We start from the raw sequence: 95,501 nt of genomic DNA, 5'->3' as shown, positions 1-95,501 counted from the left end.
AAAGCGTAGCCCCTGTAGCATAAATCAACAGCCTAGTTTAACACAGCATTTGTAAAAATTATAATTGTACATCCTTGGCAAAATGGGCTAACATATTGGTATAAGCGACATTTTTGAACAAAATATGTAAATGTCTGGATAATTATGGGGTGAATTGATTGAATAAAGGTCAACGTCATATAAAAATTAGAGAAATTATAACAAGTAATGATATTGAAACACAAGATGAATTAGTAGATGAGTTAAAAAGTGCTGGATTTAATGTGACACAGGCGACAGTTTCTCGAGACATTAAAGAACTCCATCTGGTAAAAGTTCCATTGTTAGATGGAAGATACAAATATAGCCTTCCAGCTGATCAACGTTTTAATCCATTGCAAAAATTAAAAAGATCACTAATGGATGCATTTGTCCGGATAGATTCAGCAGGCCATTTGCTGGTAATGAAATGTCTGCCAGGTAATGCTATGGCTATTGGGGCTCTTCTTGATAACCTGGATTGGGAAGAAATTTTGGGAACCATCTGTGGGGATGATACGATATTAATTATTTGTCGTACACCAGAAGATACAGAGATAATCACCAATCGGTTCCTTGATATGCTTTAGAGGGGGGAATGTAGCTTGTTATCAGAACTATCGATTAAGAACTTTGCGATTATAGAGGCACTTTCTACTTCTTTTGACAAAGGATTAACTGTTTTAACAGGGGAAACCGGTGCAGGGAAATCGATTATTATAGACGCGATTCATTTACTGGTAGGTGGCAGAGGGTCAGCTGAATTTGTCAGGCATGGTGAAGAAAAAGCAGAAATTGAAGGCTTATTCATGATTGATGAGCATCATCCTTGTTACCAAAGAGCGCTTGAGTTTGGGATAGAAATTGAAGAAGGAATGGTTGTTTTACGAAGAGATATATCAAAGTCAGGTAAAAGTGTATGTAGAATTAATGGTAAGCTTGTGACCATTTCGACTCTTCGTGAAGTGGGTTCGACCCTAGTAGATATACATAGTCAGCACGAACATCAAGATTTAATGGATGAAAGCAGGCACCTGCCATTGCTTGACCAATTTGGGTTTGAGGAAATTTCTCCTTCTCTGTCAGAATATCAAGAGGTGTTTCGCCGCTATGAGCAAACTTTTCAAAAGCTGAAAGCGTTAAGCGAGAATGAGCAGCAAACGGCCCATCGTTTAGATCTCATTCAATTTCAATTTGATGAGATTCAAAAAGCCAATTTGAAACTTCATGAAGATGAGACGCTTTTTGAAGAAAAAAGAAGGCTAGTGAATTTTGAAAAAGTTTTTGATGCAATTCAATCGAGTTATAACGCCTTAACAGGAGAACAAAAGGGGCTAGATTGGGTTAGTATGGTAATGGGACATCTTGAAGATGCAGCTGCTTTGGATTCGACTTATAAGGAAACGTATGAAGCTGTCATGAACAGCTATTACCAATTAGAAGATGCTTCTCGAATGTTAAGAAATGAACTAGATGGTCTAGAATATGACCCGCAGCGATTAAATGAAATAGAAGAAAGATTAAACGAAATTAATCAATTAAAGCGGAAATATGGGAAAACGATTGAAGAAATTTTAGAATATGCAGCGAAAATTGAAGAAGAAATTGAAACCCTGCAAAATAAGGAAACACATATAGGACAATTAGAGAAGCAATTAGTTTCAATTAAAAAGGACCTGACGCTCGAAGCAAAACAATTGACTGAACTGCGGAAACGATGGGCTGGAAAGCTTACAAAATTAATACATAATGAGTTAAAGGCACTATATATGGCGAAAACAGTCTTTGAAATTCGTTTTGAATCGATATTACCTCATTTTACAAAAAATGGTGTTGATCATGTTGAGTATTTTATCTCGACTAACCCAGGGGAACCATTAAAGCCGTTATCAAAAATCGCTTCTGGTGGTGAGCTATCGAGAATCATGCTGGCACTTAAGAGTATTTTTTCAAAACACCAAGGAGTTACATCGATCATTTTTGACGAGGTGGACACTGGTGTAAGCGGCCGAGTGGCACAATCTATTGCTGAAAAAATTTATAATGTAGCTGTAGATTCTCAAGTATTATGTATTTCCCATTTACCACAAGTGGCTGCAATGGCTGACATTCATTTGTTTATTTCAAAAGTTACCAAAGGTGGCCGAACAAAAACTTCAGTGACTCCCCTTACGAACGAAGAGAAAATAAAGGAAATAGGCCGAATGATTTCAGGTGCTGAAATCACTGATTTAACAAAAAAACATGCAGAAGAATTGTTATTTTTAGCAGCAAAAAACAAAAAATTTGAAAAGCTTCCCAAATAGGGGAGCTTTTTTATCTTGTCTTAGGTTATAAATGCTGCAGATGCAGGCAAAATTATAGATGTAGCCATTTCGATATAGAGTGAAGTGAAACGCTAAACGAGGAGAGTGAAGATTTTGAAGTTAGAAATAATTAGAAAGATCATTGGTGGAATTCTCCTTGTTTCATTAATCAGCGTTCTATTTTTTCAGCCATTTCAGCAGTACCTTGATATACCAAAGACGATAACAGTCTTTGAAGGACAAGATTATACTTTTCAAAAGGCTGTACCGGTGTCAGCCTCTTTAGTATCTCACAATCCAAATATCACGCTTGAACAAAGTCAAAATCAAGTTTCATTAAAGGCGAATGAAAAAGGCAAGGAAGAAATGTTGTTAGAATTTGCAGGAATACCCGTAAAAAAGGTCGATGTTAATGTCTTAAAGGATTTCAAAGTCCAGCCAGGTGGACAATCCATTGGTGTTAAATTAAATACGGTTGGCGTATTGGTCGTAGGTCACCATTTAGTTAATACCGAAGATGGTAAAAAATCACCTGGAGAAATAGCAGGAATTAAAATCGGTGATATCATAACAGAAATCAATGGAAACAAAATAGAAAAAATGACAGATGTCGCACCCTTTGTACAAGATGCAGGGCAAAGTGGAAAAGCATTAGATATGATCATTAGCAGGGAAAGTGGTAAGTTCACGACGAAACTTACTCCACTTAAAGACAAAGAAGAAAACTCCTTTAAGCTTGGATTATATATTCGCGATTCAGCAGCAGGAATTGGAACCATGACATTTTTTCATCCACAATCGAAAAAATATGGTGCCTTAGGGCATGTGATTTCAGATATGGACACGAAAAAGCCAATCGTGGTGGAAGATGGTCAAATTGTACGCTCGACAGTTACCTCTATTGAAAAAGGAAGTAACGGAGATCCAGGTGAAAAGCTTGCGCGCTTTTCTTCGGACAGAGAAATTGTCGGCAACATCCAGAAAAATAGTCCATTTGGCATATTCGGGGTGTTGAATAAAGACTTAAAGAATGGAATTATGGATAAACCGCTGCCAATCGCCTTATCTCACCAAGTCAAGGAAGGGAAGGCAAAAATATTAACAGTGGTAAATGATGACAGGGTTGAAGAGTTTGAAATTGAAATTGTCAGCACGATCCCGCAGAAATTTCCAGCAACAAAAGGCATGGTTATCAAAGTTACTGATCCAAGACTCCTTGAAAAAACAGGAGGAATTGTTCAAGGAATGAGCGGAAGTCCAATTATTCAGGACGGTAAGCTTATTGGTGCAGTTACACATGTCTTTGTCAATGATCCAACCTCGGGTTATGGAGTACACATTGAATGGATGTTAAATGAAGCAGGAATTAACATATATGAACAACCACAGGAAAAAGCAAGCTAGAAAATAGGCGAAATATGCCTATTTTCTTTTTTACATAAAGATTATTCGACAAACTTTGGCGGTAATTCACGAAAGATGCGAATTTAGTCGAAATATAAAGGAAAACAAAGAAAAGATAAGATTTTATCACTATTTTAAGAAAAATAAAAAAAACTAGAGGAATTTTAGTTGCATTGTCGAATTTGTAATTTAGAATAGAATTAAGAGAATAAAAAGTAATTTTTAAATAGATATGACCATTTGGTTTCGAGGAGGATATTAAGGTGAAAAAGATTAAGGTATGTGTCGTTGACGACAATCGTGAGTTAGTCGGGTTATTAGAGGACTATATTTCGTCCCAAGATGATATGGAAATGGTAGGCATTGCACATAATGGTCAGGATTGTTTAGACCTTCTTGAATCAACAGAGACAGATGTACTCGTTTTGGATATTATTATGCCTCATCTCGATGGCTTAGCTGTACTAGAGCGCTTAAGAGAGCTGAAAAAAGGTGCTATACCTAATGTTATTATGCTGACTGCATTTGGGCAGGAAGACGTTACTAAGAAAGCGGTAGAGCTAGGTGCTTCGTATTTTATTTTGAAGCCATTTGATATGGAAAATTTAGGAAGCCATATCCGCCAAGTAAGTGGCAAAACCAGCCAGGTCAGCCGTAAGGTTCCAACAGGAAATTATCGATCACATACTGAAAATAAACCAAGAAACTTGGATGCAAGCATTACAAGCATTATCCATGAAATTGGTGTTCCTGCGCATATCAAAGGATATTTGTATTTACGCGAAGCAATTTCAATGGTTTACAATGATATTGAATTACTTGGATCAATTACCAAGGTGTTATACCCTGATATTGCCAAAAAGTATAACACAACAGCCAGCCGTGTAGAACGGGCTATTCGTCATGCCATCGAGGTTGCTTGGAGCCGTGGAAACATTGATTCTATCTCCTCTTTATTTGGGTATACAGTGAGCATGTCTAAGGCTAAGCCTACAAACTCAGAATTTATCGCGATGGTTGCGGATAAACTGCGATTAGAGCATAAGGCTTCTTGAAGGGACCAATAGTATGATTAGAAAAGCCTTCATTCCCATGATGAAGGCTTTTTTAAATTATTTATTTTCCTTTTCTAGTTCCATTAATTTTTGAATAAGTATATGCTGAGGCATATGCATCAGATGTTCTAATGGAATATTTAATTTTTCAGCAAGCTTAACAGCGGTTTCAGGCGTTAATTGTAAAGGTTTCAATTCAAGTTCCTACCTTCATTTTTTATAGTTAGGATGTGAAATAATGACACAAATTTTTGCTCACAGAGGATATTCTGCGGCTTATGCTGAAAATACCATGAGTGCTTTTATTGAAGCCGAAAAGGCTGGTGCAGATGGCTTAGAGCTTGATGTTCAAGTGACTAAAGATGGAGAAGTGGTTGTCATCCATGATGAAAAAGTAGACCGAACCACAAGTGGTAGTGGCTATGTAAAAAACCTTACCTTCAAAGAAATTCGCATGTTTAATGCAAATAAAAAAGGTGAAAAAAAAGAGTTAATCCCTTCATTGGTTGAGGTATTAGAATGGATGCAAACCAATCGTTTAATTTGTAATATTGAACTAAAAAATGGGATATTTCCATACGAAGGTATGGAAGAAAAAGTGATTCAGCTTGTGCGGAAATACGACTTGAGCAACAGAATTATTATCTCTTCTTTTAATCATTACAGTATAGTATTAAGTTATCGGATGGCACCTGAAATCGAAACGGCACCACTATTTAATGAGCGAATTTATATGCCATGGGTTTACGCACAATCTATTCGAGCACAAGGGATTCATCCGAAATTATCATCTATAACAGAGGAGATAATCGAAAATTCGCTGAAAAATGGAATAGCTGTTAGGCCATACACGGTGAATAAAGATGCAGACATTGTGAAGCTGTTAAAAATAAACTGCAGTGCTCTCATCACTGACGATCCAGTAAAGGCTTTGAAAATAAGGAAACAATATGAAAAGAGACCTTAGTGGTCTCTTTTACTTTTTACTGAACCTTGTTTGTACTTTATTTCTTTTTCGATCACGATAAAAAATGAATCCTGCAACAAAGCCTAAGCCGCCAAGAAAAAGGACGAGCCCAATAAGAAATTGCAGCCATAAGAAAGGAATTGGGCTTTGGAGGATCCCAAATGTCATATCGCGCATTAATTTAATTCCATAACCAGCTAAAAAACCCGGAATAACTAATATAAGTAGAGCAAAAATCCGCTTCATAGATAAATCCTTCCAATTGTATAGTAAGTCAAATGAATATATCCTTATAAGAAAAATATTAGTACAAAGATAAAATTTGTCAAGGTAACAAAAAAAATATAGAATTAATAATGAAATATATTGCATGCTTTCGATTATATGGGTATGAAAAAGTTTTCTAGCTTTCACTATAATAAGGCTGTTTTCTAAAGATTGTTGTTAAAATCCTAAGGCCGATTTTAACGCGAAAAAAACGATTTTTTGGCTCGAAATTAAGCTTACAAGCTCTTTTCTTAATTGAAGGCTATTTTCCAACAAATCATAGCTCATTAAGGGGTCTTAATTTCTAAAATCAAAAAAGTTTAAGAAAAGAGCCTTAATAAAGGGGCGAAAAAATGCAAAATGTCATGATTGTTGGAGCCGGTAAGGGTGGTTCAGCGATCCTAAAATTACTCAATGAAACTGAGGTTCTAAATGTCCAGGTTGTGATTGACAGAAATTTGGATGCTCCCGGGGTCCTATTAGCACAAATAGAGGGGATAAAAACTGGGACGGAATGGAAGCCATATTTAAGTGACCAAATCGATATCATTATTGAAGTAACGGGAAATGAAAGTGTATTTCAAGAGTTAAGGAGCACTAAAGACAAGAAAACGGTGTTGATTCCTGGTAGTGTAGCATTTCTGCTTGCGAGGCTTCTTGAGGAAAAGGAAGAATTGATTATTAAACACCAAAATGCTTCTTATCAGCAGGAATTAATCTTCAATGCGACAAATGATGGGATGATTGTAATAGATGCAAAAGGCTTTGTGATACTATACAATCGTCGCGCAGAAGAAATGACAGGTGTTAAACGGAAACAAGCGATTGGAACATTTGTTGTTGAAGTGATACCAGAAAGTAGACTCCCGCAAATCCTTGAAACGAGAAGAATCGAAACCAATCAAGAAATGATTTTGGGGAATGGCCGGAAAATTATTACCACACGAATTCCTATTATCGAAGAAAATGGAACGTTAATTGGGGCCTTTGCTGTTTTTAAAGATATCACGGAAGTAGTTAATCTAGCTGAAGAAATTACAGATTTAAAAGAAATACAAACGATGCTTCAGGCTATTATCCATTCGAGTGATGATGCTATTTCCGTAGTCGATGAAAACGGCAGGGGAATTCTCATAAATCCAGCCTATACACGTCTCACTGGGCTCACCCAGGAACAGGTCATTGGACATCCGGCAACAGCTGACATTTCAGAAGGCGAAAGTATGCATATGAAGGTGCTGCAAACAAGAAGAGCAGTCCGCGGGGTTCCGATGCGAGTAGGTTCAAATAAACGGGAAGTCATTGTCAATGTAGCCCCGATTATTGTAAAAGGGAAATTAAAAGGCAGTGTCGGTGTGATACATGATATGTCAGAAATAAAGTCACTCAACCGCGAGTTAAACCGGGCACGGCAAATCATTCGCACGCTTGAAGCGAAATATACCTTTGAGGATATTATTGGAAGTTCCGAGGAGATGCTGCTTGCGATCGAGCAGGCAAAGCTAGGAGCTAAAACTCCTGCAACTGTGCTTTTACGTGGAGAATCCGGTACAGGTAAAGAATTGTTTGCCCACGCCATACATAATGCAAGTGATCGAAAATACAACAAATTTATTCGTGTTAATTGTGCAGCTATCTCAGAGTCTTTACTAGAAAGTGAGTTATTTGGTTATGATGAAGGAGCCTTTTCAGGGGCAAAAAGAGGAGGAAAGCGAGGACTGTTTGAAGAGGCGAATAACGGAAGTATCTTTCTAGATGAAATAGGCGAACTACCTGTTAATACTCAAGCAAAATTACTCAGGGTGCTGCAAGAAAATGAAATTATCCGAGTAGGCGGGACAAAGCCAGTTCCGATTAGTGTAAGGGTTATTGCAGCAACACATGTGAATCTTGAAAAAGGAATTGCAAAAGGTTCTTTTAGGGAAGACTTATACTATCGCTTAAATCGGATGCCAATTCAAATTCCTCCACTAAGAAATCGTAAACAAGAGATTCCTGAATTATGTGAAAGGCTTATTATAAAAATTAATCGTGATTACGGGAGAAGTGTGGAGGGTGTAACCCAAACAGCGTTGCTTAAATTAATGAATTATGATTGGCCGGGGAATGTTAGGGAACTAGAAAATATTCTGGGACGGGCAATGATCTTTATGAATTATTATGAAACTTTAATTAATGTCCATCACCTGCCAGAACTTAGACCCAAAAAACCGGGAAATGAACCGCATCTAACAGACCGTAACGAGTCCATTCAGCAAGGGAGACCGTTATCTCAGTTGGTTGAAGAATATGAAGCTGAAATTATTACACAAACACTGCACCGCTTAAATGGCAATAAAACCGCAACTGCTAAAACACTTGGATTATCCGTAAGGAATCTTTATTATAAATTAGAAAAATACAACCTTGAAAACAATAGCATGCAATAATTTTCACAGTATGAATTTTTTTGCGTACAAAATGGATGGTTTTAAAACATTTTCAGTAATTTTATCATGGCACGGATATTGCATAGTATTAATATGGAGTTACAGTTGTAGAGAGAAAGGGTTGATGACAACTTGTTGCTTGAATCACTGATAGACAAAGCAACCCAACTTGATGGTAACACGGTAGCTGTTGCGGTGGCAGAAGATGAAGAAGTCATTGAAGCAGTTAGCGAGGCATTACATCGTGGTCTGGCCAATTTTATTTTATTTGGTGATAAAGAAAAGATTAATAAAATACTGTATGCTAGCCGCGAAAACCTAAACAAAAATAACAAAAACCTTTCTGTAGTTCATGCTGAATCAAATGAGTTGGCTGCAGAATTAGCAGTTAGGGCTGTATCTAACAAGGAAGCAACTGTGTTAATGAAAGGGAATATTTCGACAAGTCTCCTTTTAAAAGCAGTCCTAAACAAGGAATACGGTCTTAGAACGGGAAATGTTTTATCACATGTGGCGGTGTTTGAAGTTCCTGATTACGACCGGTTTACGATTATAACGGATGCTGGGATGAATATCTCTCCAGATTTGGAGCAAAAGGCTCAAATGATAAAAAATGCCGCAGCCCTGGCAAGAGCGATAGGAATAGAATATCCCAAAGTAGCTCCAATTGCTGCCGTAGAAGTTGTCAATCCGGCAATGCAGGCCACTATTGATGCTGCTGCATTAACCGTTATGAATAAGCGAGGCCAAATTCCTGGCTGTATCGTTGACGGACCGTTAGCATTAGATATTGCTGTTTCTGCATTAGCTGCGGAACACAAAGGGATTCATAGTGAAGTAGCCGGAAGGGCCGATATCTTATTAGTTCCCACGATTGAGGTTGGAAACGTATTATATAAGTCATTAGTTTATTTTGCTAAAGCGAAAGTAGGGGCTGTTATTGCTGGTGCAAGGGCTCCAATCGTATTAACGTCAAGGGCAGATTCTGCTGAAAGTAAGCTATATTCACTGGCACTTGCCATCTGCTCTGTTTCTAAATAGACTATTATGGCTGCCAAATTAGAGGAGGATTTACACATGGAAATTTTCAAGTACTTAGAACAATATGATTACGAGCAAGTTGTTTTTTGCCAAGATAAACAATCTGGATTAAAAGCAATTATTGCCATACATGATACAACATTGGGTCCTGCATTAGGCGGAACTCGTATGTGGACATATGAATCTGAGGAAGCTGCAATCGTCGATGCATTACGTTTGGCAAAAGGAATGACCTATAAAAACGCTGCAGCTGGTTTGAATCTTGGCGGTGGTAAAACAGTTATTATTGGTGACCCTCGCAAAGATAAGAGCGAAGAATTGTTCCGTGCTTTTGGTCGCTATATTCAAGGATTAAATGGTAGATATATTACAGCAGAGGATGTTGGAACAACTGTTGCTGATATGGACTTAATTCATGAAGAAACAAGCTATGTTACTGGTATTTCACCAGCATTCGGCTCATCTGGAAATCCTTCACCTGTCACTGCTTATGGTGTGTATGTAGGAATGAAAGCAGCTGCAAAAGAAGCTTTCGGTTCTGATTCTTTAGAAGGAAAAGTGATTGCAATTCAAGGAGTTGGGAATGTTGCCTACACTCTTTGTCAATACTTGCATGAAGAGGGTGCACAATTAATTGTTACAGATATTAATAAGGAAGCTGTCGCGCGCGCAGTGGAGGATTTCGGGGCTCGTGCGGTAGACCCAAATGAAATCTATGGTGTTGAATGTGATATTTATGCTCCTTGTGCACTTGGTGCAACCATTAATGATGATACTATTCCGCAGCTTAAAGCTAAAGTTATCGCTGGTTCTGCAAATAACCAATTAAAAGATACTCGTCACGGTGATATGATCCATGAAATGGGTATTGTTTATGCTCCTGATTATGTCATCAACGCTGGTGGAGTAATCAACGTCGCAGATGAGCTTTATGGTTATAACCATGATCGTGCAATGAAAAAGGTTGATCAAATTTACGCAAGTATCGAAAAGGTAATTGCCATTTCAAAGCGTGATGGGATTCCAACCTATGTTGCAGCTGATAGAATGGCTGAAGAAAGAATTGAAAAAATGCGCAATTCACGCAGCCAATTCTTGCAAAATGGCCACCATATTTTAAGTCGTCGCTAAGATCTATTATAAAGTAAGGGGAAAGCGCTGAAGAGTCATTCAGCGTCTTTTCCTTATGAAATGTAAAATATTGGAGGTCGAAATCTTGTCTGATAAAAAATATCGAATTCTCACCATCAATCCAGGTTCGACTTCAACTAAGATCGGGGTCTTCGATAACGAAATTTCTATTTTAGAGAAAACGATCCGTCATGACACCGAACGGATTAATTCATATGCAACGATAATTGATCAATTTGAATTTAGAAAGAATACCATCTTGGAAACACTGGATAAAGAAGGAATCAATATATCTAAGTTAAATGCTGTTTGTGGCCGTGGAGGGGTGCTCCGACCTATTGAAGGGGGAACCTATGCAGTCAATGAAATGATGCTTAATGATTTGCGAACTGGTTTTGCCGGGCAGCATGCTTCAAATTTAGGCGGTATTATTGCATACGAAATTGCCTCAGGATTAAATATTCCTTCCTATATAGTCGACCCCGTTGTGGTGGATGAACTCGAACCGATTGCAAGAATTTCTGGTTTTTCTTTAATCGAGAGAGTCAGTATTTTTCATGCTTTAAATCAAAAAGCAGTTGCAAGAAGAGTGGCAAAAGAGTTAGGGAAAAAGTATACCGAGTTAAATCTTATTGTTACACATATGGGCGGTGGAATCACCGTTGGGGTACATAAGCAAGGCAGGGTCATTGATGTAAACAATGGTCTCCATGGTGAAGGACCCTTTAGCCCAGAAAGAGCTGGAACTGTTCCTGTAGGGGATTTAGTGGCACTATGTTATTCAGGACAATACTACCGAGATGAAATAATGAAAAAATTAGTAGGTCAAGGGGGACTAGTTAGCTATCTAGGAACAAACGATGCAGTTGAGGTCGAAAAAAGAATAGAAGCTGGTGATGAACAGGCTGCTCTTGTTTATGAAGCCATGGCCTATCAGGTTGCGAAGGAAATAGGTGCTGCCAGCGCTGTGTTAGCTGGAAAAGTGGATGCAATTGTCCTGACAGGTGGTCTAGCTTATGGGAAAGGATTTGTGAAATCAATCACCGATAGGATAAATTGGATTGCTGATACGATTGTCCATCCTGGTGAAAATGAACTTCAAGCATTAGCTGAAGGCACATTAAGGGTTTTACGTGGAGAGGAAATAGTAAAAGAATATCCAGGTACGTTTAAAACAGCTAAAATCTAATTTTCTGGGGAGGAAATACAGTGTCACAAGAATACGATTTAGTCATTCTTGGTGGTGGTACCGGCGGTTACGTAGCTGCCATTCGTGCCTCTCAGCTTGGCTTAAAAACAGCAATTGTCGAAAAAGGGAAGCTTGGGGGAACATGTCTTCATAAAGGCTGTATTCCAAGTAAAGCACTCTTAAGAAGTGCTGAGGTTTATGCTACAGCAAAGCACAGTGAAGATTTTGGAGTTCTCACAAGTGAAGTCTCTTATAACTTTGGAAAAGTACAAGAAAGAAAAAATAAAATCATTGACCAGTTGCATAAAGGCGTTCAACACCTCATGAAGCAAGGGAAAATTGATGTTTATGAAGGACTGGGCAGGATTTTAGGTCCGTCGATTTTTTCGCCAATGCCTGGGACCATTTCGGTTGAAATGAATAATGGTGAAGAAAATGAAATGCTTATCCCAAAAAATGTTGTGGTCGCTACCGGGTCTAGACCAAGAACTCTTCCTGGACTGGATATTGATGGTGAGTTCGTGATTACCTCTGATGAAGCATTGGAACTCGACTCCTTACCAACGTCCATTATTATTGTTGGTGGTGGTGTAATTGGAATTGAGTGGGCATCAATGCTTTCTGATTTCGGAGTTGAAGTAACTGTAATTGAATATGCGGACCGGATTATTCCTACTGAAGATAAAGAAATCTCTAAAGAAATGCAGCGGCTAATGAAGAAAAAAGCCATTAAGCTGGTTACAGGGGCAAAGGTCCTTCCTGAAACGCTTGTAAAAGGTGATGGTGTTACGATCTCTGCAGAGGTAAAAGCAGGATTGAAAGAATTTAAGGCAGAAAAACTGCTCGTATCAGTAGGGCGTCAGGCAAATGTCGAAGGGATCGGCTTAGAAAATACAGAAATTCAAGTTGAAAAAGGGTTTATTGTAACGAATGAATTTTACCAAACAAAAGAGTCTCATATCTATGCAATCGGTGATGTAATAGGTGGGCTACAGTTGGCACATGTTGCCTCCCATGAAGGTATTATCGCAGTTGAGCATATTGCTAGAAAAGATCCTTCCGAACTTAATTACAACCTAGTTTCTAGATGTATATATAGCAATCCAGAGGTATCAAGTGTTGGAATAACGGAAGAACAGGCAAAGGAAAAGGGTCATAAAGTAAAAGTGGGTAAGTTTTCATTCCGAGCAATCGGAAAGGCGCTAGTATTTGGAGAATCTGATGGTTTTGTCAAAATTGTTGCTGATGAAGAAACCAATGATATTCTAGGGGTGCATATGATTGGTCCGCATGTCACTGACATGATTACAGAAGCAGGTTTGGCAATGGTTTTGGATGCCACACCGTGGGAAATTGCTCATACAATTCATCCACATCCAACGCTTTCTGAAGCGATTGGGGAAGCTGCACTTGCAGTAGATGGCAGAGCAATCCACTCTTAAAAATGTACGAACACTCGGGAGGTAAAAAAATGGCTGAAAATCGTCATCATGCATTAGGTTTAAGTGATGAAAAGGTTTTGGAAATGTATGAAACTATGCTTTTAGCCCGCCGGATTGATGAGCGGATGTGGTTATTAAATCGAGCTGGAAAAATACCATTTGTTATTTCTTGTCAAGGACAAGAAGCTGCTCAAGTAGGTGCAGCATTTGCCCTCGATAAGGAAAAAGATTATGTGCTTCCCTATTACCGAGATATGGGAGTTGTCTTAACTTTCGGGATGACTCCAAAGGAACTAATGCTCTCTGGTTTTGCGAAAGCTGAGGATCCAAACTCTGGTGGGAGGCAAATGCCTGGGCATTTTGGGCAAAAAAGAAATCGAATTGTAACGGGATCATCCCCAGTTACAACCCAGGTTCCACATGCTGTTGGCGTAGCGTTAGCAGGGAAAATGGAGAGAAAGGATCTAGTAACCTTTGTAACCTTTGGCGAAGGTTCCTCCAACCAAGGAGATTTCCATGAAGGAGCTAACTTTGCGGGGGTTCATAAATTACCTGTTATATTCATGTGCGAAAATAATAAATATGCGATTTCGGTACCGATTGAAAAACAATTAGGCTGTGAAAAAGTTTCAGATCGTGCAATTGGCTACGGTATGCCTGGATTTACAGTGGATGGGAACGATCCGTTAGAAGTATATAAGGTAGTGAAGGAAGCAGCGGATCGTGGACGTCGAGGCGCGGGCCCTACATTAATAGAAACGATCTCCTATAGACTGACACCACATTCTTCTGATGATGATGACCGTTCGTATCGTGCCCCTGATGAAGTGGCTAAAGCAAAAACCAAGGATCCAATCATTACTTTTGGTGCCTATTTAAAGGAAACTGGTGTAATGAATGATGAATTGGAAAAAGAAATCAACGATCGTGTGATGAAGCAAGTGAATGAAGCCACGGATTATGCTGAAAACGCACCGTATGCTGCACCTGAACACGCGCTGAAATACGTTTATGCAGATAAGTAAGGGGGATGGATCATGGCAGTAATTTCTTATATTGATGCGGTCACAATGGCCATTCGGGAAGAAATGGAACGAGATCCAAAGGTTTTTGTTCTGGGAGAAGATGTTGGGGTTAAAGGCGGAGTATTTAAAGCAACTCAAGGCTTATATGAGCAATTTGGTGAAGAGCGTGTGATTGATACACCGCTTGCTGAATCTGCGATAGCAGGGGTAGGTATCGGTGCAGCGATGTACGGAATGAGACCAATTGCTGAAATGCAGTTTGCTGATTTTATTATGCCTGCTGTTAACCAAATTATTTCAGAGGCGGCTAAGATTCGTTATCGCTCAAATAACGATTGGAGCTGTCCGATGGTTATTCGTGCACCATATGGAGGCGGTGTCCACGGGGCGCTTTATCATTCTCAATCTGTTGAGGCGTTATTTGCGAATACACCAGGTTTGAAAATTGTCATGCCGTCAACTCCATATGATGTGAAGGGGTTATTAAAAGCGGCCATTCGAGACAATGATCCAGTATTATTCTTTGAACATAAGCGGGCATACCGTTTAATTAAGGGAGACGTACCAACAGAAGATTATACATTGCCAATCGGAAAAGCAGATGTAAAGCGCGAAGGGGATGACATTACTGTTATTACCTATGGTCTTTGTGTCCATTTTGCCCTCCAAGCAGCAGAAAAATTAGCCAAAGATGGTATCTCGGCACATATTCTTGATTTAAGAACGGTCTATCCTTTAGATAAAGAGGCCATTATCGAAGCGGCTTCCAAGACAGGAAAAGTCTTGCTCGTTACAGAAGCTAATAAAGAAGGCAGCATTATTAGTGAAGTGTCTGCTATTGTAGCTGAAAATTGTTTATTTGAATTAGACGCTCCAATTATGAGGTTAGCTGGACCAGATGTCCCAGCCATGCCATATGCGCCTACAATGGAAAAATTCTTTATGGTAAATCCTGATAAAGTCGAAAAAGCAATGCGAGAATTAGCGGAATATTAATAGGAGGTTGGAATCTTGGTTATTGAACAAATTAAAATGCCTCAGCTAGGGGAAAGCGTAACCGAAGGAACCATCTCAAAGTGGCTTGTTTCTGTTGGTGATAAGGTTAATAAATACGATCCGTTGGCTGAAGTAATGACGGATAAGGTTAATGCGGAAGTTCCTTCTTCCTTTGCAGGTACTATTAAAGAACTCATTGCCGGAGATGGCGATACGCTCGCAGTCGGAGAAGTTATTTGTACGATTGAAGTTGAAGGCGGGAATGACGAAGCTGCAGTAGTTAGTGAGCAAAAAACAGAAGCAGCTGAAACAGTTGCTGTAACGACAGCTGATCAAGGAAACAAAGCACGTTATTCTCCTGCTGTGTTAAAAATTTCTCAAGAAAATGGTATTGATTTAACACAGGTGACAGGCACCGGGGCAGGTGGCCGAATAACTCGGAAAGATTTGCTGAAATTGATTGAATCAGGTAACATCCCGGTTGCAGGTACCAAGGTCGAAGCATATAAGCAGCCAGAAACAGTCCAAGAAACGGTTCAAGTGGTTTCAACCCAGACTGCTGCTCCAAAACAGTCTGCGCCTGCTCCAAATATCCCAGTGGAAGTCGGCGATATTGAAATTCCAGTTACCGGAATTCGCAAAGCAATTGCGGCAAATATGCTCCGTAGTAAGCATGAAGCACCACATGCCTGGACGATGATTGAAGTCGACGCAACAAATCTTGTGGAATACCGTAATTCTTTAAAGGATGAGTTTAAGAAAAAAGAAGGTTTCAATTTAACATTCTTTGCCTTTTTCGTAAAAGCTGTAGCTCAGGCATTAACGGAATTTCCACAGATTAATTCGATGTGGGCTGGAGATAAAATTATCCAGAAGAAAGACATCAATATCTCGATTGCTGTTGCAACCGATGATGCATTGTATGTTCCAGTTATTAAGCATGCAGATGAGAAAACTATTAAGGGAATTGCTCGTGAAATCTCTGATCTCGCTCTTAAGGTGAGAACTGGTAAACTTCGCTCAGAAGATATGCAGGGTGGAACATTTACGGTAAACAATACCGGCTCGTTTGGCTCTGTTCAATCACAGGGAATCATCAACTACCCGCAAGCTGCGATCTTACAAGTAGAATCAATCGTCAAGCGCCCAGTTGTCATGAATAACAACATGATCGCCGTGCGTGATATGGTCAATCTATGTATGTCACTTGATCACAGAGTGTTAGATGGACTCATATGCGGCCGATTCTTACAACGTGTAAAAGAAATTTTAGAAAATACATCAAAATCAACAACGTCCATTTATTAATAAAAAACCGCTGCCTGGATGGCGGCGGTTTTTTTCATTGCTTGTCATGGCATTGTGTCCTAAAATAGAATTTAAAGAATATTATGTTTTTTATTCGTTAGGGGGGAAACATATGAGTTTAGAGGATTTACGAAATCAAACTTTTCCTTTAAAGGCAAAAGAAGATTGGAAAGACAAAGCAGAGGAATCTTTAAAAGGAAAAAGTGTTGAATTTTTAAAAAGTAGTACATATGAAAACATTGTTTTGGAACCGCTTTATTCCCGTGGAGATGAAAAACATCTATCGGAATATCCGGGAGGTTCTGATTTTCGCAGGGGGATTAATCCATTGGGTTATGTAACGAATGACTGGAGGATAGCGCAGCGAGTTTCATATAAAAACGCTGGTGAACTGAAAGACAAGCTTCAGGAAACTACTGGAAAAGGACAGACGGCTTTATCCTTTGAAGTGTCAAAAAATCTCTGGGAAATAGAGGGAACCCTAATCGATTTATTAGGGAATTTACCTAAGGACATTCCATTCGCCATTAATGGTAAAGGCTTGCAAAAGACCTTACTAGAAGAGTTGGCAGGAGCTTGTAATGCTGAACAGTTGAGTGGCTATGTCGCGAATGACCCCCTATCACTATTTGCGGAAGAAGGAATCATTTCAGAGGAGTTTTTTAGTGAATGGTTAAAAGGTATTAAGCTCGCAAATGAAAAGCTGCCAAATTTACGAACGGTTTTAATTAATACCTCCAACTACCATCATGGCGGTGCCAATGCGGTTCAGGAACTAGGAATTGCGGCAGCAACAGGTAGTTTCTATCTTCAGCATCTACTTGAAAGCGGCATAAAGCTTGAAGAAGCTCTCACGAAAATGATCTTTCAATTCTCAATCGGCAGCAATTTCTTTATGGAGCTGGCAAAGCTTAGAGCTGCCAGGATCCTTTGGGATAAAATAACGAAAGTTTATGGAGCTGAAGCGGAGGATCGGGGAATGCAGATTGCAGCGGAAACTTCTTTGTTTACAAAGACAGTTTATGACCCGCATGTAAACATTCTGCGTGCAGGGAATGAGGCGTTTGCGGCTGTAGTGGGTGGTGTCCAATACCTCCACGTAACACCATTTGATGATGTAACGGGCAGTTCTCAGCTATCAGAACGGATAGCTAGAAACACGCAAAACATTCTGAAGGATGAATCCCATCTTCGAACAATCGTTGATCCTGCAGGAGGCTCTTGGTATATAGAAGCACTAACGACCGAACTTGCGGAAAAAGCATGGCATTATTTTCAGGAAATTGAAGCAAAAGGCGCCATGCTGGAAGTATTAAAATCGGGTTGGTTAAAGGATGAAATTTCTACCGTTCATACAAAAAGGATGCAGGATATTTTTACGAGAAAACAAAGTATTGTTGGAACAAATGTATATGCCAATCTTGCAGAAACAGTTGCTCCGGCGAAAGAAATGATCGCTGACAACTATTTTGAAAATGGTCATTCGACTATAAAAATTAATGCAATTACAAATACAAGATTATCAGAACCGTTCGAGGAACTGCGAAAAATCAGCCAACGAATTAAAGGGAGGTTAGGCTCTAACCCTGCCATTGGAATGATTTGTCTTGGTGAGCGAAAGCAATACAAACCGCGACTGGATTTCATGAAAGGATTTCTTGCTGCAGGGGGTATGAGAGTAGCAGAAAGTGAGTCGATAATTTCTTTAGAAACAGCAAAACAATTTATTTTAAATCAGGATACAAAGTATTTCTGCCTCTGTGGCACAAATGATCAATACGAATCGATTGGACATGATATTCTTGCTAGCTTAAATCAGGAATTTTCCGATCGTAAATTTTTTCTAGCAGGTTTGCCAGAAAAAGAAATGCGGACACAATGGACAAATGAGGGAATTAAACAATTTATACATTTAAATAGTAACTGCTTTGAAACTATTTCTTTACTTTTAACAGAAATGGAGGTGGCTATAGATGAAGTTTCAAAAGCCTGATTTTGAAAATATTTCTCTCTTTGATGAACAAGACTTGATGACAAAAGAACAATGGCAGGAACAAGTCGAAAAAGAAATTAACCTCTCTATGGAAGATTTACTGTTTGAAACCAATGAACAAATTCAACTTAAACCACTTTATACATCCGAAGACCGTGTAGGATTACAGCATTTGGATGACCTGCCAGGACTGCCTCCTTATACACGAGGACCGTATCCGACCATGTACGTGAATCGTCCCTGGACGGTAAGACAATATGCAGGGTTTTCAACCGCTGAGGAGAGCAATGCTTTCTATCGCCGAAATCTAGCAATGGGGCAGAAAGGATTATCGGTGGCCTTTGATTTAGCCACACACCGCGGCTATGATTCAGACCATCCTCGCGTTGTCGGTGATGTCGGTAAAGCTGGTGTTGCTATTGATTCTGTTCTTGATATGAAGATGCTCTTCGATGGAATTCCTTTGGATCAAATGTCAGTTTCCATGACAATGAACGGTGCTGTTTTACCAATCTTGGCTTTTTTCATTGTTACTGCAGAGGAACAGGGAGTGACACAGGAAAAACTGTCTGGAACCATTCAAAATGATATTTTAAAAGAGTATATGGTCCGGAACACCTACATCTATCCACCAGAAATGTCGATGAAAATCATTGCCGATATTTTTGAATATACCTCAAAATATATGCCGAAATTTAATAGTATCAGTATTTCTGGCTATCATATGCAGGAAGCTGGGGCACCTGCGGATTTGGAACTAGCTTATACTCTTGCAGATGGATTGGAGTATGTCCGGACAGGGCTCAAGGCAGGAATAGACATCGATAAATTTGCACCGCGTCTGTCCTTCTTCTGGGCAGTGGGGATGAATTATTTTATGGAAGTGGCAAAAATGCGGGCTGGTCGATTAATCTGGGCAAAAATGATGAAATCATTTGAACCTAAAAACGAGAAATCAATGGCGCTCCGCACCCATTCCCAAACATCAGGCTGGAGTTTAACTGAACAAGATCCATTTAATAATGTCATACGCACTCTCCTTGAAGCTCATGCTGCAGCGATGGGACATACACAGTCACTACATACAAATGCATTAGATGAAGCGATCGCACTGCCAACAGACTTTTCTGCGAGGATTGCCCGAAATACTCAATTATTTTTACAAGAAGAGACAGGGATTACCAAAGTAATCGATCCATGGGCTGGATCCTATTATGTAGAGAAGCTTACTGATGAATTGGTAAATCGAGCTTGGAAGCATATCGAGGAAATTGAGAATCTTGGCGGAATGGCAAAAGCAATTGAGACTGGTCTGCCAAAAATGAGAATCGAAGAGGCTGCCGCGAGAAGACAGGCACAAATCGATTCAGGTAAAGAAACCATTATCGGTGTAAACAAATATCGTCTCGAAAAGGAAGATGCAATCGATATTCTGGATATTGATAATACAGCCGTTCGTTTAAAGCAAATCGAAAAGTTAACCAACTTAAAAACTGGACGTGATGATGCTAAAGTGGCAGAGGCTTTAACTGCCTTAACAAAGGGTGCAGAAACGGGTGAATGCAACCTGTTGGAACTGGCTGTTCAGGCAGCAAGAGTTCGGGCAACCTTAGGCGAAATTTCAGATGCGATAGAGAAGGTTGCCAGTCGGCATAAAGCGGTAATTCGTTCGATTAGTGGAGTATACAGCAAGGCATTTACGAATGACGATGAAATTGTTGAAGTGAAAAAGATGACCGATGATTTTCTTGAAAACGAAGGAAGAAGACCAAGGATTCTGATTGCCAAAATGGGGCAGGATGGACATGATCGCGGTGCAAAGGTGATTGCAACGGCATTTGCGGACCTTGGGTTTGATGTAGATATCGGACCATTGTTCCAGACACCTGAAGAGACAGCCATGCAGGCGGTTGAAAACGATGTTCATGTTATAGGAATGAGCTCGCTTGCCGCAGGTCATAAAACATTATTGCCGCAGCTTGCTGCTGAGTTGAAAAAGCTTGGACGTGAGGATATCTTACTTGTTATCGGCGGTGTCATTCCGGCCCAGGATTATCAATTTTTATATGAAAATGGTGCGTGTGCTATTTTTGGTCCAGGTACAATCATCCCAGTGGCTGCCCAAAAAGTGATTAAGGAAATTTATAAACAGCTTGGCTATGAGGAAGTGGCAAAATAGATGGCGGAGGATATGAAACCGGAATGGAGCGACCCTGATGAACCGGAAAAATTCTCAACCGTTATCAAAAAGGGAACAGAGCAAGAAGGTCAGACTGCTGCCATCGAAAAAAATATCGTCTTTCAAAAACATAAATCTAACGGACCAACAGTTGAAGAATTAGTTGATGGTGTTTTATCAGGAAATAGAGGGCAGCTAGCCCGAGCCATCACGCTAGTGGAAAGTAATGCTGAACAACATTTCCATAAAGGACAGGAGCTCCTGCAAAAGCTCCTTGCGTACAGTGGCAAAGCCATTCGAATCGGGATAACTGGTGTGCCTGGTGCTGGAAAAAGTACCTTTATTGAAGCATTCGGAACCTATCTTTGCGATATAGGTCTTCGAGTAGCAGTCCTTGCAATCGATCCGAGCTCTAGTCTTTCAGGGGGCAGTATTCTAGGTGATAAAACCCGTATGGAGCAATTGTCACGTAACCCAAGGGCGTTTATCCGTCCCTCGCCAACGGCTGGAAAGCTGGGTGGTGTGCACCGGAAAACTAGGGAAGCGATGCTGATTTGTGAAGCTGCAGGTTTCGATGTCATCCTAATCGAGACCGTCGGAGTTGGTCAAAGTGAAGTCGTTATCAGGGATATGGTCGATTTTTTCATGCTGCTCGTTCTGACTGGTGCTGGTGACGAATTACAGGGAATGAAGAAAGGGATTATGGAATTAGCGGATGCAGTTCTTGTTCATAAAGCCGATGGAGCTAACAAGGTGATAGCGGAGCAGACGAGAAAAGAGTACGGCCGTATCCTCCATTTTCTCCAGCCAGCAACAAAAGGGTGGTCCTCAAAGGCGTATACCTGCTCTTCTTTAACAGGGGAAGGGATCAAAGAAGTTTGGGAAGTCATTAAGGATTTTGAGAATAAAGGAAAGTCCACAGGTGTTTTTGCAGAAAGGCGAAAAGTCCAGCAGCGCGATTGGATTTATTCGTTAATTACCGACGAGCTCCATTACAGCTTTTTCCACCATCCAGAGGTAAAGCTCAAACTACCTCAATTAGAAAATGAAGTCATGGCGGGAGAAAAAACCGCTGCAACTGCAGTTGAAATCCTGTTTAATACATTCCTATCAAATAAATAGTAACGATTATTTGAAAAAAACATCTTTTTACTGTTATCATGTAGTTATATCGACAAAAATTAGGAGTGAAAAGTATGAGCATGGATTTTAATTTTTTCATGAATGATGTTGTGACGGGGGCTCGTTCAGAGATTGCGGCAGCTGGTTATAAAGAACTGAAAACACCTGAAGAGGTGGAAGCAGCACTAGAACAAAAAGGCACAACCTTAGTAATGATTAATTCAGTTTGCGGTTGTGCGGGTGGAATTGCACGTCCTGCAGCGGCTCATGCCCTTCATTTTGATAAACGTCCTGACCATCTTGTTACCGTTTTTGCAGGCCAGGATAAAGAAGCAACGGAAAAAGCACGTAGCTATTTTACAGGTTATCCACCTTCCTCACCATCCTTTGCCTTATTAAAAGATGGAAAAATCGTTTCAATGATTGAAAGACACCAAATTGAAGGCCACGATCCTGCGACAGTGGTAGCAAGACTGCAAAAAGAATTTGAAGAAAACTGTGAAGAACTTTAAACAGCACTCAAAAGAGCGAATCTCCTTTATCGGAGGTTGGCTTTTTTTTATATTAGAAAAGTATAATAAATTTTTATTAATATGCTTGCATAATTATTTAATCCTGTGTTAAAATTCATTACGTTGCATAAATATTAAGCTTTAATTCTAAAAAGCTAGTAAAAAAGTTTAATTCAAACAAAAAATAATATTCAGAAAACTATAGGAGGAAAACAAATGAAAAAGGTAATGGGTTTATTCTTAACAACAATTTTAGCTGTAGGTTTACTTGTAGGCTGTGGTGAAAGTAAAAACGGAAATGCAGGTGAAAAGAAACTTGTAATGGCAACTTCTGCGGATTATGCACCGTTTGAATATATTGAATCAGATAAAAGTGACGAAATTATTGGCTTTGATGTGGATTTAGCAAAAGCAATTACGGGAAAACTTGGCTATGAAATTGAAGTGAAAGACATGGATTTTGGCGGTTTGGTTCAATCACTTAAGTCAGGACAAGCCGACTTTGTATTAGCAGGAATGACGCCAACTGAAAAAAGAAAGAAAAATGTAGACTTCAGTGATATCTATTATACAGCGCAGCACATGATTATCTCTAAAAAAGAGAGTGGAATTGAGAAAGTAGAAGATTTAGAAGGTAAAACAGTTGGTGTTCAGTTAGGTTCTATTCAAGAAGGTAAAGCGGAAGAAATTAATAAAACTGTAGCAATAAAAGTAGAAAATCGTAACCGTATCCCAGAGCTTATTCAAGAATTGAAAGCTGGTCGTTTTGATGCAATCATAATTGAAGACACTGTGGCTAAAGGGTATCTTAATAAAGAAGCGGACCTAACGAACTTCACATTGAGCGATGACCCGGAAGAAGCAGGGTCTGCGATTGCTTTTCCAAAGGATAGCGATTTAACAGAGAAGTTTAACCAAGAGCTTAAAAAAATGAAAGAAAACGGTGAACTACAAGAATTGATTGTTAAGTGGTTCGGTGGGGAAAACTAATTCTACAAACAAGACGTTCAGGAAGTCTTCTGAACGTCTTACTAATTTTTTTATTAGAAAGGACGGCAGTTGAATGAACTTAGATTTCACACTATTCATTCCTTCAATGCCATACATTTTAGAGGGAATCGTTGTTACACTTAAAATTGTAATCGTTGCAGGTATACTAGGATTTATACTTGGAATCATCCTATCATTGTTTAAAATAAGTAAATTAAAATTTCTCGGCTGGTTTGCCGATGTCTATACTTCGATTTTCCGAGGTACCCCATTAGTGTTACAGCTCATGCTGATTTACTATGGTTCACCACAATTACTTGGATATCAGATTGAGCCTTATACAGCTGCGATATTATCCTTTGCCCTTAATTCTGCTGCGTACATATCAGAAATTATCAGGGCGGGAATTCAGGCAATTGATAAAGGTCAGCAGGAAGCTGCGATGGCCCTTGGTGTTCCCTATACAAAAATGATGTGGGATATCATTATGCCGCAAGCGTTAAAAAATATCCTTCCAGCATTAATGAACGAATTTATTACGTTAACAAAAGAATCCGCGATTGTTACCACAATTGGAGTTATGGATATTATGCGACGTTCTTATCAGGTTGGAGCAGAAAATTATTCGTTCTTCGAACCATTATTGATTGCCGGATTGATTTATTACGTAATGGTCATGATCTTGACCTTCTTAGGAAAAGCGGTTGAAAGGAGAATGAGACGCAGTGATTAAGGTTAATAATTTGCATAAAAATTATGGCAAGCTTGAAGTATTAAAAGGGATTTCCACGACAATTGAAGCAGGAGAAGTCGTTGCGATCATTGGACCCTCTGGTTCGGGAAAGTCTACCTTCCTTCGCTGCATGAACCTCCTTGAAAACCCAACAAGCGGCAACATTTTGGTAGGTGGCCAAGATGTAACCGATAAAAAAACGAATATCATGAAAGTGCGTCAGAATGTTGGTATGGTTTTTCAACATTTTCATTTATTTCCGCATAAAACCGTTCTCCAAAATCTCACTTATGCACCGATAAAGGTAAAAGGGTTGTCAAAGGCTAATGCAGAAAAGATTGCTGTTGATTTGTTAGAAAGAGTTGGGTTAGCGGAAAAGGCAAATGAATTTCCAACAAGATTATCAGGAGGACAAAAACAGCGGGTTGCGATTGCAAGAGCACTAGCAATGGAGCCAGAAGTAATGCTGTTCGATGAACCGACTTCAGCACTTGACCCAGAAATGGTGAAGGAAGTTTTAGATGTTATGAAATCTCTGGCCCATACAGGGATGACGATGGCGATTGTGACCCACGAAATGGGCTTTGCTCGTGAAGTGGCCGATCGAGTTTTATTTTTAGATGGCGGAGTGCTAGTGGAAGATGCAAACCCGCAAGAATTTTTTACCAACCCTAAGAGCAAACGCGCACACGATTTCTTGCAAAAAATGCTCTAATAAGGATAAGCTAAAGATGGTCAATGTTGATCATCTTTTTTTTGAGGAGAAAATTTATGAAATATAAAATCGGTTATCGTACAATTAAAACCGCATTAGGAACCGCTATCTCTATCCTAATTGCTCAACAATTTGGGTTAGAGAACTTCGCTTCAGCAGGAATCTTAACCATCTTATGTATTAAGGTGACAAAAAGAAAATCTTTACGGGCATCATGGGATCGATTTTTAGCATGTGTTTTAGCTATGCCATTCTCAAGTCTATTTTTTGAACTAATAGGCTACCATCCAATCGTAATCGGAATTATGCTATTATTCTTTATTCCTACCGTTGTGATGTTCAAAGCAAATGATGGAATTGTTACGAGCAGTGTCATTATTCTACATATTTATATGGCAAATAAGCTTTCTCTTGCCCTTTTTCTAAATGAGCTTGGTGTAATCATTATCGGAATTGGCGTGGCACTGGTTATTAANNTCATAGATTAAAACAATATCAAGCAAGAATTGAAAAAAACTTTAAAGCTATTTTTTGTGAAATGGTTACCTATCTTAAAACAGGGGAAAGTGACTGGTCTGGGAAAGAAATTACGGAAACGGCAACATTACTTGAGGAAGCAAAATCGTTTGCCTATCGCGATGTAGAAAATCATTTTTTAAGAGAAGAAAATGAATACTTTCATTATTTTAAAATGAGAGAAAAGCAATTTGAAATTATCGAACGGGTTTTACCTATTGTAACTTCACTTACAGTTACACTGCCCCAAGGAAAAATGATTGCGGAGTTTCTTGAAGAATTATCCGAAAATATCTGGCCAGGAAACACGGCTCACATATATCTTGGAAAATTAAGTGAAATGAATAAGGAATTCGAAGAAATGGAACTTCCGCAAACAAGAGAGGAATTTGAGGTCCGTGCTGCTCTTCTCCAATTAGTGAAAGAGTTGAATGCATATCTTATTATTAAAAGTTCCTTTAAAACATCCAAATGGAATAAATCGGGGAAAATAGCATCAAACTAAAGTAAAAATGGCAGGTGGATTTTATGATTAAAATACTTTCACCAATCCTGTTTGCTTTTTTTATTTCTCCCCTTTGGCCGTTAGGACCGAATCCTCTTCCTGGTGACCCTTTTGTTATTGTTAATAAAGCCACAAACGAATTAGCCTTCATTGAGGATAATAAGGTTCAAACCATTGTGAGTGTTGGTACGGGTAAAACTCAGGAATTAACGCCAGAAGGGCTTTTTACAATCACGATAAAAGCAGAAAATCCTTACTATCGGAAAAAGGACATTCCTGGCGGGGATCCCGATAATCCACTTGGCTCAAGGTGGATAGGCTTTGACGCGGAGGATACAGATGGAAGGATTTACGGGATCCACGGGACGAATCAGCCTGCATCAATTGGAAAATATGTTTCACAAGGCTGTATCCGAACACAGAATGAAGTCATTTCCTCCATTTACCCATTAATTCCATTGGGTACGAAAATACTAGTTACTTCTACTAAAAAATCATTTGAAATTCTTGCTAAAGAATATGGAGCAATTCAATAAAAAAAGACAAAGGGACTGTTCGTCGGAACAGTCCCTTGTCTTTTTTATTATATGAATTGAGCAATCCCGATTAGCAATGTTGAGGCTAACATAGCAATTAACATTAAATATACGACAATTTTTCTTGTTTTTTTCTTAGACAAATTGGGTTCCCCCTTAAAATTTTTAGGCTTTATATACATTTTACAGGGAAAAGCCTATTTGAACAATGGAACAACATCACAAATTGGGAAGGAATTATGAATTTTTTAGCGAATAAGATAATTGTCGAAATGATTTAAATTTTGAAAAATAAGAGGGGTAAGTATGATAAAAAAAGTCGACCACATTGGAATTGCCGTTCGATCGCTAGAAATAACACTTCCCTTTTACACAGAGGTGTTGAATCTTCCGTTATTAGGGATTGAAGTGGTTGAAAGCCAAAAGGTTAGAGTGGCTTTTCTGAAGGCAGGAGAAACGAAATTAGAGCTGCTTGAGCCAACGTCTGCTGAAAGTACCATTGCGAGATATATCGAAAAACGTGGTGAGGGGATACACCATGTTGCGCTCGGTGTTGACTCTATTGAGGACAGAATTAGGGAAATGAATGAAAAGGGAATTACGATGATCGATCAAGAACCAAGGATGGGTGCTGGTGGAGCTCATATTGCCTTCATGCATCCAAAGTCTAGTTCGGGTGTTTTGGTGGAGCTATGCGAAAAGAAGGGGTGAAGGGGTAATGATAGACATCTATGAAAAAATAAATGAATTATATGATAAGCGCCGGGAAGTGGAACTTGGCGGCGGAGACGAGAGGATTGATAAACAGCATGAAAAGGGAAAATTAACGGCGAGAGAAAGAATCGAGCTCTTAGTGGATAAAGGTTCATTTCTAGAATTAAGTCCATTCATCGAGCATAGAACCAACGACTTTGGTCTTGATGAACAGAAAGGACCTGGCGATGGTGTGGTAACTGGCTATGGGAAAGTAAACGGCAGACCAATCTATTTATTCTCACAGGATTTTACCGTGTTTGGAGGGGCTCTTGGGGAAATGCATGCCAAAAAAATTGCTAATGTTATGGATTTAGCGGCGAAAAGCGGAACTCCGTTTGTGGGCTTAAATGATTCCGGTGGGGCACGAATTCAAGAAGGTGTTGTCTCACTCGATGGATACGGTCATATCTTTTATCGAAATGCGATTTATTCTGGGGTAATCCCGCAAATTTCCGTTATTATGGGACCTTGTGCTGGTGGGGCCGTGTATTCACCCGCGATTACTGATTTCGTTTTTATGGTTGAAAAAACGAGCCAAATGTTCATTACAGGCCCAAAAGTAATTGAAACCGTTACGGGTGAGAAGATTTCTGCTGAAGACCTTGGCGGTGCCCATGTCCATAATACCATTAGCGGGAATGCACATTTTGAAGCTCCTTCAGAGCAAGAAATTTTAGACGACGTTCGTAAACTACTAAGCTACCTTCCTCAAAATAATGAAGAAAAGCCGCCAATACTCGCGGTGGAAGAGGAAAATGATTATCGTCCGGATTTAACGGATGTTATTCCATTTGACGCCATTCGTCCCTATGATGTTCGAAAGGTAATCGAACAAGTAGCAGATGCAGATTCTTTTATGGAAATTCAAAAGAATTTTGCCAAGAATATCGTCATCGGATTTGCACGGATAAAAGGGGAAACAGTTGGATTAGTTTGCAACCAGCCAAAGGTGATGGCTGGCGGGCTTGATATCAATTCATCTGACAAGGCAGCTAGATTTATCCGCACCTGTGATTCGTTTAATATCCCGATTATCACCTTTGAAGACGTTACAGGCTTTTTCCCTGGAGTTAAACAGGAGCATGGAGGGATTATTCGCCATGGAGCAAAGATCCTATACGCTTATTCTGAAGCAACTGTACCGAAGTTGACGGTTATTTTAAGAAAAGCCTATGGAGGCGCTTATGTTGCTCTTAATAGCAAGTCCATCGGTGCAGATTTAGTCTTTGCTTGGCCAAATGCCGAAATTGCGGTAATGGGTCCACAGGGTGCGGCTAATATTATTTTTGCGAAGGAAATAAATAGTAGTGATAATCCTGAATTGGTAAGGGAGCAAAAGATCGAAGAATATCGTGAAAAGTTTGCTAACCCATATGTAGCTGCTAGCAGAGGGATGGTCGATGATGTGATTGACCCGCGTGAAACGAGAATAAAAATCATCCAAGCATTAGAAATGCTTCGTAATAAAAAAGAGTCTAGACCGTTTAAGAAACATGGGAATATCCCACTTTAAAGCAATCATTTGAAGACGAGATTGTGAAAGAGTATACTGAGAAAGGCAGAAGCGACCGTTTAGCGACGTATGAACTGGACCGCTCCGAACGAGATAAAGGAAACACGGAGAGCGATAGCGATTCGATGTTGACTTATCGAAAGGAGGAGAGGGAAGTTCACTAGTCGTTGGTCGCTGGAGCTGGACATCTTATAGTGAGTACATAAAACGGAGGTTTATCTAGATGATTAATCAAGAACGTCTTTTAAATGAATTTTTAGAGCTTGTCCAAATTGATTCGGAAACAAAATACGAAACAGAAATTGCGAAAGTCTTAAAACAGAAGTTTACCGATTTAGGCCTTGATGTGTTTGAAGACGATACAACGGCTGTTACAGGTCATGGAGCAGGAAACTTAGTTTGTACCCTTGCTGCCACTAAAGACGGCGTAGATCCTATTTATTTCACTTCCCATATGGATACAGTTGTTCCAGCAAGAGGTGTTAAGCCATCGATTAAAGACGGTTATGTTGTCACTGATGGAACAACCATTTTAGGTGCTGATGATAAAACTGGATTATCGGTTATGCTTGAAACCATCCGCGTGTTAAAAGAGCAGAAAATTCCTCACGGGATGATTCAATTTGTTATCACAGTTGGAGAAGAATCTGGTCTTGTCGGGGCGAAAGCACTTGACTCTTCTTTATTAAAAGCCAAATATGGTTATGCGTTAGACAGTGACGGGTTAGTAGGAAATATCGTGGTTGCAGCTCCAACACAGGCTAAGATAAAAGCTGTGATCTACGGAAAAACAGCTCATGCCGGTGTTGCTCCAGAAAAAGGGGTTTCGGCAATTACGATAGCTGCGAAATCGATTGCGAAAATGCCATTAGGCAGAATTGACTCTGAAACCACTGCAAACATCGGCCGGTTTGAGGGCGGCACTCAAACAAATATCGTATGCGACCGTGTTGATATTTTAGCAGAAGCAAGGTCACTGATTGCTGAAAAAATGGAAAAGCAGGCTGCCAAAATGAAGACTGCCTTTGAAACGGTAGCGGCTGAAATGGGTGGAAGAGCAGAAGTTGAGATTGAGGTTATGTACCCAGGCTTTAAATTTGGCGAAGGTGATCAAGTCGTTGAAATCGCACGTAAAGCGGCAGGAAAAATTGGACGAAGCTGTGAATTACAGCAAAGCGGCGGCGGAAGTGATGCTAACGTTATTGCCGGCTTTAATATTCCAACTGTAAACCTAGCTGTTGGGTATGAAGATATTCACACCACCAATGAACGTATGCCAATCGAAGAATTATACAAGCTCGCAGAAATGACGATTGCCATTATCAACGAGGTTACAAATCAATAAGGAAATGATCGAGGGGAGCCAGCTGGTTCTCCTTTTTGCTATAATATAGGTACTATCTTTAAGGGAGTGCGATCGTGAAAGAAATGTATCCGAAAAAAGGACGAGTTATCTTACACGTAGATATGAATAGCTTTTACGCCTCTGTGGAGATGGCATATGATCCGGAGCTCAAGGGGAAGCCAGTTGCGATTGCAGGAAATGTGGAGGAGCGGCGGGGGATTATTATTACCTGCAGCTACGAAGCGAGAAAATTTGGAGTCAAAACGACAATGCCACTTTGGGAGGCAAAAAAGCTCTGCCCACAGTTAGTTATTAGGAAACCTAATTTTGACCGATACCGGACAGCGTCAATTGCCATGTTTGAGATACTTAGGAATTATACAGAACTGGTCGAACCTGTCTCCATTGATGAGGGGTATTTGGATATTACGGATTCATTTGAAATGGGAAATCCAATAGAAATCGCTCAAAGTATTCAAAAAAGAGTTCTTGAACAGCTTGATCTGCCAAGCAGTATTGGAATAGCACCGAATAAATTTTTGGCAAAAACAGCATCAGATATGAAAAAGCCGATGGGAATAACAATCCTGCGTAAACGTGATATTCCTGCTGTTCTGTGGCCGTTGAATACGAATGAAATGCATGGAGTAGGTAAAAAAACAGCTGAAAAGTTAACAACGATTGGGATTCACACGATCGGGGAGTTAGCTGCCGGAAATGAAATTCAGCTGAAATCATTGCTCGGTATTAATGGTATTCGCATAAAGGAAAGAGCCAATGGCATTGATAATCGACCTGTAGATCCTGAGGCGGTATCAGAGTTTAAAAGCATTGGTAATTCAACAACCCTTCCAAAGGATACGAGCAATCAGCAAGAGTTATATCGAGTATTGGAGTCATTAGCTGAAACGGTTTCAGTAAGACTGAAAAGAAAAAATGTCTTTGCAGCCACAGTAGGAATCACGATTCGGTTTAAAGATCGAAAAACGATTACACGTAGTAAAAAACTTTCCAATCCCATTCAGCAAAAAGAGGATATCGCTACGCAAGCAAAGCAGATTTTCCTTAAGCATTGGAATGGGGACCCAATCAGGCTGCTAGGTATTACTGGCTATGATTTAGTTGAGCAGGATTTAGCTTTTAAGCAGCTTGATTTATTTTCCTATGGAAAAGACGCCAAAAACGAACCGTTACTCAAAACTCTTTCCTCTCTTCGTGATAAATACGGGAAGAATATCATTGAGAATGCTGGTACACGAAAAGTCGACAATGCTGATAATGTTGGAACAGGAACAAGCTTTAATAAAGATTTTCTTCGCAATTTTCCTCACAAAGAAGATAGCTAAAAGCTCCGCACTTGTTTAGTTACAAATGCGGAGCTTTTTGTGTTACTTACAAATATCAACATCTAATGCATTGACTGGCCACCAGAAAAATCCGTCTTTTTCTAATAACTCATCAGCGGCTTTCGGACCCATTGAGCCTGATGGGTAATTTGGAAAGCTGTCTGCCTTCGTATTTTCCCATACCGCTGAAATGTTGTCGACAAAGGCCCAAGAATAAGCTACTTCATCCCAGTGAGTAAAGTTAGTTGCATCACCGCGCATGCAATCGTACAAGAGTTTTTCATACCCTTCCGGTGTATTCATGGCATGAATTCCTGTATTAGCAAAGCTTAGTTTAACCTCTTGGGCATCAAGATGGCCACCAGCTTTTTTGGCGTTAAGATGAAGTGTAATTCCTTCCTCTGGCTGGATATGGATTACCAGCAAGTTCGGATTTATCAGTTTCTCTGGCTGATAATAAAGGTTCATCGGAATGTCCTTAAATTGAACAACTATTTTTGTTGATTTCGTCGCCATTCTTTTTCCAGTTCGAATGTAAAATGGAACGCCAGCCCAGCGGAAATTATCAATCATAATCTTTCCAGCCACGAACGTTTCTGTGTTTGATTCTTTATCTACCATTTTCTCTGCACGGTATTCAGGAAGTTGCTCATCCTCGACCATTCCGGCACCATATTGTCCTCGAACAAAATATTTTTTTATTTTATCTCCCTTAATCATTCTTAATGAACGAAACACGCGTACCTTTTCAGAGCGCACCTCATCTGTCGTTAACTTAATTGGCGGTTCCATTGCTAGTAGTGCTACCATTTGCATGATATGGTTTTGCACCATATCCCGTAAGGCGCCACTTGTTTCATAATAACGGCCACGCTCTTCTACTCCTAGGGTTTCACTGGAAGTGATTTGAATATTGGAGATGTAACGGTTATTCCATAATGGTTCAAATATGGCATTGGCAAACCGAATAACTTCAATGTTTCGAACCATTTCTTTTCCTAGGTAATGGTCAATCCGATAAACTTCTTCTTCTGAGAATGCCATACGAATTTGTTTGTTTAACACTTTTGCTGATTCTAAATCATGTCCAAATGGTTTTTCAATCACAAGTCTTTTGTAGCCTTTTACATCTGTTAATCCATCGGATTTCAAATGCAGGGCGATTGGTCCAAAAAATTCAGGTGCCATGGCTAGATAAAAAATTCTATTTCCCTCTAACTCGTATTTCTCATCAATTTGCTCTGCCAAACCTTTCAGGGCTGCATAGGAATTGGAATCTGCTACATCATGTGATTGATAATAAAAATGAGAAACAAATTCTTCAATTTTATCCTTTTTTCCTAGTGCAGTTATTACTGAGTCCCTAACAGATTTTTGAAAATCCTCGGTTGATAACGGTCTTCGGGCAACTCCTACAACCGCAAATTTATCTAATTTCTTTTTTTCGAACAATCGATATAGGGAGGGAAAGAGCTTGCGAATGGCTAAATCTCCTGTTGCACCAAATATCATGATTAATGAAGTCATATTTCTTTGTTGGTCCACGATAGTTACCTCTCTTTTTATGTATTCAATTTAGATTTAGCAAAAACCACATGATGCATGTATTGAAAAATATTCTCTTAAATGAGAATATACGCACAAAGGGCAATTGCGCAAGCGATATGCTATATTATTTATTATAATATTTACGGAGAGGGGAATTACGATGGATATCTTTTTTTTAGGAACAGGCGCTGGAGTTCCTGCTAAGCTTCGTAATGTAACATCAATTGCTCTAAAATTACTGGAAGAACGAGGGTCGATCTGGTTATTTGATGCCGGGGAAGCAACCCAACACCAAATTTTACATACTTCAATTAAACCACGCAGAATTGAAAAAATCTTTATTACCCACCTGCATGGTGACCATATTTATGGTTTGCCTGGATTGTTAGCAAGTCGTTCCTTTCAAGGCGGTGAATCAGAGGTAACGGTTTATGGGCCGAAAGGTATTAAAGAATACATTACGGTCAGCCTTTCAATTAGTCAAACTTATTTAAAATACCCATTAAAGATTGTGGAAATCGGGGCTGGTATTATTTTTGAGGATGACCAGTTTACCGTTGAAGCACAATTGTTAGAGCATGGCATTCCTTCGTATGGGTATCGAATTGTCGAGAAGGACAAACCAGGGACACTTTTAGCGGAAAAGCTTGTTGAAGCTGGAGTACAGCCAGGTCCGATTTTTCGAAAAATAAAAGAAGGTGAAAGTGTTACACTAGAAGACGGAAGAGTCATCATCCCGCAAGATTTTTTAGGACCCGATCAAAAGGGACGGATTGTTACCATTCTTGGGGATACAAGATACTGCGAAAATGCAATTTCTTTAGCATTGGATGCAGATCTCTTGATTCACGAAGCAACCTTTTCTAAAGGGGAAGAGACACTTGCCTTCGATTATTTCCACTCGACTACCCATCAGGCGGCAGAAGTAGCGAGACGTTCTGGAAGTAAGCAGCTTTGTTTGACACATATCAGCTCACGGTATGACCGGCAGGCATCGCGTGAACTGATTGCCGAAGCACAGGAGATTTTTATAAATACCGACATCGCCGAAGATTTTAAAGAAATAAACATACCCTCCAAATGAAAAGACGGCCAAAAGGTCGTCTTTTGTCATTAAAATATCCAACCCCGTTCATACTGCTTAGGCACTTCAATCGATGTCCCCAGGTCCTTGGCTGCAGTTCGCGGCCAATACGGATCACGTAATAATTCGCGGGCTAAAAATATTAAATCGGCTCGGTCATTTTGAAGGATTTCTTCCGCTTGAATCCCTGTTGTAATTAAGCCCACTGCTCCAGTTGAAATCTCAGCGCCAATTCGAATTGTTTCTGAATAGGGAACTTGATAGCCAGGATATACATTAATGTGCGCAGGTACCACTGCCCCCGAGCTGACATCAATTAAATCTACACCGTGCTCCTTCATCCATTGACAGAAAAAAACGTAATCCAATGGTGTTAATCCCTCATCATGGTAATCATGAGCCGATACACGCACAAACAAAACGCCATTCCAGACCGATTTAACCGCTTCAATAATCTCACGGAGGAAACGATAGCGATTTTCAGCCGATCCGCCGTATTCATCGGATCTTTTATTAGAAAGCGGGGAGAGGAATTCATTTATCAAATAGCCGTGTGCTCCATGCAGTTCAATAACATCAAATCCTGCTTTTACTGCCCGTTCTGCTCCTTCTTTAAAGGCTTTAACCGTCTCGGCAATTTCCTCTTTTGTCATTTCTTTAGGAGTTTTCATTTTTTCATTAAATGATATGGCTGAAGGAGCGAGGATTTCACCTTCAAGAACCGCCTTCCTGCCGGCGTGTGCAAGCTGAATTCCTGTTTTCGCCCCATTTTCCTTCATCAGGTCAACGAGCTCCTTCAACCCTTCAATATGGTCATCACTCCATATTCCCAAATCCTTAGATGAAATCCTGCCCTGTACAGTGACTGCTGTAGCTTCAACAATAATCAGTCCAACTTGACCGACAGCTCTGCTTGTATAGTGTGTGCGGTGCCAGTTCTGAATTCGACCGTCTTCGTTGTGACTCGAATACATGCACATTGGCGCCATTACAATTCGATTTTTCAGCGTAACATCCTTAATTGTAAAAGGAGAAAATAACTTTGTAGACATAAAGAGTCCTCCTGTTTGTATGTACTAATTCCTCTTTAGTATAGCAAAAAGGCTTCATTATAAAAAAACTTACTACTCTTTCTCTCTTAATTCGCTTAATTTGTATAGTGTACCTCTCCACATGATGCCGCCACGTTTATAGGTGAGCCAGCTGGCACGGATGATTGAATAGATAAAAAGGAGCGCGGTAACCGGCAATACTAGAAACATAACCGGAGAAAATACAGTCATTTTTCTAATAACTAATACGTAATGAATGCCGCTTAACAAAATAACGCCTAAGCTTAACAGGGAGACAATTTTATCAGAAGAAAATATCGTAATAAACGGTAAGACATTGGTAATAAAGACACCGAATATGGCAAAAAACACCATGCTAATCCGGTAATGTAGTCCGGCAAACGTATTCTTTTCTAGTCCAACAAATGCTTCCTGCAAACTCCCGTACCATTCCACCTCGATCAGCCTAAGTGCTGTAACAATCCTTTGACGGTAGCCTGCTTGTTTCATCCTCATTCCAAGCTGTAAGTCGTCATCGGGGCGCATTTTCACTTTCTCATGCGTTCCAAAGGATGTATAAGCTTCTTTTGATACAAGATTAAAAGCGCCGATCCCCGTTCCTATTTTTGACTTCGGATTATTTGCTGCCCAAGGCCGTTTAAAATAAGAAAATCCAAATAGGAAAAAGGCAACAAAAGATTTTAGCCAAAACTTCTTTGCACTCAGGTTTGGGGCAGTAGTTAAATGGTCCAGCTCGTGCTTTTCAAAATAGTGAAGCGCCTTTGCGAATGCTTCTCCTTCAAATCTAACGTCAGCATCAGTAAACAATAGCCATTTTCCAGATGTTTGGAGAAAACCTCGATATAATGCGTTATTTTTCCCCAGCCAGCCATCAGGCAATTCTTCAATATGAATAACGGAAATTCGCTGATCCTCGGTTTGTAATTCCTCCATCATAAGCCCGGTTGCATCGGTTGACCGATCATTGACAAGAATCCATTCAACATTTTTGTAAGTTTGCTTAAGCTGACTGCGAACACTGGATTTAATATGACTTTCTTCATTACGGGCAGCAACAATAACCGATAACAATGGCCCATTTTCTAAGCCTTCTTCAGTTTCTAAAGCATCTATTTTTCGTAAACCAATGAATCCATCGATAAGAAAAACAATCCAAACAAGTATTCCAAACGTATACAAAATTGTTAGCACTTCTGACACTTCCCCAGACTCTTTTTAGTCTAGTTTAAATCAACTCAAGCCAAACCTCCAAATCAGGAGGTTGGTTCTGTGACTTCTAGTTGTGTACGTAAGGCAGCTCCCATTTTTTTCGATTGAGCGGTTGCAGCCTTAATACACGAAATGAATGCTTGTTGGACTTGATGTTCCTCAAGCACCTTGACCCCAGCTTCCGTTGTCCCCCCTGGGCTTGTGACATCTTTTCGTAATTGTTCTGATGTTTTTGTGGAGTTTTTCACCATTTCCGCCGCCCCGATTAACGTTTGCACGATTAACTCACTCGCCATTTCCTTATCGAGACCAACCTCAACTGCACTTTTTTCCATTGCTTCAATAAGGTAATAGATATAAGCAGGACCGCTGCCAGATAATCCTGTAACAGCATCAAGCTGCTCTTCTTCCACAAAAGTAGTCAAACCTACTGTTCCAAATAAGTTTTTCATTACTTCAATTTGTTGCGGAGTAACGCGCTCATTCACGGCAACAGCAGTGGCTGATTTTCCAACCGCCGCAGATGTATTCGGCATTGCTCTAACAATGGCAATGGGTAATCTTGCTAACGTTTCGATGGTACTCATCGATACTCCTGCTAAAACAGAGACCACTAGCATTTGTTCCGTTAAATAGTCGCGAATGTATTGAATGGCAGTTGCCACATCTTTTGGCTTCATGGATAAAATGACCATGTCTGCTCCAGCTAAAAGCTCATTTAAATCATAGGTGGTACTGACCCCATAGCGTTCTTGAAGCTTCTGTAACCTTTCTGCGTTTGAATTATTGGTAACCCAAATATTTTTTCTTTCCATTAAACTATTTTCAAGAATACCTGAAATCAACGCCTCAGCCATCGAACCTGCGCCGATAATTGCTAACTTTTTCATGAAATTTCCCCCTTAATACTCTTAATAAAAAAAACAAAAAGACCCTCCATCCAAAAAGGACGAAAGGTCTAGCTTCCGCGGTACCACCTTCATTTACCCAAACTATATAAAGTCAGGGTTCACTCGACTCCGATAACGCCGGATTTACGTTAGGTTTTCCTAAGTGCTCTTAAGATAGGTTCAATGATCAAGAGGGCTGTGAAGTCTTTCAGCCGGGTGGACTTCACTCTCTTATGCCATTACTCATTTACTAGTCTTAGTCATCGCAATTTATGAATCAAATTTTACTAGTGATTATGCAAGATAACACATGGTTTGTCAAGATTAAGTATACTGAATTTTTACTTTATTCAAAATTAATTATGCAAAAATAATGACATTCAGTAGAAAAATCGCTACACTTTACCTTATATAAATGACAAAAAATGATCACACTTTTTAAATATAAAGATAGGAGTTTTTTTAATGGCAGAATGGAAAGATGGTATCGCAAAAATAACGTTGCCGACTCCTTTTGCAGTCGGAGATGTTAATGTGTATTTAATTAAAGGCGAGCGACTGACACTTGTCGATTGTGGTATTAAAACAAAGGAATCTTGGGTTGAATTCAAGAAGCAGCTATCTGACTTGCATTTAACCCCCAATGATATTGAACAGGTCATTCTTACCCATCATCATGTGGATCATGTTGGCATGCTTGATTTTTTACCAAACGACATTGAAGTGTTTGGTCATTGGTTAAATGAACGATGGATTAAGCCTACGGACGCCTTTTTTGAAGAACAAGAAAATTTTTTTGGTGCACAATTTCTTAACTATGGCTTACCTCAAGAATATTTTCCATCGCGCTCCATGTTAAGGCAAACACTGAAGTACTCCTGTAATCGCTCCTTAACTGGTCAGCTAGTGGAAGGTATGAACCCGCCTGGACTCAGTGAATGGGCGGTGATTGAGACTCCTGGTCATGCTCAAAGTCAAATCGCTCTTTTTCGGGAAAAAGATGGTGTTCTTATTGGAGGGGATTTGATTCTCTCACATATCTCACCCAATCCATTTTTTGAGCCACCTGCGCCAGGTGAAAAGGAACGGCCAAAGTCTCAGCTACAGCATAATCATTCAATGAAAAAGCTGTTGTCTTACCCGATTCAGTTTGTTTACACAGGGCATGGAAAGGAAGTTTTTCAATTAAAAGAATTGGTTGAAAAAAGACTGATTCATCAACACGAACGGGCGATGAAGGTTAATAATTGGCTTAAAGAAGAGCAGCAAACCGTATTTGAACTTTGTAAGCGCCTTTTTCCGTCTGCTTACAAGCGTGAACTGATTTTGACGCTATCGGAAACGGTCGGACAGCTTGACTATTTAGCTTCTATCGGTGAGATTATAAGTAAGGATCATCAACCTGTCCTTTATCAAGCTAGATGAGGTGTAATATATGGCTAGAGAACAACTTAAGGGTAAAAATATTGTCATCACTGGTGCATCTGGGGGAATTGGTGCTGAAATCGCCAAGCTCTGTGGGGCAAGTGGTGCTAATCTTGTCCTAGTAGCACGGAGCATCGAAAAGCTGAGGCAGCTGCAAACAGAATTGCAGCAGAAGTACCAAATTAGGGTAGACGTCTATCAATTAGATGTCTCTGATACAGATAAAGTGAAGGAAGTTTTTAGCCAGATTACGGAAAAAATAAACCATATTGATATTCTTGTAAATAACGCAGGATTCGGCGTCTTCCGTGAAGCCCATGAAGTGACAATAGATGAAATTAAAGGAATGTTTGATGTCAATGTCGTCGGGTTAATGGCCTGCACGAGTATGGTTTTGCCGAAAATGCGTGAACGCCGCTTTGGTCATATTATCAACATTGCTTCGCAAGCAGGGAAAATTGCTACGCCAAAATCAAGTGTTTATTCCGCTACCAAGCATGCGGTTCTTGGTTATACCAATTCACTGCGAATGGAGCTTAGTGATTACAATGTTCTGGTAACATCTGTGAATCCAGGACCGATTGCCACAAACTTTTTTAATATTGCCGATGAAAAAGGCACATATGTTAAAAATGTTAAAAGATATATGCTGCAGCCAGAATATGTGGCACAGAAAGTTGTCGACAGTATGCTAACAAAAACGCGGGAAATCAACTTGCCGCGCTGGATGAATATGGGCAGTGTCGTATATGTTCTCTTTCCAAGACTTTTTGAACGGATCGGGAAAAAGGCGTTTAACAAGAAATAAAACCGCAGATGCGGTTTTTTGTTTTGCTATCAATCCGTTAAAAATTCATAAACCGTATCATTTACAGCCTCGTATAAATCTAAAGCGGGCTGTTCATTTTTTATTTGAATAATTCGCTCTGCAAGCTCTTCTAAATCCGCACTGCTCATTGGCAGGGAATCCACTTCGGAATAATATTGTTTAAAGCAATTCTTTATCATTTTGATAATCAATTTTTTCTCCATTTTGTGCACCTCACCCATCATTATACCGATTTTTCATCCAGAAAAATAACCATAACCATGAAACGTATCAAAAAATTTCCATTGAATACGAACGTATATTCGTTTAAGATGTGTATATAATATAAGGAACGAATGTTCGATATTTTGTGCGAAGGAAGGAAAAAACATGGTTGATTACAGCACGTTACCGCACAATCAAATACTCTGTGTAGACATGAAGAGTTTTTATGCAAGCTGTTCCGCTATCATGCTTGGTCTTGATCCCTTGACTTGCTATCTAGCTGTGGCCGGTAACAAAGAACGAAATGGAAGTGTTGTGCTTGCCGCTTCGCCGCGTTTGAAAAAAGAGTTTGGAATAAAAACAGGTTCACGGCTGTTTGAGATTCCTGATGATCCACGCATTCAAGTGGTTGAGCCGAAAATGGCAACTTATTTGCGAATTTCTACTGAAATTACCCGTGTTTTTAATCGCTATGTACCAAAGGAAGCACTCCATACCTACAGCGTGGATGAGAGCTTTATCAAGGTGGATGGAGCCCTTCATTTGTGGGGGGATGCTTTTACGATTGCAGCAAAAATAAAGGATGACATTGAGCGTGAATTCCAGCTTCCTTGTGCGGTCGGAATTGGCCCTAATATGCTGCTATCGAAGCTTTGCCTCGATTTGGAAGCAAAGAAGCATGGGATTGCCGAATGGAAGTATGAAGATGTCCAGACAAAGCTTTGGCCTGTATCACCGCTTAGAGAAATGTGGGGAATTGGCAGACGTGTTGAAAAAACATTAAATGGGATGGGTATTTTCACGGTGGGCCAACTGGCTCGCTATGATTTAGCTGCACTGGAAAAGAAATTCGGAATCATGGGCAATCAGCTTTATCATCATGCTTGGGGAGTAGACCTTTCAGAGTTGGGCGCACCGATTATTGAGGGGCAGATCAGCTTTGGAAAAAGCCAAATTCTGTTAAGAGACTATAAAGAGGAAGAAGAAATAAAACATGTGATGTTAGAAATATGTGAAGAAGTAGCCAGAAGAGCACGATCTCGCCGCAAAGCAGGAAGGACCATCAGCCTTAGCATCGGCTATAGCCAGGATGAGCTTGGCGGTGGTTTCCATCGCTCAAGAACGATCAAGCAGCCAACAAATGTAACCATGGATATTTATCGTGTTTGCCTTGAATTATTTCATGAGCATTATACAGGAAAGACGGTAAGACAAATTGCCGTTAGCATCGGAAATATCGTCGATGACCACGAGCTTCAGCTCGATCTTTTTGACATGGGGGCTGCCAAACGGCGAGATCTTGGCTATGTGGTTGATGCTGTCCGCAGACGCTTTGGTTCGGGTTCCTTATTACGGGCTGTTTCTTACACAACTGCCGGAACGGCAAAGCACCGGGCTACACTCGTTGGCGGGCATAAAAGATAAACAGAAAAGCGGAAGCGCCTTGTCCAGAGGCGACAGGCATAAGGCGAGCCGGCGAGAAGGTTGCTTTTTAACCTTCTTGACGGATTGACTTATGACCCCGAGCCTCTAGGCGCTGGAGCTAGACAATAAGAGAGGAGGCGATTTCAGATGATTCGCGACAGAGGAAGAATCAAATGGGTTTCGATGATGCTTCCAGAGCATGTCAAAATGCTGAGGGATTGGGTAAAAGAAGATCAGTATGAAGAGAAAAAAGAAATGGATGAACAGCAGCTCGAGCTCATGAATGTGACCTTATCTGAAGCAATCGAATTCGACCAATTTGTTACCATTACTCATTATCGAAAGAGTAATTATGAAATCGTCATTGGAAAAATTCATTATTGGGACGAATTAACGCAAAAACTTCATATTGTCGACCACTTTGAAGAAGTACACCGGATTCCAATTGCTGCCATTGCAGATATCAGGATTACAGATATGTAAGCATTAAACAAGAGCGGTTCCCTAAATAACGGATCCGCTCTTGTTTAAATGTTTTATTAACGGAAGTCTGCTTTAAATTCACCAGTAACTTGTTGGTGGCCATTATTTTCATCAAGTAATTGCTCTTGTTCTAAGTCAAAACGGTCCATAATTGGTAAATCGTTGACTGAGAATAGGTAAGAGTCTTCTGATGCAGAGTGTTCATACCAAGCCCAGTTTGGAACGACGAAGTAATCGCCTTTTTTCCAATCGAAGCGAACACCATTAATGATAGTGTGACCGGAACCTTTGTGTACTTGGTATACCGTTGAGTGGGTATGGCGTAATGCCTTTGTTTTGAAACCATGCGGTAAATGCTGCATTCTCGTGCCAAGCGTTGGGTTCGCCGATTTACCTGTAGTTGGGTTAATGTAATCAACGGCAAATCCATGGTGTGGATTTGGATCGAATTCCATCAAGCCTTTAATTCCTTCTACCGTACGATCCCATTTATAATTTGCAAGTGGGGCAACTGTGAATTTATCATCACCAACAGGACGAACCATGCCCCCGCGATAACGGATCTCAGAAAAATTATCAGGAATATCAGGCTGTTGTAAACCTTCTTCATACGGCTCAAAGAATGTACCGCCGATTGCGTATAGGGTAGGAATATCTAAAGCATCCATCCAATACATAGGCTCTGTACCTAAATGTTCATGCCCGTGCCATAAGCCCTTTGGAGTAATTAAAAAGTCGCCTTCTTCCATGAAAACACGTTGACCCTGCACGATCGTGTATGCACCTGTACCTTCAGAAATGAAGCGTAATGCACTTTGTGAGTGCCGGTGAGATGGCGCTTTTTCACCAGGCAATAACATTTGAATAGCTGCATAAATCGTTTGAGTAGTAGATCCCCATCCCCATGGTTCACGATACGTTAAGCCAGGATTTTGGAAATAAATCGCACGACGTTCACCACCGCGTTCTGGTGTGAAGATTTGTGCTGCTTCAGCCATTTTCTTTTTTAGTAATTCATCGCTCCAAAGATAAGCTTGTGCTTGAGGAGTTGGCGTTTTGTGCATAATTGCAGGAATTGCTTCCCAAAGAGGTCCTAAGTTGTATTGTTGAATCTCCCTAGTGTAATCGGTTACAATCTGGCTTTTCATAAACTCTTGAACTTCTGGATTTACTTCAGCCATTTCACATTCTCCTTTACCCTTCAAATTTTATAGAGAAAAGGGGAGCAGCGTGTTTTCTGCTTGCCCCCTTGCAATGCCTCATTAAACAGTCGCTAAGACTTCAGTTGCCTTTACTTTATTTTCAAGCGCACCAATTTGGTCGATTTCTATACGAACGACGTCTCCATCTTTTAAGAATGTCGGAGGATTCATCGCAACACCAACGCCCCCAGGAGTTCCTGTTAAGACAACATCGCCTGGCTCTAATGTCATTAAATTGGACAAGAAAGCTACTAATTTTTGAACGGAGAATACTAGATTAGCAGTATTGGTTTTTTGACGTACTTCACCATTCACTTTAAGGACAACGTCTAATCCAGCTGGATTTTGTAATTCATCGGACGTTACCAAGTATGGTCCCATTGGTGCAGTGCCATCTACTGTTTTTCCTTGCAGCCATTGAAGCGTCCGTCGTTGAATATCACGATAGGTTACGTCATTTGTAATCGTATAACCTGCTACATAGTCTAATGCATCTTCTTCTGATACATTGCGAGCTTGTTTACCTACAACAAAAGTAAATTCTGCTTCATAATCAAGTTGATCAGAAATTGGATAGTGTGGAATATCGTCTTCTGGTCCTAAAATGGTATTAGCAAATTTCGCAAAAATAACTGGGTTCGACGGGATTTCACGACCCATTTCTAAAATGTGTTCGCGGTAGTTGTGACCCACACAGATAATTTTTCCAGGCTTTTGAACAGGTGCTTCGACCTTAACTTCCTCGCAATTGTAAATTACCTTTTTATCAAAGCTTTCGGGATTAGCTAAAATGAAATCGATTGCATTTTGTGCTAGTTGCAGGGATTCTTTGCCCCCTTGGTATAACTCATCCGTATTATCTGGCACGTAAGCCTTTGCAATTGCTTCGTATCGGTATTTTCCTTCAGCTTTTAACTGTGCTTGGTAAGCATAGTTTAAGTCGATTACTTTTTGATCAACGATTGCCCCAGCACGTGTATGCCCGGCGACAGTAAAATTAATAAGTTTCATTATTGCCCTCCTTAATTTTCACTAATTATGAAACTAGTTCACTATTTATAAAAAATATTATAAGAATTCAAAACAATTGTCAATATTATTTGTTTTCAGAATTTTATTTCCTGAAACCAAAAAACTCTGAAATTTCCATTGCGACATTGAGAACATATTCTCCAGTCGGATGGTCCGCTGATTTTGGTACTGTCTCAGTAATACCAACGATGGTAATAATACCGAGTAGTTCATGATTGAAATTTAATATCGGGACACTAAAAGAAGAGACATGCTTTACTAGCGGTTCCGTTTTTGAGGCAAATAATAATGCTCTTGTCTTTTCTTTTTCAACTTGAAATTGCTGTAATTCCCTTTCATTGAACTTCGATCGTTCTTCTTCTTCCCACTCTTTCAAAAAGATGTCTCTTTCAAAAGCAGAAAAAACAACACCAGAAGAGGAGGTGAGCGGCAAATGTGTCCCCATTTGTGCACCAATGTTTATTCCATAATCTGCACTTAAAATATATGTAATGAGTGGACCTTTTTTAGAAGGAACAGCCAGTAGGACGGTTAGGTTCGTTTTCTCAGTAATCTTTTTGAAATAGGGAATAACCACTTCTATTAAAGAAGATTGACCTAGAGCAACATTTCCTAACTGTACTAATTTATGTCCAAGTGTATACGCATTTGTATGTGGATTACGGTAGATTAATCCAAATTGAGATAGTGTAGATAAATATTTGTATAAATTACTTTTTGTCATAGCCGTTAGCTTTTGTATATCAGTAAACTTTAGTGGTTCTTTTTCCATTGCTAAGATTTCTAATATGTTTAACCCAATTTGTAATGACTGTATACCGGCGGTTTTTGTTTCAGTTGTCATAATGATCCCCCTTTTTTTCTTTTGATTATGATAATAACAAAAAAATGACTATATAGAAATTTCTAAATTTTTAAAAGTTTTTAGTTGACGAAATAGTGAAAAATGATTTAAAGTTTCCTTATAAGGTAACAAAGTTCTCTATTTATGGAAGATAATATCTTGGTTGGAGGGGAAAGTCAATGACTAATGTAAGCGACATCATTATAGTAGGTGGAGGAATTGGTGGTTTAGCAGCAGCATTATCAATTCAAGAAACGGGTAAATCAGTAGCAGTTTTTGAGCAAGCACCTGAATTTGGTGAAGTAGGTGCAGGGATCCAGTTAGCACCAAATGCGTTAGAAGTTTTAGACCGTTTAGGTGTAAAGGAAGAAATTTTGAAGCATGCCGTATTACCAAAACGTCTTGTCCTAAAAGATGTCTATACGGCAAAAGAATTAGCAACGCTTGATTTAGGGGAAGGCTTCCAAAAAGAATTCGGCCAGCCCTATATCGTATTGCATCGCTCTGACTTACACAGAGTTCTTTATGAAGCATGTCAAAAAAGCAGTAATATCAAATTCTTTACAAACCAAGCCATTCAAACTGCAGTACAAAATGGTGACACGGTAACTATCGTTAACCAAAAGGGTGAAACAATTCATGCAGAAGCAGTTATTGGTGCAGATGGGGTAAAATCAAATATGAGAAAGCAGCTAGTTGATGATAAACCAGTAAACTCTGCGTATGTCGCTTACCGAGGAACGATTCCAATCGAAGAAGTGTCTACTAACGCAAACTTAGACTTAGATGATGTCATCATGTGGATTGGACCAAACCTGCATATGGTGCAATATCCAGTTCGCCGCGGAGAGCTTTACAATCAAGTAGTCGTATTTAAATCATATGATGCGACTGTAGAAGACTGGGGAACTCCAGAAGAAATGGCACGTCGTTTTGAAAATTGTCATCCAAAAGTTGCAAACGCTTTAACATACATTAACCGTCAATTCCGTTGGCAAATGTATGACCGTGAACCAATAGACAATTGGACAACTGGCAACATTACACTATTAGGGGATTCGGGCCATGCGATGCTTCAATATTTAGCACAAGGCGGCGTTCAAGCACTTGAAGATGCGTTTGTATTAGGTGAGAAATTAAAAGAACATAATTCTTATGAAGAAGCATTTAAAGCATACCAAGAAATTCGAATTCCTCGTTCTGCCATGGTGCAAGGATCAGCACGCAGATGGGGCGAAATTATTCATGCAGAGGACCCAACTACACTTGCGCTGCGCAATTTTATTTTCGAGCAACACAAACCAACAGACTATCATGTTGCTGATTTCCTATACGGCTATTTTAAGAAAAATTACCAACGTGTAGATTGCTAATTACAATTTTCGCAACATATAATGCGTTAGAGTTACCTCTAGCGATTTTTAAAATTTATCTTGAAGGAGGACCTATTCTGTGGCAACAGCATTACTGAATGAAAAATTGGAAATGTTTAAAAAGAGTATCGAGGATATTGTAGCGGTAGTAAAAAATACTGAAGAGGCGGCACTTTATGTTAAACCCTCTGATAATGAATGGTCAGCCATGCAAATTGTTTCTCATATAGTAGAAGCTGTAGCTTTTTGGGTTGAAGATTTGGAAGCATTGCTTGTGGTTCCAGGGGCAAAATGGGGACGCAATCATGAACATGTACGCCGCTTAGCTGCCGTCGATGAAAACGTAGTCTCTCGGATTACGCAAGAGGATGCAATAGCAGCACTACAAAACTTAGTCCCAAAGGTAGAGGCAGCACTTGTTAAAGTTACAGAAGAAGATCTAGTAAAAACAGCTCCAAGTTATAATCAGAATTTTGACGGAAAACCATTATCATTTTTAATTGATCATTTAATTGTTAAGCATGTGTCAGGTCATTACGGGCAACTTGTACGTCACTTAGAAAAAGTTCAATAAGTAAAAGAAACAAAGCAGACTGAACCTGGGCAGTCTGCTTTTGATGCTATTCATACATTCTCAAGGTATTTTGCCAAAAATTCATCTATGACTCTTCGATAATCTTCCGGATTTTCATTAAAGGACTGAGCATGACGCCCATTTACAGCTAGGTATAGCATTTTTGAACCTTGTTTTTTCTCATATAACTCCCTCGTCATAGAAGGAAGAATAAAATCATCATTTTCGCTGTGAATAAATAGAATGGGCTGTTTAATATTTTCAATAACAGAAATCGGTGAGACATGCATGATGGAATATTTTTCACGAAGGCGCAATATAAAATCAGCGAGGGGAATTAATAACGCAGGTACCATCTTGTATTCTTTTTTTAGTTGATAAGAAAGCTGCTCCTTTAAGTCAGAAAATGGACAGTCGGCAATGTAAAAATCAGCGCCGTCCTCAAGCATGCCACCGTATAAAAGCATCGTAGCTGCTCCCATTGATTCTCCATGAATACCGAGAGTGAGTGTCGGCCCTTTTTCTTTTTTTAACCAATCAATAACCGCTTTTAAATCGAACTTTTCATAGTGACCGAAGCTGGTTGTCTTTCCTCCAGATTCACCGTGGCGGCGATGATCGTAAATGATGGCATTAAATCCACGCTCTAAAAATAAATTCATATATTTAATCGAATTAATTTTTGTTTCCGTCACACCGTGGGAAATAATCACATAGCGATTGGAGTCGTGGGGCTCCACGAGCAGAGCTTTAATCGGATAGCCGAAAGGGGAATCAATGGTAACCTCCCGCTTTGGAAGCAATTCGAACCGTTCGGGGTCAAATCTCCCCGCTTCCTTTTCGCGTTTTACTATAAGCCTCTCATCTTTCTTTTTCATATACATAAGCCGATTTGTAAAATAAAAACCTAAAGAAAATGTAAACAAGAATGAAAGGAATAGAGCTCGCAATGCTTTTTTCACACGTACACCTCCAAAGGTTTCATTGGCACTATTTTATCATAGGAAAAGCCGCTAACTCTATTTTAGCGGCTTAGTGAAAATGAAATTATGATTTTGCGTTTTGGCGTTTCGTTGGATGAATTGCCTTTTCAATTTCCTCAGCAGCAATCACCCGCTTTCCTCCACCTGCTGATTCTGCGTAATCTTTACCTTGCTGACTATAGCCTTTATCCCGTTTTTGGCTCATAAATCTTCAGACTCCCTTCGTAGTGGTTTCATATAGTAAGGTGCTTAAAAAGGAGAATGAATATTCATGTGAAAAAACTATACCGTTTGGGCATGAAGCTTGAAATATCCGCTTTCAATCTGTCTTGATAGGTGAGGACGAATAATTTCAATTGCGCCTACTAACTTGTGCAAATCAACGCCAGTATCAATCCCCATTCGCTCAAGCATGTAAACAACATCTTCTGTGGCAGCATTTCCTGCAGCGCCTGGAGCAAATGGGCAGCCGCCAAGTCCTCCTGCTGAGGTATCAAAACGATTAATCCCAGCTTGAAGGGAAGCCAAAATATTTGCTAAAGCGAGCTTGCGGGTATCATGGAAATGGGCAGTTAGTAATATCTCTGGGAAAGCATTTTTTAATTTTGAAAATAAGGAATAAGCTTCATTTGGTGCCGCCATCCCAATTGTGTCAGCAACACTTAGTTCATCCACTCCACACTCAACAAACTCCCTGCAAAGCTTTATGGTATCACTTTCGTTTATTTTCCCTTCATACGGACAATAAAATGCTGTTGAAATGCAGGCGCGGACAAAGTAGTTCTTTGCTTTTAATTCTGCTATGAGAGGCTTTAATTCGCTCATACTGTCGGCTGTTGATTTATTAATGTTTTTTTGGTTGAAGGTATTACTGACACCAACAAAAAAAGCAACTGCCTTACATTCGGACATGTAAATGCGATCAATTCCCCGGCGATTAGGTGTTAAAACGATGTTTCTAGTATTTACATCAAGACAGTCACCAACAATTTCAGCAGCATCCCCCATTTGTGGTACCCATTTCGGAGAAACAAACGATGTTAGCTCCATTTCTTGAAGGCCTGCACTTTTTAACTCGTTAATAAATTTCTTTTTAATTTCTGTGGGAACAAATAACTTTTCATTTTGCAGCCCATCTCGTGGTCCAACCTCAATAATCGTTACTTTTTTAGGTAAATTAAACATCATTTTCCCCCTTGTACCTTCATAATTTCATTGTAGTAGTGTTGAATTCCAAAAATCAAGAATTATTGAAATTTTGACAAAATAACAGGAATTTCAATGTTCGAACTAGAAGTAGTAAACGTAAAACAGCAGAAAAGGAGTGAGTGGGAATAATGAGTCAAACAGAGGTTGTTATTGTTAGCGCTGTTCGTACAGCTCTTGGTAATTTTAATGGGAGCTTGAAAAATGTTTCAGCACCTGAATTAGGGGCAACAGTTATCAAAGGAGCACTTGAACAAGCTGGTGTGAGGCCAGAGCAAGTTGACGAAGTCATTTTAGGAAATGTGTTGCAAGCAGGCCTTGGTCAAAATCCGGCTAGACAAGCTGCAATCGCTGCAGGAATTCCTGAAAGTGTTTCTTCTATGACAATAAATAAGGTCTGCGGCTCGGGTTTAAAGGCCGTTCACCTAGCAACACAGGCGATTTTAGCAGGAGATGCTGACATTATTGTTGCTGGTGGAATGGAGAATATGAGTCAGGCTCCTTACTTATTAAAAAATGCCCGAGAAGGCTTTAAAATGGGCGATCAAAAATTAGTGGACACCTTGACCAATGACGGATTAACATGTGTTTTTAATCAATATCATATGGGGGTTACAGCTGAAAACCTAGCGGATAAATATTCAATTACCAGAGAAGAACAAGACCAGTTTTCAGCATGGAGTCAGGAAAAGGCTGTAAAGGCGATTGAAGCTGGTACATTTAAAGATGAAATTGTTCCGGTTGTTATCCCGCAGCGTAAAGGGGACCCGATTGTATTTGATACCGATGAATATCCAAAAAAAGGATCAACAGCCGAAAAACTCGCTGGATTACGTCCTGCTTTCAAAAAGGATGGCAGTGTAACAGCTGGAAATGCATCCGGAATCAATGATGGTGCTGCAGCTTTAGTTGTGATGAGCAGGAAAAAAGCGGATGAACTAGGGATTAAGCCTTTAGTCAGTATTAAAGGGAATGCAAGTGCGGGTGTAGATCCAAGCATTATGGGAATAGGTCCAGTGCCAGCGGTGAAAAAGGTGCTCGAAAAAACATCAATTTCAATAGAAGAACTTGATCTAATTGAAGCGAACGAGGCTTTTGCTGCTCAATCACTGGCCGTTGATCGTGAACTTCAATTTAATAAAGAAATCTTAAATGTAAATGGCGGTGCGATTGCACTTGGTCATCCAATTGGTGCAAGCGGTGCAAGAATTCTTGTTACGCTGATTCATGAAATGAAACGGAGAAAGGCTCAAAAAGGATTGGCAACACTTTGTATTGGCGGCGGTCAAGGGGTAGCAACGGTCGTTGAGTTAGCTTAAGCCTACGATGAGGGGAGAAAGAACAAGATGAAGAAGATTAGTATATCCTTCCAAGAGGCAGTTGCGGATATTTATGATGGAGCGACGCTAATGGTGGGTGGTTTTGGTTTATGTGGTATTCCTGAAAACTTAATCCAAGCTTTAGTAGAAAAAGGTGTGAAAGATTTAACTGTTATTTCGAATAACTGCGGAATTGATGATTGGGGTCTCGGACCACTATTAAATAATAAACAGATTAAAAAAATGATAGGTTCTTATGTAGGAGAAAACAAAGAGTTTGAAAGACAAGTGTTAGCAGGCGAGCTTGAAGTAGAACTAACGCCGCAAGGAACATTAGCTGAAAAAATCAGGGCTGGCGGTGCTGGAATTCCTGCCTTTTACACTCCTGCAGGGGTAGGAACACCGATTGCGGATGGCAAGGAAACAAAGATTTTTAATGGACGAGAGTATCTATTAGAAGAGGCATTAGTTGCTGACTTTAGTCTTGTTCGGGCATGGAAGGGTGATAAGATGGGGAATCTCGTTTACCACAAAACTGCCAGAAACTTTAATCCTATGATTGCTGCTGCCGGTAAAGTGACGATAGCCGAAGTGGAAACACTCTATGAAATTGGTGAGCTTGATCCAAATTTCATCCATACACCGAGTGTTTACGTGCAGATGGTTATTGAAGGAAAACAGGAAAAACGAATTGAGAGACTTACCGTTAAACAATAGAATTTTTAAAGGAGAGAGAGCTAATGATCTCTGTTAGAGAGAGAATTGCAATAAGAGCAGAGAAAGAAATCGAGGACGGTTTTTATGTAAACCTAGGTATTGGGATGCCAACTCTGGTCGCAAATTATATATCAGATAATAAGCAGGTCGTCCTCCAATCAGAAAATGGACTGCTTGGAATTGGTCCATATCCAACTGAAGAAGAGGTAGATCCTGATTTAATTAATGCAGGAAAAGAGACGGTAACTGCGATTAGTGGTGCAGCCTACTTTGATAGTGCTGAGTCCTTTGCAATGATTCGCGGCGGGCATATCAATGTGGCCATCCTAGGAGGTATGGAGGTATCTGAAACAGGGGATCTCGCCAACTGGATGATTCCTGGGAAGATGATAAAAGGTATGGGTGGCGCGATGGACCTCGTTCATGGAGCGCAAAAAATCATTATCATTATGGAGCATGTCAACAAGCATGGCGAATCAAAAATATTAAAACAATGCACCCTGCCATTAACGGGAAAGGGTGTCGTTCACCGAATTATCACTGAACGAGCGGTAATGGACGTAACGGAGACAGGATTAAACCTTGTTGAAGTAGCATCTGGGTTTACAGTCGAGGATGTTGTTAACTCAACAGAGGCTTCATTAACAGTGGATGAAAATGTAGTTTTAGAAGCTTATTAAAAAAGTAAGGCAGGCTGCTAATGGAACAGCCTGCTTTTTGCTATAATACATATAAATGATGATGTTTATGGGGGAGTTTTAATGAAAAAGAAATCGAAACAAAAAAATCAATCTACACCAAAAAAAGAAGAAGCAGCGGTAACGCTTAAAGATATGATCAATCCAGAGTTACTCAAGCAGTTAAAAGAACAGCAGGACCAGATGAAGGCAGCAGAAGAGCGTAAACGGGAAGAGGAAGAACAGCGCAAACGGGAAGAACGCCGGTTAAAGGAAAAAAATAAATCGTTTGAAGAGCTGTTAAACGAGAGTGGAATGAACTGGAAGGAGTTTAAATAGAGAATAAACGGTGACTGCCTATCGAATTGCATGATAATTTGATAGGCATTTATATTTGGTATAAATTTTATATGAGGGGGCTATTGCAATGAGTACGTCTATTTATAATCTGAAAGTACTAAGAATGGTGTACGAATCTGAGAGTATAAAAGCAGTTGCCGAAAAAATGTTTGTTTCACAGTCTGCTATAAGTCATCAGTTAAGAGTGATGGAAGAATCCTTCGGAGTGGAATTATTTGAGAGGAAAGGTCGAAATACCATTCCTACAAAAGCAGGTCACATGGTCTATGGATATGTGGTCAACATTTTAGATGAATTTGATAAGTTACATGCTGCTGTACAAGATGTAAAAAAGTCTAGGACAGGAGAAATTACCATAGCAGGAAGCATCAATTTAGGTACATATTTGCTGCCAGCCATTGTAAGTCGCTTTATAGAGAATTATCCACTTATTCACCTCAATCTCCAGGTCTATGGCAGTTCAGAAGTTTTGAAACTTACAGCAAATGGTGATTTTGATTTTTGTATTGTGCCCGTAAAATTAGAGTCGGAACATTTAATATATGAACATATTCGATCCGAAGAAATCGTTTTAACGATTTCACCGAATGCAAGAGAGGATTTATTCCCTAAGACATTGAAGGATTTAGAATTTCTCCCGTTTGTCTGTGCACCTAAAGGCACGCAATTTAGAAAAACCATAGATTCTGCACTTGAATCTTGCGGAATTATTCGCTCAAACATTGTTATGGAAGTAGGGCATCCTGAAGGAACCAAACAGGCAGTTCGAGCTGGACTTGGATTAGGGATGAACTTCCGTTTTGTCGTTCAAGAGGAAATTGAAATGGGATTGTTGGAAGAAATAAAGATTGATGGACTGCAACTCTATAAGGATTTATATCTAGCATATCGACCACATAAATATTTTTTACCAATTGAACAAAAATTAATTGATTTTATAAAAAATGAAATAAAACCAAAGAAATAAATATGAGGAAAAACTCAATTATCAGTAACTTATTTGAATTATTAATTGTTCGAATATTATGGTAATGTATTTTTGTAAGCGTTTAAATTTACTATTTTCATCAATTTGGATAGTTGAGGTGGAGTTTTTTGAAGAAATTATCTTTATCATTCGGTTGTTGGGATTATGACCGAATTAGACCATTAGTAGATGGCTCAGTAAATCCCGAGGGAATTGAGTTAAATTGGTTAAATATGCCTGTGGAAGAAACCTTTTTCCGTATGATGCGTCATCAGGAATTTGATGTAGCTGAATTATCACTCTCATCCTATTTAATAGCAAAAGATCGGGGTTTTCCTAATTTTACAGCGATACCCGTTTTTATGTCACGCATGTTCAGGCATTCTGGAGTTTATATAAACACTCATTCTGGAATAAAAGAACCAAAGGATTTAATTGGAAAGAGAATTGGGATTCCAGAGTATCAGTTAACAGCTTGCGTTTGGATAAGGGGAATTTTAAACAATTATTATGGCGTTAAACAGTCTGATGTCGAATGGTTCATGGGGGGAGAGGAGACTCCTGGAAGAGTTGAGAAAGTAAAGGTCGATTTACCGCCTGATATTAACATTCATCCAATTGGTGAGCATGAAACGTTAAATGAATTATTGGAATCGGGCGAGATAGACGCTTTTATTGGTCCACGTGCCCCATCTAGTTTTTTAAAAGGTTCACCAAATGTAAAGAGGCTGTTTACCGAATATGCTTCAGTCGAACAAGAATTTTATAGACAAACGGGAATTTTTCCCATAATGCATGTTGTTGCAATTAAAGATGAAATTCTTAAACAACATCCTTGGGTGGCTCAGAACTTATTCCAAGCCTTTGTTGAAGCGAAGAATATTGTTTATGAAGGTTTTAAGCAAACAGCTGCATTAAAAGTAACAGTGCCTTGGTTGATTCCTGAATTGGAAAGAACAAAAGAAATCTTAGGAGAAGACTTTTGGCCGTATGGTTTAGAAAAAAATCGAAAAACGTTAGAAGCAGTGATCCAATATTCTTATGAAGATGGATTAATTAAAAACAAATTAAATGTTGAGGATTTGTTTGCTAAATCCACACTTGAAGAGTATAGGATTTAGATTCAAGAATCTGAAACTATTTTTAATGATGAGGAGGAAAAGATGTGAAGTATTTTGTCGGAACCGACACTGGGGGGACTTTTACAGACACGATTGTAATGGATGACAATGGTCATTTAAGGATGTATAAGACACACACAACACCTCATGACAGAAGTATAGGGATCATGAAAGCTATCGGTTTAGCTGCCCAAGATTTGGGATTGACTGAAACAGCATTTATAGAAAAAGTAAGTTATTTTGGCCATGGCTCGACAGCTGCTACAAATGCATTTATAGAACGAAAAGGAGTTCGGACAGGCCTAATTACTACAGAAGGCTTCGGGGATACCATGTTAATCCAACGGACTATGGGACAGTGGGCAGGACTCGGGGACCAACTTACCCATTATAGTATTAGGAAACTGCCTGACCCGATCATTCCTAAACAGTTAATTGCAGAGGTACCGGAAAGAATTGATTATAAGGGAGCCGTTATTGTATCCCTTGATGAGCTGAAAGCAAGACAAGTAGTTCGAAGGCTGCTAGAGCAAGGAGTAGAAGCAATTGCAGTGAGTTTGCTTTGGTCGTTTGCCAATCCAGTTCACGAACAACTAATCAAAAAAATAGTGAAAGAAGAGGCACCAGGTATTTTCCTTTCAATTTCCTCAGAAACGGCACCTGTATTAGGAGAATATGAACGCACAGCAACAACTGCAATAAATGCTTATTTAGGACCAAGTATTGATTCATACGTTACGAATTTAGAAGATAAGTTAAAAGCGAAGGGTTTTAATGGTATTTTTACGATAATGAATTCGAACGGGGGTGTAATTCCGGCAGATGAGGCACGCGAAGCTGCAGTATCCTTATTAACCTCAGGTCCAGCGGGTGGGGTGTTAGCATCTGTACATTTAGCCGGGAAGCTCGGTTACCCGAACGTGATTACATCTGATATGGGTGGAACTAGTTTTGATGTGGGCTTGATCATTGATGGAAAGCCTATCGTGAGCAATAACTCAGAGGTTGAAAGTTATCATATTGTGCAGCCAATGGTAAAAGTAACAGCCATCGGTGCTGGTGGAGGAAGTATTGCCTATGTGGAAAACGGCCACTTGTTTGTAGGACCGAAAAGTGCCGGAGCTGTTCCAGGCCCAGTTTGTTATGACCAAGGCGGAACCGAGCCAACCATTACAGATGCGGATGTTGTGTTAGGAATTATTGATCCAGACCACTTCCTAGGTGGAAAAATGAAGCTGAATAAAGAAAAAGCAGAAGAAGCGATTCGAACGAAAATTGCAGAGCCGCTCGGAATGACTGTAGTTGAAGCCGCTGCAGGTATTCGCACTATTTCAGACAATCGAATGGCTGACTTATTAAGACAAGCCACGATTAGTCAAGGCCACGATCCCCGAGACTTCGTACTCTTTGCATACGGTGGGGCAGGTCCAGCACATAGTTACAGCTTTGGGGCTGAAAGTGGTGTAAAGGCAATCTTAGTTCCTTACACAGCGACCGTTCATTCAGCTTATGGAATAGGAACGTCGGATATTCATCGTTCTTATTATCTTTCTAAGCGGATGCAAACACCAGCCATGTTCCAAGTGGCATCAGATCACCTTTCAGTATCGGAATTTAATGGAGTGTTTGAACAATTAGAAGAGAAATGTGAAAAAACATTGTTAAATGACTTTGTAACAAAAGAAAATGTACGCTTTAGTCGTTTAGTCGATCTACGTTTTCGCGGACAATTCAATCAGGTTTCCGTTGAAATTGAAGGTGGCGAATTGACAGCAATACACATTAACGATCTCGTTGCTCGTTTTGAACAAAAATATGAAGAACGCTATGGGAATGGTACTGGTTATCGTGAGGCAGGAATTGAAATTACAGGATTCCGCGTGCACGGAAAGGCCCCAGTTCCAAAAGCGGCGATTTCTAAAAAATTGAGCAATTCTGATGGAAAGGCTGCTCCACGTAGTGAAAGATATGTTTATTTCCATGAAGTGGATGATTTCATGACAACTTACATTTATAACGAAGAAGATTTAGAGGCAGGAATGGAAATTACAGGACCAGCTATTATTGAACATCCAGGCACTACAATTGTAATTGGTCCAAAACAAAAGGCAACGATTGATGAATATTTAAATACGGTCATTTTGCCGGAAGCAGTTCTACTAAACGACAAGCAAATCCAAAGCGAAGGGGAAATGGTCCATTGAAACAAATTGTAGAAAAGGGTGTAGAAAGAGTTTCAGTTGATCCAGTGACCTTTGAAGTGCTGCGAAATCGCTTAATGGCGATTTCGGAAGAGATGTCAATAAATTTACAGGCTGTTTCAGGATCGCCAATCGTAGTGGAAGCGGCAGATTTTAATGTTGGAATTTTTTCTGCAAACGGTAATCTAGTAACAATGGGAAAAACGGTTATTGCACACACGGGATCACTTGTAAAAATGCTGGAGCATATTATTGCAGATTGCTCTCTTGACCCAGGAATTGAAGAAGGGGATATGTTTGTTGTAAACAGCCCTTACAAAGGCGCTCTTCATGCCCCGGATATGGGTGTTCTAGCCCCGATTTTCTATGAAGGCGAACGTATTGGCTGGGCAGGAGCATGCTTGCATCAGCTGGATGTTGGGGGAATGGTTTTTGGCAGTTTGGCATCATCTGCCACCGAGGTATATCAGGAATCTATGATTATTCCACCAGTTAAGATTATTGAACGCGGTAAACTCCGAAAAGATGTATGGAACATGATCTCAGGTATGTCACGATTGCCTAAAAACTTCACATTAGATTTTCGGGCGATGACATCGGCTAATAAGGTGGCACTTAAACAAGTATTACAACTTGTTGACCGATACAGTTTACCAACCATTAATACAGTATTTGAAGATATTATTCAATTAACAAAGGATAAAATTGCATTACGGTTAAGACAACTGCCGGATGGAGTGTATCGGGCACGAAACTATCTCGACCATGACGGACAAAGTAATCGACTGTACCATATCGCACTTTCACTGACCAAAAAAAGTGATAAATTGACTTTTGATTTTAGCGAATCTTCAGAACAAACTCCAGGTTTCGCAAACTGTACCGAAAGCGCATTAGTAGGAGGGATTTTTTCAGGTCTCCTGCCGCTGCTCGCTTATGACATCCCATGGAATGACGGCGTTCTTGATCCAGTTGAAATTATAGCGCCAGAGGGAATTATTTGTAATGCAAAATGGCCGGCGGCAGTTGGTCATGCCACATTAAGTGTGATGTGGCTTGTCGAATCATTGGTTGTAGAAGCCATTTCCAAAATGTTGGCTAGCTCTGACCAATATTTATCAGAAGCACATTCATCTTACTTTGGCGGTGCTGATTTATTAAATGTTGCCGGATTAAATCAATATAAAGAACCTTTTGGTAATACATTCACAGAGCAAATGGCTTCTGGTGCCGGAGCATATGATCACCGTGATGGAATCGATGCTGGAGGATGTCATCATATTCCTGCTCAAAAAATTCCGAATGTTGAAACAATGGAAAGTGGCACTCCTGTTCTTTACCTATACAGAAGATATATGGAAGATACAGCGGGAGCTGGCCGTAATCGCGGAGGAATGTCGCTAGGCTCCGCATTTGTCGTCCATGATACACCATCATTAATGGGTATTCCAATGGCTCACGGATTAGAAGTACCGAATGCCTTTGGATTATGGGGTGGAAAACCAGGTTCATGTATTGTTCGTTCGATGTATCGTGAAACAAATATTCAAAATAAATTTGCTGCACAAGAATGGGTAGCAGATCCGTCTCAATTAAATGCAAAAAAAGAATCTTTGTCTGCCAAACCAGGCCCGATTTTCTTCCAGCCTGGTGATGTATTTGAGTGGTCTTGGCAAGGAGGCGGAGGATGGGGTGACTCCATTGACCGTGAACCAGAACGTGTTTTAAATGATGTCAATAATGGCGTTTATCAAAAAGAAACAGCTGAAAATCTGTTCAAAGTTGTCATTTCGAAAGGACAAATTAATCAAGAAGCAACACAAAAGGCACGCGAAGAAAAACGTCGTGAACGAAAGACTTATGAGGTGGCTAAGTTCTTACCAAGCTCTTTACAAAATGATAATAGGATCGTTTTAGGTCCAATAGGTGACACACTCGAGCGAGTTCAAGTATCAAATACAGTTTATGTCCAATGTGGATGTAAACAACTACTTGCTCCAGCAAACGAAAATATTAAAGAATATCTTGGGGTAAAAGCGATAGCAGCTGAGGATATTGGAACAAGAGTAAAACTGCATGAAGAATTAGAAATGCACGAATATGCATGCCCAAGCTGCGGTTTGGCCCATTTTACAGAAGTAAAACGAAAGGGAACAGCCCCATTACACGATATTAAACTAATAGATTACTAAAAAGGAAGTGGAATCGGAATGAACACGTCTTGGATAGATTTTCTTGGAGGTCAGATTAGTTATTATGATGCAGGTGGTATCCGAACTCGCTGCCTTGAAGCAGGTCAAGGTGAAACAGTATTTTTCCTTCATGGCATCGGAGGGCATGCCGAAGCCTTTGTTAAAAATGTAACCACTTTGGCGAAACATTATCATGTCGTGGCGTTAGATTTATTAGGTCATGGCTTAACAGACAAACCAGATTGCGATTATGAAATTCCAGATTATGTTAAACACATGAAGGATTTAATGATTGCTATGGGAGTTGATAAGGCTCACTTTGTTGGTGAATCTTTGGGTGGCTGGGTTAGTTTCTGGTTAGCTTACCATCATCCAGAACTGGTACATTCATTCATCTCTGTAACAGGGGCTGGATTATTAGTAGACGATTTTGATGTTACGAGATCAGATGCACTAAAAAATCTACGTAAGTTAAGTAAACGGTCTTCTGCAACAGAAGTAACACGAGAATCTGTCAAAGAACGTTTAAAATGGTTATTCTATGAACCTGAAAAATCCATTACAGATGAACTCGTAGAAATTCGCTATCGCTTATACGCAAATCCAGATTGGCAGCGTATTCAGCCGAAAATTCAGGCAATGATGGATCCAGACCGGGCAACGAAATGGTACATTAAGCCAGAACACCTTCAAGAATTTACTGTCCCAACATATATCGTATGGACGCGGCATAATCCAAGTACGCCATGGCAAACGGGTGAACGCGCCAGTAAATTGGTGAAGGGGGCAAAATTTGACTTAATGGAGGATTGTGGACATTGGCCGCAATGGGAACAGCCTGAAGAATTCGACACTATCATTCACCAATACATTCAAAGCTTAAAATCTAGCGTTCTTCAATAATATAGGAGGAATATATATGGCTAAAATTGTAGCGGCAGGGGCAGTATCACATACTGCCCTCATGGTAAGAGCAAAGGATAAAGCGCCGAAAGAACAAGCTGACAATGTTTTTGGGGCATTTGCAGAATTAGGGAACCGTCTTAAAGAGAAACAAGTAGACACGATAGTGGTTTTATCAGCTGATCACTTAAAAACCTTCTTTTTTGATAACATGCCATCGATTTGTATAGGCATTGGTGAAACAGGTAAAGGTTGGGGAGATGCAGGGGTTCCACAATATGATGTACCTATGGATCAGCCTTTAGCGAAACACTTATTGACCTATGGTTTAGAAAACGAATTTGACCTATCCTCTTCCTATGAAATGAAATTGGATCATGGATTTATGGCGCCGCTTCATTATCTAACACCACAAATGGATATTCCCATCGTACCGATCTTTATCAATGCAGCCACTCCGCCAATCTCACCTTTAAAAAGAATGTATCGTTTTGGAGAGATGATTGCGAAAGCGATAAAGGAATGGGATGAAAATAAACGAGTTGCTCTTATTGCTACCGGAGGGCTGTCGCATTGGGTAGCTGTACCGCGGATGGGAGAAATTGCAGAAGAGTTTGACCATCGCATAATCAATCAATTATTGCAAAATCAGGAACAAGAAATTCAAAAATGGAGTAATGAAGAGATTGAAAATGAAGCTGGAAACGGAGCATTAGAAATTCGTTCTTGGGTTGCAGTTGCAGGTGCATGTCCAAATGAAAAACGCGAACTTCTTTGCTATGAACCAGTCACAGCATGGGCAACTGGTATTGGAATCATGGATTTTATGGGCGGTGAATGATGATATGAACGCTTACCGGATTAATAAATTTCTCTCCCAACTGTCACAGGATGAAGAAAAGACAGCAAGATTTTTAGAAGGTGATATGTTTTTGTTTGACAACAACGGGTTAACCCAGGAGGAAAGAGAAGCGGTGATGTTTTGCCAGGCTACAAAACTATTTGAAGCCGGCGTACATCCACTTCTAATGATGCATCTTTCTATTATTTTGAAAAAGGATATTAAAGAATTGTATCAAAAAGGTCTTTAATTAAGAGAGGGTGTTAGTATGCAAAAACAAAAGTTTTGGAGTTATGAAAATAAGTTAGTCGCTATCTTTTTCTTTACCATTGGATTTGTATTCTTTGATCGGCTAGCTATTAATTTCCTTATTCCATATATACAGGAGGACTTTAGTTTAACAAACACCCAAATTGGAATGCTAGCGTCTGCTTTAGCAATCAGCTGGGCAATTTCAAGCCCGCTCGTAAGCTATTTATCTGACAAGGTAAAAAGTAAAACGGCCGTTCTATTAATCTGTGTACTTTTATTCTCCTTACTATCATTTGCACATGGTTTAACTGCAACGTTTGGTTCCTTATTAATCCTTCGCTTACTAATGGGGTTTGCTGAAGGACCCATTATCCCTATCACTTCATCAATTTTGGCTCAAGAATCTAACAAGAAGCGCCTGGGATTTAATTTGGGATTCACGACAGGGACATCTTATGGTGTATTCGGTGGTTTATTGGCACCAATTGTAATCGTAGCTTTAGCAAATGCGTTTGATTGGAAAACAGCTTTTTATTTAACCATCATACCTGGCCTTGTAATCGGATTCTTTATTTGGAAGACTGTAAAAAACCCTCAAGCAAGTCAGGAAGTATCAAGTTCATCCGTTGCCAGGGCTGAGAAAGTGAGCATAAAAGCTGTTTTGAAGAACCGAAATGTTTGGTTATGTCTTATCATTGCCTCCAGCTTATGGGTATTCCTGTTACCGTTCTCAATCTTTACGCCTCTATATCTAGTGAATGTAAAGGGATTGTCTGCAAGTACAATGAGTTTTATAATGGCCGCATTTGGTTTGGGGATCGCAGTTTGGGGGTTCATAGTTCCAGCCATTTCAGACCGAATTGGACGTAAACCAGCTACTTTTGGATTTATGATTTTAACTGTGTTTGCCCCATTCGTTATTATTTACGTTAATAATCTTGTATTAATGAGTGTGTTGCTTTTTATCTTAGTTTCAGGCATTGGAGCATTAGCGATGTTAACAACCATTATTCCCTCTGAATCTGTACCGGTAAAATATGCAGCGGCTACGATGGGATTAATTTTAGCTTCTACGGAAATTATTGGAGGCGTATTAAGCCCATTATTTACAGGTATGGCAGCAGATGCCTGGGGTTTAGCAGCACCACTATTAATTAGTTCTTGTGGTGCCTTCGTTGCTTGCTTGTTTACTTTATTCCTGAGAGAAACTGCACCAGTTAAAGTTCAAGTAACACCTAATGTAGAAATGTTGGGTCATAATAACTGAAAAGTAATTAGGGCTGTTCGCTATAGAACAGCCCTAATTTTTTAATTAGAAGTTTTCTGCCTATTTAACGATGTTCTTGATAAGCATTTGCTTTTGATATTTTTTTTATCAAATCTAGTTCTTCCTGTGTTAGTGGTTGGCTTTTAATCGCTCGAGCATTACTTCTTATTTGTTCTGGACTGCTGGCTCCGGTCACAACTGAAGACACTGTTGGGTGTGCCAAATTATATTGAAGCGCAACTTCTGTAAACGAGCGGTCAGATGCCAGCTTGTCTTTCAGTGCAGGTAACACTTCAAGCAACTCTTCTTGACTATAGTCCTGATACCCTTTTTGAGACACCTTATCTAGCATTTTATCACTTAGCAGCCCTTTTGCGAGAGGACCGCGGGTAACGACGCTGATTCCATGTTCATTCAAAAGTGGCAAGGATTCTTCTTCTGGACGTCGGTCTAAAATACTGTATTGCATCATCACAGAAACAATATCAGACTTCTTTACATATTCACGAATAACATTAGGCCGAATCGATGAAATTCCATAATAGCGAATATAGCCTGCTGACTTTAATTCTTCAAATGCTTCGATTGTTTCATCAATACGATCCTCTATTGTCCCGCCATGGAGCTGGTAAAGATCAATATAATCCGTCCCAAGTCGTTTCAAACTTTGTTTGACTGCTTCCATTATATGCGATTTGGACGGATCCCAAGACCACCCAGTCTGATCGTGCTTCCAACGGTTACCAACTTTTGTGGCAAGAATAACTTGTTCACGAACTTCCTTCAAGGCAGCCCCGACGACTTTTTCATTTTTACCAAAATCATATAAATCTGCTGTATCAAAATAATTGATTCCCTCATCCAATGCGGTCTCAATAATCGCTCTTGCCGCTTTCTCCTCTGTGCCAATCGACATACAGCCTAAACCTAACTCTGTCACCCATAATTCTGAATTTCCTAGTTTTCTTTTTTTCAAAATAAATTCCCCCGTCCTTTCCTATAATTTTACGAGAGTCCGGGAAAGACTACAAATGGAAAGACTATTTTGGTGCGACTTTTTCTACCCATTCAGAAACGGTGGAATAATCTTTATTGTATTCTTTAAGTTTTTGGATAATCTCCCAGCCTTTACCAACAAGCGTAATCCCTTTTTCATGCACGTATACCTTCATCCATACCCCTCCAAATCATGTATGGTAAAATGTATGAGGTGCACATACCGAATTAGAACAGGAGTGGACATAGATGAGTAATCTTACTGAAAAAACAATACATAGTGAAGAAATCTTTTCCGGAAAGGTAATTAGTCTTCACCTCCAAGATGTTGAACTTCCAAATGGAAAACAGTCTAAAAGGGAGATCATCAAACACCCAGGTGCAGTCGCTATTTTGGCGATTACTAATGATGATAAAATTGTAATGGTAGAGCAATTTCGCAAAGCTCTGGAACGGACTATCGTTGAAATACCAGCAGGTAAACTTGAAAAAGGCGAAGAGCCTGCTCTTTGCGCGCGCAGGGAATTAGAAGAAGAGACAGGATATGAATGTGAAAGTCTGGAGCTTCTCGTATCGTTTTATACATCACCTGGTTTTGCTGACGAAATTGTTCATCTGTTTGTTGCGAAAGGATTAACAAAGAAAGAAAATGCAGCTGCACTGGATGAGGATGAGTTTGTAAACCTTGAAGAATTAACACTTGATGAAGCAGTCCGATATATTAAGGAACAAAAAATCTATGATGCCAAAACTGCTTATGCTGTTCAATACTTGCAACTCCAAGAGGTGTTGGCGAAAAAATGAAACGCTTCTATGTAGATTTACATATCCATATCGGTAGAACATGGACGGGAAAGCCAGTAAAAATAACTGGTGCCAAATCATTAACATTTACCAATATTATAGAGCATGCTCGGCATGAAAAAGGGCTGAATATGATTGGAATAATTGATAGTCATTCACCTGAAGTAATCCTTGAAATGGAAAGCCTCGTTTCGAGTGGAGACATGGTTGAACATCCGGATGGCGGCTTGGCATTTGGTAATTTAACAGTCATTCCAGGTTCCGAGTTAGAAATCTATGATGAACAATGCAATGGTCCAATCCATGTGCTTGTGTTTTTTCCTACTATCGCCATCATGAGAGAGTTCTCTAATTGGCTATCTGGTCATCTAAAAAATGTTCAATTGAGTTCGCAGCGGATATATGTATCAGGTTTAGAATTGCAAAGAAAAGTGAAAGAACTTGGCGGATTATTTATTCCTGCTCATGTTTTTACACCATTTAAAAGCCTTTACGGCAAGGGTGTCAATAAATCTTTAACAGAGGTATTCGATCCTGCCTTAATAGATGGGATAGAACTTGGGTTGAGTTCTGATACAAGCATGGCAGATCAAATAAAAGAATTACACGATTATACCTTTGTGACAAATTCGGATGCCCACTCATTGGCGAAGATTGCCCGTGAATATCAGGTTATATTAATGAAGGAACCTTCATTTAAAGAATTGGGAAAGGCATTAAAAAAGGAAGATGGCAGGCAGATTGCCGTAAACTATGGACTTGACCCACTTCTGGGGAAATATCATAAAACAGTCTGTGCTGCCTGTTTGCATCCTGCTGACGAGGATGACCAAATTTGTAGTCAGTGTGGTAACAAAAAGATTATTAAAGGTGTAGCCGACCGTATCCTTGAATTGAAGACAGTTGAGAAAAGCCCAGAAGATCGCCCACCTTATGTCCATCAAGTCCCACTTGAGTTTATCCCAGGATTAGGACCAAAAGTGCTTGATAAGCTCGTTAATCATTTTGGATCTGAAATGGCGATATTGCATGAAGTTCCAGGTGAGGCATTACACGAAGTAGTTCCACCTAAAATTGCAGACATGATTATGAAAGCCAGAGAAGGAAAAGTTACTTTATCAGCTGGCGGCGGTGGAAAATACGGTAAAATTTCAGAATAGCTGAAACCCGACATTAATGTCGGGTTTTTAATATGTTCAATTCTATTAATTTATCGTCATAGAAATACTAGAACCGCATAGAATGTAATAACTTAAACCGAGAATAATAGGAGGAACCGCAGATGAAGAAACGATTGTACCAGTCCGATGCCGCCAGTTATTTCCGTGAGCATTCCTCAATTTTTTTATTTATTGTTATTTTATTTTTAATGGGTGTCATTTTTGGTGCTATTGTCGTAAATAGCATGAGTATTACCCAGAAAGAAGATTTATTTTATTATCTATCACAATTCTTTGGTCAAATTCAAAATGGTAAGGTAGCAGAAAATAATGATTTATTTGCGCAAAGCTTTCTTCATAACAGCAAGTTTATTGGGTTGATTTGGATATTAGGGATATCAATCATTGGACTTCCAGTGATTCTCATTGTCTTATTTATTAAAGGGTTGGTGGTTGGTTTCACTGTGGGTTTCCTAGTAAGTCAATTGGGCATAAAAGGATTTTTGCTTGCATTTGTGTCCATTTTGCCACAAAATTTGATTATCATTCCCGTTTTCATTATGATGGCTACATTGTCCGTTATATTCTCATTGAGAATGATAAAAAAACAATTCTTTAAAAAGTCTGGGCAACCTATTCTTCCATTTTTTAAAAACTATATTTTGACCTTCATTATAGCTGTAGTTCTAATTTCTGCTGCTTCAGGAGTTGAGGCATATGTTTCTCCTTGGCTTATGAAAACGATGATGGTATCGCTTGATTTATAATAATTATTACTTAATAATAAATTTAGTTTCTTGTTTNNACACCTCTTTCTCATCTGTTATAATGAGAATAGCAGCGGCGAGGGAGGGACTTCGGGATGGAAACTAGAATTGAGAGAATTAAAAAACAGTTGCATTCATCAAGCTATAAGCTAACGCCTCAACGAGAAGCAACCGTTCGAGTATTGTTAGAGCATGAAGAGGATCATTTAAGTGCAGAAGATGTATACCTCCTCGTAAAGGAAAAATCGCCTGAAATCGGATTAGCAACGGTATATCGTACACTTGAATTACTAACTGAATTGAAAATTGTTGATAAAATTAACTTTGGTGATGGAGTTTCACGTTATGATCTTCGCCAAGAAGGGGCAGCTCATTTTCATCATCATCTCGTTTGTATTGAATGTGGAGCAGTTGATGAAATTCAAGAAGATCTTCTTGAAGATGTAGAGGCTACAGTCGAACGTAGATGGAATTTTATAATAAAAGACCATCGCCTCACATTTCATGGCATTTGTTATCGTTGCCAGGATAAAGGAAAAGTTGAAGAAAATCCTAAAGAATAATCGAAAGTCCTTTTTGAGTAAAAGGGCTTTTTTTCTTTCTCTTATCTCTTAAATTTATTCTCCTAAAATAAGCGCTCTAGGTATAAAAGTTGGACAATTTGGCATATCTTTAACTAGGCAAACTGTTTGGGGGAAGGTAAATGTTCTCTTTTATTAAAGTAGTACTGCAAACCTTAAAGGTTTTTATTATATTCACTGGATGCACGATACTCTTTTATTATGGTATTATGTGGGTAAATGAGGAGTATCAAAATTATCATCGCTATGATTCACCAGAAGGCACTGCATTAAAAGTTTCTACATTAAATAAAGATGAGAGTCGTGCCTGGTTGGATCGGTTGATTTTGTTTTACTTAAATGGGGAGTAAACGCTATGGATGATTATCTAAAAAAGTTTATGGAATTTTTGACGGTAGAAAAAAGGATGGCATTGAATACGTTGCTTTCATATGAAAGAGATCTGAAAAGCTATCTTCAGTATTTAAAACATGTTGAAGCAGTTGAATCAATAAGTTTGGTACAGCGGGTTCATATTGTCCAATTCTTGTCGTTCTTAAAGGAGCAAGGAAAATCTTCGAAAACAATGGCAAGGCACGTTGCTTCAATTCGTGCTTTTCATCAATTTTTATTACGTGAGCAGATAGCCAAACACGATCCCACTGTCCTTATCGAAACACCTAAGTCAGAAAGATCAATACCTACAGTATTAAGCATAGAGGAAGTAGAAAGACTTTTAGATTTATCCAATGGACAAGGACATTTTGGTTTAAGGGATAAGGCTATGTTAGAGCTTCTTTATGCAACTGGTATTCGGGTAAGTGAACTTATTCAAATCGATATAGAGCATATAAATTTAACAATGGGCTTTGTCCATGTCAGCGGGAAAAATAATAAAGAGCGCATTATCCCGTTTGGAAAAACAGCAGCAGAGGCAATAAAACGTTACATAGAACATGGAAGAATCCATTTTATTGCAAAAAATCATACTTCCGATGCCTTATTCTTAAACCATCAAGGAAAGAGACTATCACGACAAGGCTTTTGGAAAATCTTAAAAAAGCTGGCAAAAGAAGCTGGTATTGAGAATGAATTAACGCCGCACACATTGCGTCATTCATTTGCGACACATCTTTTGGAAAATGGGGCTGACTTAAAGGCAGTTCAAGAAATGCTTGGACATGCTGATATTTCTACTACACAAATATACACCCATGTAACAAAGACAAGGTTGAAGGATGTCTATAGAAAATTCCACCCAAGAGCTTGATAGAATAATAGATTTTTGGGGAGTTGCAAAATGTCGAGAAACTGCCCAATATTTTGGCAGTTTTTTCTTGTATTTCTATTAGAATTTAGTAAAATGAAAGAGGTCAGACTTCTGACATTAAATTCATCATCGTGTTAATAATCCTAATTTAAAAGGGCATTCTATATTTTAAATTACCAAAGATTTTCGATATGAAAAAAGGAGGAAGAATAGGATGGCATTACATACATATAAACGTATATTTTTGGTTGTTATGGACTCAGTAGGAATTGGAGAATCACCTGACGCAGAAAAGTTCGGTGATAAAGGTGCAGATACCCTTGGACATATTGCTGATAGAATGAACGGACTTAACATGCCAAATATGGGTAAACTGGGTTTGAGCAATATTCGTGAAATTAAGGGGATCGAAAAAGCTGAAAAACCATTGGCATATTATACAAAAATGATGGAAGCGTCAAACGGTAAGGACACGATGACAGGTCACTGGGAAATTATGGGGTTGAATATTCAAACACCTTTTCAAGTTTTCCCTGATGGGTTTCCCGATGAACTCCTCTCTGAATTACAGGAACGGACAGGAAGAAAGATTATTGGCAATAAACCTGCTAGTGGAACGGAAATACTCGATGAACTAGGGGAAGAGCATATGAAAACGGGAGCGTTGATTGTTTATACATCAGCTGATTCAGTGCTTCAAATTGCTGCCCATGAAGAAATAATTCCAATAGAAGAGCAATATAAAATTTGTAAAATTGCTCGCGAATTGACCCTTGATGAAAAATACATGGTCGGACGTGTTATTGCTCGTCCATTCATAGGTGAACCAGGTAACTTTAAACGAACAGCCAATCGTCATGACTATGCATTAAAACCTTTTGGCCGAACAGTAATGAGTGAGATGAAAGACGCTGGTTTAGATGTTATTGCAATTGGGAAAATTTCAGACATATACGATGGTGAAGGGGTTACCCAGTCGTTAAGAACCATTTCCAATATGGATGGCATGGATAAACTAGTCCAAACACTTGATATGGACTTTACTGGCATGAGTTTTTTAAATTTAGTTGATTTTGACGCTCTATACGGACATCGCCGCGACCCAGAGGGCTATGGTAAAGCACTAGAAGACTATGATGCCCGCTTACCAGAAGTATTCACAAAGATGAAAGACGACGATTTGTTAATTATTACCGCTGACCATGGAAACGACCCAGTAGCACCAGGCACTGACCACACACGTGAATATGTACCGTTAGTTGTCTATTCTAAGAAAATGCCAGCAGGAAAAGAACTGCCAATCAGAGAAACATTTGCTGATATTGGGGCAACCGTTGCAGAGAACTTCAATGTGAAAATGCCTAACTTCGGAAAAAGCTTTTTAAATGAATTAAATTAAAGGGGAATGAGCGATGAATATCGAAAAAATTCAAAATGCTTCAGGTTTTTTAAAACAGAAATATGCAAAGACACCAAAAATAGGGCTTATTCTAGGTTCTGGTCTTGGTGTTCTAGCAGATGAAATTGAGAACCCTGTCAAAATTCCTTATAACGAGATACCTGAATTTCCAATTTCAACGGTCGAAGGTCATGCGGGCCAACTTGTATTCGGCATTTTAGAGGGAGTAGAAGTGGTAGCGATGCAAGGGCGTTTTCACTTTTATGAAGGGTACGGAATGGACAAAGTAACCTTCCCAGTACGTGTTATGAAAGAATTAGGTGTTGACATATTAATTGTCACGAATGCTGCAGGTGGAGTGAATGAAAGCTTCGAAGCAGGAGACCTAATGATTATTAATGATCATATTAATTTTACAGGTACAAATCCCTTGATAGGTCCGAATGATTCAAAATTTGGCCCGAGATTCCCGGATATGTCAGAAGCTTATACAAAGGATTTAAGGATAACAGCGAAAGAAATTGCTGCCCGTTTAAATATTAATGTAAAAGAAGGAATCTATTTTGGATTTTCAGGTCCGGTTTATGAGACACCGGCTGAAATTAGAATGGTAAGAACACTTGGCGGAGATGCTGTGGGGATGTCAACAGTACCAGAAGTAATTGTTGCTCGGCATAGTGGTTTAAAAGTTCTTGGAATTTCCTGTATTACCAACATGGCTGCAGGGATACTCGACCAGCCTTTATCACATGAAGAAGTAATCGAAACAACAGAAAGAGTAAAAGCGAATTTCCTTTCCTATATAAAAGAAATTGTTAAAACAATTGGAAAATAACCTGCGAAGGTAATCTAAAAAAGTGGTGATATCAATGAGAATGGTAGACTTAATTGAAAAAAAACGGGATGGATTTGAACTAACGGCAGAGGAAATTAAATTTGTTATTAATGGTTATACAGACGGTTCGATTCCAGACTATCAAGTAAGTGCGTTTACGATGGCGGTCTTTTTTCAAGGAATGACGGAAGACGAACGGGCTAATCTAACGATGGCCATGGTCGAATCGGGTGACCAAATTGATTTATCACAAATTGAGGGCATTAAAGTAGATAAGCATTCTACAGGTGGAGTTGGAGATACTACAACGCTTGTCCTTGGACCGCTTGTTGCTGCCTTGGATGTTCCTGTTGCAAAAATGTCTGGGCGTGGATTAGGTCATACTGGCGGAACAATAGATAAATTAGAAGCAGTAAAAGGCTTCCATGTTGAAATAGAGAACGACGAATTTATTGAGTTAGTTAACAAAAACAAGATTGCAGTAATCGGGCAAAGTGGTAATTTAACACCTGCTGATAAAAAGTTATATTCGTTACGAGATGTAACGGCAACAGTAAATAGTATCCCGTTAATTGCAAGCTCGATTATGAGTAAAAAAATTGCTGCTGGTGCTGATGCAATCGTCTTAGATGTAAAAACAGGTGCTGGTGCCTTTATGAAGACAATTGACGACTCACGCGAATTAGCAAAAGCGATGGTAGGTATAGGAAATAATGTTGGCAGAAGAACAATGGCTGTTATTTCAGACATGAGTCAGCCGCTTGGTTTTGCGATCGGGAATGCCCTTGAAGTGAAGGAAGCCATTGATACCTTAAAGGGTGAAGGACCCGAGGACTTAACCGAGCTATGTTTAACTTTAGGAAGTCATATGGTTTACTTGGCTGAAAAAGCAAGTTCTTTAGCAGAAGCGCGGACAATGCTTGAAAATGCTATTAAAGATGGATCTGCTCTTGAAAAATTAAAGGTATTCTTAAGTTCTCAAGGCGGAGATGCGCAGGTTGTGGATGACCCTTCCAAAATGCCTCAGGCTCAATTTGCATTTGAATTAGAAGCAAAGGAAGATGGTTATGTTTCTGAAATCATTGCAGATGAGGTAGGAACTGCTGCAATGATTTTAGGAGCAGGCAGAGCAACGAAAGAATCTGTGATTGACTTGGCAGTTGGACTTGTTCTAAGAAAGAAAATCGGCGATCAAGTGAAAAAAGGTGAATCTTTAGTAACCATTTACAGTAACTTTGAAGATGTAAATGAGGTAAAAGAAAAGCTTTATGAAAATATCATTGTTTCTCCTGAAAAGGTTGAAGCACCAATCTTAATTCATGGGGAAGTAACAGAATAGTTTTTAGAAGTTAAAGTCCGGGAATGTTTCCTGGACTTTTTTATTTTATTAGGCTGTTTTCGTAACAAACGTTGTTAAAATCTTAAAGCCGATTTTAACGTGAAAATATTTATTTTGTGCCTTTGAATATAGTTTGCTAACTCTTTTCTTATTAAATTTCTACTGTTTTCTGCGAAAACACAGCATAATCTTAATTTTTGTCATAAAAAATAAAAACTTTAGAAAAGAGTCTTAATTAATAGGAAAATACTGTATAAAGTTGTTGGATTTGGAAAAAATGGAATCTATATAAAGAATGGAGGGTTATGCGAATGAAACGATATATTTCTTTACTAGTAATAGCCTTGTTAGTAACCGGAGTATGGATTCCGTCCGTTTCCGCAGAGGAAACACCTAGCACTGATATAACTAGTAATGTACGATCAGCGATTTTAATTGAGCGTGATACAGGTCAAATTCTTTATGAGAAAAATAGTAATGAGGAGCTGCCGCCGGCAAGTATGACAAAAATCATGACCATGCTGCTTATTATGGAAGCAATTGACCAAGGAAAACTCAAGTGGGATGAAAGTGTTCGTACAAGTGAGCATGCTGCTTCAATGGGCGGTTCACAAATTTTTCTTGAACCTGGAGAAGAAATGACCGTTAAGCAAATGCTTCAAGGGATTGCCATTGGTTCCGGAAATGATGCTTCAGTAGCGATGGCAGAAAAAATTGCGGGGTCTGAAGAAGCATTTGTTGACATGATGAATAACAAAGTAAAAAAACTTGGTTTAAAGAATACCACTTTTAAAAATACAACAGGTCTTCCTGGAAGTGGTCATTTTAGTTCAGCACACGATATGGCGATTATGGCAAAGGAACTATTAAAATATGAGGAAATCACAAAGTTTACGGGAACCTATGAAGCATATCTTCGAGAAAATACGGATAAGAAATTCTGGCTTGTAAATACAAATAAACTGGTACGTTTTTATCCTGGAGTAGATGGCCTAAAAACAGGCTTTACAGCTGAAGCAAAATATTGTTTAACAGCGACTGCTCAAAAGGATGGGATGCGTGTCATTGCAGTAGTTTTTGGGGCGCCAACCTCCAAGGAAAGAAATGCTCAAGTGACAAAAATGCTAAATTATGCGTTTGCCCAGTATCAAACACACCCTATGTTTAAGAGAAATCAAGTGATTGATGAAGCACACGTTAATAAGGGGAAAGACAAAAAAATTGAGGCTGTAACAAGTGAACCACTTTCGTTACTCACAAAAAAAGGTGAAAAAACTCAAGATGTCAACCGAAAAGTTACACTTGATAAAAATCTCAATGCTCCCATTAACAAAGGAGATAAGGTTGGGACCATTCAATTTGTGAAAGATGGAAAGGTTGTTCTGGAAAGTGAGTTAGTGGCAAACAAAAACGTAAAAGAAGCAACTTGGTGGACCCTTTATAAACGTTCGTTTGGAATGTTCACAAAAGCAGGCAAATAGATCTTGTCTAGCTGCAGCGCCTAGGGGCTCGGGGTCATAAGCCAATCCGTCAAGAAGGTTAAAATGCAACCTTCATGCCGGCTCGTCCTATGCCTGTCGCCCCGAGGAAAAAATGAACTTCTTTTTTCCCTGCCCAAGGCGCTTCCGCTTTTCGTGTCGAATTCCAACTTTTTTTAGCAAATATCAACTAGTTTTGTCTTGATAGAAGGAGATTGCTCTAACGGTAACGAATTGACTCACTATACCAGATGAAGGAGGCTAGGGATAGTGAGTCTTAACATTGAATTGGAAATAAAACATGATGTTTTATGCTTGCGTTTGAGTGGTGAATTAGATCATCATACAGCCGACGAACTACGTGAACAAGCTGCAAATGCAATAGAAAAAAATGATATTCGTCATATAGTTTTAAATTTAGAACAGCTTTCTTTTATGGATAGTTCGGGATTAGGTGTCATTATAGGGCGGTATAAGCAAATAAAGCAGGTGCATGGTGAAATGATTGTTTGTGCGATTTCCCCTGCAATACAGCGATTATTCGATATGTCGGGGATGTTTAAAATCATCAAGCTAGAGCCGACAGAAGAGTTTGCATTGCAAAGATTGGGGGTGGCCTGATATGAAGAATCAAATGAATCTTCAATTCAGTGCTTTAAGTCAAAATGAATCATTTGCCCGTGTCACGGTTGCAGCCTTTATTGCACAGCTTGACCCTACAATGGATGAGCTGACTGAAATCAAAACGGTTGTTTCAGAGGCAGTAACGAACTCCATTATTCATGGGTATGAAAATGACCCAGATGGAATTGTCTATATCCAGGTATCAATCGAAGAAAATATGGTAGATATTTCGATTAAAGATGTTGGATTAGGAATTGTAGATGTGGAAGAAGCTCGACAGCCATTATTTACAACGAAACCAGATTTAGAGAGATCTGGGATGGGATTCACTATCATGGAAAATTTCATGGATGAGGTTGAGGTTCTCACACAGCCAGGTAAAGGAACCGAAGTAAGACTAAAAAAGCATTTACACACAAGCAAAATGCTATGCAATTAAGGAGACTTGCCAATGGATGTGGAGGTCAAAAAAGATAAAGCGCAAACGTATTTAAAGGACCATGAAGTGAAAGAACTTATTAAAAAAAGCCAAGACGGAGACCAAGCAGCAAGAGACCTAATTGCTGAAAAAAATATGCGTCTTGTTTGGTCCGTCGTCCAGCGGTTTCTAAACAGGGGATATGATCCTGATGATCTTTTTCAAATTGGATGTATCGGATTGCTGAAATCTGTTGATAAGTTTGATCTTTCCTATGATGTGAAATTTTCTACCTATGCGGTACCAATGATTATTGGTGAAATACAAAGGTTTATCCGTGATGATGGAACGGTTAAGGTCAGCCGTTCATTAAAGGAAATGGGTAATAAAATTAGAAAAGCGAAGGATGAATTATCAAAAACTTTTGGAAGGATTCCAACTGTTAATGAGATTTCAGAGCATCTTCAGCTTTCACCAGAAGATGTTATACTAGCTCAAGATGCAAGTAGAACACCTTCTTCCATTCACGAAACGGTTTATGAAAATGATGGAGACCCTATTACATTATTAGATCAAATTGATGATGGAAATGAAGGCAAATGGTTTGATAAGATTGCTTTAAAAGAAGCAATCCGTGAATTGGATGAACGTGAGCGACTAATTGTTTATTTGCGTTATTATAAGGATCAAACTCAATCAGAAGTTGCAGTGAGGCTGGGAATATCACAGGTCCAAGTTTCAAGACTTGAGAAAAAAATACTATCTCAAATGAAAGACCGTATGGATCTCTGATCCAAACGGTCTTTTTTTAGTAAGGCTGTTTTCATAACGATTGTTGTTAAAGTCTTAAAGCCGACTTTAACGTGGCAATAGTATTTTTACGCCTTTGAATTTAGTTTACAAGCTCTTTTCTTATTGAATTTATGCTGTTTTCTGCTAATACACAGAACAAATAATAATTTTTTTACCTAAAAGCAACAAAGTCTAAGAAAAGAGCCTTTAGTAAAAATAAAAAAATAGCTCATACTATTTATACAAAGAATTTATTGTGTGGGGAGTGAATGTTTTGGAAAAAACAGTCTACATCCGCATGCGGAATCGTGTTCTGGCAAAACCGGAAGAAAGTATCTATTTAATGGATATTGCCCAGATTATTGCTCCAGACTCAATCGTCCCTGAATTGAAAAAAATGAAGGTTCATCAAATAACGGATAGGGACAAAAATATTATCATCATTGATGTGATGAAGATAATTAAATTGATATCGAGTTTAATCGAGGACGCAGAAGTCCAAACGATTGGACCAGCGCAAACCATTGTAGAAGTGATGTTAAAGAAAAAACAAATGTCGATTCCTTTATTTATTTTAATTTGGTTTTTATTATTTTTTGGTTCGGCAATGGCCATTATGAATTTTCATGACGATGTCAGTATGCGGAGTGTTCAGGAAAAGTTATATAGAATTATTACTGGTGTGGAAGATACAAAACCCTGGATATTTCAAATTCCCTATTCCATTGGCTTGGGATTAGGAATGATTTTATTTTTCAATCATGTATTTCAAAAAAGGATTAATGAAGAACCGAGTCCACTGGAAGTCGAGATGTTTAACTACCAATTGGACTTGGATAATTATGTCATTATTCATGAAAATAAGGAAAGTATGAAACGTGCCAATGACGATTAAAGTAATTACCGTTATGTTTATAGGGCTTGCAGGTGGATTAGCCGTTGGTTCAGGTTTTGTAGCATTCCTAACCGTTCTAGGTATCATCCCTAGACTAACTCAGTTGACTAAAACGATGAAAATGATCCGGCATTATGAATGGGCCGTTATTATGGGTGCGTTGACAGGTATAGCGGGGAGTCTAAGAGATCCGATTTTAGGAATTTCCCCCTATTTTATGCTGCCTCTTGGTTTAACCGGGGGTGTCTTTGTTGGAATGTTAGCTGCAGGACTGTCAGAGGCATTAAACGTGTTTCCTGTTCTAGCTAAAAGATTAGGGATTGATGGGAAAATAATTATCCTAATTATGGCCATTGTCTTAGGGAAAATTGTTGGGTCTATATTTCAATGGGTCTTTTTTGTTCATCTTTAAAAACTTTGAGAAATGTCTAGCATAAGCACCTAGGCGCTTATGCTTTTCGGTGAAAGGACATTCCATAATGAGTATTCGCAGGCGGGTTATATTAATTACTGATGGTGATGAGTATGCAAAGAGGGCAATCGAACATGTCGCCCGTGATGTAGGAGGGCAATGTATTACTCAGTCTCAAGGGAACCCCTCCGTCCTTACAGGGGCGGAGCTTGTAAAATTGATTATTAAGGCTGAAAAAGAGCCAGTATTAATAATGTTTGATGACAGTGGACTTGTGGGTGAAGGTGCAGGCGAAAAGGCATTAAAATATGTCGCCACCCATAAGGATGTCGAAGTTCTAGGCATTATTGCGGTGGCAGCCAAAACCCATCAGGCAGAGTGGACAAGAATTGATGTAAGTATCGATCGTGATGGTGAATTGACGCCTTATGGTGTCGACAAACACGGCATTCCTGAACTTGAGATAGGTCGATTAAATGGAGATACCGTATACTGCCTCGATGAATTAGATGTTCCAATCATTGTTGGAATCGGAGATGTGGGCAAAATGGCACGTCGTGACCATTATGAACGTGGGGCACCTATTACAAAAAAAGCGGTTGAGCTAATTCTCGAAAGGAGTGGATTTCGTGACGAGAGAGAACGAACAAGTATGGCCGATACCTGAGTCGCTTCAAGAAATAGAACATTACATGAAACAACGTGTTGGCTTAGGAGTAAGTTTTGACTTTGGTGTTCGTAAATTTAAAATTTTGAAAAAAGAAGTTCACTTTTACTACGTAACTGGTTTATGTGATACAAGTTTTATTATTGAATTAGTTGAAGGACTTGTAGCAATTAATGAACACGAAAAACCGTCCGCAGATCTATTTAAAGTGGTTGAAAACCGTCTTGTTAATCAATCGGTCAGCCCAGTAAAAACACTCGACAAAATGGTAACACTAGTTTTATCTGGATTAATTGTCGTCGTAGTTGAGGGAGCGGATACGGCACTAGCCGTTGATGTAAGGAATTACCCTGGCAGAACACCGCAAGAGCCGGATACAGAGAAAGTGGTTAGAGGTTCCCGAGATGGCTTTGTTGAAAACATTGTTATTAATACTGCATTAACAAGGAGAAGAATAAGAGATGAACGGCTTCGTTTCGAGATTCTCCAAGTTGGTGAACGTTCAAAAACAGATGTAGCAATTGGATACTTAGAAGACGTAGCAGACCCGGACCTAGTAAATATTATTAGGAAAGAGCTTAAGGCTATTAAAGTTGATGGAATCCCAATGGCCGATAAAACGATTGAGGAGTTTATTTTAAAACAAGGTTTTAATCCATATCCATTAGTAAGGTATACAGAGCGTGCAGACATAGCTTCAGCACATATACTAGAAGGACATGTCATTATATATGTTGATACGTCACCAAGTGTAATCATCACACCAACTACATATTTTCATCATGTCCAGCATGCAGAAGAGTTTCGTGAAGCACCGGTAATGGGCACTTTCGTACGTTGGTCTAGGTTTTTAGGTATTTTGACATCGATATTCTTACTTCCTTTATGGCTATTGTTTGTTTTAGAACCGTCATTACTTCCAGATAGGCTTTCGTTTATCGGACCCAATGAACAAACCAATATTCCAATCGTGATCCAGATTCTATTAGCAGATTTCGGACTGGAATTTTTAAAAATAGCAGCAATACATACTCCTACACCATTATCAACGGCCATGGGTTTGATTGCAGCAGTGTTGATTGGTCAAATTGCAATTGAAGTTGGATTATTTGTTCATGAAGTAATTCTGTATGTTGCAATATCTGGTATTGGTACATTTACCACACCAAGCTATGAGTTAAGTGTTGCAAACAAAATTGGTAGAATAACCCTGCTCATTCTCGTATCCTTGTTCCATACACCAGGATTTGTCATTGGCGGTACCTTGCTGTTTATTCATTTAGTTGCGACAAGGACATTTAATACTCCGTACTTTTGGCCGTTTCTACCTTTTGAGCCAAAAGGATTCTTACAAATTGTTTTCCGCAGGGCAATTCCTGGGTCAATCCTGCGTCCAAGTATTGTCCATCCGAGGAACCGATACCGCCAGCCGCCTAATGAAGAATAATTTATTGCGGAAACCAAAAGGTTATGCTAAAGTATTTTTAATTATAAAAAAAGGATAATTAGCTATAAAAAATAGGCAGTATCCTTTATGGATTCTGCCTATTTATTTTATTACTTTTTCACGGTTTGAACATATACTAATAAGTGGATTTACGAAAGTGAGGGAAGGGAATGTACTTTTACGGAACAACAAGTGTAAACGTTAAGGGGAATTTGGAAATAGGCGGAGTAGATGCAGTAAAACTGGCCGAACAATTTGGTACTCCTCTTTATGTTTATGACGTATCATTGATGAGAGATAGGGCACGAGGATTTAAAAGAACCTTCGATGAGCAAAATGTGAAAGCGCAAGTTGCATATGCTAGCAAGGCATTCTCTACAATCGCTATGCTCCAGCTTGCAGAAGAGGAAGGTTTATCGTTGGATGTAGTATCCGGTGGAGAGTTATACACAGCCATTGCTGCAGGTTTTCCAGCAGAAAAAATTCATTTTCATGGCAACAATAAAAGCAGAGAAGAACTAGAGATGGCGCTAGATAATAAAATTGGCTGTATTGTAGTCGATAATTTTTATGAATTAGAACTTTTAAAAACGATTTGTCTTGAAAAAAATGAGTCCATAAGCATTCTACTCCGGGTTACACCTGGAATTGAAGCCCATACACATGATTATATCTTAACTGGCCAGGAAGATTCCAAGTTTGGTTTTGATTTACAAAATGGACAAGCGGAGGAAGCATTAGTGACCGCGCTTCGTTGTAATTACTTTAATGTTTTAGGGTTACACTGTCATATTGGTTCACAAATTTTTGAAACAACGGGTTTTTTACTTGCTGCTGAAAAAATTGTTGGCAAAATGAATCAATGGAAACATAATCATCAATTTGCAGCAAAAGTATTGAATCTTGGCGGCGGTTTCGGAATTCGCTATACAAGCGAAGATGAGCCATTAATGCCTTCACAATATGTTAGTGAAATTATTAATCAAGTTAAGAGTTTAATTCAGCAATATTCCCTGGAAATGCCAGAAATTTGGATAGAACCAGGACGATCACTTGTAGGTGACGCTGGTACAACACTTTATAAAATTGGATCATCTAAAGAAGTTCCTGGAGTTAGGAAATATTTGGCTGTTGATGGTGGTATGAGTGACAATATTAGACCTGCTCTCTACCAAGCAAAGTATGAGGCAGTCCTTGCGAACAGACCATTAGCGAAAAGCACGAACAAGGTTTCAATAGCGGGTAAATGCTGTGAATCCGGGGACATGCTTATTTGGGACTTGCCACTCCCAGAAACAGAATCTGATGACCTCCTCGCTGTTTTTTGTACAGGAGCATATGGATATTCGATGGCGAATAATTATAATCGAATACCACGTCCGGCAGTCGTGTTTGTTGAAAGCGGAAAAGCTACCCTCGTTGTTAAAAGAGAAACGTATGAAGATCTCCTTAGGTTAGATCTTCCATTAAAATAATCATACTGCTGCGAATGCGGCAGTTTACTATTTTATTGAGAATGGATTATTTTTTATATTTAGTGTAGAATGACAACATATACGCTATCTTCAAATTGTATTTGGAGGTTTATTTGTGAAGAAAAGTAATTGGTCTGTGTTTAGTTTCCTTTTGGGAATTGCGCTAATTTGGGGAATTATTTATTGGGTTTTTATTGTACCAAAATAATAATATTATTGGGATTGATAGATAAACCTTTATTATGTATGATTGACAATAATGAAACACTTTACGAATTTGGCTACATATTATAGAGAAAAATGTTTATTTTTGAGTTTGTTGGAAAAAATACTATCTGCGAACTGGGTTTATTTAATATAATGAGGGAGCTATTATGTTAATTCGTTATAAGAAAACTTTTGAAAAAATAGCCATGGGCTTATTGTCCTTTATGCCTACTGAAAAGGACTTAAAGAAACTCCAATTAACCATTAAGGAGTACGAATCGGAAGAGAACTTACAACTCTTTCTTTGGAAGGAAGAAGATATTATCGGTCTTATTGGTGTTCAAATCAACGACGATATATCTTCACTACTGATTCAACATATTTCAGTCAATCCGTCACATCGTCATCAAGGTGTAGGGAAAAAAATGGTTAAATCTTTGAAGGATATGTATCCTGATAGACAAATAACAGCAAATGACACCACTGCACCGTTTGTTGAAAAGTGTGATTTTTGCTAACAGTTAAGAGGCAACGATTCTTTATTATTCGTTGCCTTTTCTATTTTTTTGGGCTTCAAGCCGTTCTTCGATAATGAAGGTTCTGTCACGTAATTTATGTCGATGCACAATCAATTCATCCACTAAGTTACTCTCTTGTCCCCAGATAAATCCTTTTTCTTTACATTCCTTAGTACAGGCATCTATGAGAACTGGGTCCGTTACCGGTAAATTAATGCTCTGATAGCTTTCCTCATTATTGATCTGAGAGAGAAGCTTAGTCAGTTTAGAAAATAGCTTATCTGCATCCAAACCCTGTATGACTCGTTCACAATCCTGTAAGGACAAGATTTTTATTGCTTTTTCCAGTGTTCGTTTGGCACCGTTAAAATTTCCTCTCCGATGATGATATCTTGATACTGCCAAAAGAATAAAGCCAACCCAGATAGAATCTTTTTTTCTTTCGTTCGATTCCTTCCAATACTCTTCTAAAATTTCATGGCATTCAAAATAATCACGATTGCCATTAAAATGGATTAAAAATTGAATATACGCCTCCGGGTACAAAAAATCACCCCTAATTCATAAGATATGTACAGTTTAGCATATAAACGCGATTTGTTCAGATTATCCACATGAAAAAAGCCCGCCATCAAAGACGGACTTCATTTTGCTTAGGCCTTTACCTTAAAACCAAGAAGCACCAACGATAACCAAGAGAATGAATAGAACCACGATTAATGCAAAACCGCCACCAAAACCGTAACCACCATCAGACATGTTCAAAAACCTCCTATACTCGTTTTGTTATTCTTTTCACTCTCATCATATGTAGGGGTCTTGTCCAATGTTATGGGCCAACATAACATTTTCAATAGGATAAGAATGAATTTTTTATTGGATAACCTAAATTAATCCTCTATACTAATAAGAGGCATGATTAAGAATAAAACTACTTCAAGGATTCTGGTGAAAGATGATACACTATAATGTAAAAATTGATGCGTTTGAAGGTCCATTGGATTTACTGCTTCATTTAATAAATCGACTTGAAATTGATATATATGATATTCCTGTTGCCCAAATTACCGAGCAATACTTAATCTATATAAAAACAATGACCGTACTCAAATTAGATATTGCCAGCGAGTTTTTAGTAATGGCAGCAAGCCTTTTAGCGATTAAAAGTAAAATGTTACTTCCAAAGCATGAGGAGGAATTGGATGAGTTTGATTCGGAAATGGGTTATGAAGAAGATCCAAGAGACGAACTTGTTGAAAGATTAATTGAATATCGAAAATACAAAGAGGCTGCACATGACTTAAAGTCACTTGAGGAAGAACGAGGATTAATGTTTACGAAACCTCCAAGTGATCTTTCGGATCTTGCAAAGGAAAAACATCCGGAAAGAACAGAATTAAATGTCACACTATACGATATGTTGGCAGCTTTTCAGAAACTTTTACGAAGAAAAAGGCTGCAACGCCCTATGTCCACAAAGATTGCTAGACAAGAAATATCGATTGAAGTAAGAATGTCAGAAATTATGAATGAATTAAAGGATATAACAGGTCGCAGAAACTTTAATGACCTCTTTTCAATAGCTACAAAGGACCATATTGTGGTAACGTTTTTGGCTGTATTAGAATTAATCAAAAGAAAAGAAATTGATGTTGAACAACAAGAGAATTTTGGTGATATCTTTGTTCATGCAGTTAAGGAAGGAGAACAAGGACTTGGATATAATTAATTGGCAAAGCATCTTGGAGAGTCTTTTATTCGCAGCAGGTGATGAGGGACTAACGATAAAACACGTAGCAGAAGTTCTAGAGGTAGAGGAATTAAAAGCTGGCGAGATTATTGAAGAATTGAAAAGGGTATATGAAACAGACACCAATCGTGGAATTATGATTGTCCAGCTGGCTGGTACATATCAGCTGGCAACAAAAAAAGAAAATGCAACCTATTTAAAAAGACTTGTAGACTCGCCTAATACTTCTACTCTGTCACAGGCAGCTCTGGAGACATTGGCTATTATTGCTTATAATCAGCCGATTACACGAGTTGAAATTGAAGAAATACGTGGAGTGAAAACAGAAAGACCATTACATACCTTAATGTCTAAAGCACTTATTAAAGAAGTGGGAAGGGCTGAAGGGCCAGGAAGAGCTTACCTGTATGGCACCACAAAGGAATTTCTAGATTATTTTGGTTTAAAAAATATTGAAGAACTGCCAGCGCTTCCTGATCGAGTCGAGGAAGAATTCGTGCAGGAGGAAGCGGATCTATTCTTTGAAAAGTTTCAAGAGAAGATGCATTCGTAAAAACAAAACAAGTTCCATTAGTTGTGATAAAATAAAAGTAATTTTAAAAGGAATTCAGAAGATTCAACTTTTTAATTTATGGCAAAAGGGGATTGATGTAATTGTTCATAAAAGAATGTATAGGGTACGAATTAGAAAAGGAAAAATCAAATACTTCAGAAGACTTTTTTAATAGAAGTGAGGTAACATTTATTGAAAATTCTGTAGAAAAGACTCTACATGTATTATATGTGAGATACTTTGAAGAATTTTTCCAAGAATTCACTCCTTATCAGCAAAACCCAATTTTGATTAGCGATGACATCCAAGTTACTTTTAAAGATATTGTTGCCTTGGTGTGTTTAATAAAGAACCCTGGTTTGCGTAATCGAAAGCGGTTATATATTAATTCAAAACATGAATTTTCTTCTTATTTCCAAGACATTGATTTTGAAAAGCTGCCTGAAATAGTGCTTTCTGTTAAGCAAAATAATAAATTTGAACTCCGTTCTCCGCTTGATTACATTAAGCAGCCGAAGTAGGAAGGGTAAAAAGAATTCAAAGGGGTGCAAGGATGGGAAATTCATTAGTTAGATCACAGCTAAAAGATGTTGGTGGATTTTTAACTTCAACAATTAATACATTAGAAACGTATTTAAATGAGACAACTATTTCACAAATGGAACAACAGTTGTCAGGAGATGAAGACTATTATAAATTAGTGCTATCAAATATAAGAAAACTACTTGTGTATTGCGAAGAAAGTTTGGATTCATGTTCTGTCATTTTACAAAGCGAGCCATTTCAGAAAGCTGCTGCTGAAAAAACCCTTTATCGAATTTTTCATCAGTGCATTGAAGAATTTTTCTCACCTAAAAATGATGCATGGTTTGAGGATAGCCGGTCTGCCTATACTGGAAGGAACTCAATTAAATTTTTTAAAAACGTACCTGAAAGTGTTCAGCAATTAGTTAAAGGGCTCGAGGGTGAATTCCAAAGAGTAAGAGAAGAACTTGAATACTACGAAACAGATTACCGTACAAAGATGATTCAGTCCAAATAATGGTCCTAGAGAAACTGTCCTTTCGGGCAGTTTTTTGTTGTTCATAATCCCAGATATTTTTCATACCTTTTAGGTAGATTCGATATAAAAAGGTGGGATTTGAATGAACCGTTTTAATCAGTACGTTCATGAACTATTTGAATGGAATGAGGAAATGAAACGATTTTTGGATTCGGAGAATGTGAAGGATGATCTAGAGTTATGGGAACAGCTTGAACAATTCACAGAGTTAATCGAAACGGCAGGGCAACCATTATCAGATCATGACATGCTCAGTCTTCAGTCAAAAGCTGAAGGAATTCATGAACAAATGGAAGAATACTTTTCCCGAAAACAAGGAGTTGGGAGTACCTGGGGCGAGAATAAGACTATCCCCCCAGGTGGTCATACACTCCCCAATCTTCCGTACGCCTATAATGCACTCGAACCACATATTTCAGAAGAAATCATGAGGTTGCACCACGATAAGCACCATCGCTCTTATGTTGAAGGATTAAACAAAGCGGAGTTAAACCTAAAGAAGGCTAGGGATAACCATGATTATTCACTGGTTAAGCATTGGTCAAGGGAATTAGCCTTTCATGGATCAGGTCATTATTTGCATACAATTTTTTGGAAAAATATGATTCCTAAAGGAGGAGGAACCCCCCAAGGACTCCTTAAGCGGGAAATAGACAATTATTTTGGTGGTTTTGATAAATTTAAAAAGCAGTTTTCCGAAGCAGCTAAACAGGTAGAAGGAGTGGGGTGGGCAATCCTCGTATGGTCACCGCGGGCAAGGCATCTTGAGATTTTACAATCAGAAAGACATATGTTGCTGACCCAGTGGGACACTATTCCCCTGCTAGTTCTAGATGTTTGGGAACATGCTTATTATCTACAGTATAAAAATAACCGGGCAAATTATGTGGACAATTGGTGGAATCTAGTAAACTGGAACGATGTAGAACTAAGGTTTGATAAAGCCTCAGAGATTAAATGGCCAGCATTTTAATGGTAAGGCAATCGGCACCTAGTCGATTGCCTTTTCATTTTTAAAGACAAATTGTCATATCAGCGCTTGTCCTGCATAAAATTTTAGAAAGCTAGTATTGAAGCTGGACATGTTTAAAGAAGGGGACGAGGTAATCTTATGAGAATGATTTGGAAGCTAGTCATTTTTACCCTCATGGTCTCACTATTCATTGCAAACATTCCTCAAAAGGTGGATGCTTCCGTTTCCGTAAGTGCACGTGGTGCAGTTTTAATGGAGCAAGAATCTGGGCGTGTCCTATTTGAGAAAGATGCCCATACAAAACGAAGGATTGCTAGTATTACAAAAATCATGACAGCAATCCTGGCTATCGAATCGGGTAAAATGAATGAACTAGTGAAAGTAAGTGAAAAAGCTACCAGAGCGGAAGGATCGTCTGTGTACTTAAAGCCTGGGGAAAAAATCAAGCTAAAGCATTTAGTATATGGCTTAATGCTTAGGTCCGGAAATGACACAGCCGTTGCCATTGCCGAACATGTCGGAGGAAGCTTGGATGGGTTTGTTTATTTGATGAACCAAAAAGCGAGAGAAATAGGGATGTTAAATTCTCACTTTTCCAATCCTCATGGCCTAGATGATCATGAAAATCACTATTCAACTGCTTATGATATGGCTTTATTGACTCGGTATGCTATGCATAATAAAACCTATCAAAAAATTGCTGGAACGAAGAAATACAAAGCGCCAAACCCCACTGAAAGTTGGGATCGAGAGTGGAAAAATAAGAACCGATTACTGACAAAATACAAATATACGACAGGCGGCAAAACTGGTTATACAAAACGTGCAAAAAGAACACTCGTCTCGACAGCTACAAAAGGGGACATGAACTTAATTGCTGTTACCCTGAACGCTTCCGATGATTGGAATGACCACATTGCCATGTATGAAAATGGTTTTAAAACCTTTGATATGGCCGAGGTGCTGTCAAAAGGAAAAATAGATATAAAAACAAATAAAATTTTTCGAAAACATCTTTATTTAAAAAAAACAATTGCCTACCCAGCTACAAATGAGGAAATGAACTTGTTCTCCATTAAATATAAATTAAATAAGCCTGGAGAAGATTGGAACAACACAGAACATAACGGAGAAGCTGTTGGTAAAGCTCAAGTTTTTCTTGATGGAAAGGTGGTAAGTGAAACACCTATCTATTATCAGGGAGATCCTGATAAAAAGAAGGGAATATTTGATTCATTAAAAGATATATTTCTATCACTGATAGGCGTGAGACTAAATGGTTAATTATATATGGGTTTTTATGACGATTATTGGTTTCGTTTTTGCGATGATAAACGGTACACTGGCTGAAGTAAATAAAGCGATATTTGATGGAGCGAAGGAGGCAGTGACACTCTGTATCGGGTTGATCAGTATTCTCGTGTTTTGGCTGGGGATGATGCGGATAGCCGAGGAATCTGGATTACTTGATAAATTGTCAAAGTTATTTCGCCCCTTGGTGAAACGTTTATTTCCAGATGTGCCATCGAATCACCCTGCAATGGGCTATATCTTGTCTAATATGATTGCGAATATGTTTGGTTTAGGCAATGCGGCTACACCACTTGGTATAAAAGCAATGGAGGAACTAAAACACTTAAATGGCGGTAAAAACTCAGCAAGCAGATCAATGGTCACTTTCTTAGCGATCAATACTGCAAGCATTACAATCATTCCAACTACGGTTATTGCGATCCGAATGAATTACAATTCTGCTTCCCCAACAGAAATTGTTGTACCAACATTAATTGCAACCATTATTTCGATGCTCGGCGCTGTTATGATTGACCGTTATTTTTATAAACGACGAAGTCGTAAAGGATGAAAACAATGGAATTTCTTTCACTTATTTCCCTAGGTTTTATTCCTGTTCTAATCGGTGTTATCCTCCTATACGGAACGTTTAAAAACGTTCCGACTTATGAGAGCTTTGTCGAAGGAGGAAAAGAAGGAATCAAAATTGCTGTTTCCATAATTCCATATCTTGTAGGGATGCTTGTTGCTATTACCGTCTTTCGTGCTTCAGGTGCCCTAGAAGCATTAATGAAGTGGATTAAACCTGCGATGGAGGCGATTGGTGTACCAGAAGAAATTGTTCCACTTATCTTAATTAGACCGATTTCTGGAACAGCTGCACTTGGGATGACAAGTGATCTTATCGCTGTATATGGTCCAGATTCTTTTATCGGCAGGCTTGCTTCTGTTTTACAAGGGAGCACAGATACTACCTTTTACGTATTAACCGTGTATTTCGGTGCGGTGGGAATCAAAAAAATGGGAGATGCACTCAAGGTCGGTCTGCTAGCTGACGTTGTAGGAATCATAGTAGCCATTATCGTAGTGGTATTAATATTCGGTGCAAATTAAACTGATTTGGGTATGTAAAATAATAAATAATAAGCAGGTTCCTGGAGAGTTTACGATAACTAGGAGGCTGCTTTTTTATTTTTATTCAAGATAGAATAGTCGTTACTTTGAAAAAGGGCAATTTTGTGTCATAATTCATTAGGAAAGAATAACAAATTTGTTTCCTAGTAAACTGAGGAGCTAATTACTCAGTATTCAAAATAAAGGTAACAGCTGAGGTGGATCATATTGGAAAGATTACAAAAGGTAATTGCCCGTGCAGGCATAGCTTCAAGAAGGAAATCTGAAGAATTGATTAAAGAAGGTCATGTAAAGGTAAATGGGAAAGTTGTTACAGAACTGGGGGTGAAAGTAACTCCATCTGATAGGGTTGAGGTTAATGGGATCCAGATTGAGAAGGAGGAACCTGTTTATTTCCTATTATATAAACCACGTGGTGTTATATCGAGTGTAAGTGATGATAAAGGAAGAAAGGTTGTAACTGATTTCTTCCCATATATTCAAGAAAGAATTTTTCCAGTAGGGCGACTTGATTACGATACTTCTGGATTAATACTTTTAACAAATGACGGGGATTTTGCTAATTTACTTATGCACCCAAGCAATCAAATTGATAAAGTTTATGTCGCGAAGACAAAGGGAATCCCCTCAAAGGAGAACCTTAGAAAGTTGGAAAGAGGGATCCAACTTGAAGATGGAAAAACAGCACCAGCTAAAGTTAAGATGCTTTCGGTAGACAAGCAAAAACAAACTTCTATCATTGAAATTATCATCCATGAAGGACGCAATCGTCAGGTTAGGAGAATGTTTGAAGCAATTGGACATGAAGTTCAGAAATTAAAACGGGAACGATATGGCTTTTTAACATTACATGGCCTCTCCGCTGGGGATGCAAGAGAGTTAACTCATCACGAGGTAAAGTTATTAAGGGGATTATCGCTTGAGTCAACTAAAAAAAATTCATAAAGATGTCACATTTGTCTGATTTGTATTTACTATTAACATAGTGATAAATGATATAATCTAGACAAATTGTGTCGAAAAAGTGTCTAAAGGGGAGGGGAGAATATTGAAAAAACGGCGATTGATCATGAGGACTATAATTCTAATCGTTCTTGCCTCTGCCGTTGCCTACACATTGTATGCCAACCTGACAAAGGATACTAGAATGAAAGTTGAAGTTGGTAAACAAGCTCCTGATTTTGTGTTAGTTGATATGGATGGTAAAAAACATAAGCTTTCTGATTATAAAGGACAGGGAGTGTTTTTAAACTTCTGGGGAACATGGTGTAAGCCGTGTGAAGCGGAAATGCCTTATATTAATAATCAATATAATCATTTTAAGGATAAGGGTGTACAAGTGTTGGCAGTGAATGTTAATGAGTCTGAATTAGCTGTTAATCACTTTATAGAACGTAAGCAGCTGGATTTTCCTGTGGTAATTGATACAGATAGTCAGGTTCAATCCGCATATGGAATTAACCCGCTTCCGGCAACCTTTTTAATTGATAAGAATGGGGAAGTGGTTAAATACCATACAGGATCGTTAACAGAAGCGACTGTTAGGGAGTTTATGGAGAAAATAAAACCTTAAGGGGTTTGTGGGGAGATTTTTGCAATGAACGATGTTAAATGTGAATGCGGACATGTAAATCCACACGGCACCGTATTGTGTGAAGCATGCGGAAAAGTTCTAGTTGAACAATCACAAGACCAACCACTGCTGGATATGCGGTATGAAGGCAGTGCCCGCCGCTCACAAACATATAATAAGTCCATCGTTGATAAAATATGGAACTTTTTTTCATCTGTTAAAGTAGGTGTATGGCTGATTGTCATCACGTTGGTTGCATCTGCAGCTGGGACGATTCTACCGCAAGAAATGTACATACCTCCTACGCTGCCTGCGGCAGAATATTACGAAGAAGAGTATGGTTGGTTTGGTAAGCTCTACTTTGAATTAGGCCTTAATAATTTGTACAGTTCATGGTGGTACCTAGTTTTAATCGCCATGATAGGGATTTCTCTTGTGATCTGTAGTCTCGACAGGGTGGTGCCATTGTACAAAGCACTAAAAGCACAGAGAGTAACTAGACATGAGGGCTTTTTAAAGCGGCAACGGATATTCGGTAAAAGTGAACAAGTTGATGAAGATGATCTAGTAACCGTAAAAAAACGATTAAAGGCTAAACGCTATCAAGTAAGGGAAGAAAACGGAGATTTGCTTGCGGAAAAAGGTCGTTTTTCTCGCTGGGGTCCATATGTGAACCATGTGGGATTAATCATCTTCTTAATTGGCGGCATGCTGCGGTTTGTTCCAGGAATGTATATTGATAAGGTTTTATGGCTTCGTGAAGGTGAAACAAAGGTTGTTCCTGAAACGGATGGTCAATATTATGTTGCGAACGAAAAATTTATCCTAGAAAATTATGATAAAGAAAAAGATAAAACATTTGAAGCTGCAATTGATCGTGCGGGGATGGTCGTTAAAAATTATCAGACGAACGCAGTTCTTTATAAAAGGGTCGGACCAGCAATTGCTGGAGAAAAACCGGAATTAAAAAAAGTAAAAGAACATAAAATCCGCGTGAATCAACCATTGAAATTTGAAAAGTTTGCGTTATATCAAGTAGACTACAAACTTGATGAACTAAATACCATGTCATTTTCTTTAACAAATAAAGAAACAGGTATGGCTTTTGGAGACGTAAAAATAGATCTTTATGACCCAAAGCCAAAATATGATCTTGGTAATGGATATGGGATAGAAGTGTTGAGCTTTTTCCCGGACTTTGAATTTGCAGAAAATGGGGAGCCAACAACAAAATCAAGGATTCCCAACAATCCTGCTTTCGTTTTCCGAATGACATCGCCAGAGGTTCCAAAAGGGGAAACTAGTTTTGTGGCGATTCAGCAAACCATTGAACCTTTAGGTGATAATCAATATAAAATGGCCTTTAAAGGGATTGAAACCAAAAATGTTACTGCTTTGACCGTTCGTAAAGACTTGACGATTTGGATTATTGCTATGGGCGGTATACTCTTTATGATAGGTGTTATACAAGGAGCATACTGGAATCATCGCAGAATCTGGGTGCAAAGTAAAAATGGTGAAATATGGATTGCAGCGCATACGAATAAAAATTGGTACGGATTAAAAAGGGAAATTGAATCAGTACTTTATGAAACGAAAATTAATATTCCTGAAGATCAAACTCAAAGGGAAATAATGGATAAGGAGGGAGCCTAGTTGGTAACAATAAGTAGTAATTTACTTTATATTGCATTTATTCTTTATTTAGTTGCGACCCTCTTCTTTGGTGGAGCCATTAAGGCTAAGAAAAATATTAACGAAAAGAAAGGCACAAATCGCTGGGGAAAAGTGGCTGTCTTTTTAACCATCGTTGGTTTCGCTTCTCAGATAGGTTACTTTATAACTAGATGGATTGCAGCTGGGCATGCCCCTGTTAGTAATTTATTTGAATTTACAACCTTCTTTGGAATGTGTCTTGTCGGTGCATTTATCGTTATTTATTTTATTTATCGGACACCTCTTCTTGGGTTGTTCACCATGCCTGTGGCGATACTCGTTATTGCCTATGCAAGCATGTTTCCAAGAGACATTTCTCCACTAATACCTGCGTTGCAAAGTGATTGGCTTCATATTCATGTTACGACTGCAGCTTTAGGAGAAGCTATTTTAGCCGTTAGCTTTGCTGCTGGATTAATTTATCTAGTAAAGGTGATTGATCAAACTAAAGCAAGTAAGAGAACATTTTGGCTTGAAACGGTAATGTTTGGGTTAGTGACTACATTAGGATTCGTACTCGTATCCACTTTATTTTCTACAATGGATTATAAAGCCGAATTTAATTGGATAGATAAGAACGATCGAGAGGCTGCAATTGAATATACGATGCCAGCGATTACTGGACCCCATGAAGGGGTGTTAACAACTGAAGGGAAGTTTGAACCACTTGTAGAAATGCCTGCAATCATAAATGCCAAGAAAATGAATTCGGTTATTTGGTCATTTATTGGGGGAATCATTCTGTATGGTTTAATTAGACTAATATTAAGAAAGCGTATTTCTGCAGCACTACAGCCTTTAGTTAAAAATATAAACCTAGATTTAGTTGATGAAATAAGTTATCGTTCAGTGTTGATTGGATTCCCGGTCTTTACTTTAGGTGCATTAATATTTGCAATGATTTGGGCTCAAATTGCCTGGACCAGGTTCTGGGGCTGGGATCCTAAAGAGGTTTGGGCATTAGTTACATGGTTATTTTACGCAGCCTTTTTACATCTTCGTCTTTCAAAGGGATGGCACGGCGAAAAATCGGCTTGGTTAGCCGTACTAGGTTTTGTTATTATTATGTTTAACTTAGTGGCCGTAAACCTAGTTATTGCAGGGCTTCATTCCTACGCCGGGTAATAATAAGTAAGAAGTTTTATAGCCTTTACTTTCTTCAAGTAAAGGCCTTTTTGCAAAAATATGGATGGATAAACAATTGATTGTCAAAAATTAGACACTTTTTGCAATGACAATTACTATTAGTTATAGATTAAAATAGTCACATTTTGTAAAATAACTGCATGGGGGGATTAATAATGGATAAAAGCGTAAAAATTTTAGTAGTGGATGACGAGGAAAGAATTCGCCGGTTATTAAAAATGTATTTAGAGCGTGAAGAATATGTAATTGATGAAGCTGAGGATGGAAATGAAGCGTTAACGAAAGCGATCGCAAATGATTATGATGTAATCCTCTTAGACTTAATGATGCCTGGTAAAGACGGTATCGAGGTCTGCCGTGAATTAAGAGAAAAGAAAGCTACCCCTGTTATCATGTTAACAGCTAAAGGTGAGGAAGTTAATCGTGTTCAAGGGTTTGAAGTCGGTACAGATGACTATATTGTAAAACCATTTAGTCCAAGGGAAGTTGTTCTGCGTGTTAAAGCTCTATTAAGGAGATCTTCACAAACTAGTTATCTTCAAACAGACACAACAACTAAGGATGTAATTGTTTTCCCGCATTTAACCATTGATAATGACGCACACCGGGTTTTGGCAGATGGTAAGGAAGTAAGTTTAACGCCAAAGGAATACGAATTACTTTATTTCCTTGCAAAATCACCTGACAAGGTATTTGACAGGGAGCAATTGCTGAAAGAAGTTTGGCATTACGAATTTTTTGGTGATTTGCGTACGGTTGACACTCATGTTAAACGTCTTCGTGAAAAGTTAAATAAAGTCTCTGAGCAAGCAGCAAGAATGATTGTAACAGTTTGGGGAGTAGGCTACAAATTTGAGGTTGTTAATGAATGACCTTTTTAAGAAGTGTAGTTGGTAAACTGTGGTTTACCATAATATTTTTGGTTGCCTTTATACTTTTCATCTTAACTGTTATGCTTTTGGAATTTTTTGAGAATAACAATCTTATTGAAACCAAACACGATTTAACGAATCAGGCTGAAAAAATTGCTAAAGTCTTGGAAAATCATCCAGGTGAGCAATTTCCATTAGGATTAGAAATCTCTTGGGAAATTATTGATGATGTTACAAAGGTGGTCATCATCAAAAATGACCAGGAAGTCTATTTCTCTCCCAACTCGGAAAAATCAGTAAAGTTATCGGTGCCAGATATTCAAGATGATGTTGAGTTATCCAAAGTTTTTACAGAAGACACTTCAGTTGAAAAGGTTTCAAAACTTCCTTCTGATGATCCGGAGCAAACGGTTGAGAAATATTCAATCATTGGAGTCCCTTTTCAGCTGGATGATGAGCAAAATGGTGCGGTTTTTATCTATCAATCCTTAGAGGTAGTCCAAGAAACTACACATTCAACAACTAATTTTATTTTACTTGTTGCGGGTGTCGCAATTATCCTAACGACTATTTTTGCCTTTTTCTTATCTACTAGGATTACTGCCCCATTAAGGAAAATGAGAGAGGCAGCCTTTGAAGTAGCGAGAGGAAAGTTTGATACGAAAGTCCCGATTCTAACGCATGACGAAATCGGTGAGCTTGCCACAGCATTTAACCAAATGGGGCGGCAGTTAAAGTTCAATATGAATGCTCTTAGCCAGGAAAAAGAGCAACTAGCCAGTATTCTAAGTAGTATGGCAGATGGGGTTATTACCTTCAACCGGGATGGAACCGTCTTGATAACGAATCCTCCTGCGGAGCGCTTTTTGCAATATTGGTACTATGAAAAAGGTGCCTCTGGTGCTGCTGCGGAAGAAATTCCAACCGAAGCAATGGAGCTTTTTCAGCGTGCTGTTGATACGGAGAAAGAGCAAGCAGGGGAAATTTCTCTTCAAGGCCGACACTGGGTTGTCCTAGTCAGTCCGCTATATAGCAATCGATTTATTCGTGGAGCTGTTGCGGTTCTTAGAGATATGACCGAGGAACGGGTATTAGAAAAAATGAGGAAAGACTTTATTGCAAATGTTTCTCATGAGCTTAGAACACCAATATCCATGTTACAGGGCTATAGCGAAGCCATTGTAGATGATATAGCCGAGTCTCAGGAAGAAAAGAAGGAAATGGCTAAAGTCATCTATGATGAATCATTGAGGATGGGCCGATTGGTCAATGAACTCCTTGATCTTGCAAGAATGGAAGCAGGTCATATTCAATTAAACCTTGATGAGGTTAACTTAAATACGTTTATGAATAGAATTGTTTTTAAATTTCAAGGGCTTGCGAGAGACAATGAAATCCATTTAAGTGCTGACCTAGAGCATGATATTCCCAACTTATTATTTGATCCAGATCGGATTGAACAAGTACTGACGAATTTAATTGATAACGCCATAAGACATACTCCACAGGGCGGTTTAGTAAAGTTACATGTAAATAGTGATGATTTCGGTATAAAAGTGCAAGTGTCAGATTCAGGATCAGGAATTCCTGAAGAAGATTTGCCATTTGTTTTTGAACGTTTTTATAAAGCTGATAAAGCTCGTACAAGAGGAAGAGCTGGTACTGGCTTAGGACTAGCTATCGCTAAAAATATAATTGATGCACATCGCGGGTATATTTCTGTAAACAGTAAAATTGGACAAGGAACGACATTTACCTTTTTGCTGCCTCGAAAATAAGAAAAATATGACGATTTCTCTTGATACACGGGGAACATTTTCTCAAAACACTAAACTCATCTAAGATGGTGGGTTTTTTTTTAATATTGTTTACCTGCCTTCACAATTTTTCATAAAAAGTCTATATTTAATATATGTAACGTTTTGTACATAAATAACGACTAATTCTATGAACGGGGAGGGGAATGGATGGACTCCGTTTTCGATGAGCTATATCAAAAATATCATCATGATGTTTTTCAATACCTATTTTATATGGTAAGAAACAAAGAACAAGCAGAGGACTTAGTTCAAGAAGTTTACATTCGGGTTTTTAAATCTTATCAACGCTTTGAAGGAAAGAGCAGTGAAAAAACATGGCTTTTTTCTATCGCACGCAATGTGGCGATTGATTCCTTCCGAAAACAAAAAGGATGGAGGGGCAGGTTGCTCGAAAAATTTGATTGGTCCTCAAGTCAAGTGAAAGACGAGTATCCCATTCCAGAAGAAATAACCATTCAAAAGGAAGAAATTAAATGGATTTATCAATGTTTGGATTATTGCACTGTTGACCAACGTTCGGTTGTCATTTTTCGGTACTTAAACGATTTGTCGATCACTGAAACTGCAGAGGCACTGGGGTGGACGGAAAGTAAAGTGAAAACAACTCAACATCGTGCATTGAAAGTATTGAAGAAGCACATGGGAATTTTTAATGAACAGGAGGGATTAGAGAGTGAAGAAGTCAGAGTGGAGCGATAAACAGCTCGAAGAATTACTAAGGCAAATGCCCCTAATACAAGACCATCGCAATCCTCGTGACATTTATCAAAATCTTTCTATCAAGAAGAGAAAACGACCCGCATGGGTAGTACCTGGTTTTGCTGCAGTCGCAGCTGTACTCCTTCTGTTCTTATTCATTCCTAGGCTGTTAACCGGAACAGAATATTCTTTTGATAGCGCTAAACAGGAACAATCCACTAGTGAAGAGAAAATAAGCCTTTCTGATGATAAAAACTCATCAATTTTAATGAAAGAGGAAGATTCTGCTGAAATAGAGAATGGAAAATCAGGCGCAGCACCCAAAATGCTGGCGGACGAAAGTAGTAAAACGGCATTATATGATAACGAAATTGAAAATGGGATAGTAATGACTTATTGGGTCCCAGATTCTCAAGTACAAATGTTGGTGCCTATATCTACAGTTATAACTCCAGACACTAGTAAGGATTGGCTGACAATTTTTACTGAAACAATGGGATTATTAAAAGAAGAGGAATGGGGATTGACAGACTATTACCCTTTGAACGCAACTTTTACATGGGATAGTAATACGAATACCGTCACTGTAGACGTACCTATAGATCATAAATATGGGCAAGGTTCTACAGCTGAAACAATTTTTATAACCTCATTGAACAATAACATAGCTTCGAATAGTCAAGTAAATAAAATTAAATTTACCACAAATGGTCAGCCTGGAATAGAACTTGGGAATCAAGGTGTAATTAAAGAAATGAAAGTGGAGCCAGTAGGAAATCATGCATATTTTTCTTATACACCAGATGGAATGGATACCGCCTACTTGGTCCCTTCCACGGAAAAATATCAAGATATTAACTCAGCTTTTGAAATAATGAAGACTGATCAACAAGAGCTAGGCTTAACAGCAACGATAGGGTCAGATTTTCCTATTAAGGATGTTACAATAAAAGAAAATAAATTATTAATCAGTATGGATGAAAACTCAAAAATGGAAAATAACCTTGCAACGGTATTCTCCTTTGAAGCAATTTTATTAACCGCAAAGGAATTTGGGATTGAGACAATAACGATAGTAAATCCCCCCATTCAACTTTTAGGACCTTTTGATCTTTCAAAGGAAGTGAAGGTTCCTTTAGCAGCCAATCTTCGAACAATCAAATAAGCAGATTAAAAAAGATTAACCGAATAAGGTTAATCTTTTTTTATGAAGGCTCTTTTCTTAATTTGTTGTTTTTTATACCGCAAATTTATCCTTCTGCTGTGTTTTGGTAGAAAACACCAAATTTTTAATAAGAAAAGAGCT

97 protein-coding genes and 1 pseudogene are annotated in these 95,501 nt (G+C 39.0%); 80 read left to right on the top strand and 18 right to left on the bottom strand.

Going from position 1 to position 95,501, the window contains the following annotated elements; genetic code table 11:
* Positions 1-158: 158 nt before the first annotated feature.
* From ahrC to spo0A, 4 genes are all read left to right on the top strand, one after another.
* Complete coding sequence (gene ahrC / locus V7124_RS05645; RefSeq protein WP_090758326.1) at positions 159-608, top strand: transcriptional regulator AhrC/ArgR; 450 nt, start codon at positions 159-161, stop codon at positions 606-608.
* Positions 609-623: 15 nt separating this feature from the next.
* Positions 624-2,324, top strand: a complete 1,701-nt coding sequence (gene recN / locus V7124_RS05640; RefSeq protein WP_335486960.1) for a DNA repair protein RecN — start codon at positions 624-626, stop codon at positions 2,322-2,324.
* Between the two features lie 105 nt (positions 2,325-2,429).
* Complete coding sequence (spoIVB, locus tag V7124_RS05635) at positions 2,430-3,728, top strand: SpoIVB peptidase (RefSeq protein ID WP_420490509.1); 1,299 nt, start codon at positions 2,430-2,432, stop codon at positions 3,726-3,728.
* Positions 3,729-3,991: 263 nt separating this feature from the next.
* Complete coding sequence (gene spo0A, locus V7124_RS05630) at positions 3,992-4,783, top strand: sporulation transcription factor Spo0A (protein WP_335418304.1); 792 nt, start codon at positions 3,992-3,994, stop codon at positions 4,781-4,783.
* Positions 4,784-4,840: 57 nt separating this feature from the next.
* On the opposite strand, the gene V7124_RS05625 is transcribed toward spo0A, so the two are convergent.
* Positions 4,841-4,978 (bottom strand): YycC family protein, encoded by a 138-nt coding sequence (locus V7124_RS05625; protein ID WP_335418309.1) that lies wholly within the window; start codon positions 4,976-4,978, stop codon positions 4,841-4,843.
* A 43-nt stretch (positions 4,979-5,021) separates the two neighbouring features.
* Here V7124_RS05625 and V7124_RS05620 point away from each other — a divergent pair, with 43 nt between their 5' ends.
* Complete coding sequence (locus V7124_RS05620; RefSeq protein WP_335486954.1) at positions 5,022-5,750, top strand: glycerophosphodiester phosphodiesterase; 729 nt, start codon at positions 5,022-5,024, stop codon at positions 5,748-5,750.
* 9 nt (positions 5,751-5,759) lie between these two features.
* On the opposite strand, the gene V7124_RS05615 is transcribed toward V7124_RS05620, so the two are convergent.
* Positions 5,760-5,996, bottom strand: coding sequence for a DUF2627 domain-containing protein (locus V7124_RS05615; protein ID WP_335418315.1), 237 nt, complete (start codon positions 5,994-5,996; stop codon positions 5,760-5,762).
* Between the two features lie 374 nt (positions 5,997-6,370).
* Here V7124_RS05615 and V7124_RS05610 point away from each other — a divergent pair, with 374 nt between their 5' ends.
* The 17 genes and pseudogenes from V7124_RS05610 to V7124_RS05530 all read left to right on the top strand — a co-directional run bounded on the left by V7124_RS05610 (position 6,371) and on the right by V7124_RS05530 (position 26,379).
* Positions 6,371-8,446 carry a sigma-54-dependent Fis family transcriptional regulator gene (locus tag V7124_RS05610; protein WP_335486951.1) on the top strand — a complete coding sequence of 692 codons (2,076 nt, stop codon included), beginning with the start codon at positions 6,371-6,373 and terminating at the stop codon, positions 8,444-8,446.
* Between the two features lie 132 nt (positions 8,447-8,578).
* Complete coding sequence (gene yqiS / locus V7124_RS05605; RefSeq protein WP_335418322.1) at positions 8,579-9,487, top strand: phosphate butyryltransferase; 909 nt, start codon at positions 8,579-8,581, stop codon at positions 9,485-9,487.
* Positions 9,488-9,523: 36 nt separating this feature from the next.
* Entirely contained in the window at positions 9,524-10,618 is a 1,095-nt protein-coding gene (bcd, locus tag V7124_RS05600) for a branched-chain amino acid dehydrogenase (RefSeq protein WP_335486948.1), read from the top strand.
* 55 nt (positions 10,619-10,673) lie between these two features.
* Positions 10,674-11,807: a butyrate kinase gene (buk, locus tag V7124_RS05595; protein ID WP_420490508.1), complete on the top strand. Its 1,134-nt coding sequence runs from the start codon at positions 10,674-10,676 to the stop codon at positions 11,805-11,807.
* A 20-nt stretch (positions 11,808-11,827) separates the two neighbouring features.
* Positions 11,828-13,249, top strand: coding sequence for a dihydrolipoyl dehydrogenase (gene lpdA, locus V7124_RS05590; RefSeq protein WP_335486942.1), 1,422 nt, complete (start codon positions 11,828-11,830; stop codon positions 13,247-13,249).
* Between the two features lie 29 nt (positions 13,250-13,278).
* Positions 13,279-14,274 (top strand): thiamine pyrophosphate-dependent dehydrogenase E1 component subunit alpha, encoded by a 996-nt coding sequence (locus V7124_RS05585; RefSeq protein WP_335418335.1) that lies wholly within the window; start codon positions 13,279-13,281, stop codon positions 14,272-14,274.
* Between the two features lie 12 nt (positions 14,275-14,286).
* Positions 14,287-15,270 carry an alpha-ketoacid dehydrogenase subunit beta gene (locus tag V7124_RS05580; RefSeq protein ID WP_335418338.1) on the top strand — a complete coding sequence of 328 codons (984 nt, stop codon included), beginning with the start codon at positions 14,287-14,289 and terminating at the stop codon, positions 15,268-15,270.
* Positions 15,271-15,285: 15 nt separating this feature from the next.
* Complete coding sequence (locus tag V7124_RS05575; RefSeq protein WP_335486939.1) at positions 15,286-16,578, top strand: dihydrolipoamide acetyltransferase family protein; 1,293 nt, start codon at positions 15,286-15,288, stop codon at positions 16,576-16,578.
* A 112-nt stretch (positions 16,579-16,690) separates the two neighbouring features.
* Positions 16,691-18,571: a methylmalonyl-CoA mutase subunit beta gene (locus V7124_RS05570; RefSeq protein WP_335486936.1), complete on the top strand. Its 1,881-nt coding sequence runs from the start codon at positions 16,691-16,693 to the stop codon at positions 18,569-18,571.
* Between the two features lie 37 nt (positions 18,572-18,608).
* The gene (scpA, locus tag V7124_RS05565; protein WP_420489565.1) at positions 18,609-20,750 is read left to right on the top strand and encodes a methylmalonyl-CoA mutase; all 2,142 of its coding nucleotides are present in this window, start codon (positions 18,609-18,611) and stop codon (positions 20,748-20,750) included.
* A complete protein-coding gene (gene meaB, locus V7124_RS05560) occupies positions 20,751-21,872 on the top strand; it encodes a methylmalonyl Co-A mutase-associated GTPase MeaB (protein ID WP_335486933.1) in 1,122 nt (373 codons plus the stop codon). It begins immediately after the preceding gene.
* A gap of 74 nt (positions 21,873-21,946) precedes the next feature.
* A complete protein-coding gene (locus V7124_RS05555) occupies positions 21,947-22,384 on the top strand; it encodes a BrxA/BrxB family bacilliredoxin (protein WP_335486929.1) in 438 nt (145 codons plus the stop codon).
* A gap of 216 nt (positions 22,385-22,600) precedes the next feature.
* Complete coding sequence (locus tag V7124_RS05550; protein ID WP_335486926.1) at positions 22,601-23,374, top strand: transporter substrate-binding domain-containing protein; 774 nt, start codon at positions 22,601-22,603, stop codon at positions 23,372-23,374.
* A gap of 73 nt (positions 23,375-23,447) precedes the next feature.
* Complete coding sequence (locus tag V7124_RS05545; RefSeq protein WP_335418358.1) at positions 23,448-24,107, top strand: amino acid ABC transporter permease; 660 nt, start codon at positions 23,448-23,450, stop codon at positions 24,105-24,107.
* On the top strand, positions 24,100-24,822 hold the full coding sequence (locus V7124_RS05540) for an amino acid ABC transporter ATP-binding protein (protein ID WP_335418360.1): 723 nt from the start codon (positions 24,100-24,102) through the stop codon (positions 24,820-24,822). Before V7124_RS05545 ends, V7124_RS05540 begins: the two co-directional genes overlap by 8 nt.
* A 56-nt stretch (positions 24,823-24,878) precedes the next feature.
* Positions 24,879-25,843: pseudogene (locus V7124_RS05535) on the top strand (aromatic acid exporter family protein).
* Positions 25,844-25,866: 23 nt separating this feature from the next.
* Complete coding sequence (locus tag V7124_RS05530; protein ID WP_335418365.1) at positions 25,867-26,379, top strand: L,D-transpeptidase; 513 nt, start codon at positions 25,867-25,869, stop codon at positions 26,377-26,379.
* 47 nt (positions 26,380-26,426) lie between these two features.
* On the opposite strand, the gene prli42 is transcribed toward V7124_RS05530, so the two are convergent.
* Entirely contained in the window at positions 26,427-26,561 is a 135-nt protein-coding gene (gene prli42 / locus V7124_RS05525; RefSeq protein ID WP_335418367.1) for a stressosome-associated protein Prli42, read from the bottom strand.
* 124 nt (positions 26,562-26,685) lie between these two features.
* Between prli42 and mce the strand changes: the two genes are divergently transcribed.
* The 4 genes from mce (at position 26,686) to V7124_RS05505 (ending at position 31,339) form a co-directional block, all read left to right on the top strand.
* Positions 26,686-27,090, top strand: coding sequence for a methylmalonyl-CoA epimerase (gene mce / locus V7124_RS05520; RefSeq protein ID WP_335486923.1), 405 nt, complete (start codon positions 26,686-26,688; stop codon positions 27,088-27,090).
* A 7-nt stretch (positions 27,091-27,097) separates the two neighbouring features.
* The gene (locus V7124_RS05515; protein WP_335486920.1) at positions 27,098-28,648 is read left to right on the top strand and encodes an acyl-CoA carboxylase subunit beta; all 1,551 of its coding nucleotides are present in this window, start codon (positions 27,098-27,100) and stop codon (positions 28,646-28,648) included.
* A 223-nt stretch (positions 28,649-28,871) separates the two neighbouring features.
* Complete coding sequence (locus V7124_RS05510; protein ID WP_335418377.1) at positions 28,872-29,993, top strand: tripeptidase T; 1,122 nt, start codon at positions 28,872-28,874, stop codon at positions 29,991-29,993.
* 74 nt (positions 29,994-30,067) lie between these two features.
* On the top strand, positions 30,068-31,339 hold the full coding sequence (locus V7124_RS05505) for a DNA polymerase IV (protein WP_335486918.1): 1,272 nt from the start codon (positions 30,068-30,070) through the stop codon (positions 31,337-31,339).
* 42 nt (positions 31,340-31,381) lie between these two features.
* Here the strand turns inward: V7124_RS05505 and zwf are convergent, their stop codons facing one another.
* Complete coding sequence (zwf, locus tag V7124_RS05500; RefSeq protein WP_335487382.1) at positions 31,382-32,851, bottom strand: glucose-6-phosphate dehydrogenase; 1,470 nt, start codon at positions 32,849-32,851, stop codon at positions 31,382-31,384.
* Positions 32,852-33,047: 196 nt separating this feature from the next.
* Here zwf and rnz point away from each other — a divergent pair, with 196 nt between their 5' ends.
* The gene (gene rnz, locus V7124_RS05495) at positions 33,048-33,971 is read left to right on the top strand and encodes a ribonuclease Z (RefSeq protein WP_335486915.1); all 924 of its coding nucleotides are present in this window, start codon (positions 33,048-33,050) and stop codon (positions 33,969-33,971) included.
* 29 nt (positions 33,972-34,000) lie between these two features.
* Here rnz and namA read toward each other — a convergent pair whose 3' ends face one another.
* From namA to proC, 3 genes are all read right to left on the bottom strand, one after another.
* Complete coding sequence (gene namA / locus V7124_RS05490) at positions 34,001-35,023, bottom strand: NADPH dehydrogenase NamA (protein ID WP_335486913.1); 1,023 nt, start codon at positions 35,021-35,023, stop codon at positions 34,001-34,003.
* Positions 35,024-35,095: 72 nt separating this feature from the next.
* Positions 35,096-36,235, bottom strand: a complete 1,140-nt coding sequence (locus tag V7124_RS05485) for a glycosyltransferase (RefSeq protein ID WP_335486910.1) — start codon at positions 36,233-36,235, stop codon at positions 35,096-35,098.
* 62 nt (positions 36,236-36,297) lie between these two features.
* Positions 36,298-37,143, bottom strand: a complete 846-nt coding sequence (gene proC, locus V7124_RS05480) for a pyrroline-5-carboxylate reductase (protein WP_335486907.1) — start codon at positions 37,141-37,143, stop codon at positions 36,298-36,300.
* A 465-nt stretch (positions 37,144-37,608) separates the two neighbouring features.
* Here proC and V7124_RS05475 point away from each other — a divergent pair, with 465 nt between their 5' ends.
* Together V7124_RS05475 and V7124_RS05470 are read left to right on the top strand one after the other, a co-directional pair.
* Positions 37,609-38,568, top strand: a complete 960-nt coding sequence (locus V7124_RS05475) for an MBL fold metallo-hydrolase (RefSeq protein ID WP_335418396.1) — start codon at positions 37,609-37,611, stop codon at positions 38,566-38,568.
* Between the two features lie 10 nt (positions 38,569-38,578).
* Positions 38,579-39,376 (top strand): SDR family NAD(P)-dependent oxidoreductase, encoded by a 798-nt coding sequence (locus tag V7124_RS05470; RefSeq protein ID WP_335418399.1) that lies wholly within the window; start codon positions 38,579-38,581, stop codon positions 39,374-39,376.
* A gap of 29 nt (positions 39,377-39,405) precedes the next feature.
* Here the strand turns inward: V7124_RS05470 and V7124_RS05465 are convergent, their stop codons facing one another.
* Positions 39,406-39,600 carry a YqzH family protein gene (locus tag V7124_RS05465; RefSeq protein ID WP_335418401.1) on the bottom strand — a complete coding sequence of 65 codons (195 nt, stop codon included), beginning with the start codon at positions 39,598-39,600 and terminating at the stop codon, positions 39,406-39,408.
* Between the two features lie 166 nt (positions 39,601-39,766).
* Here V7124_RS05465 and V7124_RS05460 point away from each other — a divergent pair, with 166 nt between their 5' ends.
* Entirely contained in the window at positions 39,767-41,026 is a 1,260-nt protein-coding gene (locus V7124_RS05460; RefSeq protein ID WP_335418402.1) for a DinB/UmuC family translesion DNA polymerase, read from the top strand.
* 147 nt (positions 41,027-41,173) lie between these two features.
* Positions 41,174-41,509 (top strand): YolD-like family protein, encoded by a 336-nt coding sequence (locus V7124_RS05455; protein WP_335486904.1) that lies wholly within the window; start codon positions 41,174-41,176, stop codon positions 41,507-41,509.
* A 56-nt stretch (positions 41,510-41,565) separates the two neighbouring features.
* Here the strand turns inward: V7124_RS05455 and V7124_RS05450 are convergent, their stop codons facing one another.
* The 3 genes from V7124_RS05450 to V7124_RS05440 form a co-directional block, all read right to left on the bottom strand.
* The gene (locus tag V7124_RS05450) at positions 41,566-42,690 is read right to left on the bottom strand and encodes a cupin domain-containing protein (RefSeq protein ID WP_335486901.1); all 1,125 of its coding nucleotides are present in this window, start codon (positions 42,688-42,690) and stop codon (positions 41,566-41,568) included.
* A gap of 81 nt (positions 42,691-42,771) precedes the next feature.
* Positions 42,772-43,722 carry a fumarylacetoacetate hydrolase family protein gene (locus V7124_RS05445; protein WP_335418415.1) on the bottom strand — a complete coding sequence of 317 codons (951 nt, stop codon included), beginning with the start codon at positions 43,720-43,722 and terminating at the stop codon, positions 42,772-42,774.
* 103 nt (positions 43,723-43,825) lie between these two features.
* A complete protein-coding gene (locus V7124_RS05440) occupies positions 43,826-44,587 on the bottom strand; it encodes an IclR family transcriptional regulator (protein ID WP_335418418.1) in 762 nt (253 codons plus the stop codon).
* Between the two features lie 179 nt (positions 44,588-44,766).
* On the opposite strand from V7124_RS05440, the gene V7124_RS05435 reads away from it, so the two are divergent.
* The gene (locus V7124_RS05435; RefSeq protein WP_335486898.1) at positions 44,767-45,960 is read left to right on the top strand and encodes an FAD-dependent monooxygenase; all 1,194 of its coding nucleotides are present in this window, start codon (positions 44,767-44,769) and stop codon (positions 45,958-45,960) included.
* A 79-nt stretch (positions 45,961-46,039) separates the two neighbouring features.
* Positions 46,040-46,534, top strand: a complete 495-nt coding sequence (locus V7124_RS05430; RefSeq protein WP_335486895.1) for a DinB family protein — start codon at positions 46,040-46,042, stop codon at positions 46,532-46,534.
* A 50-nt stretch (positions 46,535-46,584) separates the two neighbouring features.
* Here the strand turns inward: V7124_RS05430 and V7124_RS05425 are convergent, their stop codons facing one another.
* From V7124_RS05425 to V7124_RS05415, 3 genes are all read right to left on the bottom strand, one after another.
* Positions 46,585-47,496, bottom strand: a complete 912-nt coding sequence (locus tag V7124_RS05425) for an alpha/beta hydrolase (protein WP_335418428.1) — start codon at positions 47,494-47,496, stop codon at positions 46,585-46,587.
* An 85-nt stretch (positions 47,497-47,581) separates the two neighbouring features.
* Positions 47,582-47,722 carry a hypothetical protein gene (locus tag V7124_RS05420; protein WP_335418431.1) on the bottom strand — a complete coding sequence of 47 codons (141 nt, stop codon included), beginning with the start codon at positions 47,720-47,722 and terminating at the stop codon, positions 47,582-47,584.
* A gap of 77 nt (positions 47,723-47,799) precedes the next feature.
* Complete coding sequence (locus tag V7124_RS05415) at positions 47,800-48,702, bottom strand: hydroxymethylglutaryl-CoA lyase (RefSeq protein ID WP_420489564.1); 903 nt, start codon at positions 48,700-48,702, stop codon at positions 47,800-47,802.
* A gap of 152 nt (positions 48,703-48,854) precedes the next feature.
* Between V7124_RS05415 and V7124_RS05410 the strand changes: the two genes are divergently transcribed.
* The 12 genes from V7124_RS05410 (at position 48,855) to V7124_RS05355 (ending at position 61,540) form a co-directional block, all read left to right on the top strand.
* Positions 48,855-50,042, top strand: a complete 1,188-nt coding sequence (locus V7124_RS05410; RefSeq protein ID WP_335418437.1) for an acetyl-CoA C-acetyltransferase — start codon at positions 48,855-48,857, stop codon at positions 50,040-50,042.
* A 27-nt stretch (positions 50,043-50,069) separates the two neighbouring features.
* Positions 50,070-50,759 (top strand): CoA transferase subunit A, encoded by a 690-nt coding sequence (locus V7124_RS05405; RefSeq protein ID WP_335418440.1) that lies wholly within the window; start codon positions 50,070-50,072, stop codon positions 50,757-50,759.
* Between the two features lie 23 nt (positions 50,760-50,782).
* Positions 50,783-51,439 (top strand): 3-oxoacid CoA-transferase subunit B, encoded by a 657-nt coding sequence (locus V7124_RS05400; RefSeq protein ID WP_335418444.1) that lies wholly within the window; start codon positions 50,783-50,785, stop codon positions 51,437-51,439.
* Between the two features lie 81 nt (positions 51,440-51,520).
* On the top strand, positions 51,521-51,775 hold the full coding sequence (locus V7124_RS05395; protein WP_335418447.1) for a YqkE family protein: 255 nt from the start codon (positions 51,521-51,523) through the stop codon (positions 51,773-51,775).
* A gap of 88 nt (positions 51,776-51,863) precedes the next feature.
* A complete protein-coding gene (locus V7124_RS05390) occupies positions 51,864-52,763 on the top strand; it encodes a LysR family transcriptional regulator (RefSeq protein ID WP_335486892.1) in 900 nt (299 codons plus the stop codon).
* Between the two features lie 128 nt (positions 52,764-52,891).
* Positions 52,892-53,884 carry an ABC transporter substrate-binding protein gene (locus tag V7124_RS05385; RefSeq protein ID WP_335486889.1) on the top strand — a complete coding sequence of 331 codons (993 nt, stop codon included), beginning with the start codon at positions 52,892-52,894 and terminating at the stop codon, positions 53,882-53,884.
* 44 nt (positions 53,885-53,928) lie between these two features.
* Positions 53,929-56,088, top strand: coding sequence for a hydantoinase/oxoprolinase family protein (locus V7124_RS05380; RefSeq protein ID WP_335486886.1), 2,160 nt, complete (start codon positions 53,929-53,931; stop codon positions 56,086-56,088).
* Positions 56,085-58,277, top strand: a complete 2,193-nt coding sequence (locus V7124_RS05375) for a hydantoinase B/oxoprolinase family protein (RefSeq protein ID WP_335486883.1) — start codon at positions 56,085-56,087, stop codon at positions 58,275-58,277. Before V7124_RS05380 ends, V7124_RS05375 begins: the two co-directional genes overlap by 4 nt.
* 18 nt (positions 58,278-58,295) lie before the next feature.
* Positions 58,296-59,180 carry an alpha/beta fold hydrolase gene (locus V7124_RS05370; protein ID WP_335486880.1) on the top strand — a complete coding sequence of 295 codons (885 nt, stop codon included), beginning with the start codon at positions 58,296-58,298 and terminating at the stop codon, positions 59,178-59,180.
* A 16-nt stretch (positions 59,181-59,196) separates the two neighbouring features.
* Positions 59,197-60,021, top strand: a complete 825-nt coding sequence (locus V7124_RS05365; protein WP_335486877.1) for a hypothetical protein — start codon at positions 59,197-59,199, stop codon at positions 60,019-60,021.
* The gene (locus V7124_RS05360) at positions 60,014-60,271 is read left to right on the top strand and encodes a hypothetical protein (protein WP_335486874.1); all 258 of its coding nucleotides are present in this window, start codon (positions 60,014-60,016) and stop codon (positions 60,269-60,271) included. The genes V7124_RS05365 and V7124_RS05360 overlap by 8 nt, the downstream gene beginning before the upstream one ends.
* A gap of 18 nt (positions 60,272-60,289) precedes the next feature.
* Positions 60,290-61,540, top strand: a complete 1,251-nt coding sequence (locus V7124_RS05355) for an MFS transporter (RefSeq protein ID WP_335418471.1) — start codon at positions 60,290-60,292, stop codon at positions 61,538-61,540.
* A 64-nt stretch (positions 61,541-61,604) separates the two neighbouring features.
* Here the strand turns inward: V7124_RS05355 and V7124_RS05350 are convergent, their stop codons facing one another.
* Positions 61,605-62,516 carry an aldo/keto reductase gene (locus V7124_RS05350; protein WP_335418474.1) on the bottom strand — a complete coding sequence of 304 codons (912 nt, stop codon included), beginning with the start codon at positions 62,514-62,516 and terminating at the stop codon, positions 61,605-61,607.
* Between the two features lie 64 nt (positions 62,517-62,580).
* The gene (gene mciZ, locus V7124_RS05345) at positions 62,581-62,712 is read right to left on the bottom strand and encodes a Z-ring formation inhibitor MciZ (protein WP_335418478.1); all 132 of its coding nucleotides are present in this window, start codon (positions 62,710-62,712) and stop codon (positions 62,581-62,583) included.
* 73 nt (positions 62,713-62,785) lie between these two features.
* Between mciZ and V7124_RS05340 the strand changes: the two genes are divergently transcribed.
* From V7124_RS05340 to V7124_RS05250, 19 genes are all read left to right on the top strand, one after another.
* Complete coding sequence (locus V7124_RS05340; RefSeq protein WP_335418481.1) at positions 62,786-63,340, top strand: NUDIX hydrolase; 555 nt, start codon at positions 62,786-62,788, stop codon at positions 63,338-63,340.
* Entirely contained in the window at positions 63,337-64,500 is a 1,164-nt protein-coding gene (locus V7124_RS05335; RefSeq protein ID WP_335486871.1) for an endonuclease Q family protein, read from the top strand. The genes V7124_RS05340 and V7124_RS05335 overlap by 4 nt, the downstream gene beginning before the upstream one ends.
* A 122-nt stretch (positions 64,501-64,622) precedes the next feature.
* Positions 64,623-65,267: a stage II sporulation protein M gene (gene spoIIM / locus V7124_RS05330; RefSeq protein WP_335486868.1), complete on the top strand. Its 645-nt coding sequence runs from the start codon at positions 64,623-64,625 to the stop codon at positions 65,265-65,267.
* 95 nt (positions 65,268-65,362) lie between these two features.
* Positions 65,363-65,830 carry a ferric iron uptake transcriptional regulator gene (fur, locus tag V7124_RS05325; protein WP_335409752.1) on the top strand — a complete coding sequence of 156 codons (468 nt, stop codon included), beginning with the start codon at positions 65,363-65,365 and terminating at the stop codon, positions 65,828-65,830.
* 140 nt (positions 65,831-65,970) lie between these two features.
* Entirely contained in the window at positions 65,971-66,198 is a 228-nt protein-coding gene (locus V7124_RS05320) for a YqzK family protein (protein ID WP_335409754.1), read from the top strand.
* 5 nt (positions 66,199-66,203) lie between these two features.
* Positions 66,204-67,097, top strand: coding sequence for a site-specific tyrosine recombinase XerD (gene xerD, locus V7124_RS05315; protein WP_335409755.1), 894 nt, complete (start codon positions 66,204-66,206; stop codon positions 67,095-67,097).
* A 214-nt stretch (positions 67,098-67,311) separates the two neighbouring features.
* On the top strand, positions 67,312-68,496 hold the full coding sequence (gene deoB, locus V7124_RS05310; protein WP_335486865.1) for a phosphopentomutase: 1,185 nt from the start codon (positions 67,312-67,314) through the stop codon (positions 68,494-68,496).
* Positions 68,497-68,509: 13 nt separating this feature from the next.
* The gene (locus tag V7124_RS05305) at positions 68,510-69,331 is read left to right on the top strand and encodes a purine-nucleoside phosphorylase (protein ID WP_335409760.1); all 822 of its coding nucleotides are present in this window, start codon (positions 68,510-68,512) and stop codon (positions 69,329-69,331) included.
* Between the two features lie 34 nt (positions 69,332-69,365).
* Positions 69,366-70,670, top strand: coding sequence for a pyrimidine-nucleoside phosphorylase (locus tag V7124_RS05300; RefSeq protein WP_335409762.1), 1,305 nt, complete (start codon positions 69,366-69,368; stop codon positions 70,668-70,670).
* Between the two features lie 311 nt (positions 70,671-70,981).
* Complete coding sequence (locus V7124_RS05295; RefSeq protein WP_335486862.1) at positions 70,982-72,151, top strand: D-alanyl-D-alanine carboxypeptidase family protein; 1,170 nt, start codon at positions 70,982-70,984, stop codon at positions 72,149-72,151.
* Positions 72,152-72,418: 267 nt separating this feature from the next.
* Entirely contained in the window at positions 72,419-72,769 is a 351-nt protein-coding gene (gene spoIIAA / locus V7124_RS05290) for an anti-sigma F factor antagonist (RefSeq protein ID WP_335409764.1), read from the top strand.
* Between the two features lies 1 nt (position 72,770).
* Entirely contained in the window at positions 72,771-73,211 is a 441-nt protein-coding gene (gene spoIIAB, locus V7124_RS05285; RefSeq protein ID WP_335409765.1) for an anti-sigma F factor, read from the top strand.
* Positions 73,212-73,223: 12 nt separating this feature from the next.
* The gene (gene sigF, locus V7124_RS05280) at positions 73,224-73,982 is read left to right on the top strand and encodes an RNA polymerase sporulation sigma factor SigF (RefSeq protein WP_335409766.1); all 759 of its coding nucleotides are present in this window, start codon (positions 73,224-73,226) and stop codon (positions 73,980-73,982) included.
* 274 nt (positions 73,983-74,256) lie between these two features.
* Entirely contained in the window at positions 74,257-74,877 is a 621-nt protein-coding gene (locus tag V7124_RS05275) for a stage V sporulation protein AA (protein WP_335409082.1), read from the top strand.
* Positions 74,867-75,289 (top strand): stage V sporulation protein AB, encoded by a 423-nt coding sequence (locus V7124_RS05270; protein ID WP_335486859.1) that lies wholly within the window; start codon positions 74,867-74,869, stop codon positions 75,287-75,289. The genes V7124_RS05275 and V7124_RS05270 overlap by 11 nt, the downstream gene beginning before the upstream one ends.
* A 67-nt stretch (positions 75,290-75,356) precedes the next feature.
* Positions 75,357-75,956 (top strand): stage V sporulation protein AE, encoded by a 600-nt coding sequence (locus V7124_RS05265; RefSeq protein ID WP_335409085.1) that lies wholly within the window; start codon positions 75,357-75,359, stop codon positions 75,954-75,956.
* The gene (locus V7124_RS05260) at positions 75,919-77,403 is read left to right on the top strand and encodes a spore germination protein (protein ID WP_335409087.1); all 1,485 of its coding nucleotides are present in this window, start codon (positions 75,919-75,921) and stop codon (positions 77,401-77,403) included. The genes V7124_RS05265 and V7124_RS05260 overlap by 38 nt, the downstream gene beginning before the upstream one ends.
* Positions 77,404-77,573: 170 nt before the next feature.
* Positions 77,574-78,878, top strand: coding sequence for a diaminopimelate decarboxylase (gene lysA, locus V7124_RS05255; RefSeq protein WP_335486856.1), 1,305 nt, complete (start codon positions 77,574-77,576; stop codon positions 78,876-78,878).
* Positions 78,879-79,252: 374 nt separating this feature from the next.
* Positions 79,253-79,603: a GNAT family N-acetyltransferase gene (locus tag V7124_RS05250; RefSeq protein WP_335409092.1), complete on the top strand. Its 351-nt coding sequence runs from the start codon at positions 79,253-79,255 to the stop codon at positions 79,601-79,603.
* A gap of 24 nt (positions 79,604-79,627) precedes the next feature.
* Here the strand turns inward: V7124_RS05250 and V7124_RS05245 are convergent, their stop codons facing one another.
* Together V7124_RS05245 and V7124_RS05240 are read right to left on the bottom strand one after the other, a co-directional pair.
* A complete protein-coding gene (locus V7124_RS05245) occupies positions 79,628-80,149 on the bottom strand; it encodes a DUF309 domain-containing protein (RefSeq protein ID WP_335486853.1) in 522 nt (173 codons plus the stop codon).
* 120 nt (positions 80,150-80,269) lie between these two features.
* On the bottom strand, positions 80,270-80,362 hold the full coding sequence (locus tag V7124_RS05240; protein ID WP_335409098.1) for a YjcZ family sporulation protein: 93 nt from the start codon (positions 80,360-80,362) through the stop codon (positions 80,270-80,272).
* Between the two features lie 196 nt (positions 80,363-80,558).
* Here V7124_RS05240 and V7124_RS05235 point away from each other — a divergent pair, with 196 nt between their 5' ends.
* The 16 genes from V7124_RS05235 to V7124_RS05160 all read left to right on the top strand — a co-directional run bounded on the left by V7124_RS05235 (position 80,559) and on the right by V7124_RS05160 (position 95,360).
* On the top strand, positions 80,559-81,332 hold the full coding sequence (locus tag V7124_RS05235; protein WP_335409100.1) for a segregation/condensation protein A: 774 nt from the start codon (positions 80,559-80,561) through the stop codon (positions 81,330-81,332).
* Positions 81,319-81,906 (top strand): SMC-Scp complex subunit ScpB, encoded by a 588-nt coding sequence (gene scpB / locus V7124_RS05230; RefSeq protein ID WP_335409102.1) that lies wholly within the window; start codon positions 81,319-81,321, stop codon positions 81,904-81,906. The genes V7124_RS05235 and scpB overlap by 14 nt, the downstream gene beginning before the upstream one ends.
* A gap of 101 nt (positions 81,907-82,007) precedes the next feature.
* Positions 82,008-82,427, top strand: coding sequence for a hypothetical protein (locus V7124_RS05225; RefSeq protein WP_335409106.1), 420 nt, complete (start codon positions 82,008-82,010; stop codon positions 82,425-82,427).
* 32 nt (positions 82,428-82,459) lie between these two features.
* A complete protein-coding gene (locus tag V7124_RS05220; protein WP_335409108.1) occupies positions 82,460-82,948 on the top strand; it encodes a YpuI family protein in 489 nt (162 codons plus the stop codon).
* A 103-nt stretch (positions 82,949-83,051) separates the two neighbouring features.
* Positions 83,052-83,942 carry a superoxide dismutase gene (locus V7124_RS05215; protein WP_335486850.1) on the top strand — a complete coding sequence of 297 codons (891 nt, stop codon included), beginning with the start codon at positions 83,052-83,054 and terminating at the stop codon, positions 83,940-83,942.
* Positions 83,943-84,080: 138 nt separating this feature from the next.
* Entirely contained in the window at positions 84,081-85,226 is a 1,146-nt protein-coding gene (locus V7124_RS05210) for a D-alanyl-D-alanine carboxypeptidase family protein (protein ID WP_420490507.1), read from the top strand.
* On the top strand, positions 85,219-85,806 hold the full coding sequence (locus V7124_RS05205) for a nucleoside recognition domain-containing protein (protein ID WP_335409112.1): 588 nt from the start codon (positions 85,219-85,221) through the stop codon (positions 85,804-85,806). The genes V7124_RS05210 and V7124_RS05205 overlap by 8 nt, the downstream gene beginning before the upstream one ends.
* A 5-nt stretch (positions 85,807-85,811) precedes the next feature.
* Positions 85,812-86,348 carry a spore maturation protein gene (locus V7124_RS05200; protein ID WP_335409114.1) on the top strand — a complete coding sequence of 179 codons (537 nt, stop codon included), beginning with the start codon at positions 85,812-85,814 and terminating at the stop codon, positions 86,346-86,348.
* Between the two features lie 228 nt (positions 86,349-86,576).
* Positions 86,577-87,314, top strand: coding sequence for a 23S rRNA pseudouridine(2605) synthase RluB (gene rluB, locus V7124_RS05195; protein WP_335409116.1), 738 nt, complete (start codon positions 86,577-86,579; stop codon positions 87,312-87,314).
* Between the two features lie 103 nt (positions 87,315-87,417).
* Positions 87,418-87,942 carry a thiol-disulfide oxidoreductase ResA gene (gene resA / locus V7124_RS05190; RefSeq protein ID WP_335409118.1) on the top strand — a complete coding sequence of 175 codons (525 nt, stop codon included), beginning with the start codon at positions 87,418-87,420 and terminating at the stop codon, positions 87,940-87,942.
* Positions 87,943-87,966: 24 nt separating this feature from the next.
* Positions 87,967-89,598, top strand: a complete 1,632-nt coding sequence (gene resB, locus V7124_RS05185) for a cytochrome c biogenesis protein ResB (RefSeq protein WP_335409120.1) — start codon at positions 87,967-87,969, stop codon at positions 89,596-89,598.
* Positions 89,599-90,783 (top strand): c-type cytochrome biogenesis protein CcsB, encoded by a 1,185-nt coding sequence (gene ccsB, locus V7124_RS05180; protein WP_335409123.1) that lies wholly within the window; start codon positions 89,599-89,601, stop codon positions 90,781-90,783.
* A gap of 176 nt (positions 90,784-90,959) precedes the next feature.
* Entirely contained in the window at positions 90,960-91,676 is a 717-nt protein-coding gene (locus V7124_RS05175) for a response regulator transcription factor (protein ID WP_335409126.1), read from the top strand.
* Positions 91,673-93,454, top strand: coding sequence for an ATP-binding protein (locus V7124_RS05170; protein ID WP_335409128.1), 1,782 nt, complete (start codon positions 91,673-91,675; stop codon positions 93,452-93,454). The genes V7124_RS05175 and V7124_RS05170 overlap by 4 nt, the downstream gene beginning before the upstream one ends.
* Before the next feature lie 189 nt (positions 93,455-93,643).
* Positions 93,644-94,195 carry an RNA polymerase sigma factor SigX gene (sigX, locus tag V7124_RS05165; RefSeq protein WP_335409130.1) on the top strand — a complete coding sequence of 184 codons (552 nt, stop codon included), beginning with the start codon at positions 93,644-93,646 and terminating at the stop codon, positions 94,193-94,195.
* The gene (locus V7124_RS05160; protein WP_335486847.1) at positions 94,170-95,360 is read left to right on the top strand and encodes a hypothetical protein; all 1,191 of its coding nucleotides are present in this window, start codon (positions 94,170-94,172) and stop codon (positions 95,358-95,360) included. Before sigX ends, V7124_RS05160 begins: the two co-directional genes overlap by 26 nt.
* Positions 95,361-95,501: the final 141 nt, after the last annotated feature.

Source organism: Neobacillus niacini (assembly GCF_036961885.1).
GTDB classification, from domain to species: Bacteria; Bacillota; Bacilli; order Bacillales; family Cytobacillaceae; genus Neobacillus; species Neobacillus niacini_H.
This window is presented reverse-complemented; position numbering and strand designations above follow the sequence as displayed.

Bases quoted from the DNA above. Each gene is read 5' to 3' on its own strand.
- V7124_RS05620 (WP_335486954.1), top strand. From the start codon at position 5,022: ATGACACAAATTTTTGCTCACAGAGGATATTCTGCGGCTTATGCTGAA.
- V7124_RS05615 (WP_335418315.1), bottom strand. From the start codon at position 5,996: ATGAAGCGGATTTTTGCTCTACTTATATTAGTTATTCCGGGTTTTTTA.
- V7124_RS05610 (WP_335486951.1), top strand. From the start codon at position 6,371: ATGCAAAATGTCATGATTGTTGGAGCCGGTAAGGGTGGTTCAGCGATC.
- bcd (WP_335486948.1), top strand. From the start codon at position 9,524: ATGGAAATTTTCAAGTACTTAGAACAATATGATTACGAGCAAGTTGTT.
- buk (WP_420490508.1), top strand. From the start codon at position 10,674: ATGAAATGTAAAATATTGGAGGTCGAAATCTTGTCTGATAAAAAATAT.
- V7124_RS05585 (WP_335418335.1), top strand. From the start codon at position 13,279: ATGGCTGAAAATCGTCATCATGCATTAGGTTTAAGTGATGAAAAGGTT.
- V7124_RS05580 (WP_335418338.1), top strand. From the start codon at position 14,287: ATGGCAGTAATTTCTTATATTGATGCGGTCACAATGGCCATTCGGGAA.
- V7124_RS05570 (WP_335486936.1), top strand. From the start codon at position 16,691: ATGAGTTTAGAGGATTTACGAAATCAAACTTTTCCTTTAAAGGCAAAA.
- scpA (WP_420489565.1), top strand. From the start codon at position 18,609: ATGACAAAAGAACAATGGCAGGAACAAGTCGAAAAAGAAATTAACCTC.
- meaB (WP_335486933.1), top strand. From the start codon at position 20,751: ATGGCGGAGGATATGAAACCGGAATGGAGCGACCCTGATGAACCGGAA.
- V7124_RS05555 (WP_335486929.1), top strand. From the start codon at position 21,947: ATGAGCATGGATTTTAATTTTTTCATGAATGATGTTGTGACGGGGGCT.
- V7124_RS05550 (WP_335486926.1), top strand. From the start codon at position 22,601: ATGAAAAAGGTAATGGGTTTATTCTTAACAACAATTTTAGCTGTAGGT.
- V7124_RS05545 (WP_335418358.1), top strand. From the start codon at position 23,448: ATGAACTTAGATTTCACACTATTCATTCCTTCAATGCCATACATTTTA.
- V7124_RS05530 (WP_335418365.1), top strand. From the start codon at position 25,867: ATGATTAAAATACTTTCACCAATCCTGTTTGCTTTTTTTATTTCTCCC.
- prli42 (WP_335418367.1), bottom strand. From the start codon at position 26,561: ATGTATATAAAGCCTAAAAATTTTAAGGGGGAACCCAATTTGTCTAAG.
- mce (WP_335486923.1), top strand. From the start codon at position 26,686: ATGATAAAAAAAGTCGACCACATTGGAATTGCCGTTCGATCGCTAGAA.
- V7124_RS05515 (WP_335486920.1), top strand. From the start codon at position 27,098: ATGATAGACATCTATGAAAAAATAAATGAATTATATGATAAGCGCCGG.
- V7124_RS05510 (WP_335418377.1), top strand. From the start codon at position 28,872: ATGATTAATCAAGAACGTCTTTTAAATGAATTTTTAGAGCTTGTCCAA.
- zwf (WP_335487382.1), bottom strand. From the start codon at position 32,851: ATGATATTTGGTGCAACAGGAGATTTAGCCATTCGCAAGCTCTTTCCC.
- rnz (WP_335486915.1), top strand. From the start codon at position 33,048: ATGGATATCTTTTTTTTAGGAACAGGCGCTGGAGTTCCTGCTAAGCTT.
- namA (WP_335486913.1), bottom strand. From the start codon at position 35,023: ATGTCTACAAAGTTATTTTCTCCTTTTACAATTAAGGATGTTACGCTG.
- proC (WP_335486907.1), bottom strand. From the start codon at position 37,143: ATGAAAAAGTTAGCAATTATCGGCGCAGGTTCGATGGCTGAGGCGTTG.
- V7124_RS05475 (WP_335418396.1), top strand. From the start codon at position 37,609: ATGGCAGAATGGAAAGATGGTATCGCAAAAATAACGTTGCCGACTCCT.
- V7124_RS05470 (WP_335418399.1), top strand. From the start codon at position 38,579: ATGGCTAGAGAACAACTTAAGGGTAAAAATATTGTCATCACTGGTGCA.
- V7124_RS05465 (WP_335418401.1), bottom strand. From the start codon at position 39,600: ATGGAGAAAAAATTGATTATCAAAATGATAAAGAATTGCTTTAAACAA.
- V7124_RS05460 (WP_335418402.1), top strand. From the start codon at position 39,767: ATGGTTGATTACAGCACGTTACCGCACAATCAAATACTCTGTGTAGAC.
- V7124_RS05455 (WP_335486904.1), top strand. From the start codon at position 41,174: ATGATTCGCGACAGAGGAAGAATCAAATGGGTTTCGATGATGCTTCCA.
- V7124_RS05450 (WP_335486901.1), bottom strand. From the start codon at position 42,690: ATGGCTGAAGTAAATCCAGAAGTTCAAGAGTTTATGAAAAGCCAGATT.
- V7124_RS05445 (WP_335418415.1), bottom strand. From the start codon at position 43,722: ATGAAACTTATTAATTTTACTGTCGCCGGGCATACACGTGCTGGGGCA.
- V7124_RS05440 (WP_335418418.1), bottom strand. From the start codon at position 44,587: ATGACAACTGAAACAAAAACCGCCGGTATACAGTCATTACAAATTGGG.
- V7124_RS05435 (WP_335486898.1), top strand. From the start codon at position 44,767: ATGACTAATGTAAGCGACATCATTATAGTAGGTGGAGGAATTGGTGGT.
- V7124_RS05420 (WP_335418431.1), bottom strand. From the start codon at position 47,722: ATGAGCCAAAAACGGGATAAAGGCTATAGTCAGCAAGGTAAAGATTAC.
- V7124_RS05415 (WP_420489564.1), bottom strand. From the start codon at position 48,702: ATGTTTAATTTACCTAAAAAAGTAACGATTATTGAGGTTGGACCACGA.
- V7124_RS05410 (WP_335418437.1), top strand. From the start codon at position 48,855: ATGAGTCAAACAGAGGTTGTTATTGTTAGCGCTGTTCGTACAGCTCTT.
- V7124_RS05405 (WP_335418440.1), top strand. From the start codon at position 50,070: ATGAAGAAGATTAGTATATCCTTCCAAGAGGCAGTTGCGGATATTTAT.
- V7124_RS05400 (WP_335418444.1), top strand. From the start codon at position 50,783: ATGATCTCTGTTAGAGAGAGAATTGCAATAAGAGCAGAGAAAGAAATC.
- V7124_RS05395 (WP_335418447.1), top strand. From the start codon at position 51,521: ATGAAAAAGAAATCGAAACAAAAAAATCAATCTACACCAAAAAAAGAA.
- V7124_RS05390 (WP_335486892.1), top strand. From the start codon at position 51,864: ATGAGTACGTCTATTTATAATCTGAAAGTACTAAGAATGGTGTACGAA.
- V7124_RS05370 (WP_335486880.1), top strand. From the start codon at position 58,296: ATGAACACGTCTTGGATAGATTTTCTTGGAGGTCAGATTAGTTATTAT.
- V7124_RS05365 (WP_335486877.1), top strand. From the start codon at position 59,197: ATGGCTAAAATTGTAGCGGCAGGGGCAGTATCACATACTGCCCTCATG.
- V7124_RS05355 (WP_335418471.1), top strand. From the start codon at position 60,290: ATGCAAAAACAAAAGTTTTGGAGTTATGAAAATAAGTTAGTCGCTATC.
- mciZ (WP_335418478.1), bottom strand. From the start codon at position 62,712: ATGAAGGTATACGTGCATGAAAAAGGGATTACGCTTGTTGGTAAAGGC.
- V7124_RS05340 (WP_335418481.1), top strand. From the start codon at position 62,786: ATGAGTAATCTTACTGAAAAAACAATACATAGTGAAGAAATCTTTTCC.
- V7124_RS05335 (WP_335486871.1), top strand. From the start codon at position 63,337: ATGAAACGCTTCTATGTAGATTTACATATCCATATCGGTAGAACATGG.
- spoIIM (WP_335486868.1), top strand. From the start codon at position 64,623: ATGAAGAAACGATTGTACCAGTCCGATGCCGCCAGTTATTTCCGTGAG.
- fur (WP_335409752.1), top strand. From the start codon at position 65,363: ATGGAAACTAGAATTGAGAGAATTAAAAAACAGTTGCATTCATCAAGC.
- V7124_RS05320 (WP_335409754.1), top strand. From the start codon at position 65,971: ATGTTCTCTTTTATTAAAGTAGTACTGCAAACCTTAAAGGTTTTTATT.
- xerD (WP_335409755.1), top strand. From the start codon at position 66,204: ATGGATGATTATCTAAAAAAGTTTATGGAATTTTTGACGGTAGAAAAA.
- deoB (WP_335486865.1), top strand. From the start codon at position 67,312: ATGGCATTACATACATATAAACGTATATTTTTGGTTGTTATGGACTCA.
- V7124_RS05305 (WP_335409760.1), top strand. From the start codon at position 68,510: ATGAATATCGAAAAAATTCAAAATGCTTCAGGTTTTTTAAAACAGAAA.
- V7124_RS05300 (WP_335409762.1), top strand. From the start codon at position 69,366: ATGAGAATGGTAGACTTAATTGAAAAAAAACGGGATGGATTTGAACTA.
- V7124_RS05295 (WP_335486862.1), top strand. From the start codon at position 70,982: ATGAAACGATATATTTCTTTACTAGTAATAGCCTTGTTAGTAACCGGA.
- spoIIAB (WP_335409765.1), top strand. From the start codon at position 72,771: ATGAAGAATCAAATGAATCTTCAATTCAGTGCTTTAAGTCAAAATGAA.
- sigF (WP_335409766.1), top strand. From the start codon at position 73,224: ATGGATGTGGAGGTCAAAAAAGATAAAGCGCAAACGTATTTAAAGGAC.
- V7124_RS05270 (WP_335486859.1), top strand. From the start codon at position 74,867: ATGACGATTAAAGTAATTACCGTTATGTTTATAGGGCTTGCAGGTGGA.
- V7124_RS05265 (WP_335409085.1), top strand. From the start codon at position 75,357: ATGAGTATTCGCAGGCGGGTTATATTAATTACTGATGGTGATGAGTAT.
- lysA (WP_335486856.1), top strand. From the start codon at position 77,574: ATGTACTTTTACGGAACAACAAGTGTAAACGTTAAGGGGAATTTGGAA.
- V7124_RS05250 (WP_335409092.1), top strand. From the start codon at position 79,253: ATGTTAATTCGTTATAAGAAAACTTTTGAAAAAATAGCCATGGGCTTA.
- V7124_RS05240 (WP_335409098.1), bottom strand. From the start codon at position 80,362: ATGTCTGATGGTGGTTACGGTTTTGGTGGCGGTTTTGCATTAATCGTG.
- V7124_RS05235 (WP_335409100.1), top strand. From the start codon at position 80,559: ATGATACACTATAATGTAAAAATTGATGCGTTTGAAGGTCCATTGGAT.
- V7124_RS05220 (WP_335409108.1), top strand. From the start codon at position 82,460: ATGGGAAATTCATTAGTTAGATCACAGCTAAAAGATGTTGGTGGATTT.
- V7124_RS05215 (WP_335486850.1), top strand. From the start codon at position 83,052: ATGAACCGTTTTAATCAGTACGTTCATGAACTATTTGAATGGAATGAG.
- V7124_RS05210 (WP_420490507.1), top strand. From the start codon at position 84,081: ATGAGAATGATTTGGAAGCTAGTCATTTTTACCCTCATGGTCTCACTA.
- V7124_RS05205 (WP_335409112.1), top strand. From the start codon at position 85,219: ATGGTTAATTATATATGGGTTTTTATGACGATTATTGGTTTCGTTTTT.
- V7124_RS05200 (WP_335409114.1), top strand. From the start codon at position 85,812: ATGGAATTTCTTTCACTTATTTCCCTAGGTTTTATTCCTGTTCTAATC.
- resB (WP_335409120.1), top strand. From the start codon at position 87,967: ATGAACGATGTTAAATGTGAATGCGGACATGTAAATCCACACGGCACC.
- V7124_RS05175 (WP_335409126.1), top strand. From the start codon at position 90,960: ATGGATAAAAGCGTAAAAATTTTAGTAGTGGATGACGAGGAAAGAATT.
- V7124_RS05170 (WP_335409128.1), top strand. From the start codon at position 91,673: ATGACCTTTTTAAGAAGTGTAGTTGGTAAACTGTGGTTTACCATAATA.
- sigX (WP_335409130.1), top strand. From the start codon at position 93,644: ATGGACTCCGTTTTCGATGAGCTATATCAAAAATATCATCATGATGTT.